105 protein-coding genes, 6 tRNA genes and 1 riboswitch (1 of these 112 running past the window's edge) are annotated in these 113,431 nt (G+C 61.8%); of the genes, 20 read left to right on the top strand and 91 right to left on the bottom strand.

Annotation, left to right across the window (positions count from 1 at the left end; translation table 11 throughout):
- Positions 1-1,505, bottom strand: partial view of an IMP dehydrogenase gene (locus MITSMUL_RS02675; RefSeq protein ID WP_040635346.1) — the 5' portion only. 1 nt of this gene lie to the left of the window's left edge; 1,505 of the gene's 1,506 nt are visible here — the first part of the coding sequence; its start codon is at positions 1,503-1,505; the stop codon is cut by the window's left edge — 2 of its three bases fall inside, at positions 1-2.
- Between the two features lie 220 nt (positions 1,506-1,725).
- Positions 1,726-3,243: a capsule assembly Wzi family protein gene (locus tag MITSMUL_RS02670; protein ID WP_211205207.1), complete on the bottom strand. Its 1,518-nt coding sequence runs from the start codon at positions 3,241-3,243 to the stop codon at positions 1,726-1,728.
- A gap of 695 nt (positions 3,244-3,938) precedes the next feature.
- Here MITSMUL_RS02670 and MITSMUL_RS12945 point away from each other — a divergent pair.
- Positions 3,939-4,760 (top strand): hypothetical protein, encoded by an 822-nt coding sequence (locus MITSMUL_RS12945; protein ID WP_211205206.1) that lies wholly within the window; start codon positions 3,939-3,941, stop codon positions 4,758-4,760.
- A 112-nt stretch (positions 4,761-4,872) separates the two neighbouring features.
- Here MITSMUL_RS12945 and MITSMUL_RS02660 read toward each other — a convergent pair whose 3' ends face one another.
- Together MITSMUL_RS02660 and MITSMUL_RS02655 are read right to left on the bottom strand one after the other, a co-directional pair.
- A complete protein-coding gene (locus tag MITSMUL_RS02660) occupies positions 4,873-5,382 on the bottom strand; it encodes a hypothetical protein (RefSeq protein WP_005839688.1) in 510 nt (169 codons plus the stop codon).
- A 96-nt stretch (positions 5,383-5,478) separates the two neighbouring features.
- A tRNA-Leu gene (locus MITSMUL_RS02655) sits at positions 5,479-5,565 on the bottom strand.
- Between the two features lie 198 nt (positions 5,566-5,763).
- On the opposite strand from MITSMUL_RS02655, the gene MITSMUL_RS02650 reads away from it, so the two are divergent.
- The 9 genes from MITSMUL_RS02650 to MITSMUL_RS02610 are packed head-to-tail and all read left to right on the top strand — an operon-like array spanning position 5,764 to position 16,735.
- Positions 5,764-6,525 carry a nucleotide-binding protein gene (locus tag MITSMUL_RS02650; RefSeq protein WP_040635345.1) on the top strand — a complete coding sequence of 254 codons (762 nt, stop codon included), beginning with the start codon at positions 5,764-5,766 and terminating at the stop codon, positions 6,523-6,525.
- Between the two features lie 4 nt (positions 6,526-6,529).
- Positions 6,530-9,100, top strand: a complete 2,571-nt coding sequence (locus MITSMUL_RS12285) for a nitrogenase component 1 (RefSeq protein ID WP_005839686.1) — start codon at positions 6,530-6,532, stop codon at positions 9,098-9,100.
- An 11-nt stretch (positions 9,101-9,111) separates the two neighbouring features.
- Positions 9,112-11,460, top strand: coding sequence for a carbamoyltransferase HypF (hypF, locus tag MITSMUL_RS02640; RefSeq protein WP_005839685.1), 2,349 nt, complete (start codon positions 9,112-9,114; stop codon positions 11,458-11,460).
- A gap of 33 nt (positions 11,461-11,493) precedes the next feature.
- Entirely contained in the window at positions 11,494-11,688 is a 195-nt protein-coding gene (locus tag MITSMUL_RS02635) for a HypC/HybG/HupF family hydrogenase formation chaperone (RefSeq protein ID WP_005839684.1), read from the top strand.
- A complete protein-coding gene (gene hypD, locus MITSMUL_RS02630; protein ID WP_005839683.1) occupies positions 11,685-12,731 on the top strand; it encodes a hydrogenase formation protein HypD in 1,047 nt (348 codons plus the stop codon). Before MITSMUL_RS02635 ends, hypD begins: the two co-directional genes overlap by 4 nt.
- Before the next feature lie 2 nt (positions 12,732-12,733).
- Entirely contained in the window at positions 12,734-13,774 is a 1,041-nt protein-coding gene (hypE, locus tag MITSMUL_RS02625; protein WP_040635344.1) for a hydrogenase expression/formation protein HypE, read from the top strand.
- A 52-nt stretch (positions 13,775-13,826) separates the two neighbouring features.
- A complete protein-coding gene (locus tag MITSMUL_RS02620; protein ID WP_244944616.1) occupies positions 13,827-15,182 on the top strand; it encodes a nitrogenase component 1 in 1,356 nt (451 codons plus the stop codon).
- Positions 15,179-16,402 (top strand): nitrogenase component 1, encoded by a 1,224-nt coding sequence (locus MITSMUL_RS02615; protein WP_005839680.1) that lies wholly within the window; start codon positions 15,179-15,181, stop codon positions 16,400-16,402. The genes MITSMUL_RS02620 and MITSMUL_RS02615 overlap by 4 nt, the downstream gene beginning before the upstream one ends.
- Positions 16,403-16,450: 48 nt before the next feature.
- A complete protein-coding gene (locus tag MITSMUL_RS02610; RefSeq protein ID WP_005839679.1) occupies positions 16,451-16,735 on the top strand; it encodes a hypothetical protein in 285 nt (94 codons plus the stop codon).
- Positions 16,736-16,808: 73 nt separating this feature from the next.
- Here MITSMUL_RS02610 and queA read toward each other — a convergent pair whose 3' ends face one another.
- From queA to MITSMUL_RS02420, 38 genes are all read right to left on the bottom strand, one after another.
- The gene (gene queA / locus MITSMUL_RS02605; RefSeq protein ID WP_005839677.1) at positions 16,809-17,915 is read right to left on the bottom strand and encodes a tRNA preQ1(34) S-adenosylmethionine ribosyltransferase-isomerase QueA; all 1,107 of its coding nucleotides are present in this window, start codon (positions 17,913-17,915) and stop codon (positions 16,809-16,811) included.
- A 30-nt stretch (positions 17,916-17,945) separates the two neighbouring features.
- The gene (locus MITSMUL_RS02600; RefSeq protein WP_005839676.1) at positions 17,946-19,145 is read right to left on the bottom strand and encodes a SpoIID/LytB domain-containing protein; all 1,200 of its coding nucleotides are present in this window, start codon (positions 19,143-19,145) and stop codon (positions 17,946-17,948) included.
- Between the two features lie 108 nt (positions 19,146-19,253).
- The gene (locus MITSMUL_RS02595; protein WP_040635342.1) at positions 19,254-19,886 is read right to left on the bottom strand and encodes an epoxyqueuosine reductase QueH; all 633 of its coding nucleotides are present in this window, start codon (positions 19,884-19,886) and stop codon (positions 19,254-19,256) included.
- 29 nt (positions 19,887-19,915) lie between these two features.
- Positions 19,916-20,893 (bottom strand): Holliday junction branch migration DNA helicase RuvB, encoded by a 978-nt coding sequence (ruvB, locus tag MITSMUL_RS02590; protein ID WP_040635780.1) that lies wholly within the window; start codon positions 20,891-20,893, stop codon positions 19,916-19,918.
- 59 nt (positions 20,894-20,952) lie between these two features.
- Entirely contained in the window at positions 20,953-21,552 is a 600-nt protein-coding gene (gene ruvA, locus MITSMUL_RS02585) for a Holliday junction branch migration protein RuvA (RefSeq protein ID WP_005839673.1), read from the bottom strand.
- Positions 21,549-22,043 carry a crossover junction endodeoxyribonuclease RuvC gene (gene ruvC, locus MITSMUL_RS02580; RefSeq protein WP_005839672.1) on the bottom strand — a complete coding sequence of 165 codons (495 nt, stop codon included), beginning with the start codon at positions 22,041-22,043 and terminating at the stop codon, positions 21,549-21,551. Before ruvC ends, ruvA begins: the two co-directional genes overlap by 4 nt.
- 126 nt (positions 22,044-22,169) lie before the next feature.
- Positions 22,170-22,904 (bottom strand): YebC/PmpR family DNA-binding transcriptional regulator, encoded by a 735-nt coding sequence (locus MITSMUL_RS02575; RefSeq protein ID WP_005839671.1) that lies wholly within the window; start codon positions 22,902-22,904, stop codon positions 22,170-22,172.
- 105 nt (positions 22,905-23,009) lie between these two features.
- A complete protein-coding gene (tyrS, locus tag MITSMUL_RS02570; RefSeq protein WP_005839670.1) occupies positions 23,010-24,218 on the bottom strand; it encodes a tyrosine--tRNA ligase in 1,209 nt (402 codons plus the stop codon).
- Positions 24,219-24,292: 74 nt separating this feature from the next.
- A complete protein-coding gene (locus MITSMUL_RS02565) occupies positions 24,293-26,428 on the bottom strand; it encodes a transglycosylase domain-containing protein (RefSeq protein ID WP_005839669.1) in 2,136 nt (711 codons plus the stop codon).
- Between the two features lie 81 nt (positions 26,429-26,509).
- Positions 26,510-28,894 (bottom strand): endonuclease MutS2, encoded by a 2,385-nt coding sequence (locus MITSMUL_RS02560; protein ID WP_005839668.1) that lies wholly within the window; start codon positions 28,892-28,894, stop codon positions 26,510-26,512.
- Positions 28,895-28,934: 40 nt separating this feature from the next.
- Positions 28,935-31,424 (bottom strand): U32 family peptidase, encoded by a 2,490-nt coding sequence (locus tag MITSMUL_RS02555; protein WP_040635341.1) that lies wholly within the window; start codon positions 31,422-31,424, stop codon positions 28,935-28,937.
- A gap of 85 nt (positions 31,425-31,509) precedes the next feature.
- Positions 31,510-32,151 (bottom strand): SMC-Scp complex subunit ScpB, encoded by a 642-nt coding sequence (gene scpB / locus MITSMUL_RS02550; RefSeq protein WP_005839666.1) that lies wholly within the window; start codon positions 32,149-32,151, stop codon positions 31,510-31,512.
- A complete protein-coding gene (locus MITSMUL_RS02545; RefSeq protein WP_005839665.1) occupies positions 32,148-32,879 on the bottom strand; it encodes a segregation and condensation protein A in 732 nt (243 codons plus the stop codon). Before MITSMUL_RS02545 ends, scpB begins: the two co-directional genes overlap by 4 nt.
- Positions 32,880-32,889: 10 nt before the next feature.
- Complete coding sequence (locus MITSMUL_RS02540; RefSeq protein WP_005839663.1) at positions 32,890-33,516, bottom strand: site-2 protease family protein; 627 nt, start codon at positions 33,514-33,516, stop codon at positions 32,890-32,892.
- A 33-nt stretch (positions 33,517-33,549) separates the two neighbouring features.
- Positions 33,550-34,101: an NUDIX domain-containing protein gene (locus tag MITSMUL_RS02535; protein WP_005839661.1), complete on the bottom strand. Its 552-nt coding sequence runs from the start codon at positions 34,099-34,101 to the stop codon at positions 33,550-33,552.
- An 85-nt stretch (positions 34,102-34,186) separates the two neighbouring features.
- Positions 34,187-35,905 (bottom strand): DNA repair protein RecN, encoded by a 1,719-nt coding sequence (recN, locus tag MITSMUL_RS02530; RefSeq protein WP_005839659.1) that lies wholly within the window; start codon positions 35,903-35,905, stop codon positions 34,187-34,189.
- 27 nt (positions 35,906-35,932) lie between these two features.
- On the bottom strand, positions 35,933-36,388 hold the full coding sequence (gene argR / locus MITSMUL_RS02525; RefSeq protein WP_005839657.1) for an arginine repressor: 456 nt from the start codon (positions 36,386-36,388) through the stop codon (positions 35,933-35,935).
- Between the two features lie 47 nt (positions 36,389-36,435).
- The gene (locus MITSMUL_RS02520) at positions 36,436-37,293 is read right to left on the bottom strand and encodes an NAD(+)/NADH kinase (protein ID WP_005839656.1); all 858 of its coding nucleotides are present in this window, start codon (positions 37,291-37,293) and stop codon (positions 36,436-36,438) included.
- A gap of 21 nt (positions 37,294-37,314) precedes the next feature.
- On the bottom strand, positions 37,315-38,121 hold the full coding sequence (locus MITSMUL_RS02515; protein ID WP_005839655.1) for a TlyA family RNA methyltransferase: 807 nt from the start codon (positions 38,119-38,121) through the stop codon (positions 37,315-37,317).
- Between the two features lie 44 nt (positions 38,122-38,165).
- The gene (gene dxs / locus MITSMUL_RS02510; RefSeq protein WP_005839653.1) at positions 38,166-40,055 is read right to left on the bottom strand and encodes a 1-deoxy-D-xylulose-5-phosphate synthase; all 1,890 of its coding nucleotides are present in this window, start codon (positions 40,053-40,055) and stop codon (positions 38,166-38,168) included.
- A gap of 24 nt (positions 40,056-40,079) precedes the next feature.
- Complete coding sequence (locus tag MITSMUL_RS02505) at positions 40,080-40,958, bottom strand: polyprenyl synthetase family protein (RefSeq protein ID WP_187115574.1); 879 nt, start codon at positions 40,956-40,958, stop codon at positions 40,080-40,082.
- Between the two features lie 14 nt (positions 40,959-40,972).
- The gene (gene xseB / locus MITSMUL_RS02500) at positions 40,973-41,215 is read right to left on the bottom strand and encodes an exodeoxyribonuclease VII small subunit (protein ID WP_005839649.1); all 243 of its coding nucleotides are present in this window, start codon (positions 41,213-41,215) and stop codon (positions 40,973-40,975) included.
- A gap of 58 nt (positions 41,216-41,273) precedes the next feature.
- Positions 41,274-42,482, bottom strand: coding sequence for an exodeoxyribonuclease VII large subunit (gene xseA, locus MITSMUL_RS02495; protein ID WP_005839646.1), 1,209 nt, complete (start codon positions 42,480-42,482; stop codon positions 41,274-41,276).
- 83 nt (positions 42,483-42,565) lie between these two features.
- Entirely contained in the window at positions 42,566-42,997 is a 432-nt protein-coding gene (nusB, locus tag MITSMUL_RS02490) for a transcription antitermination factor NusB (protein ID WP_005839645.1), read from the bottom strand.
- Between the two features lie 52 nt (positions 42,998-43,049).
- Positions 43,050-43,304, bottom strand: a complete 255-nt coding sequence (locus MITSMUL_RS02485) for a DUF2273 domain-containing protein (RefSeq protein WP_005839643.1) — start codon at positions 43,302-43,304, stop codon at positions 43,050-43,052.
- A gap of 19 nt (positions 43,305-43,323) precedes the next feature.
- Complete coding sequence (gene amaP / locus MITSMUL_RS02480) at positions 43,324-43,899, bottom strand: alkaline shock response membrane anchor protein AmaP (RefSeq protein WP_005839641.1); 576 nt, start codon at positions 43,897-43,899, stop codon at positions 43,324-43,326.
- A gap of 20 nt (positions 43,900-43,919) precedes the next feature.
- Positions 43,920-44,321 carry an Asp23/Gls24 family envelope stress response protein gene (locus MITSMUL_RS02475; RefSeq protein WP_040635338.1) on the bottom strand — a complete coding sequence of 134 codons (402 nt, stop codon included), beginning with the start codon at positions 44,319-44,321 and terminating at the stop codon, positions 43,920-43,922.
- Between the two features lie 220 nt (positions 44,322-44,541).
- Entirely contained in the window at positions 44,542-45,099 is a 558-nt protein-coding gene (gene efp, locus MITSMUL_RS02470) for an elongation factor P (RefSeq protein ID WP_005839637.1), read from the bottom strand.
- Between the two features lie 112 nt (positions 45,100-45,211).
- On the bottom strand, positions 45,212-46,285 hold the full coding sequence (locus MITSMUL_RS02465) for a M24 family metallopeptidase (protein WP_040635337.1): 1,074 nt from the start codon (positions 46,283-46,285) through the stop codon (positions 45,212-45,214).
- A gap of 36 nt (positions 46,286-46,321) precedes the next feature.
- Positions 46,322-46,765 carry a type II 3-dehydroquinate dehydratase gene (gene aroQ, locus MITSMUL_RS02460; protein WP_005839634.1) on the bottom strand — a complete coding sequence of 148 codons (444 nt, stop codon included), beginning with the start codon at positions 46,763-46,765 and terminating at the stop codon, positions 46,322-46,324.
- Between the two features lie 121 nt (positions 46,766-46,886).
- A complete protein-coding gene (locus tag MITSMUL_RS02455) occupies positions 46,887-47,177 on the bottom strand; it encodes an acylphosphatase (RefSeq protein ID WP_005839632.1) in 291 nt (96 codons plus the stop codon).
- An 83-nt stretch (positions 47,178-47,260) separates the two neighbouring features.
- A complete protein-coding gene (locus tag MITSMUL_RS02450; protein ID WP_005839630.1) occupies positions 47,261-48,481 on the bottom strand; it encodes a peptidase U32 family protein in 1,221 nt (406 codons plus the stop codon).
- Between the two features lie 20 nt (positions 48,482-48,501).
- On the bottom strand, positions 48,502-49,140 hold the full coding sequence (locus tag MITSMUL_RS02445) for an O-methyltransferase (protein ID WP_005839629.1): 639 nt from the start codon (positions 49,138-49,140) through the stop codon (positions 48,502-48,504).
- Between the two features lie 29 nt (positions 49,141-49,169).
- Positions 49,170-50,699: an endolytic transglycosylase MltG gene (gene mltG, locus MITSMUL_RS12040; RefSeq protein ID WP_005839627.1), complete on the bottom strand. Its 1,530-nt coding sequence runs from the start codon at positions 50,697-50,699 to the stop codon at positions 49,170-49,172.
- A gap of 61 nt (positions 50,700-50,760) precedes the next feature.
- Positions 50,761-51,081: a DUF1292 domain-containing protein gene (locus MITSMUL_RS02435; RefSeq protein WP_005839625.1), complete on the bottom strand. Its 321-nt coding sequence runs from the start codon at positions 51,079-51,081 to the stop codon at positions 50,761-50,763.
- A gap of 84 nt (positions 51,082-51,165) precedes the next feature.
- Positions 51,166-51,582 carry a Holliday junction resolvase RuvX gene (gene ruvX, locus MITSMUL_RS02430; protein WP_005839623.1) on the bottom strand — a complete coding sequence of 139 codons (417 nt, stop codon included), beginning with the start codon at positions 51,580-51,582 and terminating at the stop codon, positions 51,166-51,168.
- Positions 51,579-51,839, bottom strand: a complete 261-nt coding sequence (locus MITSMUL_RS02425; RefSeq protein ID WP_005839621.1) for an IreB family regulatory phosphoprotein — start codon at positions 51,837-51,839, stop codon at positions 51,579-51,581. The genes ruvX and MITSMUL_RS02425 overlap by 4 nt, the downstream gene beginning before the upstream one ends.
- 186 nt (positions 51,840-52,025) lie before the next feature.
- Positions 52,026-52,280, bottom strand: a complete 255-nt coding sequence (locus MITSMUL_RS02420; RefSeq protein ID WP_005839619.1) for a TIGR03905 family TSCPD domain-containing protein — start codon at positions 52,278-52,280, stop codon at positions 52,026-52,028.
- Between the two features lie 154 nt (positions 52,281-52,434).
- On the opposite strand from MITSMUL_RS02420, the gene MITSMUL_RS02415 reads away from it, so the two are divergent.
- Positions 52,435-53,040 carry a zinc-ribbon domain-containing protein gene (locus tag MITSMUL_RS02415; RefSeq protein WP_005839617.1) on the top strand — a complete coding sequence of 202 codons (606 nt, stop codon included), beginning with the start codon at positions 52,435-52,437 and terminating at the stop codon, positions 53,038-53,040.
- 87 nt (positions 53,041-53,127) lie between these two features.
- Here MITSMUL_RS02415 and MITSMUL_RS02410 read toward each other — a convergent pair whose 3' ends face one another.
- Together MITSMUL_RS02410 and MITSMUL_RS02405 are read right to left on the bottom strand one after the other, a co-directional pair.
- Entirely contained in the window at positions 53,128-53,667 is a 540-nt protein-coding gene (locus tag MITSMUL_RS02410; protein WP_005839616.1) for a LeuD/DmdB family oxidoreductase small subunit, read from the bottom strand.
- Positions 53,664-54,935, bottom strand: coding sequence for a 3-isopropylmalate dehydratase large subunit (locus tag MITSMUL_RS02405; RefSeq protein ID WP_005839615.1), 1,272 nt, complete (start codon positions 54,933-54,935; stop codon positions 53,664-53,666). The genes MITSMUL_RS02410 and MITSMUL_RS02405 overlap by 4 nt, the downstream gene beginning before the upstream one ends.
- 137 nt (positions 54,936-55,072) lie before the next feature.
- On the opposite strand from MITSMUL_RS02405, the gene MITSMUL_RS02400 reads away from it, so the two are divergent.
- Positions 55,073-56,050: a LysR family transcriptional regulator gene (locus MITSMUL_RS02400; RefSeq protein WP_005839614.1), complete on the top strand. Its 978-nt coding sequence runs from the start codon at positions 55,073-55,075 to the stop codon at positions 56,048-56,050.
- Positions 56,051-56,124: 74 nt separating this feature from the next.
- Here the strand turns inward: MITSMUL_RS02400 and MITSMUL_RS02395 are convergent, their stop codons facing one another.
- The 5 genes from MITSMUL_RS02395 to thrC form a co-directional block, all read right to left on the bottom strand.
- Entirely contained in the window at positions 56,125-57,156 is a 1,032-nt protein-coding gene (locus tag MITSMUL_RS02395; protein WP_040635772.1) for an aspartate-semialdehyde dehydrogenase, read from the bottom strand.
- Positions 57,157-57,219: 63 nt separating this feature from the next.
- Positions 57,220-58,011, bottom strand: coding sequence for a 4-hydroxy-tetrahydrodipicolinate reductase (gene dapB / locus MITSMUL_RS02390; RefSeq protein WP_040635333.1), 792 nt, complete (start codon positions 58,009-58,011; stop codon positions 57,220-57,222).
- A 97-nt stretch (positions 58,012-58,108) separates the two neighbouring features.
- Positions 58,109-60,172 (bottom strand): ATP-dependent DNA helicase RecG, encoded by a 2,064-nt coding sequence (gene recG, locus MITSMUL_RS02385; protein ID WP_005839611.1) that lies wholly within the window; start codon positions 60,170-60,172, stop codon positions 58,109-58,111.
- A gap of 163 nt (positions 60,173-60,335) precedes the next feature.
- On the bottom strand, positions 60,336-61,985 hold the full coding sequence (gene pckA / locus MITSMUL_RS02380; RefSeq protein ID WP_040635332.1) for a phosphoenolpyruvate carboxykinase (ATP): 1,650 nt from the start codon (positions 61,983-61,985) through the stop codon (positions 60,336-60,338).
- Between the two features lie 284 nt (positions 61,986-62,269).
- Entirely contained in the window at positions 62,270-63,793 is a 1,524-nt protein-coding gene (gene thrC, locus MITSMUL_RS02375) for a threonine synthase (protein WP_005839608.1), read from the bottom strand.
- Positions 63,794-64,008: 215 nt separating this feature from the next.
- Between thrC and nadE the strand changes: the two genes are divergently transcribed.
- Positions 64,009-65,901, top strand: coding sequence for an NAD(+) synthase (nadE, locus tag MITSMUL_RS02370; RefSeq protein ID WP_040635330.1), 1,893 nt, complete (start codon positions 64,009-64,011; stop codon positions 65,899-65,901).
- A gap of 9 nt (positions 65,902-65,910) precedes the next feature.
- Here the strand turns inward: nadE and MITSMUL_RS02365 are convergent, their stop codons facing one another.
- The 30 genes from MITSMUL_RS02365 to acpS all read right to left on the bottom strand — a co-directional run bounded on the left by MITSMUL_RS02365 (position 65,911) and on the right by acpS (position 97,660).
- Positions 65,911-67,137, bottom strand: a complete 1,227-nt coding sequence (locus MITSMUL_RS02365; RefSeq protein WP_005839603.1) for a type II secretion system F family protein — start codon at positions 67,135-67,137, stop codon at positions 65,911-65,913.
- 21 nt (positions 67,138-67,158) lie between these two features.
- On the bottom strand, positions 67,159-68,208 hold the full coding sequence (locus MITSMUL_RS02360) for a type IV pilus twitching motility protein PilT (RefSeq protein WP_005839601.1): 1,050 nt from the start codon (positions 68,206-68,208) through the stop codon (positions 67,159-67,161).
- On the bottom strand, positions 68,201-69,460 hold the full coding sequence (locus MITSMUL_RS02355) for a GspE/PulE family protein (protein ID WP_005839599.1): 1,260 nt from the start codon (positions 69,458-69,460) through the stop codon (positions 68,201-68,203). Before MITSMUL_RS02355 ends, MITSMUL_RS02360 begins: the two co-directional genes overlap by 8 nt.
- A 202-nt stretch (positions 69,461-69,662) precedes the next feature.
- The gene (locus MITSMUL_RS02350; RefSeq protein WP_244944614.1) at positions 69,663-70,130 is read right to left on the bottom strand and encodes a pyridoxamine 5'-phosphate oxidase family protein; all 468 of its coding nucleotides are present in this window, start codon (positions 70,128-70,130) and stop codon (positions 69,663-69,665) included.
- Positions 70,131-70,334: 204 nt separating this feature from the next.
- Positions 70,335-70,979 carry a lytic transglycosylase domain-containing protein gene (locus MITSMUL_RS02345; protein ID WP_005839595.1) on the bottom strand — a complete coding sequence of 215 codons (645 nt, stop codon included), beginning with the start codon at positions 70,977-70,979 and terminating at the stop codon, positions 70,335-70,337.
- On the bottom strand, positions 70,976-71,611 hold the full coding sequence (gene coaE / locus MITSMUL_RS02340; protein ID WP_050751624.1) for a dephospho-CoA kinase: 636 nt from the start codon (positions 71,609-71,611) through the stop codon (positions 70,976-70,978). Before coaE ends, MITSMUL_RS02345 begins: the two co-directional genes overlap by 4 nt.
- Positions 71,612-71,765: 154 nt before the next feature.
- Positions 71,766-72,590 carry a bifunctional DNA-formamidopyrimidine glycosylase/DNA-(apurinic or apyrimidinic site) lyase gene (gene mutM / locus MITSMUL_RS02335; protein WP_005839592.1) on the bottom strand — a complete coding sequence of 275 codons (825 nt, stop codon included), beginning with the start codon at positions 72,588-72,590 and terminating at the stop codon, positions 71,766-71,768.
- A gap of 15 nt (positions 72,591-72,605) precedes the next feature.
- Positions 72,606-75,242, bottom strand: a complete 2,637-nt coding sequence (gene polA, locus MITSMUL_RS02330) for a DNA polymerase I (RefSeq protein ID WP_005839591.1) — start codon at positions 75,240-75,242, stop codon at positions 72,606-72,608.
- 80 nt (positions 75,243-75,322) lie between these two features.
- A complete protein-coding gene (locus MITSMUL_RS02325) occupies positions 75,323-76,561 on the bottom strand; it encodes a L,D-transpeptidase (protein ID WP_005839590.1) in 1,239 nt (412 codons plus the stop codon).
- 118 nt (positions 76,562-76,679) lie between these two features.
- The gene (hslO, locus tag MITSMUL_RS02320) at positions 76,680-77,579 is read right to left on the bottom strand and encodes an Hsp33 family molecular chaperone HslO (RefSeq protein ID WP_005839589.1); all 900 of its coding nucleotides are present in this window, start codon (positions 77,577-77,579) and stop codon (positions 76,680-76,682) included.
- Positions 77,580-77,618: 39 nt separating this feature from the next.
- Positions 77,619-78,176 (bottom strand): phosphodiesterase, encoded by a 558-nt coding sequence (yfcE, locus tag MITSMUL_RS02315; protein ID WP_005839588.1) that lies wholly within the window; start codon positions 78,174-78,176, stop codon positions 77,619-77,621.
- A 158-nt stretch (positions 78,177-78,334) separates the two neighbouring features.
- Positions 78,335-78,802: a 6,7-dimethyl-8-ribityllumazine synthase gene (gene ribH, locus MITSMUL_RS02310; protein ID WP_040635329.1), complete on the bottom strand. Its 468-nt coding sequence runs from the start codon at positions 78,800-78,802 to the stop codon at positions 78,335-78,337.
- 33 nt (positions 78,803-78,835) lie between these two features.
- Positions 78,836-80,047, bottom strand: coding sequence for a bifunctional 3,4-dihydroxy-2-butanone-4-phosphate synthase/GTP cyclohydrolase II (locus MITSMUL_RS02305; protein WP_005839584.1), 1,212 nt, complete (start codon positions 80,045-80,047; stop codon positions 78,836-78,838).
- A 78-nt stretch (positions 80,048-80,125) separates the two neighbouring features.
- On the bottom strand, positions 80,126-80,779 hold the full coding sequence (locus MITSMUL_RS02300) for a riboflavin synthase (RefSeq protein WP_005839583.1): 654 nt from the start codon (positions 80,777-80,779) through the stop codon (positions 80,126-80,128).
- A 21-nt stretch (positions 80,780-80,800) separates the two neighbouring features.
- A complete protein-coding gene (ribD, locus tag MITSMUL_RS02295; RefSeq protein ID WP_005839582.1) occupies positions 80,801-81,892 on the bottom strand; it encodes a bifunctional diaminohydroxyphosphoribosylaminopyrimidine deaminase/5-amino-6-(5-phosphoribosylamino)uracil reductase RibD in 1,092 nt (363 codons plus the stop codon).
- Positions 81,893-82,014: 122 nt separating this feature from the next.
- Positions 82,015-82,137, bottom strand: a riboswitch (FMN riboswitch).
- 122 nt (positions 82,138-82,259) lie between these two features.
- The gene (locus tag MITSMUL_RS12280) at positions 82,260-82,430 is read right to left on the bottom strand and encodes a FeoB-associated Cys-rich membrane protein (RefSeq protein WP_005839581.1); all 171 of its coding nucleotides are present in this window, start codon (positions 82,428-82,430) and stop codon (positions 82,260-82,262) included.
- A gap of 60 nt (positions 82,431-82,490) precedes the next feature.
- Positions 82,491-84,389 carry a ferrous iron transport protein B gene (gene feoB, locus MITSMUL_RS02290; protein ID WP_005839580.1) on the bottom strand — a complete coding sequence of 633 codons (1,899 nt, stop codon included), beginning with the start codon at positions 84,387-84,389 and terminating at the stop codon, positions 82,491-82,493.
- Positions 84,390-84,476: 87 nt separating this feature from the next.
- Positions 84,477-84,701 (bottom strand): FeoA family protein, encoded by a 225-nt coding sequence (locus MITSMUL_RS02285; protein WP_040635328.1) that lies wholly within the window; start codon positions 84,699-84,701, stop codon positions 84,477-84,479.
- 242 nt (positions 84,702-84,943) lie between these two features.
- Positions 84,944-85,735 (bottom strand): ABC transporter ATP-binding protein, encoded by a 792-nt coding sequence (locus MITSMUL_RS02280; protein WP_005839578.1) that lies wholly within the window; start codon positions 85,733-85,735, stop codon positions 84,944-84,946.
- Positions 85,732-86,721, bottom strand: a complete 990-nt coding sequence (locus MITSMUL_RS02275) for a FecCD family ABC transporter permease (RefSeq protein WP_005839577.1) — start codon at positions 86,719-86,721, stop codon at positions 85,732-85,734. Before MITSMUL_RS02275 ends, MITSMUL_RS02280 begins: the two co-directional genes overlap by 4 nt.
- Positions 86,718-87,668, bottom strand: coding sequence for an ABC transporter substrate-binding protein (locus tag MITSMUL_RS02270; protein ID WP_005839576.1), 951 nt, complete (start codon positions 87,666-87,668; stop codon positions 86,718-86,720). The genes MITSMUL_RS02275 and MITSMUL_RS02270 overlap by 4 nt, the downstream gene beginning before the upstream one ends.
- Positions 87,665-88,414: a precorrin-2 C(20)-methyltransferase gene (cobI, locus tag MITSMUL_RS02265; RefSeq protein WP_005839575.1), complete on the bottom strand. Its 750-nt coding sequence runs from the start codon at positions 88,412-88,414 to the stop codon at positions 87,665-87,667. Before cobI ends, MITSMUL_RS02270 begins: the two co-directional genes overlap by 4 nt.
- Before the next feature lie 208 nt (positions 88,415-88,622).
- Positions 88,623-89,405, bottom strand: a complete 783-nt coding sequence (locus MITSMUL_RS02260) for a sirohydrochlorin cobaltochelatase (RefSeq protein ID WP_005839574.1) — start codon at positions 89,403-89,405, stop codon at positions 88,623-88,625.
- Positions 89,405-90,754: a phosphoglucosamine mutase gene (gene glmM / locus MITSMUL_RS02255; RefSeq protein ID WP_005839573.1), complete on the bottom strand. Its 1,350-nt coding sequence runs from the start codon at positions 90,752-90,754 to the stop codon at positions 89,405-89,407. Before glmM ends, MITSMUL_RS02260 begins: the two co-directional genes overlap by 1 nt.
- A 41-nt stretch (positions 90,755-90,795) precedes the next feature.
- Positions 90,796-92,403, bottom strand: a complete 1,608-nt coding sequence (locus MITSMUL_RS02250) for an NAD(P)/FAD-dependent oxidoreductase (protein ID WP_005839571.1) — start codon at positions 92,401-92,403, stop codon at positions 90,796-90,798.
- 66 nt (positions 92,404-92,469) lie between these two features.
- Positions 92,470-93,429, bottom strand: a complete 960-nt coding sequence (locus MITSMUL_RS02245) for a CdaR family protein (protein WP_005839569.1) — start codon at positions 93,427-93,429, stop codon at positions 92,470-92,472.
- A complete protein-coding gene (gene cdaA, locus MITSMUL_RS02240) occupies positions 93,426-94,265 on the bottom strand; it encodes a diadenylate cyclase CdaA (RefSeq protein ID WP_005839568.1) in 840 nt (279 codons plus the stop codon). Before cdaA ends, MITSMUL_RS02245 begins: the two co-directional genes overlap by 4 nt.
- 270 nt (positions 94,266-94,535) lie before the next feature.
- Positions 94,536-95,666 (bottom strand): branched-chain amino acid aminotransferase, encoded by a 1,131-nt coding sequence (locus MITSMUL_RS02235; protein ID WP_005839565.1) that lies wholly within the window; start codon positions 95,664-95,666, stop codon positions 94,536-94,538.
- Positions 95,667-95,699: 33 nt separating this feature from the next.
- Positions 95,700-97,286: a bifunctional ADP-dependent NAD(P)H-hydrate dehydratase/NAD(P)H-hydrate epimerase gene (locus MITSMUL_RS02230; RefSeq protein WP_040635326.1), complete on the bottom strand. Its 1,587-nt coding sequence runs from the start codon at positions 97,284-97,286 to the stop codon at positions 95,700-95,702.
- A 2-nt stretch (positions 97,287-97,288) separates the two neighbouring features.
- Positions 97,289-97,660 (bottom strand): holo-ACP synthase, encoded by a 372-nt coding sequence (acpS, locus tag MITSMUL_RS02225; RefSeq protein WP_040635325.1) that lies wholly within the window; start codon positions 97,658-97,660, stop codon positions 97,289-97,291.
- 205 nt (positions 97,661-97,865) lie between these two features.
- On the opposite strand from acpS, the gene MITSMUL_RS02220 reads away from it, so the two are divergent.
- Positions 97,866-98,774 carry a LysR family transcriptional regulator gene (locus MITSMUL_RS02220; RefSeq protein WP_005839561.1) on the top strand — a complete coding sequence of 303 codons (909 nt, stop codon included), beginning with the start codon at positions 97,866-97,868 and terminating at the stop codon, positions 98,772-98,774.
- Positions 98,775-98,913: 139 nt separating this feature from the next.
- Here MITSMUL_RS02220 and MITSMUL_RS02215 read toward each other — a convergent pair whose 3' ends face one another.
- Both MITSMUL_RS02215 and MITSMUL_RS02210 read right to left on the bottom strand, forming a co-directional pair.
- A complete protein-coding gene (locus MITSMUL_RS02215) occupies positions 98,914-100,191 on the bottom strand; it encodes a nickel-dependent lactate racemase family protein (protein ID WP_005839560.1) in 1,278 nt (425 codons plus the stop codon).
- A gap of 89 nt (positions 100,192-100,280) precedes the next feature.
- Positions 100,281-101,624: an anaerobic C4-dicarboxylate transporter gene (locus MITSMUL_RS02210; RefSeq protein WP_040635324.1), complete on the bottom strand. Its 1,344-nt coding sequence runs from the start codon at positions 101,622-101,624 to the stop codon at positions 100,281-100,283.
- Between the two features lie 568 nt (positions 101,625-102,192).
- Here MITSMUL_RS02210 and MITSMUL_RS02205 point away from each other — a divergent pair.
- The 3 genes from MITSMUL_RS02205 to MITSMUL_RS13165 all read left to right on the top strand — a co-directional run bounded on the left by MITSMUL_RS02205 (position 102,193) and on the right by MITSMUL_RS13165 (position 104,259).
- Positions 102,193-103,425, top strand: a complete 1,233-nt coding sequence (locus MITSMUL_RS02205) for an LL-diaminopimelate aminotransferase (protein ID WP_005839557.1) — start codon at positions 102,193-102,195, stop codon at positions 103,423-103,425.
- A 130-nt stretch (positions 103,426-103,555) separates the two neighbouring features.
- Positions 103,556-103,951: a nucleotidyl transferase family protein gene (locus tag MITSMUL_RS12660; protein WP_005839555.1), complete on the top strand. Its 396-nt coding sequence runs from the start codon at positions 103,556-103,558 to the stop codon at positions 103,949-103,951.
- Positions 103,951-104,259, top strand: coding sequence for a nucleotidyl transferase family protein (locus MITSMUL_RS13165; RefSeq protein ID WP_005839553.1), 309 nt, complete (start codon positions 103,951-103,953; stop codon positions 104,257-104,259). Before MITSMUL_RS12660 ends, MITSMUL_RS13165 begins: the two co-directional genes overlap by 1 nt.
- Before the next feature lie 70 nt (positions 104,260-104,329).
- Here the strand turns inward: MITSMUL_RS13165 and ftsY are convergent, their stop codons facing one another.
- From ftsY to MITSMUL_RS02150, 10 genes are all read right to left on the bottom strand, one after another.
- Entirely contained in the window at positions 104,330-105,244 is a 915-nt protein-coding gene (gene ftsY, locus MITSMUL_RS02195) for a signal recognition particle-docking protein FtsY (protein WP_005839551.1), read from the bottom strand.
- 42 nt (positions 105,245-105,286) lie between these two features.
- Positions 105,287-108,880, bottom strand: coding sequence for a chromosome segregation protein SMC (gene smc, locus MITSMUL_RS02190; protein WP_005839550.1), 3,594 nt, complete (start codon positions 108,878-108,880; stop codon positions 105,287-105,289).
- 3 nt (positions 108,881-108,883) lie between these two features.
- A complete protein-coding gene (locus tag MITSMUL_RS02185) occupies positions 108,884-109,798 on the bottom strand; it encodes a LysR family transcriptional regulator (protein WP_005839549.1) in 915 nt (304 codons plus the stop codon).
- 44 nt (positions 109,799-109,842) lie between these two features.
- Complete coding sequence (locus tag MITSMUL_RS02180; RefSeq protein WP_005839548.1) at positions 109,843-110,760, bottom strand: hypothetical protein; 918 nt, start codon at positions 110,758-110,760, stop codon at positions 109,843-109,845.
- A gap of 89 nt (positions 110,761-110,849) precedes the next feature.
- Positions 110,850-110,923, bottom strand: a tRNA-Cys gene (locus tag MITSMUL_RS02175).
- 9 nt (positions 110,924-110,932) lie between these two features.
- Positions 110,933-111,007 (bottom strand) — tRNA-Gly (locus MITSMUL_RS02170).
- A 12-nt stretch (positions 111,008-111,019) separates the two neighbouring features.
- A tRNA-Cys gene (locus MITSMUL_RS02165) sits at positions 111,020-111,093 on the bottom strand.
- Between the two features lie 7 nt (positions 111,094-111,100).
- Positions 111,101-111,175 (bottom strand) — tRNA-Gly (locus tag MITSMUL_RS02160).
- Between the two features lie 5 nt (positions 111,176-111,180).
- Positions 111,181-111,257 (bottom strand) — tRNA-Asp (locus MITSMUL_RS02155).
- A 137-nt stretch (positions 111,258-111,394) separates the two neighbouring features.
- Complete coding sequence (locus tag MITSMUL_RS02150; RefSeq protein WP_005839547.1) at positions 111,395-111,775, bottom strand: ASCH domain-containing protein; 381 nt, start codon at positions 111,773-111,775, stop codon at positions 111,395-111,397.
- A 272-nt stretch (positions 111,776-112,047) separates the two neighbouring features.
- Here MITSMUL_RS02150 and MITSMUL_RS02145 point away from each other — a divergent pair, with 272 nt between their 5' ends.
- The 3 genes from MITSMUL_RS02145 to MITSMUL_RS02140 all read left to right on the top strand — a co-directional run.
- Entirely contained in the window at positions 112,048-112,770 is a 723-nt protein-coding gene (locus tag MITSMUL_RS02145) for an SIMPL domain-containing protein (protein ID WP_040635322.1), read from the top strand.
- Positions 112,771-112,849: 79 nt separating this feature from the next.
- Positions 112,850-112,990, top strand: a complete 141-nt coding sequence (locus tag MITSMUL_RS12650; protein WP_005839545.1) for a hypothetical protein — start codon at positions 112,850-112,852, stop codon at positions 112,988-112,990.
- A gap of 53 nt (positions 112,991-113,043) precedes the next feature.
- Positions 113,044-113,431: SIMPL domain-containing protein (locus MITSMUL_RS02140; protein ID WP_244944613.1), on the top strand; the 388-nt coding region annotated here is incomplete at its 3' end.

Raw genomic sequence — 113,431 nt, 5'->3', positions numbered from 1 at the left:
CAGTCGCGGCCAAACTTGTCCTTGAGGATGACATCGTGCGAGCCGCCCTCGACGATGCTCGTTGCCGAGACGAGCGTGATCTTAGCCTTCTCGCGCAGCTCCGGCAGCGTCAGTGCGCCGCAGTTGCACATCGTCGAACGGATCTTCGACAGCGTGATGTTGACGTTGTCCTTGAGCGGGCCAGCGTACGGGACGTACGAGTCGACACCTTCCTCGAAGGAGAGCTTGCGCGCGCCGCCGAGGTCGTAGCGCTGCCAGTTGCGGGCACGGTTGGAACCTTCGCCCCAGTACTCCTTGTAGTACGTGCCGTTGACCTTGACTTTGTCCGTCGGGCTCTCGTCGAAGCGCGAGAAGTAACGGCCGAGCATCAGGAAGTCAGCGCCCATCGCGAGGGCCAGCGTCATGTGGTAGTCGTGGACGATACCGCCATCGGAGCAGACCGGGATGTAGACGCCCGTCTCCTCATAGTAGCGGTCACGCTCGGCGCAGACATCGATAAGTGCCGTGGCCTGGCCGCGGCCGATGCCCTTCGTCTCGCGCGTGATGCAGATAGAGCCGCCGCCGATGCCGACCTTGATGAAGTCCGCACCTGCCTCAGCGAGGAAGCGGAAGCCTTCTGCATCGACGACATTGCCGGCGCCGACCTTGACGTCATTGCCGAAATGCTCGTGGATGTAGCGAAGCGTGATGCGCTGCCACTCGGAGAAGCCTTCCGAGGAGTCGATGCAGAGCACATCCGCACCAGCCTTCAGCAGGGCCGGTACGCGCTCTGCATAGTCGCGCGTGTTGATGCCGGCGCCGACGATGTAGCGCTTGTTCTCATCGATGAGCTCGAGCTCATGTTCTTTGTTGTCCGTGTAGTCCTTGCGGAAGACCATGTAGCGCAGGCGCTGGTTCTTGTCGACGAGCGGCAGCATGTTGAGCTTGTGCTCCCAGATCAGGTCGTTGGCCTTCGTCAGCGACGTCGTGTCAGCATCCGCATAGACGAGTTTCTCAAACGGCGTCATGAACGTCTCGGCCTTCGTGTCGAGGCTCATGCGCGAGATGCGGTAGTCACGGCTCGTCACGATGCCCAAGAGCTTGCCCGTCGGCGTGCCGTCTTTCGTGACAGCCATCGTCGAATGGCCCGTCTTCTGCAGGAGGTCGAGAATCTCGCCGAGCGTCGTCGTCGGCTTGATGTTGGAGTCACTGCTGACAAAACCGGATTTGTAGTTCTTGACGCGGGATACCATGGCAGCTTCTGCTTCAATGCTCTGCGAGCCGTAGATGAAGGAAACGCCACCCTCTTTTGCAAGTGCGATTGCCATCTTGTCATTCGAGACTGCCTGCATGATGGCAGACGTCATCGGGATGTTCATCGAGATCTTCGGTTCTTCACCCTTCTTGAACTTCACGAGCGGCGTCTTGAGAGATACATTATTCGGGATACATTTATCCGACGAATACCCTGGGACGAGAAGATACTCTCCAAACGTGTGTGATGGTTCCTTGAAATAGAATGCCAACGTAACCCCTTCTTTCTTGATACTATGAGACCTGCCTCAAATATATTGCTACCAGTCTACTATAAAGGATAACGGCTGTCAATCTCTTTTCCAGAACTCGGTTTACAATATTACAAGAGGCAGGTCATCATCTGCAAAAAATCTACGGTTTTATTATAGCACCGGCAGAGGCGTGGTGCAAAGGATTTCCTCTGCAATCCACCGCCATCCGCATCCGGTATCAGTACTGCCAGCGCGCCATAGCCGTCGCGAAGACATTCTTGTCCGTGCGGTCTGTGTAGTCCGCATTCTCGATCTTCGCAAGGCCGAGCGAGCCGTCGAGGAAGAAGTGGTCCTGCAGTTTGAGGCGTCCCGTCAATGCGGCTTCATAGACATTCGGGTGATTGCCGGTGCTGCGGTCCATCTGTGTGCGCATGAAGTACGCGCCGATCTGGTTCTCTCCCGGCAGGTAGTGGTTGACGCCGAGGTAGTACTTCTTGGCGTTGTTGCCCATCGAATCGCCGATGATGTCATCGCTGTACGTCCAACCATTCTGGTATTTCTGGTGCTTATACCAGAACGGGTTCGTCGAGGCGTATTCGAGCGTCATGTCCCAGGAACCGTCGCGCGTGAGCTGCGGCAGGTATGTACCGAAGCGGTAGCCACGCTCTGTCGGCTGCAGGCCGCCTGCATCCTCGCCGTAGACCTCGCCGTAGAACTGGACACCCGGCAGGCGCACGCGGAAGTCACCGCCCGCAATGTCGTTCCAGCGGTCCCCTTCCGCATCGGAATTGTGGCCCGTCACCCAGTGGCGCCAGTCTGACTTCGAGAGTGCGTTGCCATCGCCGCCGAGCATCGAAACGCGCATGAGGCCGAACGTGAAGGCATCCGACGGCGTGAAGTCGGCGCGCAGGCCCAAGAGACCCGCATGATCGTAATCCGTATGGCCCTTCGCCACGCGGTCCTCGCGGTCGCCTTCAAGCTGTGCATAGAAGACATGGTAATTCTGCTTGCCGAGGAAGCGGAAGAAGCCGCGCACCGGCATGTCGTCCTCGAGGTGGACCTGTGCCATCGTCATTGGCTTCATCGTGTTGTCGAGCACGAGCTTGCCCGTCTTGCCCTGGCCGTAGCTCAGTGCCTGACGGCCTGCGAGATACTCGACGATGCCCGTCTTCGTCTTGACGTAGCCCTCTTCAAGCTTGAGCTCTGCATCATCGTCGTCATTCCAGCTCAGGCGCGGCGTCAGCGAGATGGCCGTCTTATGGCCGATGTTGCCCGAGAACTCCGCCTTGGCGACGGCATTGAAGCCATCGGCGTAGTCATAGCCATTCGTGCCCTGGCCAAACGGCTGCCACTTTGCATTCGGCTGGAAATCCTTCTTGCTCTGCTTATAGGAAGACTGGTCGCTGTTGTAGCTCGCAAGCTGCAGGGAAGCCTGGCGCAGCGCGAGGTCATCCTGATCACTCCGACCCTTGAGCACCTCGATCTCAGAGGCAAAGGCCGTGCGCATCGAGGCGAGCTCGTCGGCAAGGTAAGCTGGCATCGGCTTATCCTTAGCGTTCTTCTCCGCCTGCAGCACCCACTTGGCCATCTGCATGCGGCTGTACGGGCGCGCGCCATCCGGCAGCGAATCGATGTAGCCCATGCCGCTGAGCTTGTCGACATAATCGTAGTAGACACTGCCGACCGGCACATCTGCCGTCACGGCCTCTGCTCCAGCCAGCCCCGGCACCATGACCGAAGCTGCCGCTGCCATCATTCCAGCAACCAACGTTTTCTTCATCATCATCTCTCCAAATCATTCCAACTCATCATAGTTTGCCATAAAATTATTGTAAAAATGGAAATACATGAGAATTCTATCATGAATCCATAGTCAAACGCAAGACTTCAGTCCATCTTGTTCCTGCGCCAGCTGCGGTAGCCGTAGACCGTCCCCGCCGCGATGAACACCACGGCCGCGAGCGCGAGAAGCTGTTCCCAAAGCATCGCCATCTCTCCCTTCTCTCGAAATCATTCTCTATTATACCATATCCCGCCCTCTCTGTACCAAAGTACGCTTTCTGGAAAAAATAACAAAATATGAAATTTTGTACGTCAGATTAGAAGGATTTCCCTGTTCAACAGCGAAAAGGGTAGGGTGGATAGTGGTGATAGACTATCCGATCCCTTTCGGGCAGTTGATATCCTTTCACTTCCTCAACTGCCCCAGCGGCTGACCCCCCCAATTGTCAGCCGCTTCTTTTTTTGCTTTTTGCACCATCTCCGCCGCTGCTGCCGGCTCGTCAAGCTCCTGGACTTTACGGATTACGACAGAAGTAGTATAATAAAGAAATATTAATAGTCCTAGTAATCGTATTCTATGCATAGGACCGCAAGAAATTACCGTGAGTATGTTGTTTATGTTGTTTGGAGGTCTTTCTATTGATGAGCAGTAGTCACAGTAGTCGCAAAGTGAGAACATTTTTTGCCGCCGCGCTCCTCGCGTGCGCAACAGCCAGTGCCGCAACGGTCTCGGCATCGCCGGTCGTCAAGCCAGCTGCCGTCACCACGCATGCTTCCGCACATGCTGCCACGCCAGTCTCGTATGAAGCAAAGTCCGCCGCGCTCAGCGATGTGCAGGGCATGACCAAGCATGAAGCTGCTGTGACAGCACCTTCGGCCATGCGCCGCCATCTACCGGCCGCCGCAGAATCGGGCTACGACACGAATGCAAGGACCGAGAACAAGATCTCGCCACTCTCACCTGTGACGCCGACTTCGCCCATCACCCCGTCGATTGACCTGCCCTCCATCATCCCGTCTCAGCCTGCACCGGGTGCCGGCCAGACGACCGACGCCTACGCCGTCCGCACGGATTTCGGCAAGAGTAACCTGCACAAGTGGAGCAGCGTCTACGGCATGGACACACCGTGGGATGAGAACGACGTAACCGATACGAAAAACTTCAAGAGCTCGACCATCGCCTTCCTCGACACGCTCAACACGCTCGCGCAGTCGGCCGGCGTCTCCTTCGTCCTCACGGGCGGCGCGGAGTACGGCTACCATGCCCATGGCACCTACTCGCACGAGAACGGCTACAAGGTCGACATCTCCGACTCCGGCGTCTACGCCGGCACGACGGCCTACCGCGTCCTCACCGAAGCCCTCGCCCCGTTCAAGCACCACCTCTCCCATGAGTGGAGCAACAACCACTACGACATCACGATCTACCCGGCCGATTACAAGGGTTCCTACTCCGGCGCCGACCACGACAACTCCGGCGACGACGAGTAAGACAGCAGACAATCTACCATACAACGCAACAACATAAAATCACGCTAAAAGGCCCGCATCCGAGCAGCTTCCCTGCCGGATGCGGGCCTTTTATTCGTTATTGGCTGCCATTTTATTCGTCGAACAAGCTCATCTCGTCGTGATCTTCCGCCTGCTGCTGCGCCGAGATGCCGCGCGCCGCCCGGTAGGCTTTTCTGAGCTTCTCCGTGAGCTGCGGCAGGCCGCGCAGCACTTCCTCTTCCGTGCGGAAGCAGTTGCCCGCCGCCGCATGCGCGTAGTCTGCGAACGTACCATGCCAGTTGCGCCCGTGCACCGCCTCGTCGTCTGCCATGTAATAGTAGTAATCTGGCTCCACCGGCACGAAGGGCTCCATGTGGATGCAGGCCGCCCCGCTCAGCAGGTCGCAAAGATGCTCCTTGTCCAGCACGGCTTCATCCTGCATCTCTGCCATCGTCATCTCCGGCGCATCCGCCGCCATCCGGACGGCATAGAGGCCGTCTTCCGAGAAGAAGAATCTCGTATCCGCGACCCCTTCAATGCTGAACGGTTCGCGCATGCCGATGTGCAGGAGTCCCGCGACCGCCTGCATGCAGCCATGCTGTCCCAAGTTCACATTATCCATACTATCTCTCCCTGTCATCTTCTCCGGCCCATCCGCGCCGGGCAGGATTGCATCAAAAAAGGCTCCGCAGAACCCCGCGAAGCCTCACATAGCAAGTGGTGCCGAAGACCGGACTTGAACCGGTACGTTGTTGCCAACGGCAGATTTTGAGTCTGCTGCGTCTGCCAATTCCGCCACTCCGGCAAATGACACAGATGCGTCATCAACATAAGATATTCTAGCAGAGAATCCGTATCTTGTCAATGCCTTGTCAAGACATGGATTCCAGGTCATGCATGTCATTCATGTCATTCAGGAAAGCTCTGGCGTAGCTGCCGGTCGATTTGAAAGAACGGTCCCGTGCCCTTATAATAGAGATAGTTGTTTATTAGGAGGGATATGATGCGGAAGATTGCAGTATACGGAAAGGGCGGCATCGGGAAGTCGACACTGACGAGCAATCTGGCGGCGGCACTGGCGGCTCTGGGGAAGAAGGTCATCCAGATTGGCTGTGACCCGAAGGCGGATTCGACGATCAACCTGCTCGGCGGCAAGCCGCTGCAGTCGGTCATGGGCTACATGCGGGAATTCGACGCGGAGCCCTCTTCGCTCGAGGAGATCTCGGCGCGCGGCTTCGGCGGCGTGCTCTGCATCGAGACGGGCGGCCCGACGCCGGGGCTCGGCTGCGCGGGGCGCGGCATCATCGCGACGTTCAACCTGCTCGAGGACCTCGAGCTCTTCGAGCGGGAGCAGCCGGACGTCGTGCTCTACGATGTGCTCGGCGATGTCGTCTGCGGCGGCTTTGCGGCGCCGATCCGCGAGGGCTATGCCGAGGACGTGCTGATCGTGACGTCGGGCGAGAAGATGGCGCTCTACGCGGCCAACAACATCGCGACGGCCGTCGAGAACTTCGCCGACCGCGGCTACGCGAAGGTCCGCGGCGTTCTCTTGAACCGCCGCAACGTGCCGCGCGAGGAGGAGAAAGTCCGCGCCTTCGCCGAAGCGCATCAGCTGCCCGTCCTCGCGGACATCCCGCGCAGCGACGCAATCAGCGAGGCTGAGGAGCGCGGCATGACGGTCGTCGAGGCGGCGCCTGAGGACCCTGTGAGCCAGGCGTTCTTCGCACTTGCGCGCGAAATCGTGCAGGAGAAGGCTGAGGGTTGACCAGATGATGCAACAGCAAGACAGTGCTTCAAGAGCTGCCTACTCGATCACCGTGCAGGAACTCGCCCGCCGCATCGAGGAAAATGGTGCCGGCGGCATCCCGCCTGAACTGCGCACGGACGCGCATCTCATCTGCAACACGCCGGCGGCCATCGACTTCAACTCGCCGGGCGCGCAGGGCTTCGGCGTCAAGCGTGCGGGGCTCAGCATCCCCGGCAGCATCATGCTGCTCGTCTCGCCCGGCTGCTGCGGCCGCAACACCGCGGCGCTCTCGGGCAGCGGCCACTATGGCGAGCGCTTCGCCTACCTCGCGCTCGATGAGGCGGGCATCGTCACGGGCAGCCATCTGCAGCGCATCCCCGAGGCCGTCTGCGCGTTCGTCGCCAGCCGCAGGGAGCGCCCCTCCGTCGTCATGGTCTGCCTGACGTGTGCCGACGCACTGCTCGGCACCGATATGGAGCGCGTCTGCCGCAAGGCCGAAGCGGCCGCAGGCGTCCCCGTGCGCCCCTGCTACATGTACGCGCTGACGCGCGAGAGCCAGCGCCCGCCGATGCAGGCCGTGCGCGAGACGATCTACGGTCTGCTGCAACCGCGCCAAAAGTGGGCCCGTCAGGCCAACCTGCTCGGCTTCTTCACGCCGGTCGCAAGAGACTCGGAGCTCTTCTCGCTGCTAGAGAAGGCAGGCATCCGCAGGGCCGCGGAGCTCGCGCGCTGCCAGACGTACGAGGAATTCGCATCGCTCGCGGCAGCCAACTTCAATCTCGTGCTCAGCGACGAGGCGATGGGCGCTGCCCTCGCGCTCGAGAAGCGGCTCGGCATCCCCGCCATCCGCCTGCGGCGGCTCTACGAGACAGCCAAGATCGCGAAGCAGTATCAGGCCCTCGCCCATATCCTCGGCAGCGCGCCGGAGTCCTTCGCCGCCGCCGAGGCACGCGAGCAGGCCGAACAGGCTGCTGACGCATTCTGCCAGCAGTACGGGCGCGAGACAGTGCTCGCCATCGGCAGCCGCCTCAACGCCAACCCCTTCGAGCTCGCTCTGGCCCTCGCCAAACGCGGCCTCGAAGTCCGCGAGATCTTCGCCGTGCCGTCAGCCGCCGATGCCTTCTACCTGCGCGAGCTCGCGAGGTGCTCCCCCGCTACGCGCATCTACTCGCTGCTCGAGCCGACCATGCTCTGCTATCGGGAGGACCGCGCCGTCACGCTCGCGCTCGGCGCCGACGCCTGCCTCTGCCATCCGCATGCCAAGCACGTGACGTGGAACGATGAGGAGCAGCCCTTCGGCTATCAGGCCGTCCGCGCCCTCTTCGAGCGCATGGCGGCGGCAATGCGCGACGATGATGACGATAATGATATAGATACAGCAGATAAAGAGGCAGCGGAGAGTTCGGATGAGCTGCCGGTCCGCGAGAGCTCCCACACCGTCTCCACGCTGCCGCGCCTCTCGCTCGCCCTGCCGCCGTTTGCCCCCGATACGGCCGGCGCGGCCGCCGTGCTCTACCCGCTCGGCGGCATGACGGTCATCGTCGATGCGGGCGGCTGCGCGGGCAACATCTGCGGCTTCGACGAGCCGCGCTGGCAGGAAGAGGCCGCGCCGTCCGCCGTATTCAGCGCAGGCCTGCGCGACATGGACGCCATCATGGGCCGCGACGCCAATCTCGTCGCAAAGATCCGCGAGGCAGCCGCCGAGCTCACCGTCTCCTTTGTCGGACTTGTCAGCACGCCGGTGCCCGCCATCATCGCCACCGACTTCCGCGCCCTCTGCCGCATGGTCGAGAAGGAGACATTCCTGCCGGCCATCGCCGTGCGCACGGACGGCACGCGGCTCTACGACAGAGGCGCAAGCGCCGCTTATGATGCGCTCGTGCAGAAGTTCGCGGCGCCCATCCCGCTCGCTGCACCGCGCACAGAGCTCGGCGTACTCGGCCTGACGCCGCTTGACTTCTCGAGAGCAGAGTCTGCATCTTTGCGCGCCCTGCTTGGCGGAGAAGAAGCAGACACGGCGGGCACCCCCGTCCGCTTCTTCGACCGGCTCGATGACTTCCGCGAGGCCGCGCGGCTCAAGGAGCTGCTCGTCGTCTCGCCAACGGGGCTCAAGGCCGCCCGCCGCCTGCAGCGCCAATGGAACATCCCCATCCGGACAGAACTGCCGCCCGCCTTTATCCACGAGGCGTTCTCCGCTGTACTGAGCCGTCTTGCGGCCCTGCTTCAGGACGGGCAGCCCAGGGAGGTGCTCATCGTGCACCAGCAGATCCTTGCCAACGGCCTGCGCCTTGCCATCTGCCAGCGCTTCCCCGCGCTGCCCGCGGCCGCTGTGGCGGTCGGCAGCTTCTTCGCGCTCGACCGGGCACTCCAGCGGAAAGGCGACCTGCACTTCCGCGGCGAGCAGGACTTCCACGCTTACCTGCAGGCACATCCCGATGCAATCGTCATCGGCGATGCTCTGCTCACGCGCGCCGTGCCGAAACCGTTTGGCGGCACCCTCCTTGACCTGCCGCACTTCGCGCTTTCCGGCCGCAAAGCACCCATGCACCCATCGAGAACACTTGAATACGCCAAGAATTCTATCAGCAACTGAGGATTGAGTCTATGAAACGTTTGAACATCAAGATCTACGGCATCGTGCAGGGTGTCGGCTTCCGCCCGTTCGTGAGCCGTCTTGCCGATGCCTGCCAGATACGCGGCACCGTCTGCAACAAGGGCCCCTATGTCGAAGTCTTTGCCGAGGGTAATGACGCAGCACTGCAGCAATTTGTCGAGGGCATCCCGAAGAAGGCCCCGGAGCGCGCGGCCATCCTCAAGGTCGACGTGCACGAGGTGACCGACGCCGCTCCGCCCTATGCGGATTTTGCCATCATCGAGAGCGCCAAGGAGCGCGGCGACATCTTCGTCTCGCCGGACATCGCGACCTGCGACAAGTGCCGCGCTGAGCTCTTCGACCCCAAAGACCGCCGCTACCTGCACCCCTTCATCAACTGCACGGCCTGCGGCCCGCGCCTGACCATCCTCGAGTCCATGCCGTACGACCGCGAGCGCACGAGCATGAAGGAGTTCCCGATGTGCGCGGCCTGCCACAAGGAGTACGTCTCGCCGGAGAGCCGCCGCTACGATGCGCAGCCCGTCTGCTGCAATGCTTGCGGGCCGCAGGTCTACCTGCTCGGCCACGAAGACGTCCGCGGCGCCGATGCCATCCGCGCCGTGCGCCGCGTCCTCGCATCAGGCGGCATCGCGGCCATCAAGGGCATCGGCGGCTTCCACCTCGCCTGCGACGCGACGGATGAAGCGGCCGTCCACCGCCTGCGCACACTCAAACACCGTCCGCAGAAGCCCTTTGCCGTCATGATGCGCGACGAAGAGACGGCCCGGCGCGCCTGCCACCTCGAGCCGGGCGAAGCCGAGATGATGACGGGCCACCAGAAGCCCATCCTGCTGCTGCGCCGCCGCGAGGACAGCCCGCTCGCGCCGAGCGTCGCGCCGGGCAACCCAAAGGTCGGCGTCATGCTGCCCTACGCGCCCGTGCAGATGCTGATCTTCGACTACCCCGAAGACCATGAGACGCCCGAAGTCCCCGCCATGCTCGTCATGACGAGCGGCAATCCCTCGGGCGCGCCGATCTGCCACAATGACGAGGAGGCCGAGGAGACACTTGCGCCTCTCTGCGACGTGATCCTCTCGCACGACCGCCGCATCCGCCTGCGCGCCGACGACTCCGTCATGGACTGGTTTGCGGGCAGGCCCTACATGGTGCGCCGCAGCCGCGGCTTCGCCCCGCTGCCCTTCATGCTCAGCGCCCCGCTCCAAGGGCAGGTGCTCGGCATCGGCGGCGAGCTCAAGAACACCTTCTGCCTCGCGAGCAGCCACCTCTTCTACCCGTCTCCGTACATCGGCGACATGAGCGACCTGCGCACCGTGCTCGCGCTCAAGGATTCCGTCCAGCTCATGGAATCCCTGCTCGAGAACCGCCCTGAGGCCATCGCCTGCGACCTGCACCCGCGCTACAACACTTCGGCCGTCGCCGAAGCGCTCGCCAAGGAAGCCGGCGTGCCGCTCTTCAAGGTCCAGCACCACTACGCGCACATCCTCTCCTGCATGGCCGAGAACGACCAGCAGGCGCCCGTCATCGGCGTCTCGTTCGACGGCACGGGCTACGGCACCGACAGCACGATCTGGGGCGGCGAGTTCCTGCTCGCCGACTACAAGGGCTTCCGGCGGCTCGGCTCCATCGAGCCCTTCTCGCAGGCCGGCGGCGACAAGTCCTCGCGCGAGGGCTGGCGCATCGCCGTCAGCCTGCTACGGGATACGCTTGTACGCACGATGGCAGGCCGCAGCGCAGCCGAAGTCGATGCCGTCTGGAAAGAACAGTGCCTCGCGCTCGGCCTCTGTGACGAAAAGGAATTCGCGGCGCAGTCCTTCATGCTGCGCCAGCACGTCAACTGCATCGAGTCGACGAGCGCCGGCCGCCTCTTCGACGGCGTCAGCGCCCTCCTGGGCCTGCGGCGCGAGTCCACCTTCGAGGGTGAGGCCTCGATGGCCCTGCAGTTTGCCGCCGAGAGTGCGGAAGGCACGGACGGTTCGCTCGACCTGCCGCTGCATGAGGCAGCAGACGGCCGCTTCCTGCTGCCGACGACGGCGCTCTTTGGCGCACTCTACGCGCGCCATCAGCAGGGCCGGGCGGCTGAAGAGCTCGCCTATCGCTTCCACCAGGCCCTCGCCGAGATGATCGTCGCAGGCTGCGAGCGCGCCCGCAGAGAGACGGGCCTCAGCACCGTCGCCCTCAGTGGCGGCGTCTTCCAGAACCTGCTGCTGACGCGCCTAGTGAAAGACAGTCTCGAGGCGGCGGGCTTCCAGCCCCTGCTGCACAGCCTGCTGCCGCCGAACGACGGCGGCATCTGCGTCGGGCAGGCCGCCTTTGCCATGTACGCCCTGCAGGAAAAATAGTCTTATTACGGAATCACGAAAGGAAGTCTTATCATGTGTGTCGGTTTACCCGCTAAAGTCGTGCGCATCCAGGATGGCATGGCGCTCGTCGACGCCTCCGGCGCCCGCCGCGAAGTCTCCGCCGAGCTGCTCTCCGACATCGACACTGGCGACTACGTCATGGTCCACGCCGGCGTGGCCATCGCAAAGATCACGGAAGACAACGAAGACGAGGAGGTACCGGAATGAACGCAGCTGCCGCAAGGGACCGCGCCATCATCACCGGCTATCGGGGCCCGAAGGTCCGCATCATGGAAGTCTGCGGCACCCACACGCACGAGATCTTTCGGCTCGGCATCCGCAGCCTGCTGCCCGAAGCGGTCGAGCTCATCTCGGGTCCCGGCTGCCCCGTCTGCGTGACGCCCGTCTCCTATATCGATGAGGCGCTCTACCTTGCCGAGAAGTGCCATGCCACCATCTGCACGTTCGGCGACCTCGTGCGCGTGCCGGGCACAGCGGGGACCTTAGCCGAGGCGCGCAGCCGCGGCGCCCGCGTCCAGGTCGTCTACACGCCGCTCGACGCCGTGACCTACGCCACCGAACATCCCGAAGAAGAGACCGTCTTCCTCTCCGTCGGCTTCGAGACGACGACGCCCACCGCCTGCCTCGCGCTCCGTCACGCCGAAGCGCAGCACACGGCGAACTTCTCCCTGCTGACGGCCAACAAGACGATGCCCGCCGCCTACACTGCGATGGCCAGCCACACGGACGCCTACCTCTACCCCGGCCACGTCTGCGCCATCACGGGGACAAGCCTGCCCGAATCGCTGACAAGAGAGGGCATCTCCGGCGTCGTCGCGGGCTTCACCGCTGGCGAGCTCCTGCGCGCGCTCGCCACCATCCTCGAGAAGGTGCAGGCGGATAGGCCCTTCTTCGCCAACTGCTATCCGCGCGTCGTGCGCCCCGAGGGCAATCCCGCCGCGCAGGCACTCGTCGCAGCGTATATGGAGCCCTGCGATGCTGAATGGCGCGGGCTCGGCGTGCTCAAGGAGAGCGGCCTGCAGCTGCGCGAAGCCTTTGCCGCACGCGACGCGCGGAAGCGCTTCGCCCTGCCCGCGATGACTGGCCGGGCCAACCCCGCCTGCCGCTGCGGCGCCATCCTGCAGGGCCTCGCAAGGCCTGTGGACTGCCCGCTCTACGGCAAAGCCTGCACGCCGGACCACCCCGTCGGCGCCTGCATGGTCTCGCGCGAGGGCGCCTGCTCGGCCTATTATCTCTATGGAGGGTTATGATCATGACTGCTGAATTCCCAGACGATGCCCGCGTCACATTGGCGCACGGCGCGGGCGGCCGCCAGACGGCCGCGCTCATCGCGCGCGTCTTTGCGCGCCACTTCCAGAACCCCGACTTCACCGCCGACGATGCAGCCATCCTGCCCGTCGGCAATTTCGCCACGGGCAGGACCGCCTTCACGACGGACGGCTTCATCGTCTCGCCCTGGCAGTTCCCAGGCGGCAACATCGGCAAGCTCAGCATCTGCGGCACGGTCAACGACCTCGCCTGCATGGGCGCCGTGCCGCGCTACCTCTCCTGCGCCTTCCAGATTGAGGAAGGATTCCCGCTACGGGACCTCGACGCCATCGCCGCCGCGATGGCAGAGACGGCTAAAGCTGCCGGCGTGCGCATCGTCGCGGGCGACACGAAAGTCGCCGGGCGCGGCCAGGTCGACGGCGTCTTCATCACGACGACGGGCCTTGGCGAGCTGCTGCCTGACGCTGAGCCCTCCGGCTCGCGCGCCGAAGCAGGCGACGCCATCATCGTTACGGGCGACGTCGGCCGCCACGGGGCCGCCATCCTCGTCGCGCGCCGCGACTTCGCCATCGACGCTGCCATCACGAGCGACTGCGCGCCGCTCGCCGCGACCGTCAGGGCCCTCTTCGCGGCCGTGCCCGACAAGTCCGCCATCCACACGATACGCGATGCCACGCGCGGCGGCGTCGGCACCGTGCTGCACGAGATTGCCGCCGAGAGCCACGTCGGCATCGAGCTCGATGCCCCCGCCATCCCCGTCGCACCGGAGGTCCGCGGCGTCTGCGGTCTCTTGGGACTCGAGCCGCTCTACCTCGCCTGCGAGGGGCGCCTCGTCCTCTTCGCGCCGCAGGCCATCGCGCCAAAGCTCGTCGAGACCCTGCGCGCGCTGCCCGACTCGCGGCAGGCGGCCATCATCGGCCATGTCACGCCAGACTTCTCGGGCCGCGTCGTCCTGCGCACGGAGATTGGCACGAAGACGCTGCTGCCCGAGCCGTCTGGCGAGCTGCTGCCGCGCATCTGCTGAGCCCATCCCCGCCAATGAATCCCTGCCACTGACCAATGATCAATGAACTGAGGTGAATCCCTTGCTCAAGCGAATCTCTCCTGCACCCGAAGCGGACGGCATACCGGCTTCGCCCATGCTGCACGCGCGCGAGGCCGCCTTCCCCGCGCCTTTTCCGCACGGGCTCGAGTACTCGCCGCCCTGCCGCGGCACCTGGAACATCGTCCACACGGGCATGCTCGTCCCCGAGTCCCACCAGATCTTCATCTGCGCTTCCGGCTGCCTGCGCGGCGTCGTGCTGACCGCCGCCGAGATGGGGCTCATGGGACGCTTTTCTTCCATTGAGCTCCGCGAAACCGACCTGACGGGCCGCGACAACGAGCGCCTGATCCTCGCGGGCGTCGCCGACATCCTCGCGCGCCTGCCCGAGCGGCCGCGCGCCGTGCTGCTCTTCCCCGCATGCGTCCACCACTTCCTCGGCTGCAACCTGCGCTACGTCTACCGCGAGCTCCGCGCGAAGTACCCGGACATCGACTTCGCCGAGTGCTTCATGGACCCGATCCGCCAGACGCGCCACCTGACGCCCGAAGAGCGCCTGCGCCGCGCCATCAGCCGACTGCTGCACGAGCGGCCCAAGAAGAAGCAGGCCGCCTTTTTCGGCAACAATCTAAAGACCGCCCCCGAGAGCGACGCCTGGCGGCTGCTCAAAGAGAGCGGCTGGCAGATCCGCGATATGGCCGGCTGCACGAGCTACGCCGAGTTCCAGGAGCTCGGCGCCTCCTCGCTCAACCTCTACACGAATCCCTTCAGCCTGCCCGCCGTGCGCGATCTCAAGGAGCGCCTGCAGCAGGATTATCTCTACCTGCCACAGGTCTGGTCGGGAGACGCTATCGAAGGACTGCTGCAGGAGCTCGCCTGCCGCATCGGCGCAGACGCGCCGGACTGCCGCGCCGCCCGCGAGCGGGCCGAGCAGGCACTTGCCAGCGCACGAAGCATCATCCAAGAAACGCCGATTGCCCTCGACCTGACCTTCACCTTCCGCCCCTTCTCGCTCGCGCGCCTGCTGCTCGCGCACGGCTTCCATGTCAAGGCGATCTACGCCGATGCGATAAGCGCAGAAGAAGAGGCAGATTTCCGCTGGCTGCAGGAGAACCATGGCGATACGGAGCTCTGGCCGACCAAGGCCCCTGCGCTGCGCCTTTTACCGCGCCCGTCCCATTCATCTGGTCCCCCCGTCCTCGCCCTCGGCCAGAAGGCGGCGTTTTTCCAGAACACGCCGTACTTCGTCAACATGGTGGAAGGCGGCGGCCGCTGGGGCTTCTCTGCCATCAAGGCGCTGGCCAGTGACATGGTGGCAGCCTACCGAGAGCCTAAGGACATCGAGTCAAACGTCCGGCGCAAGGGATTAGGAGGCCCATCACTGCTATGAAACAGACTGCCCGCATCCTCTCTACCTACTCAGCCGATACCTTCGGCGTCTGCTCTGCACTCTACGAGCTCGGCGGCATGGTCGTCATCCACGACCCCTCGGGCTGCAACTCGACATACACGACGCACGACGAGCCGCGCTGGTTCAAGGAGCCGAGCCAAATCTTCGTCTCCGCCCTGACCGAGCAGGACGCCATCCTCGGCAACGACGCCAAACTCATCGCAGATATCGAAGCAGCTGCCAAAGAGCTCCAGCCGCGCTTTATCTGCCTGATCCCCTCGCAGATCGCCCATATGATCGCCACCGACTGCCGCGCCATCTGCCGCATCCTCGAGAAGAAGACCGGCATCCCTGCCTTCACCCTGCCGACGAACAGCATGCACTACTACGAGCGCGGCATCTACTTCGCCTTGCAAAAGCTAGCCGACCTCGCCTGCCAGTCCCTGTCAGAGTCGGACGCCGCCCCAGCGCCAACAGCGCCCGACTGGCTCAGCGAGGAAAGTCTCGCCCGCTTCGTGCAGGCCAAGGCCCCTGCCCCGCTCTGCGTCAACGTGCTCGGCGCGACACCGCTCGACTTCGCCATGAACGGCAGCATCGGCTCCATCCGGCACTGGCTCGAGGCGCGCGGCTGCCGCGTCACGAGCTGCTGGGCCATGGATTCTGACCTCGATACCATCCTCGCCTCATACCGCGCCGACCTAGACCTCGTCGTGAGCTACGGCGGCCTCGGCGCCGCGCGCGTCCTGCGCGAGCACGCTGGCATCCCGTACCTTATCGGTCTCCCCTTCCCGCAGCTGCAGCCAATCGATACACCGAGCAATGCACCGAGCAATGCCCTTGCAGGCAGGCCGGCTTATATCATCGGGGAGACGGTCTTTGCTGAGTCGCTGGCCCGCGCCCTCGAGGCGGCGCTCGGTCTGCCCCGCTCGCCCATCACGGCCATCGTGCCGATGGAAACCGACAGCGAGCTCCTGCAGCCCGGCACGCTCTGCCTGACGGACGAATGCGAGCTGATTCCCCGCCTGCATGAGGCCGGCCTCATCATCGCAGACCCGCTCTACGAGCCCATCTGCCCACCTGCTGCCGCCTTCGTCCCGCTGCCGCACATCGCCTTCTCCGGCCGACTCTACGAGAAGGACATCCCCAATCTCATCGAAGCTGCCCCCTTCGCAGCTTTCGTGCAAAAAATCCTGCGCACACTCCAGCAGAATGATGTATAATAGTGCATATCGCAAGCGAAACTATTTCTCATTTGCAAAGGAGTCCCCATGTTATTGACCATTGCCCACACCTTCGCCTACGCGCTCATCCAGACGTTCGGCTTCTCGATCTTCACCCTCGCCCTGCAGCGTCTCGGCCGCCTCAAGCGCCTCTACCGCCTCAAGGCCTTCTTCTTCCTGCTGCTCATGAACGCCGCCGGCACGATGACCTACGGCGAATCCGCCTGGCAGCAGGTCACCACGCCCATGGCCGCCGCCCTGTTCCTCATCGGCATGGCCTTCTTCTTCGCCAGCCACCTCTACCTCGGCTGGAAGCGCCTGCAGCGGAAATAAGACAAATCAACATCATACAAAAAAGAGCCGCATGTTCCGATGACATGCGGCTCTTTCGCTATCATAAAGCAGATTATGCTTTTCCCTCAGCCTCGCGCTGGCGGTCGAGTTCCTCGAGCTCCTTGAGTTCTTCCGCGCGCTCCGCATCGGGCTGCTTGCGGCGAATGAACATGGCATCGCCAAACGAGAAAAAGCGGTACTTCATCTCGACGGCGGTCTTGTAGGCGTTCAGCACGAAGTTGCGGCCGGCGAAGGCGCTGATGAGCATGATCAGCGTGGACTTGGGCAGGTGGAAATTCGTGATGATGGCGTCGACAATCTTGAAGTCATAGCCCGGGTAGATGAAGATGCCCGTCCAGCCGCTCTTGCCGGCAATCTCGTTCTTGGCCGTGGCAGCGGACTCGAGCGTGCGGATGCTCGTCGTGCCGACGGCGATGACGCGGTGGCCGGCCTTCTTCGTATCCATGATGAGCTTCGCTGTCTCGTCGGGGATGCAGTAGTACTCCTTGTGCATCTCGTGCTCCTCGATGTTCTCGACATTGACCGGGCGGAACGTGCCGAGGCCGACGTGCAGCGTGACGAAGCCGAGGTTGACACCCATCTCGCGCAGCTCCTGCATCTGCTCCTTCGTGAAGTGCAGGCCGGCCGTCGGCGCGGCGGCCGAGCCCTCCTCGCGGTTATAGACCGTCTGGTAGCGCTCCTTGTCCTCGAGCTTCTCGTGGATGTACGGCGGCAGTGGCGTCTCGCCGAGGCGGTCGAGGATCTCCTCAAAGATGCCATCGTAGTGGAACTCGACGATGCGGCCGCCGAAGTCCGTGTGCTCGGTAACGGTACACGAGAGCTCATCGCCGAAGCGGATGACATTGCCCGGCTTCGCCTTCTTGCCCGGCTTGACGAGCGTCTCCCAATGGTTCGCGTCGAGGCGGCGCAAGAGGAAGACCTCGACCCTGCCGCCCGTCTGGTCGCGGTGGCCGATCAGGCGGGCCGGCATGACGCGCGTGTCGTTGAAGATCAGCGTGTCGCCCGGCTCGAGGAATTCCTTGAGGTCGTAGAAGTGGCGGTGCTCAATCTCCTTCGTCACCGGGTCGAGCACCATGAGGCGCGAGGCATTGCGCGGCTCAATCGGCACCTGGGCGATGCGCTCTTCTGGCAGATCGTAATCAAAATCGGATAATAACATAAAATAAAACCTCTCATCTATTTTCTATTTTCAGTACAGTTGCTGCAATGTAGTGCCGGTGTAATAGTGGTGCAGGATGTCTGCGTAGGACTTGCCCTTCGCGGCCATGCGCTCGGCTCCCCACTGCGAGATGCCGAGGCCGTGGCCGGAGCCATAGCCCGTGAAAGTGACCATGTCCTTGGCGAGCTTCGCATCAAAGAGCGTGCTCTTGAGGCCGAGCAGGCTGCGCCAGGTGGTGCCGCTCAAAGTCACCGTGCCCTTCGTGCCCTTCACCGTCATCGTCTTGACGCGGCCCGACGCCGTGCGATCCTTGGCAGAGCGGCCAATGGCGAGCGGCGAGAGCGCGATGGAGCGGATTTTGCCGATATCATGGCCCTTGGCCGCGAGCTTGCGCTCGAGGTCGGCCCTGCTGATCGTCTTTGTCCACGGCATCGTCTTTGCCGGCGTGTCCTTGGCAGCGCGCAGATATGGCACATGGCTGCCCCAGACATCCTCGCTGTTTTCCGTCATGCCGCCGCTGTCCGTGTGGAACAGCGCCTCGATTGGCTTGCCGCCGTACATCAGCACCTCGCCGCGCGTCGCCTTGATGGCGGCGTTCGAGGCAGACTTCTCGGCGGCAGTGCCGGTGTAGAGCTGGCAGTGCGTCGTCGTGCAGAGGTCGTAGCCCTCGCTGGCATGGCGGCCGCGGCTCGCGAGCGCAAAGCTGCGCGCCGCGACACTCTGCGCCTTGATGGCCTCCGCCGGCCAGTCGACCGGCATCTCCTCCGGCACAACACTCAATAGGTAATCGTCGACCGGCACGATGTTGACGGCGGTCAGTCCCCCGCCCTTGTGGCGCAGCTCGAGTGCACCGCGATAGCGGCGGCCGTCCAATGCGAGCTCCCCTGCCCCGCTCGGGCGGATGGTCAGGACCTCGCCGCGCAGCTTCTCGCGGCCGACGAGGAAGGCGCCCGCCTGCCAGCGGATGGCGGCGGCGTCATTAGCGGCCAGCGTGATCGTCTTCGATGACTCGGTCTGCGCGGTGGCCTTGCCTCCCGCCGGCGTGATGGTGACGCTCGCCCTGCCGCTCGCGAGGCCGACGCGCAGGTCGGGTGCCTGCTTGGCGGGCTGGGCCGCTGTTACAGATGCCTTGGCGGATTTGGCCGAGGCTGGCGCATGGCGCGCCATGGCCGGGGCCGTGGCTGACAGTACCAATGTGCCAACTAGCGCGGCTAACAAAAATCTTCGCATTCCGTACACTCCCCTTCACGATTGCAACGAGTTCCTGACGAGTCCATGAGCCCCTTCCGCCTCACAAGCTCGGCACCTTCCCCGTGCACGGGGAAGGCTTTTAGGCTTTTAGGAATTGGCAGCGGCGGCTTTTGCCTCGCGGGCCTCGCGCTCTAGGCGGGCGCGCTTCTTGGCTTTGTTCTCTTTCTTGCGCTGCTTGCGGATCTCGCGGGAGTAGCGCTCTTCTTCACTGAAGATGCAGCCGCAGTAGGGCTGGCGGTAGAGGTCAAGCTCGTGGCTGATGTCGATGCCCTCCTGCCAGCCGGGGCGGAAGTCTTCGTAGTGGAAGGCGACGCCGTACTGCTCGGCGAAATGCTCGGCCGTGCGGCGCATCAAATCGTGCTGCTGGTAGATGCTGTAAAAGAGCGTCGAGGTGAAGGCGTCGAAGCCGTGTTCGGCGGCAAAGCGCGCGGTCTCTTCGAGGCGCCAGGTGTAGCACATCTGGCAGCGGCCGTTCGGCAGGGCTTCGGCGGGCAGGGCCTTCTTGAGGAAGTCGCGCAGGCGGTAGTGTTCGTCGGCGTGGAATTCCATGCCGACTTTCTCGGAGAATTCCTTCGCGGTCTTTAGGCGCATGTCCCACTCTTTATAGGGATGGATGTTCGGGTTGAAGAAATAGCCGACGGGCTCGATGCCCTCTTCCCGCAGTTTCTTGACGGGATAGCAGGAGCACGGGCCGCAGCACATATGGAGTAACAGGCGCAAATGGCTCACCTCTCTTATGGATTGCTTGCTTATTTTTCGGGATACGGGATGCCGAGGTGGCGGTAGCCGGCCTCGGTGACGATACGGCCGCGCGGCGTGCGGTTGATGAAGCCGAGCTGGATGAGGTAGGGCTCGTAGACGTCCTCGATGGTGTCGCGCGCCTCGCTGATGGCGGCGGCGAGCGTGTCGAGCCCGACGGGGCCGCCCGCGAACTTCTCGATCATCGTGCGCAGCATGCGGCGGTCGGTGTGGTCGAGGCCGGCCTTGTCGACCTCGAGCATGCGCAGGGCCTTGTCGGCAATCTCGTTCGTGATGGTGCCGGAGCCCTCGATCTGGGCGACGTCGCGCACGCGCTTCAAGAGCCTGTTCGCGACGCGCGGGGTACCGCGGCTACGGCGCGCGATCTCGAGCGCGCCCTCGTCCTCGATGGCGATGTCGAGGATCTCGGCGGCGCGCTTGATGATGTGCACGAGCGCGTCGGGCGTGTAGTACTCGAGCCGCGAGATGACGCCGAAGCGGTCGCGCAAGGGGGCGGCGAGCGCGCCGGCCTTCGTCGTCGCGCCGATCAGCGTAAACGGCGCGATGTCGAGCCGGATGGAACGCGCGCTCGGTCCCTTGCCGATGATGATGTCGAGCGCGAAGTCCTCCATCGCAGAGTAGAGCACTTCTTCGACGCTGTGCGAGAGGCGGTGGATCTCGTCGATGAAGAGCACGTCGTGCTCCTGCAGGTTCGTCAGCAGAGCTGCGAGGTCGCCGCTCCGCTCGATGGCGGGGCCGGACGTCTGGCGGAAGTTGACGCCGAGCTCGTTGGCGATGATGCCGGCCAGCGTCGTCTTGCCGAGGCCCGGCGGGCCGTAGAGCAGCACGTGGTCGAGCGCCTCGCCGCGCGAGAGCGCCGCCTGGATGAAGATGGAGAGGTTCGCCTTGACCTTCTCCTGGCCGATGTATTCATTCAGCTTGCGCGGGCGCAGGCTGTACTGCCAGTCGTCGGCGCGCTGCTCGTCCATCGCGACGATGCGGTCCTCGTCGTAGGAATCGAATCCGTCCAATATGACACCTCCCTATCTTACATGTGACTGAGTGCTTTCAAGGATTCCTTGATAATGGCCTCGGTCGTCTTGTATTTGGCCGTCTTGCGGATGACGGGCGCAATCTCAGCTTGCGTGTAGCCGAGCGACTGCAGTGCGGCCATGGCCTCGGCGACGGCATCGTCGCCAACCTCTGCCTCGTTCTCGATGGTCAGGAGCTCCTCTTCCCCGCTATCTGCGAAGGCGACTTTATCCTTGAGCTCGAGGATCAGGCGCTCGGCCGACTTCTTGCCGATGCCCGGCAGCTTCGTCAGGACGCTCGCCTGCTTGTTCTGGATGGCGCGGCAGAGGCTCTCGACCGTGATGGCGGAGAGGATGCCGAGCGCGACTTTCGGGCCGATGCCCGAGACGCCGATAAGCTGCAGGAAGAGCTCGTACTCCTCCTCGGTGGCGAAGCCGTAGAGCACGATGGCGTCCTCGCGCACGCTCGTGTAGGTGAAGAGGCTCGCCTCTTCCTTGAGGCGCAGTTTCGCCCGCGTCGAGTTCGCGAGGAAGACGCGGTAGCCGACGCCGTGGACGTCGAGCAGGCAGTAGTCCGTGTAGAGCGCGATGACCCTGCCGTGCAGATAACCGATCATAGTTCGTTCCTCCAAGAGATGCTGTTGAGGCAATGCGTCGTGCAGATGGCGATGGCCAGGGCATCGGCCGTGTCGTCGGGCTTCGGCGGCTCGGGCAGATTGAGTATCTTCGTGACCATGTAGATGACCTGCTTCTTGTCGGCCTTGCCATAGCCCGTGACGTCCTGCTTGATCTGCATCGGCGTGCGCTCGACGAGCCTGAGGCCATTCTTGGCCGCCGTCAGGAGCACGATGCCGCGCGCCTGGCCGACGGGGATGGCCGTCGTGACGTTGCGGTTGAAGAAGAGCTTCTCGACGCCCATGACGTCGGGCTTGTACTTCTTGATCAGCGCATCGAGCTCGTCGTAGATCTTCATGAGGCGGTCCTCCATCTTCATCTTCGGCGAGGTGAAGATGGAGCCGTACGCGCGCGGGATCAGCCGGCTGCCGCGCGACTCGACGAAGCCGAAGCCGCAGATGGCTGTGCCCGGGTCAATTCCTAATGCTAACATATGTCTCCCTAAATACCTGATAGATATAACCAAAACAAGCCTCTACAGATCGAAACGTTCGGATCGTTCGAATGTAGAGGCTTGCCTCAAAAGCCTGCTTGCAGCATGGCGCGCCGAGGATGACGATTACTCTTCGTCGTCCGACTCATAGTTGCTGTAAACGTTCTGGACATCGTCGTTCTCTTCGAGTGCGTCGATGAGGTTCTGCATCTTCTCAGCATCCTTGCCGGCGAGGTGGACCGTCGTGTCCGGGACCATCGTGACCTCGGCCGAAGCCGTCTCGATGCCCTTCTCGCCCAGTGCCTTCTCGATATCGTCGAAGGCATCCGGCTCAGCCGTGATCTCGAAGACCTCGTCCTCTGCCTTCATGTCCTCGGCACCGGCGTCGAGCACGATCTCCATCAGCGCATCCTCGTCGTCGAACGTCTCTTTCTCGACGATGAAGACGGCCTTCTTCTTGAACATCCAGGCAACGCAGCCGTCCTGGCCGAGGTTGCCGCCGAACTTCGAGAAGAGGTGGCGCACATCAGCAGCCGTGCGGTTGCGGTTGTCCGTCAGGATGTCGAGCATGACGGCCGTGCCGCCCGGGCCGTAGCCCTCGTACATGAGCTCTTCGTACGTGCCGCTCTCCGAGTTGCCGAGGCCTTTCTCGATGGCACGCTTGATGTTGTCTTTCGGGATGTTGTTGGATTTCGCCTTCGAAAGAGCCAGCTTCAGGCGCATGTTGCCCGTCGGATCTGCGCCGCCCATGCGGACAGCGATCGTGATCTCACGGCCGATCTTCGTCGTGATCTTGCCGCGGATGGCATCGTTGGCACCTTTCTTGCGCTTGATATTGGCCCATTTAGAATGTCCTGACATAAAAGAACGCTCCTTCAATCTAGATTATTAACTTACTTATCTTATCATAAAACGCGCCATCCCACAACAGCATGGCGCGTTTTTCTCACTCGTAATGCTTCTTTCTTATTTGACGAGCTTGAAGTACTTCTTCTTGCCCTTCTTGACGATGGCCTCGCCGTCCGTGAAGTCGCTCGCCTGCAGGATGTAGTCGACGTCCGTGACCTTCGCGTCGTTCAGCGAGAGGCCGTTCTGCTGGATCAGGCGGCGGCCCTCGCTCTTGGAGGCGAAGACCTTGCCGGCCGTCAGCACGTCGAGGAGTTTCTTGCCCGTCTCAGCTGCGACGGTCGGCATGTCCTGCGTGCTGCCCGCGCCGCCAAAGAGTGCCTCGGCGGCCTTCTTGGCCTTGTTTGCCTCTTCCTCGCCGTGGACGATCTTCGTGACCTCGTAGGCGAGCACCGTCTTGGCCTCGTTGATGGCGGAGCCCTCGAGGCTGCTGAGGCGGTGTACCTCCTCCATCGGCAGGAACGTCAAGAGCGAGAGGCACTTCTCGACGTCGGCGTCGTCGACGTTGCGCCAATACTGGTAGAACTCGTACGGCGAGGTCTTCTCGGCGTCGAGCCAGAGCGCGCCGCCGGCCGTCTTGCCCATCTTCTTGCCGTCGCTCTTCGTCAGGAGCTTGTTCGTCAGGCCGTAGACCGCCACGTTGTTCTTGCGGCGGTTGAGCTCGACGCCGGCGATGATGTTCGACCACTGGTCGTCGCCGCCCATCTCGAGCTTGCAGCCGTAGCGGCGGTTGAGCTCGAGGAAGTCGTAGGCCTGCATGACCATGTAGTTGAACTCGAGGAAGGTCAGGCCCTTCTCCCAGCGCTGCTTGTAGCACTCGGCGGCGAGCATGCGGTTGACGGTGAAGCAGGCGCCGACGTCGCGCAGGAGGTCGATGTAGTTGAGCTTCCGAAGCCAGTCGCCGTTGTTGACCATGATGGCCTTGCCATCGGAGAAATCAATGAAGCGGGCGATCTGCTTCTTGAAGCACTCGCAGTTGTGCTCGATGTCCTCGTCTGTCAGCATCTTGCGCATGTCGGTGCGGCCCGTCGGGTCGCCGACCGTGCCCGTGCCGCCGCCGACGAGGCAGATGGGGCGATGGCCGGCGCGCTGCATGTGCGCCATCGCCATCAGGGCGATGAAGTGGCCGGCGTGGAGGCTGTCTGCCGTCGGGTCGAAGCCGATGTAGAAGGTCACGCGCTCCTTGTCGAAGAGCTCGCGCAGTTCCTTCTCGTTCGTGCACTGGGCGATGAAGCCTCTCTCTTTCAGGGTGTCAAATACATTTGCCACGAATCTCTCTCCTTATTTCCGTTATATCCGGTTTATCTCAGGCAGCGGCCAATGGCGCTGCTCTACTCTCGTTGTCAGTTGCGTCCTTTAGAGACGCTGCTGCCTGGTTCAGGCGCTGCACCACCGCCACCGCCGCCAGCCGATGCTGGTGCTGGTGCCGGGGCCTGGCCCTGCGGCGCTGCTGGCTGCTGGCCCGGCTGCTTCTTGCCATCGTCCTTGGCCTTCGTCTCGGTGGACTTCGTCTCTTTCTTGGCAGGCTCGGCGCTCTTCTTCGAGACGGCCGTGCTCTTGTCGTCCTCGAGCGAGCCGATGGAGTCGCCGCCAGACGACTCGGCGCCCTCGAAGTCCTTGGCTGGGATGCCCTTGAGGGCCTCGGTCATGAAGTTCTTCCAGATGGTGGCCGGCACGGTACCGCCGTAGATGCCGCCGAGCGAGGTGTTGTCGTCGTTGCCGATCCAGACGCTTGCGACGAGGTCCGGCGTGTAGCCGACGAACCACGCGTCGTGGTAGTCACTCGTCGTGCCCGTCTTGCCGGCTGCCGGACGGCCGATGTTGGCGCGGCGGCCTGTGCCGGCGCTAATGACGTCCTGCAGCATGCTCGTGAGCTCGGCTGCGCTCGACTCGCTGATGACGTTGTGCTGCTCGGGGTTCGCCTCATCGATGACCTTGCCGTTGCGGTCGAGGACTCTGACGATGACGACGGGGTCCACATGGACGCCCTTGTTGGCAAAGGTGCCGTAGGCGCTCGTGAGCTCCAAAGGCGTCACGCCCTTCGTCAGGCCGCCGAGGGCCGACGAGAGGTTGTTGTCGTTGTGCGGGCCGTCCTTGACGAGCGTCGTGATGCCCATCTCCTCGGCGTAGTAGAGCACCTTCTCGATGCCAATCTTCTGCGCGATCTTGACGGTCGGGACGTTCATCGAGTGCTGGGCGACCTGGCGCATCGTCACGGGACCGCTGAAGGTGTGCTCATCGTTCTGCGGCTCCCAGTCGCCGATCTTTATCGGGCTATCGTTGATGACAGTCGAGGGCGTGAACTTGTTCTCGAGTGCCGCCGCAAAGACGAACGGCTTGAATGCCGAACCCGGCTGGCGCTCGGCCATCGTCGCGCGGTTGAACTGGTCGGTGCCGCGGCCGCCGACCATCGCCTTGACGTAGCCCGTGTGCGGGTCGATGGCGACGAGCGAGCTCTGCGGCTGCATGACGCCGTTGGAATCCTTGCGGCCATTCGGCAGGCCCTTCATCGCCTTCTCGGCGGCGCGCTGCATGTCCATGTCGATGGTCGTGTAGACCTGCAGGCCGTCCTTGTACACGGCGTCCGCGCCGTACTTGTCGATGAGCTTCTGGGTGACGTAGTCGACGAAGTACGAGGCCTCGCCCTTGTCCTCCGACTTCGGGTCGGGCTTGACGAGGTCGAGCTTCTCATTCTTGGTCTTCTCGGCCGTGGCCGAGTCGAGGTAGCCGTACTTGACCATCTGGTCGAGCACGGTCGCCTTGCGCTCCTGCGCCGCCTGCAGGTTGTTGAGCGGCGAATAGTAATTCGGGCTCTTCGGGATGCCGGCGAGCATCGCGCACTCGTTGAGCGTGAGGTCCTCGACATCCTTGCCGAAGTACGTGCGCGCCGCGGCCTGCACGCCGTAGGCGCCCTGGCCGAAGTAGATCTGGTTGAGGTAGAGCTCTAAGATCTCAGACTTCGTGTACTGATGCTCGAGCCTCAGGGCCAGGAAGACTTCCTGGATCTTGCGCTTCAGCGTGCGGTCCTGCGTCAGGTAGGCGTTCTTAGCCAGCTGCTGCGTGATGGTCGAGCCGCCCTCTGAGACGGTGCGGCCGCGCAGGTTGGCCCAGATGGCGCGCGCGATGCCGCGCGGGTCCACGCCGATGTGGTCGTAGAAGCGGTTATCCTCGACGGCGACAAAGGCATCCTGCAGGTTCTTCGGGACCTGGTCGAGCTTGACGGGCATGCGGTTCTCCGCCGCGTGGATCGTCGCGATCTCGTTGCCGTTGCTGTCGTAGACGAGCGAGGATGCAGGCGGGCGGATATCGTCCGCGAGGTCCGACTTCGTATTCATGCTTGCGGTCAGGAAACCGCAGCCAATGCCGGTCAGCATGACCAGTAAGACAATCGCAATGCCGAGCAGGGTCTTATGCTTCGCAGCACTGCCCTTCTTCGGACTGCGTTGTTGTTGATGGCTTCGTTGAGAACGTTTTTCCATTTAGGCGCCTCCTTCAAACTATACGGCTCCTATTTTACCACACTTTCGCGGAAAAGCCTATGCCCGATGTCATTCCCATCATTATTTGAGCGTGACGACGGTCGCGCCCGTGCCGCCCTCGGTGATGTCGGCGAACTGGAAGCTCTCGACATTCCGGTGGCGCCTGAGGTACTCGTGGATGCCCTTGCGCAGGGCTCCCGTGCCCTTGCCGTGGATGATCAGGACCTGCGAGAGGCCGGCCATGACGGCGTCGTCGAGGAACTTGCCGACTACGACCTCTGCCTCGTCGACCATCATGCCGCGGATGTCGATCTCGCGGCCGATCGTCTGGGTCTTCTGCATGAAGGAATTGGACTGACGTCGGGAGGATGAGGCAGCGGGTACGCTCGCCCCCTTTGGCTCCTTCGGCGCATGGTCGAGGAAGCGGCAGGCCGACGCCTTGACCTTCGTGTGCAGCGAGCCGATCTGGACGGTCAGCTCCTTGCCCTGCACCTCGAGCACCGTGCCCTTCTGGTCGAGCTTCTTGACGTAGACGATATCGCCGGGCTTGATGCTCTTGAGGCTCACGGCCTTGCCGACGCCCTTCTGGGCCATGATGCCCGGGCGCGACTTCTCGAAGGCCTCGTTGAGCTTCGCGCGCGCGTCCTGGATGGCCTGCTGGCGGCGCTTGATGCCCTGGTCGTCGAACTGCTCCTTGAGCTCCTTGATGATGGCCTCGGACTCGCGGCGCGTACGGCGCACCATCGCCGCGCTCTGCTCGCGCGCCTTGCGGATGAGCTCGCCCTTCTTCTTGGAGAGCTCTTCCTTCGTGCGCGCGACCTTGGCCTCGAGCTCGGTGACGCGCTGCTGGCGCTCGAGGATGTCGGCATTGCGCTGCTCGTACATCATCTTCTCGTTCTCGAGCTCGTTGATGACGTGCTCGAACTGCGCGTGGTCGGCCTTGACGAGCTGCTGCGCCCTGAGAATCAAGGACTCTGAGAGGCCGAGCCGGCGGCTGATGGCAAAGGCGTTGCTCGCGCCCGGCATGCCGATGAGCAGCCGGTAGGTCGGCCGCAGCGTCTTGACGTCGAACTCGACGCAGGCGTTCTCGATGCCCTCGCGCGAGTAGGCGAATGTCTTGAGCTCGGAGTAATGCGTCGTCGCGATCGTCGTCACGCGCAGTTGCAGGAGCTTCTCGAGGATGGCCATGGCGAGCGCCGCGCCCTCCTCCGGGTCGGTGCCCGCGCCAAGCTCATCGAGGAGCACGAGGTCGTCCTCCTCGACTTCCTGCAAGATGCGCACGATGTGGGTCATGTGCGCGGAGAAAGTCGAGAGACTCTGCTCGATGCTCTGCTCGTCGCCGATGTCGGCGTAGATGTTCGGGTAGACGGCGATGACGGGGTCCGGCGCCGTCGGCAGGTAGCAGCCCGACTGCGCGAGCAAGACCATCGTGCCGAGCGTCTTCATGCTGACCGTCTTGCCGCCCGTGTTTGGGCCGGTAATCAGCAGCATGCGGTAGTCCTCGCCGATGCGGATGTCAATCGGCACGACCTTGTCCTTCGCGATGAAGGGATGGCGCGCCTGCTTGAGGTCCGTGCGGCCCTCGCGGCTCAGCTCGGGGCGGTTCGCCGCCATGTCCTTGGCGAGCTTTGCCTTGGCAAAGGCGAAGTCGATGGCGCCGAGGATGCGGCAGTTCTCCTGAAGGATGGCGCTCTGCTTGCTGATCTCGGCCGTGAGGTGGCGCAGGATGCGCTGGATCTCCTGCTGCTCGGCGAGCGTCAGCTGCTTGACATCGTTGTTGAGCTCGACGACGGCCATCGGCTCGATGAAGAGCGTCGCGCCCGTGGCCGACTGGTCGTGGACGATGCCCGGGAAGCGCGAGCGGTACTCCTGCTTGACCGGGATGACGTAGCGCTCGTCGCGGACCGTGACGATGGCATCCTGGAAGAACTTCTGGTACTCGGCATTGTGAAGGATGCTCGAGATGCGCTCCTTGATGTGCGCCTGGGCGGCGTGGAGTTCGCGGCGGATGCGCCGCAGCTCGACGCTCGCGTCCTCGCGCATGGCGCCGTGCTCGTCGACGGTGTTGTCGAGCAGGCGTTCGAGCTGGCCGAGGATCTCGATGCTGCGCGCCCACTCCTTGAGCGTCGGCACGTCTAGCTCGATGTCGCGGAAGAAGCGCTTGACGCTGCGCATGGCCGCGAGCGTGCTCATGGTGTTCATGATCTCGTCGAGGTCGAGCACGGCGCCCATCTTCGCCTTCTTGAGCAGCGGGCGGATGTCGAAGATGCCGCCGAACGGCGGCATGGCCGTCTCGAGGACGGTCACGGCCTCCGTCGTCTCGGCGAGCCACTCGGCGACTTCATCGAAGTCGCTGCTCGGCTCCAGCGTCTTCGCCTGCTCCTTGCCGATGCGCGAGCTGGCCCGGTCCGCAAGCATCTCGCGGATCCGGTCGTATTCCATGATCTTATAGGTTTCTTTTTCCATTATCTACCTCTATCTTAAAGGGTCTTGAAGACTTGAAGGATCAGAGCACGCCGCGGAAGTAGTGACCGCGCGTGATGTCCTTGCCCTCCTGTTCGTGGATCCAGGCGAGTTGGGCTTCTGCAGGCTCTGCGGGGAAAGACATGGCCTTCTTGTAGGCCTTGATGATTGCCGTAATCTCCTTCTCGCCCATGGCCTTGGCCTCGATCTGCAGGGTCGCGATGCCCGCGGGGCGGAACTTCATCGCATGCGGCAGCATCGAGAGGGTCTTGCTGTTGAGCACGTGCATGTGGCAGAACTGGTCCATCGCGAGCGGGAACAGTGCGTCCTTGCGGTCCTTGAGCGCGAAATGACCTCGTGTGCAGGGCTGGCTGCACGGGCCCTCGCCGCAGCCGCCTAAAAAGCTTCCGGTCACGCAGTACTCCGAGACCATGAGCTCGAGCCGGCCGTGCACGATGCACGCGAGCGGCAGGTCGGTCTCAGTCGCGAGCTTGCGGATCTCCTTGGCCGTGAGCTCTGGCGAGAGCGTCGCGCCCGCGACGCCGTAGTCCTTGAGGAAGGCGAGCGTCTGCTTGTTGAAGGAGATCAGCGAGTAGTCGGCGTGGATGGCGAAGTCCGTCAGGCGCCGCACGAGCGCGAGCGTGCCGATGTTGTGGACGTGGACGGCGTCGGGTGGGAAGGCGGCAAAGGCGGCGAGCAAGGTCTCGAGGTGCTTCTGCTGGCCGTCGTGCACGATGCGCGGCGTGTTGAAGTCGATGCGCGCACCGGCCTCCTTCGCCATCTGCCAGGCCTTCTCGTACTCCTCGGCTGTGATGACATGGTGGTCATACGAATCGCCGCCAAACAGGATGCCGTCGGCACCGGCCGCGAGCGCGGCCTTGACCTGCGCGAGCGTCGCGACGGCGACGAGAAAGGTCGCGTGCCTCGGCACTGGCCGCTCCTTGCTATCCTTGAACTGCGGCTCGGGGCGGTGCTCGCGCGTCTCGATCTCCGCAAGGCGCAACTCGTCGAGCGCTTCGACGGCCTTGCGGCGCGCCTCGTTGATCTCGCTCATCGGCACCATGACCTCGCCCTCGATATCACAGGAAAGCGACGTCATCTCGTAGACGCTGGTGCCGAGGCGGCTGACCTGCTTGCGGATCACATCTTCTGAGAGCGGCCGCTTGCGCGCGGGCTCGCCGATGAAGTCGGTCTGTCCTTCTGCCTTGTGGCCTTCGTTGTCAGCAATCGTCACGGTCAGCGGCTCGCCAATGGCGGCGTGGACGGCAATCGTTACGGGGATGCGGCGCACGGGCGCGCCAGACGCATACGTCTCCTTGGCGCGCTCCATCAGGCGCGCGTCGTAGACCTTGAAGACGCGGTCGTGGTCGCGCACGGCGGACGGTATGGCAAACGAGACAATGTCGCCGACCTCGCCCTCTGAGACCTCGCGGCCCTGCGCATTCTTCAAAGCATCGATCGTCGCCGTCACGCGGCCGCCGACCTTGACCCAGAAGTCGACCTGATCGCCGAGGCCGAGCCGGCCGCTGAGCTTGACGGTGACGACGCGCTCATCCCAGTCGTAAGCTGTGACGCGGCCGATGAGCAGGCCGCGGTTGTTCGGGCGGCGGTCGCTCATCATCGCCTTGCCGGGGCGGCCCTTGAGGTAAGCCACCGTGAAGTCGCGGTTGAAGATCTGCGCGAGGTCGTCGCGCTCTTCCTGCGTGACAGCGTAGCCCTTGCCCGCATAATGGGTGTCGATGGCCTCGCGGTAGGTGCGCACGACGGTCGCGACGTACTCGGGGCGCTTCATGCGGCCCTCGATCTTGAGCGACGAGACGCCCGCCTCGATGAGGTCGGGGATGACGTCGATCGTGCTGAGGTCGCGCGGCGAGAGCAGGTACGAGCCCGCCTTGTCGCCGAGCACGTCCTGCCCCTTCTCATCGACGAGCGTGTAGGGCAGGCGGCAGGGCTGCGCACAGCGGCCGCGGTTGCCGCTGCGGCCGCCGATCATGCTGCTCATCAGGCACTGGCCCGAGTAGCAGACGCAGAGCGCGCCGTGCATGAAGGTCTCGATCTCGATTGGCGAGTGGGCGCAGATGCTGCGGATCTCCTTCAGGGACATCTCGCGCGCGAGCACGGCGCGCGTGAAGCCGAGCTCGGCAAGGGCGCGCACGCCCTCGATGCTGCTGACGGACATCTGCGTGCTCGCGTGGAGCGGCAGGTCCGGCACCGTCTCGTGCGCGACTTTTGCCACGCCGAGGTCCTGCACGAGGATGGCGTCGGCGCCGGCCTCGTAGAGGAAGCGCAGGTAGTCTTTGAGGGGCTCGAGCTCCTCATCGGCCACGATCGTGTTGACTGTCACGTGGATGGCGACATTCCTGAGGTGCGCGAAGTGGATGGCCTCGCGCAGTTCCTCGCGGTCGAAGTTGTTGGCATAGGCGCGCGCGCCGAAGGCATTGCCCGCCAGATAGATTGCATTTGCACCGTTCTCCACCGCAGCGACAAGTGCCTCGCGGCTGCCGGCTGGTGCCAAGAGTTCAACCAATTTCATTTCCTCCAATATCTGAAAAAACAGCACGAGAACCCCCGTGCCGCTTTCATTCTTCTTACATTCTTGCTTCTTGCATGCTTGCCTGTCAGGGTTTTGCGGAATCCTCTGCGGGGCTGTCCTTCTCCGCTGCGGAGTCCACCTTGCCGCTTTGCCCGGCAGCCTCTGCCTCGAGCTCGAGGCGCACAGCGGGGTCTTCGGCGGGCAGCTGCGGCAGGTCGTCGAGCGAGTCGAGGCCGAAGCAGCGCAGGAAAGTCGCTGTCGTGCCGTAGAGGATGGGCCGCCCGATGACCTGCTTGCGGCCGAGCTCGCAGATGAGCCCGAGCTCTAGGAGCTTGGCGAGCGCACGCTCGACGCGCACGCCGCGCAGCTGCTCAATCTCGGGCTTCGTGATGGGCTGCTTGAACGCGATGATGGAGAGCGTCTCCATCGTCGGCGCCGAGAGGTGGCGGTCGGTGACCTGGCTCAGCCGCTCGACCGTCGCATATGCCTCGGGCCGCGTGACGAGCTGGTAGCCGCCCGCGACCTTCTGGACCGTCAGGCCGCTGCCCTCGGAGGTCAGCTTTGCCTGCAGGCTGCGCGCCAGTTCGACCACTTCCGACTCCTCGCAGTCCATGACGGCGGCGATGCCCGAGAGCGGCAGCGGATTGCCCGCGGCAAACAACACGGCCTCGAGCGTCGCCTCGCGGCTGAGTTCCCCCTGTCGACTGGATTCATTCTCTTTCATCATTTTTTCTCCCCCCGCCAGGCAATGGTGATCGTCCCGAAGAGATGTGCCTGCTCGACGCTGACGCTCTGCTGCTTGATAAGCTCAAGGAGCGCGAGGAACGTCACGACAAGCTCGTTGCGCGTGCCGCGCTCGAAGGCATCCTCAAAGCGCATGCGGCCGCCATGTGACTGGAGCGCCGCCTTGATCTCCTCCATCTTGTCCTCGATGTGGTAGGGCTCGGGCTGCACGATGGCGGCCGGGATCTCTGCCTCTTCCTTGATGCTCATGACCTCGCGGAAGGCCGTGATGAGCAGCGAGAGGTCGAGGCTCGCAGGCGGCAGATGATGCACGGGCAGGTCGAGCGGCGCACGGCCGACGAAGTGCTCCTGCAGGTCGGCCATCGAGCCGAGCACCTCGCTGACTTTCTTGAAGCGGCGGTACTCGAGCAGGCGCTCGACGAGTTCCTGACGCGGGTCCTCCTCTTCCTCGCTCTCCTCTGCCTTCTTCTTCGGCAGCATCATGCGCGACTTGATCTGCAGGAGCGTCGCGGCCATGACGAGGAAGGAACTCGTGACTTCCATGTCCATCTCGCGCATCGCCTCAAGGTAATCGAGGTACTGGCGCGTGAGCTCCGCGATCGGGATGTCGTAGATGTCGATCTTGTTCTTCTCGATCAGGTGCATCAGGAGCTCGAGCGGGCCGTTGAACGCCTCGAGATGGAAGGTATACTTCTTGTTTGTAACGTCCATGCTATCCCACTCAGAAGAACGGCATCAAGATGAGCACGAAGAGCTGCCAGATGAGGCGCTGCAGCGGGATGAAGATCATGCTGAGGACAGGCGTCATAATCAGCACGATGAGGATCAGGAAGCTGTAGCGCTCGAGCCGCGCGTAGGCGTAGGCCATCTTCGGCGGCAGGAGCTGCACGAGCACGTGCGAGCCGTCGAGCGGCGGCAGCGGGATCATGTTGAAGATCGCGAAGTTGATGTTGTAGATGATGATGAGCTGGAAGACCTGGTAGACGCCGACGCTCAGATGGCCCATCGTGCTCTTGATGACGAGCAGCGCAACGAGCGCGAGGAAGGCCGTCACGAGGTTGGCAAAAGGCCCTGCGAGCGAGACGAGGATGTCGTCGCGGCGCGGCTTCTTGAAGTTGCGCGGGTCGATGATGACGGGCTTGGCCCAGCCGAAGCGCACGAGGAACAGCATGATGAGGCCGATCGGGTCGATGTGCGCGGCCGGGTTCAGCGTCAGGCGCCCCATGAGGAGCGGCGTCCTGTCGCCCAGGGCAACGGCGACGCGCGCATGCGCGTACTCGTGGATGACCATCGCGATGATCAGGCCCGGGATGCCGGCGATGAGGTCGAGCAGGTTGAAATCAAACATATAGACTCCTTTGAATCTCCTTTACTTCTACGTTTACTTTGCGGCTTTCTGCTGCGCGGCGAGCATCAGGATGGAGATGACGGACTTCGCATCGACGATGCGGCCGTCCGTGGCCATGGCGACGGCTTCCTCGAGCGGCACCTTGACGACGTTGATGAACTCATCCTCATCCGTGTGCTGCTTGCCCGGCGTCAGGCCCTCGGCCGCGTAGAGGTGGATCTTCTCGTTCGAGAAGCCGACCGTCGTCGCGATCGTCGTGAGCTTCGTGATGTGCTCGGCCGTGTAGCCGGTCTCCTCCGAGAGCTCGCGCTCGGCGCAGACGAGCGGGTCCTCGTCCGGCGCATCGAGCTTGCCGGCCGGCACCTCAAGCGTCACCGCATCGATCGGATAGCGGTACTGGCGCACGAGGATGATGCGGCCATCCGGCAGCAGCGGGATGACGGACGAGGCGCCCGGATGCTTGATCCACTCGCGCGTCGCCTCTTTGCCGTTCGGCAGCTTGACCGTGTCGCGCTTGACGTGAAGCAGGACACCGTCGAAGATTGCCTCGCTGCTGATTTTCTTTTCGATCAGATCCTCATACATACCAAAAACCCCCTAGAAATCATATCTTGTTTACCAGTTTTACCATTCGCCCTATTCTATCACGTTGGGCGCACTTATGCCAGACTCAGGAGAGCACATCTCTCTTGAAGGCGTCTTTCTTCATCTTAGCATGCGAGACCATCTCGCGCGCGTTGTCGAGCGAGGCGGTCGTCATGTCGGCACCTGAGGCCATGCGCGCGATCTCGCTGATGCGCTCGCGCTCGGAGAGCGGGCGGATCTGCGTCGCCGTCGTGCCCTCGACCGTGCGCTTCGAGATGTAGAGATGGGCGTCGGCCATGCAGGCGATCTGCGGCAGATGCGTGATGCAGAGCACCTGCTTGTACTGCGCGACGAGCGCGATGCGCTCCGCGACCATCTGGGCCGTGCGGCCGCCGATGCCCGTGTCGATCTCGTCGAAGACCATGCTCGGCACGGACGAGTCACGCGATGAGGCGACCGTCTTGATGGCGAGCGCGATGCGCGAGAGCTCGCCGCCCGAGGCGACCTTCTGCAGGGGCTTCTCCGCCTCGCCCGGGTTGGCCGAGAAGAACATCGCGACATCGTCGCGGCCGTTCGCGCCGTAGTCCTCAGCCTGCTCGACGCGGATATGGAATCGCGCCTTCGGCATGCCGAGCGCAAAGAGCTGCTCCTCGATGGCGGCGGAGAGGTCTTTGGCCGCTGCCGTGCGCAGGCGCGTGAGCTCTGCGGCCTTCTGCCTGAGCTTCTCCTCGAGCGCGGCGATTTCCTTCTCGAGCGCGGCGATGTCCTCGTCGTAGTTCTCGATCTCTGTGAGCTCCTGTTCAACCTTTGCCTGATGCGCGAGCACGTCCTCGAGGGTCGCGCCGTACTTCTTGCAGAGGCGGTAGATGACATCCATGCGGCTCTGGAGCTGATTGAGGCGCTCGGGGCTGAACTCGACGCTCTCGCCGTAGTCGCGCAGCTCGTACGAGGCCTCCTGCAGGGAAATGTAGGCCTCCTCGACCATCTTCTGGGCATTCGCGAGCGCATCGTCGAAGCGGCCGATCTCCTCGAGGTCCTTCTTGACCTGCGAGAGCGCGGGCAGGACGCCGAGGCCGTTGCCGCCGCCCCCTTCTAGGAGCTGATACGACTCCTCGACGGAGCCGACGATTTTCTCGGCGTGCGAGAGCTTGCGGATGTCGGCTTCGAGCTGCTCGTCCTCGCCGGGCTTTAAGTTGGCTTCGGAGATCTCCTTGTCCTGCCAGTGCAGCATGTCGAGGCGCTGCGCGTACTCGCGCGAGGCCTGCTGCTTCTCGGCATAGGCCTTCTTCTTCTCGCGCCACTCGCGGTAGACGCACTCGTAGGCGGCCAATGCCTCGGAGAGGTCAGGGTCGTAGCCGTCGAGCAGGTGGAACTGATTCTCCTCTTTCAGGAGGGCGAGGTTCTCATTCTGCCCGTGGATGTCGACGAGGTAGGCGCCGATCTGGCGCAGGACGGCCAGCGTGACATGGCAGCCGTTGACGAGCGCCGTGCTGCGGCCCGCCCGCGTGAGCTGCCGCGTGATGATGAGCTCTTTGTCCGCGTCGTCGATGGCCTGCTGCGTCAGGAGCTCATGCAGGCCGAGCGATTCGTCCTCGAGCGAGAATACCGCCTCAACGCGCAGCCAGTCGCAGCCCGAGCGCACCATGTCGGCCGACATGCGCGCGCCGAGCACGGCGCCGAGCGAATCGATGAGGATCGACTTGCCCGCGCCGGTCTCACCGGTCAGGATATTGAGGCCCGGCTCGAACTCCACCTGCACATGCTCGAGCAATGCGAAGTTCCAGACCGTCAGTGATTTCAACATGGATGTTTTTTCCTCCTATGGCCCCGCTCAGTCCTGCAGCATATCGAGGATGCGCTTGCGGACGACGGGGGCCGTTTCCTTTGGCTTGATGACGACGAGGATGCTGTCGTCGCCGGCGACCGTGCCGATGATCTCCGGCCACTTGCAGTAGTCGAGTGCGGCGGCCACGGTGTTGGCGCCGCCCGGCAGGGTCTTGACCACGAGGATGTTCTCACTGTAGTCGCAGTCGATGATCGTGTCATTGAAGATGCGCCGCATGCGCTCTTTGGTGAACGCGTAGTTCTCCTGCGCCGGCAGGGCATAGCGATAACGGCCGTCGCCCGTCGGCACCTTGATGAGCATGAGCTCCTTGATATCGCGCGAGACGGTCGCCTGTGTGACGGCAATGCGCCGCTTGCGCAGCTGCGCCGCGAGCTCATCCTGTGTCTCGATGATCTCGTGGCGGATGATCTCGCGTATCAGCTCTAGTCGTCTTTCTTTCATCAATATACCTGCCTTCCTTCTATGATTGATTTATCGCACCTGCTGCCTTACTGTTCACCGCCCTGGCGCCAGAGCTTCGTGCGCAGGATCTGGTAGTAGTCCTTGTCCTCGAACTTGATGATCTCCGCCTGCGCCTCGGACTTCTTGACGATGACCTCGTCGCCGGGCAGCAGCCGGTAGCAGACCTGCCCGTCGAACGTGATGATGGTGTCCTGCGGGATGGAGGCAATCGCGACGTGCACGGTGTCGTCCTCCTGGATGATCAGTGGCCGGATGTTGAACGTATGGGCGCAGATCGGCGTGACAATGAGCGCGCGGACGTTCGGGTTCACGATTGGGCCGCCGGCCGACAGCGAGTAGGCCGTCGAGCCCGTCGGCGACGAGATGATGATGCCGTCGGCCTTGCAGTCGAGCAGGTGGCTCTCGTTGATCGTCAGCCCGAGGTGCAGCATGCGCGCGACACCGCCCTTGACGACGATGTCGTTGATCGCATGGCCGAGGAAGCGCTCTTTGCCCCCCGAGCGGACGGAGCCCGCCAAGAGCAGGCGATGCTCGATGTGGAAGTCACCGTCTAAGAGCTTCTGCAGCTTCGTCTCGAGCTCGTGCAGCTCGATGTCGGCCATGAAGCCGAGTGTGCCGATGTTGACGCCGCAGACGGGCACGGCATGGTGGCTGTAGCGGCGGCAGACGCCGAGGAGCGTGCCGTCGCCGCCGATGCTCAGTGCGATGTCTGTGGGCACGTTCTCGATATCCGTGACACCGTAACCCGCATGCTGGAAGAAGCGCGCCTCCTCCACCGGCATGATGACACGCACATCCTTGTCCGCATAGAACGAGAGGATGCGCTGCAGGACGGCCGGCGCCTCCGGCTTATTCGTATTCGGGAAAACCGCTATCGTTAACATAGAGCGCCTCCTTCCCAGGAATCAGTGATCGAGGTCCGCATGGGCATCCGCGACGACCTGCTGCAGCCGCTCTTCCGTCACGGTGTCCTCGCCCTCGGCGCGCGAGAGGTAGATGAGGTACTCGATGTTGCCCTCGGGACCCTTGACGGGCGAATACGTCAATGCGAGCGGGCAGAAGCCGAGGCTGCGCGCAAAATCCGTGACCGTGCGGATGACCTCCGCGTGGACGGCCGGGTCGCGCACGACGCCCTTCTTGCCGACCTTCTCGCGGCCTGCCTCGAACTGCGGCTTGATGAGCGCGACGACTTCGCCTGTCTCTTTGAGCAGCGAGTAGGCAACCGGCAGGACCTTTGTCAGCGAGATGAAGGCCACATCGATTGAGGCGAAGTCCAAGGGCTCACCGATCATCTCCGGCGTGACCGTGCGGATGTTCGTGCGCTCCATGTTGATGACGCGCTCGTCCGTGCGCAGCTTCCAGGCCAGCTGGCCGTAGCCGACATCGATGGCGAAGACCTTCTTCGCGCCGTTCTGCAGCATGCAGTCGGTGAAGCCGCCCGTCGAGGCGCCGATATCGGCCGCGACCTTGTCCTGCAGGCGCACGCCGAATTCTTTCATCGCCTTCTCGAGCTTGAGGCCGCCGCGGCTCACATAGGGGATGTCATGCCCGAGCAGCCGTATCTCTGCCTCAGGTTTCACCGTCGTGCCAGCCTTGTCGATCTTCTGCCCGTCGACGAGAACCTCGCCCGCCATGATCATGCGCTTCGCGCGCTCACGACTGCCGGCCAGTCCCCGCTCGACGAGCAGGATGTCCAAACGTTCTTTTGCCATTGTCTACCCTTCTGTCTATCTACTGTCTCTCTTACTATCTCAATTCATGCCTCTGGGGCCAGATGGCTCAGCCGCTCGCGCACGCACTCGGCCATCTGCTCGGGCTGCAGGCCGCAGAGCGACAAAAGCTCCTTACGCGTGCCCTGCTCGATGAAGCGGTCGGGGATGCCGAAGCGCACGAGGGGCACCTGCTGGCCGCTATCCGCGAGGTACTCGGCCACGGCCGAGCCGAAGCCGCCTGCGAGCACATTCTCCTCCGCCGTGATGATGAGTTTCTTCGTCTTGGCCATCGCATCGATGAGCGCTGTATCGAGCGGCTTGATAAAGCGCATGTTGACGACGGTCGACTCGATGCCCTCCTCGGCGAGGATGGCGGCAGCCTCTTTCACCTGTTCGACCATCGTGCCGACAGCGAGGAAGGCGATGCTGCCGCCCTCCTGCAAGACCTCAGCCTTGCCGACGGACAGCTTTTCAAACGAGTCCGTGAGCTCTACGCCGAGGCCGGCACCGCGCGGATAGCGCACGGCGGCTGGCCCCGGTATCGCGATGGCTGTCGCGAGCATATGGCGGAGCTCCTCCTCGTCCTTTGGCGCCATGACGCACATGTTCGGCATCTGACGCAGGTACGAGAGGTCGAAGACGCCGTGATGCGTCGGGCCGTCCTCGCCGACGAGGCCGGCGCGGTCGAGGCAGAGCGTCACGGGCAGATTCTGCAGGCAGACGTCGTGGATGAGTTGGTCGTAGGCGCGCTGCGCGAACGTCGAGTAGAGCGCGATGACGGGATGCATGCCGCCGGCGGCCATGCCGGCCGCGAGCGTCATCGCGTGCTCCTCGGCGATGCCGACGTCGAAGAAGCGCTTCGGATAGGCCTTGCCGAAGGCCTTGAGCCCCGTGCCCGACGGCATGGCCGCCGTGATGGCGAGGATGTCGGGCCGGTCCTTCGCGAGCTCGATGAGCGCCTGACTGAAGACGGAGGTGTAGGACGGCGCACAGCCCGCTTTCTTCGCGGACTTGCCCGTACTTGGGTCAAAGCAGCCGACGCCGTGGAACTTCTCCGGCGCCTGCTCGGCCGGCTGGTAGCCCTTGCCCTTGACCGTATGGATGTGGATCAGGACGGGCCCCTCCATCTCCTTGGCGCTCTTGAATACTTCCTCCATCAGCGCGATGTTGTGGCCGTCGAGCGGGCCGATGTAGTGGAAGCCCATCTCCTCGAAGAGGCTGCCCGGCACGAGGACGGAGCGCACGCCGTCCTTGAGGTGGCTCGCCGTCTTGTAGACCTTGTCGCCGATGTGCGGGATGCTCATGAGCAGGCTGCCCATGTCGCGCTTGGCGCGCGCGTACTGCGGCGCGATGCGGATGCGCGAGAGGTACTCGCTCATGGCGCCGACATTGGCGTCTATAGACATCTCGTTGTCGTTGAGGATGACGATGAGCTTCGTGCCGAGGTCGCCGGCGTTATTGAGCGCCTCGAACGACTCGCCGCCCGTCAGCGCACCGTCGCCGATGACGGCGATGACCTGGTTCTTCTCCCCCTTGGCATCGCGCGCGAGCGCCATGCCGAGCGCCGCCGAGATGGACGTGCTCGCATGGCCGACGCCGAAGGCATCGTAGGCCGACTCAAAGCGGTTGGGGAAGCCGGTGATGCCGCCCTTCTTGCGCAGCGTCGAGAACGCATCCCTGCGTCCCGTGAGGATCTTATGGCTGTAGGCCTGATGGCCGACGTCCCAGACGAGCTTGTCTGCGGGAAAGTCAAAGACGCTGTAGAGCGCGAGCGTCAGCTCGACCGTGCCGAGGTTCGGCGCGAGGTGCCCGCCGTTCTGCGAGACCGTATCGATGATGAAATGGCGCAGCTCCGATGCCAGCTGCTCGAGCTCGCGGACCGTGAGCTTCTTGACGTCCTCCGGGTTCTCTATGCGATTGAGCAATGGATACATGGAAACACTTCCCATCAATGCAATTTAATTCTTTCGTTCGAGCATATAGCGGACGAGCTGGCGCAGGAAGTCAGCCTCAGGTCCGAAACCATCAAGTGCCGCGACAGCAGCGTCCACCGTCTCCTTGGCGAGGCGCTGGGCCTCCTCAAGCGAAGTCAGCGTCACGTACGTCGACTTCTCGTTGCGCAGGTCGCTGCCGACCGGCTTGCCGATGAGCGCCTCGTCGCCCGTCACGTCAAGGATGTCGTCCGTGATCTGGAAAGCGAGGCCGAAGCCCTCGGCATAGGCAGTCAGGGCCGCGAGCTGCTTTTCGCTCGCGCCCGCGAGGATGGCGCCGCTGCGCAGGGCCGCGCGGAAGAGTGCCCCCGTCTTGCCCATGTGCATCTTGCGAAGCTGCTCCATCGAGATGCGGTGGCCCTCCGACTCGAGGTCGATGGCCTGGCCGCCGACCATGCCGTTCATGCCAGCCGCCGTGCTGATCTCCTGCACGGTGCGCAAGAGCGTCGCGGGGTCCGTGTGCTGCTGGCGCCCGATGACCTCGAAGGCCAGCGTCAAGAGAGCGTCGCCGGCGAGCACGGCCATGCCGTCACCAAAGACCTTGTGGTTCGTCAGCTTGCCGCGGCGGTAGTCGTCGTTGTCCATCGCGGGCAGGTCGTCGTGGATCAGGGAATACGTGTGGATCATCTCGAGCGCGCAGGCCGTCGTCAGGTAGTCCGTGCCCTTCGCGCCGACGGCATCCGCGGCCGCCATCAGGAGGATCGGGCGCAGGCGCTTGCCGCCCGCCATGAGGCTGTAGCGCATCGACTCCGCGAGGCGCGCATCAAGAGGCGGCTCTTTCTCCAGTTCCTTGACGAGCTGCTTCTCGACCAGCTGCTGACGCTCTTTCCAAATTTCCTTCAACATAGTGTTCAATCCCCTCATCCCTCAATATCCAACTTGCTCTCCTCGACTTTTCCTGTCGCTTCCTCTTCTTTGACGAGCAGGTCCATTGTCTGCTCGGCGCGCTCGAGGGCGCTCATGCAGTTCTTGGCGAGGCCGACGCCCTCCGAGTAATGGCTCATGAGGTCCTTGAGCGTCAGGTCGCCGCCCTCCATCTCCTTGACGATGCCCTCGAGCTTTTCCAGAGATTCTTCAAATGAGAGCTCTTTCTTTCTTGGCATGCGTAACATCCTTTCTATCTCTATCGTCTCGATCGTCTGGATCGCTTTATCGCTATGGTCATGCTCTGCCCTCTGTGCCAGCGGCTGATTCGACGCGGGCCGCGAGGCGGCCGTCCTTCAGGGTGATGGTCAGCCGGTCGCCCGGCCTTGCATCGCGGACGCTCGTGACGGCGCTACCCGCCTTCTCGACGATGCCGTAGCCCTGGCGCAGGATGTGCACGGGGTTCAGGTAGTCGAGCTGCTGCAGCGCGATCTCGAGCGCGTGGCGCTTCTCCTTCATTTGGCTCTTCATCAGCGCGTCGAGACGCGCCGTGGCGTGGTCGAGCCGCTGCGTGCGGCTCGCGAGCAGGAGCTGCGGCTTCTGCAGGGCCGCGCTGCGGCGGCAGGCATCGAGGCGCAGCCGCTTCTCCTGCAGCTGGCGCTTTCCCTGCTGCGCGAGGCGCGCCATGAGGCTCTCCGTGTAGCGCAAGAGCTCCGCGCGGTCCGGCACGGCGAGCTCCGCCGCCTGCGACGGCGTCGCGGCGCGCTGGTCGCTCGCAAAGTCGGCGAGCGTGAAGTCCGTCTCGTGGCCGACGGCCGAGATGACGGGAATCTTCGAGGCGTAGATGGCCCGCACGACGGGCTCCTCGTTGAACGCCCAGAGGTCCTCCATCGAGCCGCCGCCGCGGCCGACGATCAGCACGTCGACGGGGTACTTCTCATTGAAAAAGGCGATGGCCGCCGCAATCTGCGCGGCCGCCTCCTCGCCCTGCACGAGCACCGGCTTCAGCACGAGCTGCACCGAAGGCCAGCGGCGCTTCGAGACGTGATAGATGTCCCTTAGCACAGCGCCCGAGATTGAGGTGACGATGCCGATGCGCTTTGGGAAGCGCGGCAGCGGCTTCTTGTGCGCGGCGTCGAAGAGGCCTTCGGCCGCAAGCCTCGCTTTGAGCTGCTCGAAGGCCAGCGCGAGGTCGCCCGCGCCCTCCGGCATCATGCGGTCGGCGTAGAGCTGGTAGACGCCGTCGCGCTCGTAGACCGAGATGTTGCCGCTGACGACGACCTGCATGCCGTTCTCCGGCCGGAAGCGCAGGCCCTGCGCGCGGCTACGGAACATCACGCACTTGATGCACGAATTGGCATCCTTGAGCGTGAAGTAGCAGTGGCCCGAGGCGTAGCAGCGGAAATTCGACAGCTCCCCGCGGACCTGGATGCAGCCGAGCACGGGCTCGCGCTGGAACATCCGCTTGATAAAATTCGTGACTTCACTGACGCTGTGGATCTCCACGGCAGCACTCCTCCTCCATCTTGCTTTTTCAGATTCCCGTATGACAAGAAAGAGCCAGACAAAAGTCTGGCCCCCTTCTTATGTCACTGCGCGCTTTTCATGATGGCGCCGAGAATCCCGTTCACATAGCGGCTGGAGTCATCCGTACCATACTTCTTTGCCAGTTCTACCGCCTCGTTGATGGCGATGTTCGGTGTGAGCTTCTCCTCGGCAAAGCACATCTCGTACGTCGCCATGCGCGTGAGGTTGCGGTCGACGGCCGCCATGCGCTCCACCTTCCACTCGCGCGAGTTCGCCGCGATCTGTGCATCGATTGCCTCGAGGTTCGCGCGCGTGCCGTGCACGAGCTGCGCCACGAACGCGCGGTCATGCGCGCTCATCGCCTCGGCCTCGCCGAGCGCCGTATCGATGGCGAGCGTCTCCTGCATCTCTTCCTGATCGGCCGACTCTGCCGGATTCAGGTCTAACTGGAAGAGCGCCTGCAGCGCGACTTCCCTTGCTTGTCTACGACTCATTCTAATCTTCCTTAATCCCTTAATCCTATCTTATCTTATCCACCGCGGGCTCTCAGCGCAGCCGGTTGATGCGGTCGAGGAACTCGTCGGCAATCCTGCCGAAGAAGTCCGGCTCGCGGTCGGCTTTCCTGCCGATGTAGAGGCCGGCTCCACCGCAGAGCACGATGAAGGCCGTGCGCCAGAAGCCGATCAGCAGGATCATGATGGCCAGGGTGATGCCGGCCAAGAGGCCGAGGCACTGCCCGCGGTCCTCCTGCCAGTGCGCCGCCAGCCATCCCCGCAGCGCTTCCTTGAATTCTTCTTTCATCTTTCCACCGCCTCACGCCTCAGACGACACGGCGCTTGCCCTCAGGCAGCGCATCGGTGATGCCCGTGATGTGCGATTCGACTGCGACACCTTCAAGGCCCATGGTCTCCTGGAGCTGCGCGCGGATGGCCGCGGCGGCAGCCTCGGTGAGCGGGCCGACCGGCGTATGTCTGCCGACCGTCAGGTCGAGCACGAGGCGCAGCGTCTCCGGCGCTTTGCTCGTGGCGCGGACGCGCTGAACGCGCACCTTCGCCATGCGGACACCGCGCATGCCTATGAGCGTCTGCTCCGCCATCGCGCGGATGGCAGGCAGCGCGACGCGGACGCCGCCCTGATCATTCTGCAGCAGGATGAAGTCGCCGGTCTCGCGCGTGCGCTCCGCACGGCCTCGCAGCAAGACGCCGAGCAGGTGGAGTGCGAGCACGAGAACGACGATTGCGATAACAATCGTCTCACGGCGGGACAGGATGTAATGGAGTTCATTGAGCCAGACCGGCTCTGGCACGGCCCCCATGCAGAGCAAGAGCATGAGCACGGCGAGCACGGCCAGCCCGATCATCAAGACAAACAGCAAAAAACGGTTGATAATCCCCATAATATCCGCCTCGCTCCAGGTCAGCGCACGCGTACCTCATCCTGCTTCGTCGTCTCCTCGGGGAAGCCGACGCCCTGTACATGGACGTTGACCTCAACGACCGAGAGGCCCGTCATCGTCTCGATGGCCTGCTTGACATTCTCCTGCACCGCGAGAGCGATGTCCGGGATGCGCACGCCGTACTTGACGATGATGAAGAGGTCGACAGCGGCTTCCTTCTCGCCGACTTCGACCTTGACGCCCTTGGCGAAGTTCTTGCGGCCGAGCATCTCTGCGATGCCGCCCGCGATGCCGCCGCTCATGCCGGCGATGCCGTCGACTTCCGTCGCGGCCAGGCCTGCGATGATGCTAACGACCTCATCCGCGATGCGGATGGCGCCGAGACTCGAATCCTTCTTGACGATTTCTTTTTCGTTTGCCATGATAAAGGCCCCCTTGCCTGATTTAGAGTGTATCAGTTGCGACTCAACAGATGCATGCACGGCAGGCGCATAATGCGCTCCTGTCATGCATATTTATACTGTATTATTCGCTGGCTCAAACGCTTTTTCCTGCCCAAACAAAAAAATAAAATGAAAGAAATGCAGCTGTCACACCAGTTGCATGAGATGCCTGACGTGACAGCTGCTCAAAAAAAGCAAATTATGCGCGCTCGATGTAGTTGCCCGTACGCGTATCGATGCGGAGCGTATCGCCTTCGTTGACGAAGAGCGGCACGCGGACTTCGTAGCCCGTCTCGACCTTGGCAATCTTCGTAGCGCCCGTCGCCGTGTTGCCCTTGACGCTCGGCTCGCACTCGACGACCTTGAGGTTGACGGAGTTCGGCAGCTGGATGCCGATGATGCGGCCCTTGAACGTCTGCAGCGAGACTTCCATGTTCTCCATGAGGTAGTTCAGCGCATCGCCGAGCTGCTCCTTGTTGAGCTCCGTCTGCTCGTACGTCTCCGTGTCCATGAACGTGTACATGCCATCGGCCTCGTAGAGGTACTGCATGTTGCGCGTCTCGAGGTGAGCTGCCGGCATCTTTTCATTCGGATTGAAGGTACGCTCTACCACTGCACCCGTCTCAACATTCTTGATCTTCGTGCGAACGAACGCAGCGCCCTTGCCCGGCTTTACATGCTGGAAATCAACGATCTGCCAGACACCGCCATCAATTTCAATCGTCAAGCCCGTGCGGAAATCAGTACTATTAATCATTCACTTACGCCCTCCAAAAATTCCATAATTTCATAGTCGAATTCAAGATACAAAACGTATCATAACATTCTTTATTATAATCAACTTGCGGTCCATCGTCAAGCACTGCGGCTCAGCGGATCTCGAGGAGAGCCTTCGAGGACTTCGTCAGGCGCTCGCTGCCCGTCTCGGTGACGAGCACGGTGTCCTCGATGCGCAGGCCGCCCCAGCCCGGCAGGTAGACGCCCGGCTCGTCGGTAATGAGCATGCCCGGCATGAGATGCTCGCAGGTGCTCGACGGCGAGAGCCGCGGCTCCTCGTGGATCTCGAGGCCGAGGCTGTGGCCGAGACCGTGGCCGAAGTACTGCGCGAGGTCATACTTCTTGAGGAATTCGCGCGAAGCGGCGTCGATCTCTTTGCCCGACTTGCCCGGTGCGATGGCCGCGAGCACCATCTCCTGCGTGCCGAGCACGGCCTCGTAGACCTCGCGCTGGCGCGCCGTCGCCTCGCCGACGCAGACCGTGCGCGTGATATCGGAGCAGTAGCCCTCGAACTTCGCGCCGTAGTCCATCGTCACGAAGTCGCCTGCTTCGATGATCTTCTCCGTCGCCGTGCCGTGCGGCATGCTGCCGCGCAGGCCCGAGGCGACGATCGTGTCGAAGGACGGCTTCTCCGAGCCGGCCTCGCGCATGACCTGCTCGAGGCGCGCGGCGACCTCGATCTCCGTGCGGCCCGGGCGGATGAAGTGCACGATGTCCTCAAAGGCCTTGTCGGCAATGGCGCAGGCGCGGCGGATATAGCCGATCTCCTCTTCATCCTTGACCTGGCGCAGGGCGTCGAGGTCGAGGGCTGTCGAGAAGTCGACGCCCGTCAGCCAGCCCTTGAGCGCCGCGTAGTCCGCATAAACGATTGCACGGCCCTCGAAGCCGACATGCTGGCAGCCGAGCTTCAAGAGGAGCTCCGCCGTCTTCTTCAAGAGGCCATGGCGATGCTCGACGACGGTGAAAAGCGGCGCCTGCTTCTCGGCCTGCTCTGTGTAGCGGTTATCCGTGACGAGCAGCGCCTCGTCCTTCGTGATGACGAGCGTCGTGTCGTCGCCGCGGAAGCCGCTGAAGTAATGAAGGTTCACGTATTTGGTCACGACGACTGCGTCGAGCCCCTTCTGCTGCAGAAGAGCGCGCAGTGCGGTCAAACGGTTGGTATTCAAAGGATCATCCCCCTATGGAATCTATGGAATATACGCTCACTCCGCCCGGTTGAGCTTGTAGATGATGGCCTCGAGCGCGGCGAGGTAGCTCTCGACGCCGAGGCCGCAGATCTGGCCCATCGCCACCGGCGCGAGCACCGACGTGTGGCGGAACTCCTCGCGCTGGTGGATGTTCGAGAGGTGCACCTCGATGACCGGCACATCGATCGCCGCGATGGCATCGCGGATGGCGATGCTGTAATGCGTGAAGGCCGCCGCATTGAAGATGATGAAGTCGAACTTGTGGTTGGCCTGCTGGATGGCGTCGACGAGGTCGCCCTCGTGGTTCGACTGGTAGAACGCCGTCTCGATGCCCGCCTCAGCGGCGCGCGCGGCAATCATCGTGTTGATGTCGTCGAGCGTCGTGTAGCCGTAGATCTCCGGCTCGCGCGTGCCGAGCAGATTGAGGTTCGGCCCATGCAGTACAAGGATACGTGGCATAAAAATCCCTCCATTTAAAACATATTTCTATAAAAAAATAAAGCGGGTCAAAAGACGGCTGCGCCGACTTTTCCCGCCTCAAATCCTGCCAAGCGGCCCTCTACGCGGGCCATGCAGCTGCTCAGTAACGGACGACAAAGCGCGTCTCATCGGACACGGCCTCGATCGGCTCGAACTTCAGCTCTTTGACCTTGATGAAGTAGTTGCCCTCGCGGATCAGCACCGAGAGCTTGTCGACCTTTGCAGGGTCGCCCTGGATCTCCATCTCGACGCTGCCGTCCTCCATGTTACGGATCCATCCCGTCAGGCCGAGCTCTGAGGCGTGCTGCTGCACGAACATGCGGAAGCCGACGCCCTGGACGCGGCCAGTGGCTCTGCCAAAGTAACGAACGATTCCTGTGGATTCTGCCATAGAAAGCCCTTCTTTCCTCTGCCCTGCGCGCGGCTCTGCTGCTCTATGCTGCTATACCATGTATTACGGCATCACGGCCTGCCTCAGATATCGCGGCGCAGGATCGTATACGGTTCAACCGGCTTGTCCATGCGGATCTTGATGATCTGCTGGGCATGAGGTGCAACCTCGATGGGATTGCCCTCTTCGTCAAGCATATCAGAAAGTTTCTGACGATACAAGGGGGCATTTGGCTGAAATACTTCAATTTCTTGACCGAGTTTCATGTTATTGCGCTGCTCGACCGTGGCGTATTGCGTATCCGGGTCGTACGAGCGCACGAGTCCGATGAACTCCGACGTCTGCTGATACGACGAGGTGCCGTAGAGCTGGTCGTCGGCGTCGGGCTGGTGGTAGTAGAAGCCCGTCGTGTACGGGCGGTGCGAGACCTTCTCGAGCTCGTCGAGCCACGGTTGCTCAATCTGGAAGTGCTCGGGGTCCTCGAAATAGGCGTCGATGGCGAGGCGGTAGGCACGGGTGACGCTCGCCACATAGTGGACGCTCTTCATGCGGCCCTCGATCTTGAGGCTCTCGACGCCGCTCTCGATGACGTCCGCAATGTGCGGCAAGAGGCACATATCCTTCGAGTTCATGATGTAGGTGCCGCGCTCGTCCTCCTCGATTGGGAAGTACTTGCCCGGCCGCGTCTCCTCGACGAGCGCGTACTTCCAGCGGCACGACTGCGCACAGCTGCCGCGGTTGGAGTCGCGTCCCGTGAAGTAGTTCGAGAGCAGGCAGCGGCCCGAGTACGAGATGCACATCGCGCCGTGCACGAACATCTCGAGGTCGGCCTGCGTCTTCGCGCGGATCTCGCGGACTTCCTTCAGGGACATCTCGCGCGCGAGCACGACGCGCTTCGCGCCGAGCTTCTGCCAGGCATTGACCGTCGCCCAGTTCGTGTTGTTCGCCTGCGTACTGATATGGAGCTCCATCTCCGGGATGATCTCCTTCGCCATCATAAAGACGCCGAGGTCGGCGACGAGCAGTGCGTCGACGCCGATCTCCTGCAGGTAGCGCAGGTAGTCCGGCAGGCCCGCGAGATCGCTGTTGTGCGGGAAGATGTTGACCGTCACATAGACCTTCTTGTGGAGTGCATGGGCGAATTCGACCGCCTCGCGCAGTTCCTCCTTGGTGAAATTGCCGCCGAGCGCGCGCAGCCCGTAGAGCTTGCCGCCGAGGTAAACGGCATCGGCGCCGTAGAGCAGCGCCATCTTCATCTTCTCGAGCGTCCCGGCCGGGGCCAGGAGTTCCGGTTTCTTCAACATGTATCTCCTCCGATTCTCATTTATCTTTCGTCTTCCGGGTGCGCGGCATGGCGGCGCGAGACGGCCAGCCCGTCGCCGCGCGCAAAGATCTCCGTCTTGTAGCCCGCTGCATGGCTCGTGAGCTCGATGTACTGACGCAGCCGCTTGACGATTGTGCGGTAGCGGCGCGGCGCCTTCTCTGTGCCCATGACGTAGCCGCGGAACAGGACGTTGTCGGCCACGATCGTCGCATCCTCCGTCAGCAAGGGCTGTACTTTCTCGAAATAGTCGACGTACTGTCCTTTGGCCGCATCGATGAAGACGAAGTCATACTTGCCCGCTAGCTCCGTCAGGAGCTCGCCCGCATCGCCCTGCAGGAGTTCGATGCGGTCCGCGTAGGGCGAGCGCGCGATGAACGAACGCGCGAGCGCGGCGCGCTCCTCCGAGAGCTCGAGCGTCGTGACGCGCGCGTCCTCGGCCCCATTGGCGGCGAGCAACAGGGCCGAGTAGCCGATGGCCGTGCCGATCTCGAGCACGCGGTGCGGCCGCAGCTCGCGGATGACCGAGAGGAAGACCTTGCGGCCGTTCTCGGTGATGATCGGGACATGGTGCTCGGCCGCATACGCTTCCATCTCCCGCAGCAGTGCTGCAAATTCACTTGTATCGCTTGTATCTGTCATATGTACCTGCCTTGTTCACGCGCCGCGCCTCAACGGACCTGCTCGACGATGGCGAGGTGCTCGTCATACGTCTGCGAGTAATGGTTGTGGCCCTGGCGGTCGGCGACGAAGTAGAGGTAGTCGGTGTTCGCCGGATTCAGCACCGCGAGGATGGACTTCATGCCCGGGCTCGCAATCGGTCCGGGCGGCAGGCCCTCGTGCTGGTAGGTGTTGTAGGGCGAGTCGATCTTCGTGTCCTCGATCGAGACGTCCTCCTTCGGGCCGGCCATGAGGTACTGCAGCGTCGTGTCCGACTGCAGCGGCATGCCCATCTGCAGGCGCTTGAAGAAGACCTGCGCGATGATTGGGCGGTCCTCATCGTAGCGCGCCTCCTTCTCGACGAGCGAGGCCAGCGTGATGAGGTCGTGGATGGAGAGGCCCTTTGCCGCGGCCTGCTGGCGCAGCGCCGGCGTCAGGCGCGTGTCGAAGTCCTCCGCCATCATCTTCATGATGCCTTCGGCGGAAACATCGCTGTGGATCACGTACGTGTCGGGGAAGAGATAGCCCTCCGCCGCATAGCGCACATTCGGACGCTTCTTCATGTAGTCATATGGCGCGAAGTCCTTCGCCTCGGCGAGAAACTCCTGCTCGTCGACGAGGCCCTCGTCAGCGAGGCGCTTCGCGATTTCCTTGATGCCGAAGCCCTCCGGTATCGTGAACTTGACGACCGTCGTGTCGCCCGCGACGAGCTTGTCAAGCACGGCCTGCTCATCCATGTGCGGCGTGAACGCGTACGTGCCCGTCTTGAACTTGCTCGCATCGCCCTGCAACTTCATGAGCCACCAGAAGCGCAGGCGGCTGTCGATGACGCCGAGCTGCATCAGGCGGTCCGAGATCTCCGACGCCGTCGTGCCCGGCTTGACGACCATGTAGATGTTCTCCCCGGCATCGCGGTCCGACCGCTCGATGGTATGTGAGGTGCCAAAGGCGAGGAAAAGACCGGCGCCGAGCAGGACGGCTGCGACGACCGCAATGGCCGTCCACTTCTTCCAACCGAGATTGAGCACCGCCGCGCGGAGCTTCTCGAATCGCGCGGGCTCCGCCAGCACCTTGCCCTTATCTCCCTTATCTTCTTTTTCCCCCTGAGCGGGCTTCTTTGCCTTGTCCTCCGGCTTTGCCTTGTCTGCCGTCTCTGTCTCGGCAGACTTGACAGGCTGCTTCGATGAGGACTGCTTTGGCTCCTTCTCCGAGTCCGCCTCTTTCGCCGGTTCAGTCGATTCAGTCGATTCAGCTGCTTTCGCCGCCGGTTTGGCGTCGGAGGCTCCGTCCGACACAGTCCTGTCCGACGTTTCTTGAGCCGACGCCTCTTTCACCGTCTTGTCCGACGGCTGCGCATCCGACTTGGCGGACTCTGCCGACTGCTTGCCAGCCTCTTGAGCCTCCGAGTTCTTCGGCTCTTTCGGTCCTTTTGCACCTTCTGCACCTTCGGATGCTTCCGGCCGCTCTGTGCTCTTTGCCGGCTGCTCGCCGGCCGACTGCTCGTTCAGCGACTCCGGCGCGTTCTTCTTTCCATCCTGCATAAAAATTCTCCGTACATGAAAAAGCCGCCATCCAGATGGATAGCAGCAATCATTTCGTCATTCAGTCCTTTTCGGCTTCATCAACCAGCGCGTTGTACGCCTGTTGGACGGCCTCGAACTCCTCGTCCGTCGGCTCGACGTACTCATCCTCACCGTCGTCGTTCGTGACGATCTTCGCGATGATGACGTCTTCATCGTCGTCTTCGCAGCCGCAGCCACATGTATGCGTGTGCTCCTCATCCTCATCGTGGATGCCGACGAGCAGTGCGTATTTCTCTTCCTCCACCGGGATGATCATCTCTTCGCGGTAGTAGTATTCATTGCCGTCCTCGTCCGTCATGACGACGACGATGTCGTCTTCATTCATCATATCATCTGCCATAGGTCTCGCCCTTCTTTCTGATTCCTATCCATATAAACGACTGTAGATAACTGCCTTCATTTTAACGTATCGCGGGAAGGCTTGTCAACGCTTGCTGTCCAAAAAGCCCTGCAGGATGAAGACTGCCGCCATCTTGTCGATGACCTTCTTGCGCTTGCGGCGCGAGACATCTGCCTCTATGAGCGAGCGCGTGGCCGCGACCGTCGAGAGGCGCTCGTCCCAGAAGAAGACCTCCACGTCGGGATACGCCTTCTTGACCTCCGCCATGAACTCCTTGACGATGGCGCAGCGGTCGCCCTCCGTGCCGTCCATGTTCTTCGGGAGCCCCGAGACGAGCGACTTCGTCTCATACGCCTGCATGAGCTCGCCGAGCCGCTTGAGGTCGTCCGCGAGCGACTTGCGCCGGATTGTCTCGACGCCCTGCGCCGTCAGCCCTAAGAGATCGCTGACCGCGATGCCGATCGTGCGGTCGCCGATATCGAGTGACATATATCGCTTCATTTCTTGTTTCCCTTTTCCAGATACGAGCGCACGAGCTCCTCTAAGAGCTCATCACGCTCGAGCGTACGGATCTTGCTGCGCGCATCGTTATGGCTCGTCACATACGCCGGATCGCCCGAGAGCAGATAGCCGACGAGCTGATTGATCGGGTTGTACCCCTTCTCCTCCATCGCCGCGCAGACCGAGCGGATGATCTTCTCCGCCTTATTCTCATCGTTCCCAAAACGGAACATCATGGTCTCTTCATTGTTTGCCATAGTTCATTCCTCCAAAAGCACTCGTGCGGGCTCGCCCGCTCTGTTGCTTCTATCTTACCACATCTTGGCTTTGAGGACCATCATACGCCCCAAACCTATAATTTCTCTGAAAATCCCTTTCTCCAAGAAGTCTCACGAAAAAAGCACAGACGGCCCGTCAAGTGTCATCTGTGCCTTTTAGATTCACTATTCGTTCAGGGCATCGTTCAGCGCAATGGCGAGCTGGTCGGCGCATGAGGTGCCGCGGCCGCCGCAGTCGTTGCCCTTGAGCAGGACCGCTACGTTCTTGGGGTCAGCACCTTCGAGGAGCTTGCTGATGGCACTGAGATTGCCCGGACAACCGCCGATGAAGCGCACATCGTGGAGCTTGCCCTGCTCGTCAATGGCAAACGTGATCTGCTTGGCACAGACACCCTGCGGGGTAAAGGAATACGTCTTCATGATTTCACTTTCTTTCTCAGATATTCTCCTCCATTATACGCCATCCACATGCCATCCGCCAAGTAGTGGACGATTCGTCACGATACTCAGCAGGATTTCATGGTGCTGCATCGAAATCTAAAAATAAGAAAACCTACTAAGGAGATGCCTAATCATGTACAAGCCGCTGACCGTCACTGCGATCTACCCGTTCGACAAGAATCCCACGCGCGCGGAGTGGGATGACTATGACTACATGATGCAGCGGGCGGGCACTTCCAACAAGTATGTGCTCGTGCAGGAAGGGCCGTACGACTACTACATCTACTTTGCCGAGGACGATCCGCGGTTCCCGGACTACCTGATTGGCAAGCTCGACGCAGAGTCGGTGCAGAAGCTGTTGCGCAAATGCCCGGCCAACCGCTACAAGGTGAGCTGGCGCCAGAACTACTACGGAGATTTCATCTTCCGGGATGGCAGCCGGAAGCTCAACGTGCGGGCCGGCGGCATCTTCACGCTGGAAGTCAGCCACTGGGTCTGCCCGCATTGCGGCCAGATGCTGCTCGACAAGGATACGACCTGCAAGTACTGCGGCAAGCCGCGGCCCGGTGAGACGATTCCCACGGAGCAGCACGGCAAGGGCCCGGTTGACTCATTCGTAGTCCCCTCGTACGATGAATGGGTCTGCCAGGTCTGCGGCACGCGAAACACGACGCACAACTACTGCGGTGAATGCGGTGCCCGCAAAGGAACGAACCGCCTCGTCGTGCCATCGCGCTGATTCCGCTGTTATCCAACCGCATAATCGCAGAAACGCAGAAAGCACAAACGACCTTTATGGATCGTTTGTGCTTTTTGTCGCGCCGCCTCAGAGCGCTCCCTTGTCCAGGCGAGCCCGGATCAAGGGCTTGATGCCGCCGTGCTGCAGGATATCCATGATGTAGTCGCTCAGCGGCTCTGCCTGCACGGAGGTGCCGGCGGTCTCATTGGTGATCGTACCGGTGATCAGGTCGACGTCTGCGGTATCGCCATTTTGGAAGAACGTGCCGATGCCCTTGCAGGTAATGACCGGCAGGCCGAGGTTGATGGCGTTGCGGAAGAAGATGCGGCCGAATGATTCCGCGAGGATTGCGCCGACGCCGATGCCCTTGAGGGTCATGACGGCATGTTCGCGCGAGGAGCCGCAGCCGAAATTGCGGCCCGCGACGATAATATCGCCGGGATGGAATCTCTTGACGAGGTCCGGCATCGCGCTGCCGCTCATCGCGTACTTGCGGATGTCTTCGATTTCCGTGTACTCCACGTATTTGCTCGGATAGATCTGATCCGTGTCCACATTGTCGCCGAACACAAAGGCCTTCCCATGGACCATCTGCGTCATTGCTTTCTTTTCTTCTGCGTTCATCATGCCTGCTCCCCTTTCTCATCCAGATACTGGCGCGGGTCTGTCACCACGCCGTTCCTGGCCGCTGCGGCAACGGAGGCCGGCGAGCCAAGATAGATACGCCCCTTGACGCTGCCCATGCGGCCGGGGAAGTTGCGGTTCGTCGACGACAGGCAGACCTCGTCAGCGGCCAGCAGGCCCTGATGGATGCCGAGGCAGGCGGCGCAGCCCGATGCCGTCAGCGTCGCACCGGCGGCCAGCAGTGTCTGGATGTAGCCCTTCGCCAGGCACTCCGCAAGCACAGCCTTTGAAGCCGGCACCATCACCATGCGCGTCCCCGCGGGGATGTGCTGGCCAGCGAGGATCTTCGCCGCCACCGCGAAGTCTTCGGTGCGCCCGCCCGTGCAGGAACCTAAGTAGGCCTGGTCGACATGCATGCCAGCATAAGCCGACAATGCCTGCACATTGTCCACGCTGAACGGGGCGGCCAGTTGCGGCTCGACCTCGCTCACATCGAAGGTGAGGTCCGCCGCGTAGACGTAATCCGCATCGGTCTCGTAGACCGTGAAATCCTGACGGCCGCGCTCCTTCAGGAACTGCAGGGTAATTGCATCCGGCTGGATGTAGCTCGTCTTGGCGCCCATCTCCGTCGTCATGTTGCAGAGCGCCATGCGCTCCGAGATGCTCAGCTGCTGCAGAGCGGGGCCAGCAAATTCCACGGCCTTGTAGACCGCGTAGTCGGCCTTGAGCTTCCCGATGATGGACAGGACGATGTCCTTGGCGTACACGCCGGCGGGGATCTTTCCCGTCAGGTTGATGCGGATGACCTCCGGCACCTTGAACCAAAGCCGGCCCGTCGCGAGGATCACGGCAAGGTCCGTCGCGCCGACGCCCGTGCCGAAGGCGCCAAAGGCGCCGTGCGTCGTCGTATGCGAGTCCGTGATGACGATGACCTCGCCCGGCGCCGAGAAGCCGTGGTCCGCCATGACCTGATGGCAGACACCCTCATTGATATCCATCAGGTGACGGATGCCCTGCTCGCGTGCAAAGGCGCGGAAGCGCTTGTGGTTGTCCGCCTGCTTCTCGGTCGCGCACGGCGCGTAGTGGTCGAAGAACAGGACGACGTGCTCCGGGTCGACGACGCGCTCGCCGCCCATCTCGTAGAACGACTTGACCGTCTGGTAGTAGAGATCGTTGATGCCCGCCCAATCCACGCGGCAGTTGACGATCTCACCCGCATGGACGGAGGATTTGCCGGCCTTTGCCGCCAGTATCTTTTCAATGGCATGCATGATGTTCAGCCCTCTTTCTCGCTTATGGTGTATCTTCTATCTGCTGTCTGACTTGATTTTAGCGCACGAACCATATAAAATCAATTTAGAAGATAATATATGCCCATAAAGAAGATTAATATGGAGATGAATAGCAGATGCAGGCAGAACTGAATTACATTTATGAAATATACCGCACAGGCAGTTTCTCGCAGGCAGCCCGGAATCTCTACCTGACGCAGCCGACCCTGAGCATCGCCATCAAGAAGGTCGAGCAGGCCATCGGCATGCCCCTATTTGACCGGAGCCAGCAGCCGCTGACGCTCACCGAGGCGGGGCGCATCTACATCGCCCGCATCGCAGAGATCCGCCAGATCGAGGAGAACACTGCCCGCGAGCTCGACGACCTGCGCCAGATGGATGCCGGCGAGCTGCGCATAGGCGGCACGCAGTACTTCAATTCCTACGTGTTGCCGGACGTCCTGCAGGATTATCAGGCCCAGTATCCGGCCGTGCATCTGACGCTTCGGGAAGACAATGCCAACCGCATCGACCAGTGGCTGCTGGACGGAGAGACCGACATCAATTTCCGCAGCGCGCCGGTCGAGGAAGAGCGGTTCACGAGTCAGGCCGTATGTGCCGACCATCTGCTTCTGGCCGTCCCGCGCGCCCATGTGCCAGAGGATGCCATCGCGCAGGGGCTCAGCTGGCAGGAAGTCGCCGCGCACCGCTTCCTCCAGGATGACTGCTCCGTGCAGGCCCTCTCGGACTTCCACGAGACCCCCTTCCTGTTGCTGACGGAGAGCAATCAGCTGCGCACGCGCGCGCTGGCCATCTGCGCGGAAAATGGCTTTTCGCCACAAGTCCGCTTCTGCGTCGAGCAGCTGGAAACGGCCTGGCACATGGCGCGCCATGGACTCGGCGCGACCTTCGTGACGGAGTTCATGATCGCAGAGGGACAGGATGACCGGCTGCTCTACTACAAGGTGCCCTCCCCTCATGCCGTCCGCCATTTCCACGCCATCCTGCGGAAGAACAGCTACGTCTCGCATAAGATGAAGTGCTTCATCGCGCTCGTGCAGAAGCGCTCACCTGTCGCAGGGGCCCCGTCCACCGATGCAGAGCAGCACGGATGATTCTGTCATGCAAAAAAAGACTGCCTCAGATGAGGCAGTCTTTTTCTTTATGCAAATGATTTGCGTTCGGGTATTCAGATCATGTCGTGCTCGATCATGTACTCGGCAATCTGCAGGGCGTTGAGAGCAGCGCCTTTGCGAATCTGGTCGCCGCAGACCCAGAAGTTCAGGCCGTGCTCGATGGACTCGTCCTTGCGGATGCGGCCGACTTCGACGTCGTTCTTGCCGGACGTGAAGAGCGGCATCGGGTAGATCTGCTCGGCCGGGTTGTCGCGGACGATGGCGCCCGGGAAGGCATCAATGGCCTTGCGGGCCGCCTCGACGCTGACCTCGTCCTCGAACTCGACGTTGACGGACTCGGCATGGCTGCGGTAGACCGGCACGCGGACCGTCGTCGCCGTGATGCGCAGGCTGTCATCCTCGAGAATCTTCTTCGTCTCGTTGACCATCTTCATCTCCTCTTTCGTGTAGAGGTTGTCGTAGAAGACGTCGATCTGCGGGATGAGGTTGAAGGCGATCTGGTAATGCTTCGGGAACTTCGCGCCCGGCAGGATGTTCGCCTGCGGCTCGCGGCCGGCGACGATGTCATCGACCTGCTGCTCGAGCTCGGCCATGGCTTCCTTGCCGCCGCCCGAGACGGCCTGATACGTCGAGACGACGATGCGCTTGATCTTCGAGAGATCGTAGAGCGGCTTGAGCGCCATCATCATGATGATCGTCGAGCAGTTCGGATTGGCGATGATGCCCTTATGGCGCGCGATGGCCTGCGGGTTGACTTCCGGAACGACGAGCGGGACCTCAGGGTCCATGCGGAAGGCACTCGAGTTGTCGATGACGACAGCACCGGCCTTGACCGCAGCCGGAGCGAACTGCTTGCTCGCAGCGCCGCCGGCGAACAGCGCGATCTCGACGTCCTTGAAGGAGTCATCCGTCGTCTCCTCGACCGTGTACTCTTTGCCCATGAACTGGATCTTCTTGCCAGCGCTGCGCTTCGAGGCGAGCATCTTGAGGTTGGCAAACGGGAAATTGCGCTCCTCGATGAGGTTGAGGAATTCCTGGCCGACAGCGCCCGTCGCGCCAAGGATTGCTACATTGTACTTCTTCATGTCCATCGTTCCTTTCTGGTTCCTGCGATGCAGTCATTTATGATATGGATAAGGAAAGCAAAATCAGTCGAGCAGCTTGTCGAGTCCGACCGTCAGGCCCTTGAGGCTGCGGACTTTCTTCGCGGCGAGCACGACGCCCGGCATGAACGACTCGCGGTTCATCGAGTCGTGGCGGATCGTCAGCGTCTGGCCGAGGCCGCCGAAGATGACTTCCTGATGAGCGACGTAGCCCGGCAGGCGCACGCTGTGGATGTGCATGCCCTCATAGTCGGCGCCGCGCGCTCCCTCGAGCTTCTCGAACTCGTCCGGATTGCCCTGCTTGTGGGCCTTGCGGACCTCGGCGATCATGGCCGCCGTCTGGATGGCCGTGCCAGATGGTGCGTCGAGCTTCTTGTCGTGGTGCAGCTCGATGATCTCGACATCCGGCATGTACTTGGCTGCCTGACGCGACATGACCATCAAGAGCACAGCGCCGATGGCGAAGTTCGGTGCGATGAAAGCCGGCGTGTTGTTCTCTTCCGAAGCCTTGGCAATCTCGGCCTTCTGCTCGTCCGAGAGGCCTGTCGTGCCGACGACCGGCGACGTGCCGTGCTTCAGAGCCGTCATGACATTGCCGAAGACGACGTCCGGGCGCGTGAAGTCGACCATGACCTCCGGCTTCTTGCGCGTGAGCAGCGCCTCGAGGTCCGTCTCGACGAGGATGCCGTTTGCCGGCAGTCCGACGAGTGCGCCCGTATCCGCACCGCCCTTGATATCCACTGCGCCGACGAGCTCGAGCCCGTCCGCTTCCTGTACCGCTTTCAAGACTGCCTGGCCCATGCGGCCGCAGGCACCATTTACGATTACCGTAGTCAAAAGTATGCGCCTCCTGTTAGCGTCAAAAGATATTGCTATTGTATAGCATGTCCGCCATTCGTGTCAAGACGTCCCGTTGAAAAAGACGATTTTCGATTCAATTTTCCATGATATGCTGGAATCTCTCCTTATATTGCAGCGCGAGGATGGGCCGGATGAAGTCGAGGTCGCCCTGGCTCGTGAGCGTCGCCTCGGCGGCCCTGTGGGCCTCCAAGAGGATGGCGATGTCCTCCGGCACGCGCGCGATCTTGAGGTCGGGCAGGCCGTGCTGCATCGAGCCGAAGAACTGGCCCGGGCCGCGCAGCCGCAAGTCCTCCTCCGCGAGCTTGAAGCCATCGGAGACCGTGGCCATGATCCTCAGGCGCTCGCGCGCATTCTCGGTCTTTCCCTCAGAGACGAGGATGCAGTACGAGGCGTAGGAGCCGCGCCCGATACGGCCGCGCAGCTGGTGGAGCTGGGCGAGGCCGAAGCGCTCGGCGTGCTCGATGACCATGATGCTGGCATTCGGCACGTTGACGCCGACCTCGATGACGGTCGTCGAGACGAGCAGCTTGATCTTGTCTGCGTAGAAGTCCTGCATGACGCGCTCCTTCTCGGCAGGCGCGAGCTTGCCGTGCACGAGGCCGCACGGGATGCCGCGGAAGATGCCGAAGCGCAGCTCGTCGTAGACCTCCTCGGCCGACGGCAGGTCGCTCTCCTCGTTCATCTCGATGAGCGGGCAGACGACGTAGGCCTGGCGCCCCGCCTCGATCTGGCTGCGCACGTACTGGTAAATCAGCGGCCGGCGGTCGGGTCGGCGCACGAACGTGCGGATGGGCTGGCGCCCCGGCGGCAGCTCGCGGATCAGCGAGACGTCGAGGTCGCCGTAGACCGTCAGGGTCATCGTGCGCGGGATTGGCGTCGCCGTCATGACGAGCACGTCCGGCACATGCGCGCCCTTCTTCTCGAGCGCTGCGCGCTGCGCGATGCCGAAGCGGTGCTGCTCGTCGGTGATGACGAGGCCGAGCCGCGCGAAGTGAACGTCATCCTGGATCAGCGCGTGCGTGCCGATGACGATGTCGACCTCGTGGCACGCGATGGCCTCGTGCATCTCGCGCCGCTCTCTTGGCGTCAGGTGGCCCGAGAGGTAGCCGACGCGGATGCCGAGTGGCGCGAGCTTCGCCGAGAGATTCTCATAGTGCTGAGCGGCGAGGATCTCAGTCGGCGCCATCATCGCGCCCTGCCAGCCGGTCTCGACCGTCTTGACGAGAGCGAGCATGGCGATGACCGTCTTGCCGGAGCCAACGTCACCCTGCACGAGCCGCCGCATCGGCACGGTCCGCTCCATGTCGCGGCAGATCTCCTGCCACGCCTGCTGCTGGTCGTGCGTCAGCGTGAAGGGCAGGCCAGAGAGGACGGCCGCCACGAGCTTGCCATTGGGCTGGTGGCGGATGCCGAGCCGCGTCTGCTGCGACTGCTTCTTGATGAGCAGCAGGCCGCACTGGATGAGGTAGAGCTCCGAGAACGCCAACCGGTAGCGTGCCCGCTTGAGCTCCTCCCCGTCCTTCGGGAAGTGCACGGCGCGCAGGGCCTCGCGTCGGCCCATGAGCTTGCGCTCGGCGAGGATGCGCGCGGGGATGAGCTCAGGCAGCTCGTCAGCGGCCTCCAGCGCCTCCTCGACGAGCGTGCGGAAGAACTTCTGGTTCAGGCGCTCCGTCGCCGCATAGACGGGCAGAATGCCGCAGAGACCGGCTGCCTGCTCCCCCTCATCGAGGATCTGGAAGTAACGCAGCTGGCTCATCGCGAACTGGCCGTGGCCGCCGTAGGCGTAGGCGGGCTTGCCGCTAACGAAGACGCGCCGACCGACCTTGAGCTTGTTCTTGAGGTACTTCTGGTTGAACCAGGTGACCTGCAGGAGGCCAGAGCCGTCATTGAGGTAGGCCGTCAGGATCGTCAGGCCGCGCCGCCCCGTCTGCTCCTGCAGGTTGACGATGGTGCCCGCGACTGTCGCGACCGTGCCCGGCCGCAGGTCAGCGATGCGCGTCAGCGCGCTCTGGTCCTCATACGTGCGTGGAAAGTACGTCAGGACGTCGTAGACCCGCGCGATGCCGAGCCGCGCGAGCTCCGCCTTCTTCTTCGGCCCGACGCCCTTGAGGTACTGGACCGAATCCGTGATCTTCATGGAGAGAATCGAATCCTTTCTTATTTTTATTAGACTTACTTGACGAATGGTCTTGCCCTTATTCTACCACGTTTGCCAGATGAGCACCACACGCGCACAGGCACAAAAAAAGAGTCTCACGAGGAGACTCTTTTTTACCGTATTGGCAATGCGTTCAGTGAAATCAGAGCTGCGGGCCAGCTGCAACGAGGCCTTTGCCGATTTCCGTGTTCGCATACTTCTTGGCGAAGTTGTCGATGAACATCTGAGCGAGTTTCTTAGCTCTCGTATCCCACTCGGACTCATCTTTGTAATCCCACTTCGACTTGGACGGATCCTTGTAGGTATCCTTCGGGTCGAGGACTTCCGTAGCAACGCCTTCGAGCTTCGTCGGGATCTCGAGACCGAAGTACGGGATCTTCTTCGTCGGAGCTTCGTTGATGGCACCGCTGTGGATAGCGTCGATGATGCCGCGCGTATCCTTGATGGAGATGCGCTTGCCATAGCCGTTCCAGCCCGTGTTGACGAGGTATGCTTTCGTGCCGTTTGCCTTTACGCGCTTAACGAGCTCATGCGCATATTTCGTCGGCGGCAGCTCGAGGAATGCCTGGCCGAAGCAAGCGGAGAACGTCGGAGTCGGCTCCGTGATGCCGCGCTCCGTGCCAGCCAGCTTGGACGTGAAGCCGGAGAGGAAGTAGTACTGCATCTGTTCCGGCGTCAGGATGGAGACCGGCGGCAGTACGCCGAATGCATCAGCTGCGAGGAAGATGACGCTCTTAGCAGCCGGAGCAGCGCTGCGGTCGTTGACAAAGCCCTTGACCGTGCTCTTAATGTGGTCAATCGGATAGGATACACGCGTATTCTCCGTGATGCTCTTGTCGGCGAAGTCAATCTTGCCGTTCTCGTCGAGGACAACGTTCTCCAAGAGAGCATTGCGCTTGATGGCACCGAAGATATCCGGCTCGGATTCCTGATCGAGGTTGATGACCTTTGCATAGCAGCCACCCTCGAAGTTGAAGATACCATCGTCATCCCAGCCGTGCTCATCATCGCCGATCAGCAGGCGTTTCGGATCCGTCGACAGCGTCGTCTTGCCCGTGCCGGAGAGGCCGAAGAAGATAGCCGTGTTCTTGCCCTGCTTATCCGTGTTAGCGGAGCAGTGCATCGCAGCGATGCCCTTGAGCGGCAGGAAGTAGTTCATCATGGAGAACATGCCCTTCTTCATCTCGCCGCCGTACCAGGTGTTGATGATGACCTGCTGGCGCTCCGTGAGGTTGAAGACGACAGCCGTGTCGGAATGCAGGCCGAGCTCTTTGTAGTTCTCGACTTTTGCCTTCGAAGCGTTGAAGACGACGAAGTCCGGCTTGAAGTTTGCTTCCTCTTCCGGGGTCGGTTTGATGAACATGTTGCGGACGAAATGTGCCTGCCATGCGACTTCAACGATGAAGCGGACAGCCATGCGCGTATTCGTGTTTGCACCGCAGAAACCATCGACGACGAACAGGCGCTTGTTGGACAGCTCTTTCTTGGCGATATCCTTTACAGCAGCCCAAGCTTCCTTGGTTGCTCTGTGGTTATCGTTGTGATATTCCTCAGAATCCCACCAAACCGTGTCGTGCGACGTCTCGTCATCGACGATGAATTTATCTTTAGGCGAACGGCCCGTGAAAATGCCCGTCTTGACATCAACAGCGCCGAGCTCGGAAACCTGGCCCTTCTCATAGCCCGTCAGGCCTTCCTTCGTCTCTTCCTCGAACAGGGTCTTGTAGGAAGGATTGTAGATGATTTCCGTCGTACCCGTGATACCATACTGACTAAGATCGATGTTTGCCATTTGCATTCAACCTCTTTCATTAATATTGGTCCTGGTAAACCTCTGAGGCATCTCACATAACGCAGCCTTACAGTCGGGATGAAAACCGTTCATCATCCGCAATCTGCTGTTCACTTCATGTGAACTCCTCATCACAGCTATTATATTAACTTATTCATTCATAAATGTCAAATATTTATTTGCACTTTTTTTAACGTTTTATTTATTCCTCTTATTCACATTCACTTCCATAAAAATAAGAGGAATAACGCAGAAATTCTGCATCATTCCTCTTATCAATTCACTTATTTTTGAACGGAATCTGCCGACGCGAAGAGCATGACGGCCTTCTCCATCGTCGCCGGCGCGCAGACGCCGTCGTGGCGCACGGCTTTCTTGCGCAGCGAGGCGAGGCCTTCAGGGATTGGGTCTTCATTGCGCTGCTGCAGCTCGTCGAGCAGGGTGAACTCGTCGACGCCCTGCGTCTTGACGCCGAGCGCGTCGAGCACGCTGCCGTTGAACTTGTAAGGGCTCGCCGTCGAGACGACGACCATGTGATGCGCATCGCCCGTCGCCTGCTGGTACTTCTCGGCGACGCTCCAGGCGACGGCCGTGTGCGGGTCCGCGACGTAGTGATGCTTGCGGTAGACCTCTGCGATGCACGCTTCCGTATCCTCGTCCGAAGTCCAGTCCGCCCAGAAAGTCTCCTGGATCTTCGCGAGCAGCTCACTGCCGACATCGTAGCGACCCTGCTGCTGCAGCTGCTGCATCCAAGAGGCGACCTTTTCCTTGTCCTCTGTCATATGGTAGAGCAGGCGCTCGAGGTTGCTCGAGATCAGGATGTCCATCGACGGCGAGATCGTCTTGAAGAAGTCGCGCTGGCGGTCGTAGACGCCCGTGCGCAGGAAATCGGTCAGGACGTTGTTGGCGTTCGAGGCGCAGATGAGCTTGTGCACCGGCAGGCCCATGCACTTCGCGTAGAAGCCCGCGAGGATGTCGCCGAAGTTGCCCGTCGGCACCGTGAAGTCGATGGCCTCGCCCGGCTCGATCGTGCCGGCGGAAAGGAGGTCTGCATAGGCGCTGAAGTAGTAGACGATCTGCGGCACGAGGCGGCCCCAGTTGATGGAGTTGGCCGACGAGAGGCGGATACCCTTCGCGGCGAGCGCCTCATTGAAGTCCTTGTCGCCGAAGATGCGCTTGACGCCGCTCTGGGCGTCGTCGAAATTGCCCGTGACGGCCGTGACGTTGACGTTGCTGCCCTCCTGCGTGAGCATCTGCAGCTGCTGGATGCGGCTGACACCGCCCTGCGGGTAGAAGACCATGATGCGGATCTGCGGCACATCGCGGAAGCCCTCGAGCGCCGCCTTACCCGTGTCACCAGAGGTCGCGACGAGAATCAGCACCTCGTCCTTCTCGCCCGTCTTCTTGAGCGCCGTGCTCATGAGCTGCGGCAGGAGCTGCAGCGCCATGTCCTTGAAGGCACTCGTCGGACCATGCCAGAGCTCGAGGACGCTCTTCTCGCCGACGGCCTTGACAGGCGCGCGCTTCTCCGTGTCGAAGCGGCCATTTGCGTAGGCGCGCGTAACGCAGCCTGCGAGCTCCTCGGCCGTGTAATCCGTCAGGAAGAGCCCGAGGACTTTCTCGGCACGCTCCTCATACGACAGGGCCTTGAGCCCTTCAATGAACGCCATGTCGACCTGCGGCATCGCATCGGGCACGAAGAGACCGCCGTCTGCTGCCAGGCCGCGGATGATGGCCTTGGCGGAATCAAGCTGTTCGGCATTTCCTCTGGTGCTGCTGTATTTCAAAACAATCGCCTCTTTCTTCATTTATAAATAGTCGGAACTATGATAGAATGATAGCGGGCCGCGCGGGCAAAGGGCCTGCGCAACCGGACAACTGTCATTATACCATAGAATCCCGGCGAATCCTATAGAAATCTGCAAATTGTCAGCTCCCGGGATACGGCTCGGACATTGTCGTTACATTATAATGGATAACATTGGTTTTTCTTTCTCTTTTTGTAACAGAAAGGATGTTGAAGTTGTTGAAAATTGCCATGGCTCAGATGGAGGTCGTCCCCGGCCATCCAGATGTGAACACCGCCACGATCCTGCGCTTCATTGAAGAGGCGCGCGCTAAGGGCGCCGACGTCGTCATCTTCCCGGAGATGGCGGTGCCTGGATACTTCCTCGGCGACACGTGGGAGCAGAGCGCCTTCCTGCGCGACTGCGAGAGCTATGGCCGCGACATCATCGCGGCCTCGAAGGACATCACCGTCATGTTCGGCAACGTCGCCATCGACTGGCAGAAGAAGAACAACGACGGCCGCGTGCGCAAGTACAACGCCTTCTTCATCGCGCGCGACGGCGAGCTCATCCAGCCGGACAACATGCCCTACCCCTACACCATCAAGACGCTCATGCCGAACTACCGCGAGTTCGACGACACGCGCCACTTCTTCAGCCTGCAGAAGCTCGCGCGCGAGCTCGGCACGACGCCGTCGAAACTGCTCTCCCCTGTCACGCTCAAGATCCGCGACGACTACTACCGCGTGGGCTGCCTGCTCTGCGAGGACGGCTGGAGCGACGACTACGAATTCGCGCCGTTCGAGCTGCTCGAGGAGAAGGAACAGCTCGACTTCTACGTCAACATCTCCGCCTCGCCGTACACGCTCGGCAAGAACGACAAGCGCAACCGCGTCTTCGGCCGCCAGGCGCGCGAGGCCGGCGTGCCGCTCTTCTATGTCAACTGCATCGGCCTGCAGAACAACGGCAAGACCGTCTACACCTTCGACGGCTCGAGCACGGCTTACAACGAGTCGGGCCATGTCGTGCGCACGCTGCCGGAGTACGAAGAGGTGCTGACCATCCTGCCGCTCGCCGGGATGAAGGATATGCCGGCCGAGAAAGAGGCGGATGAGCCGGACATCGCCCACATCTACCGCGCGCTCCACTACGGCATCGGCCACTTCCTCGCGAACATCCACATGAAGAAGATCGTCATCGGCATCTCGGGCGGCATCGACTCGGCCGTGGCCGCCGCGCTCTACGCGAAGGTCGTCGGCCCGGAGAACCTGCTGCTCGTCAACATGCCGAGCGTCTTCAACTCCGCGACGACGAAGGGACTCTCGCAAGAGCTCGCCAACAACCTCGGCTGCCAGTACATGATCATCCCGATCCAGGAGTCGGTCGACCACACGATCAAGCAGCTCGAGGAAACGCCGATGGTCCACCTCGGCACGGGCAGCGAGTCGCATCTTCGCGTCTCCTCCTTCGTCGCCGAGAACATCCAGGCGCGCGACCGCAGCGCCCGCGTGCTCGCCGGCGCCGCAGCGGCGTTTGGCGGCGGCTTCACCTGCAACGCCAACAAGGCCGAGACGACGGTCGGCTACTCGACGCTCTACGGCGACCAGTCTGGCTTCCTCGCCGCGCTCGCCGACCTCTGGAAGTACCAGGTCTACGCGCTCGCCCACTACATGAACACGACGGTCTACGGCCGAGAGGTCGTGCCGCAGGGCATCATCGACATCGTGCCGTCGGCCGAGCTCTCCTCCGCCCAGAACGTCGACGAGGGCAAGGGCGACCCGATCAAGTACCCATACCACGACTTCCTCTTCCGTTCCTTCGTCGAGCGCTGGCAGAAGGCGACGCCGGAGGACCTGCTCGAATGGTATAAGGCCGGCACGGTCGAAGCGAACCTCGGCTGCGAAGCGGGGCTCGTCGCGAAATACTTCCCGACGGCAGCCGACTTCATCCAAGACCTCGAGCGCTGGTGGAACCTCTTCACGGGCATGGCGATTGCCAAGCGCATCCAGGCTCCGCCAATCCTCGCCGTCAGCCGCCGCGCCTACGGCTTCGACCACCGCGAAGCCCAGAACGGTGCTTACTACACGCGCCGCTACCGTGAGCTCAAGGCAGAACTGCTCGCGAAATAAGTAAGCGGGCTACATCAGGGCATCCATCGTCGTCAGGAGTGGCAGGACGATGGAGAGCACGAAGAAGAAAATCAGGCCACCGACAAAGAAAATCATGATTGGCTCGGCGAGGGCTTCGACCCTTGCCGAGCGGTGACGGACATCAGCCGCGGCAAACGCCGCGGCTTTTCCCATCATGGCGTCGAGCGTGCCAGTCGTCTCGCCGGCCATCAGGAGCTCGACGAGCAGGCCAGGGCAGGACGTCCGCTGGCGCAGGCTCACGGCAAAGGGCTGCCCCGCCTCGACCTGTTGCTGGAGCGCCCGCATCTCGAGCCGGACCTGCAGGTTTGCGGGCACATCTCGCGCCATCTCGAGCGCCGTCGTCAGCGGGATGCCGTTTGCCAGCATGACCGAGAGCAGCTCCAAGAGGATGCGCCAGGCCGCATAACACTGCAGTGGGCCCAAGATTGGCAGCTTCAGCAAGATGCCGTCGATGACGGTCCGACTTTTCTCGTGCCGCAGCAAGGCAAACAGGGCGGCCGCGGCAAGGACAATCCCCGCCACGAGCAGGGCGAGATGGCTTTCTACGAACGCCATAAGGGTGAGCAACAGCTTCGTCGTCCACGGCAGCTCCGCCCGCAGGTCCTGCAGCATGGCCGCAAAGGCCGGCAGCACAAAGACCGTCATGAGCACGAGCGAGACGACGGCGACGACGAGCAGGATGACGGGATAGAGAAGCGCCGACTTCAGCGCCTCGCGCGCCTCGTAGCGGTGCTCCTCGAAGTCCGCGAGCTGCGCGAAGATCTGCGTCAGCGAGCCGCTCGCTTCGCCCGCCCGCACGAGCCCACAGAGCGAAGCCGAGAAGAGCTGCGGGTGCTGCGCGAGCATCTCGTGGAGCGGATGGCCCGCCATGATGCCCTTGAGGAGGTCCTGCAGAAACGACTGGTACGGCGGATTGCCGTCCGACCGCGAGAGGATCTCCAGCGCCTGATGGACGGGCATGCCCGCCTGCATCATCGCAGCCATCTGCCGCAGGAACAGCACGCGCAGTTTAGCCGCCGACATCGCATTGAGCTTGGTAAACTGCATCCGCCATGCAGGGCCGCCCGCTTTCTTCTCCTCCTGCGGACTCAGCGAAGCGATCCAGAGCCCGCGCCGCCGGATGATCCCCGCCGCCTCGCGCTTGTCTTTCGCCTCGATCGTGCCCGCGAAGAGCTCGCCCGCGCGGTTCCTCGCTTCGTATAAGAAAACGCCCATAAAGCCTCCTTTCTCCAAACATCAGACCATGCGCCGCTCCGCCCGCTCATAGACCTCGCGCGCGATCAAGCCCTGCTGCAGGAGTTTCTGCAGCGCCTGTGCGCGCGTCTGCATGCCCTGTGCCTGATGCGTCATCATCGCCATCTCAATCTGGCTGTACTTGCCCTGACGGATCAGGCTAGCGACAGACGGCTCGCGCAACAGCACCTCCACGAGCGGCACGCGGCCTTCCTTGCGCGCGGGCAGGAGCTCCTGCGCAAAGATTGCACAGAAGACATCGGCGACCTGCGCGCGCACGATGCTCTGCTGCTCCTGCAGATAGAAGCCCTCGATGCGCCGCACCGCCTCGGCCGCACCGCGCGTGTGCAGCGTGCCGAGCACGAGCATGCCCGTCTCCGCTGCCGCGAGCGCCGTCGTCATCGTCTCGCAGTCGCGTATCTCTCCGACGAGCAGGATGTCCGGCATCTCACGCAGAGCACTCCTCAGGGCCTCGGGGAACGAGCGGAAGTCGCGGCCGAGCTCGCGCTGGCTGATAAAGCACCGGGATGGCGTGAAAACATACTCGATGGGGTCCTCGAGCGTCAGGATGTGCGCGGCGCGGCTCTCGTTGACCGCCTGCAGGAACGAGGCCATCGTCGTCGTCTTGCCCGAGCCCGTGCGCCCCGTCACGAGCACGAGCCCCTGCCTCGCCTCTAGCAGCCCCTGCAGTGCCTGCGGCGCATGGATGGCCGCTAGCGTCGGGATGCTGCTTGGCAGCAGGCGCAGGACCATTGCCAGATGCGCCTGCTGCCGGTAGAGATTGCCACGCAGCCGCCGCCCCGCATGCGCCAGCGAGAAGTCGATGGCATGGCCCTCACGCAGCGACTCCCGTTGTGCAGGCGACAGCAGGACCTCCGCCATTGACTCCATAAATGCATCATCCGGCTGCCATTCCGCGCGCGACAGCCTGCAAAGACTGCCGTCGACGCGCAGCCAGACCGCTTGCCCCACCGTCAGATAGATGTCATTGGCACATGCCTCGATGGCCTCCATCAAGATGGCATCCCAGATTACCTGCCTCGATTCAGCCATAGAGCACCCTCCTGACCTCCTGCCACGAGGTGATGCCCGCCTTTGCCTTCTCCCTGCCGTCTTCGAGCAACGAGCGCATGCCGCAGGCCTTCGCCCGCTCCACCATCTCACGCCGCGGAATCTTCTGCAGGATGCCCTCGCGCACCGCTTCATGCGGCACGAGGAGTTCCGCGAGGACCGTGCGCCCACGATAGCCCGTGCCGTGGCATGCAGCGCAGCCGCGGCTCTGGTAGAGCTGTGTGCCCTCTGCGCACGCAAAGAACGCCGCCTCATCAGAGCCCTCTGCGACGCGGTACGCTTCGCGGCAATCCGGGCAGAGCCTGCGCACGAGCCGCTGCGAGACGATGCCCGAGAGCGTCGCCGCTAAGAGATACGGCGCGATGCCCATCTCGAGCATGCGGTAGAGCGCCGAGACGGCATCCTCCGTGTGGATCGTCGTCATCAGGAGATGACCTGTCAGCGCGATGCGCACGGCCATGGCCGCCGTCTCCTCGTCGCGTATCTCGCCGAGCAGGATGCCCGTGACATCCTGACGCAGCACCGCGCGCAGGCCCGCGACGAACGTCATGCCCGCCTTCGGATGGATCTGCACCTGATTGACGCCCGGCAGGATGCGCTCTATCGGGTCCTCGAGCGTCACGAGGTTGCGCGACTCCGTGTTGAGCTCCGTCAGTGCGGCGTAGAGCGAGGACGTCTTGCCCGAGTTCATCGGGCCGCAGAGCACGATCATGCCGGCGGGCCGGTGGATGAGCTCGCGCAAGAGCGCCGTGTCCTCCTTTGAAAAGCCGAGCTCATCGAGCGAGAAGAGCTGCGCCGAGACATCCATCAGGCGCATGACGATGACTTCGCCCGATGAGGCGGGCAGCGAGGACACGCGGATGTCGATGCGCCTGCCCTTTGGCTGGAACAAGATGTGGCCGTCCTGCGGCTGCTGGTGCACGGCGATGTCCATGCCCGCCATGACTTTGATGCGCGACGTCACCGCCGGGCCGAGATTCGCAGGCATCGTCATAGTCTCGCGTAGGATACCGTCAATGCGAAAGCGCAGCCGGACCCGCATCTCCTGCGGCTCCAGATGGATGTCGCTCGCATGCAGGGCCACCGCCCGCTCAAGCAAATGGTCGACGAGCCGGATGATGCCCGGCACCTCCGACCGCATGCCATAGCGCACCTCCCGCACCGACTCCCGCACGAGATTCTGCCAAAGCAATTCTGGCGTCTCCAACACAATCCCCCCTGTTCTACGCTTCATTCTCAACTGTATTCTCAATTACTATTTCTACAAGATATGAGAAAATCCTTTATATTCTGAACAAGAAGTCAGCAGAGCACACGACCACAGCAAAAAGCGGCCCACCACCTTGTGGCAGACCGCCTTGCAGCCATTCTCCTTTGCAGCGCATCGCTCATATCACGGCATGGCACAGCTATGTCATCCCCGTGCAGCTCGCGCTTCACGACTCATTGACGCGTTTGCCCGTGATGTGCTCCGGCGTCAGCTCGAGCATCAGCATGCGCGGGCCGGCGTGCTCGATCTCGTTGTCGAGGTACGCCTTGTCCTGCGTGAACTTCTCGCCGAGCAGCCGCGCAAAGCGCAGTGCCATCTCCTTATCCTCGAGCACGCGCATGCGGCCAAAGACGATGACACTGCGGAACGTCAGCGACCATTCGACGCCATCCTCATGATGCCCATCACCCACGATGCAGTACGAGACCTTGTCGCACGCGCGAATCGCATCGAGCTTGTGGCCCGCCAACGCACAGTGGAAATAGAGCTTGCCGCTCTCCTCATCGTAGTAATGATCGAGCGGTACGCCATAAGGATACCCATCATCCCCAAGCACCGAAAGCACCCCGCGCTTCTCCCGCTTCATGATCGCCACGCACTCCTCCGCCGGCAGCTGCTGCTTAAACCGTCTCATCTTGCGAAACATCATATCACACATCTCCAATCATCTCATTGTGCAGATCAATAATTGTTGAAATCTTAATTTTTTCCTTTGTTCCTTTGATAAATTTCTTTATCAAAAATAGAAATCCTGCTTTTTATGAGTAGATTAACATTCCTGCATGCAAAAACGCCTCCGAGAAGCATTGCTGCTCTCGAAGGCGTTTGTTTACTGAGTTCAGTCTTTCATGCCGCTGCCTATCCCGTCTGCCTCGGGGTAGAGGCTGCGGTATTTGTGTTCGGTCAGCAGGACTTTGCGGACGTATTCGCGGGTTTCCTTGTAGGGGATTGCGTCGATGTCGTGGAAGTCGGCGGGCCAGCCGTATTCGCGGATCCAGGACTGGACGTTGCCTCGGCCGGCGTTGTAGGCGGCGAGGGCGAGGACGTCGTTGCCGTCGAATTCGTGCTGCAGGGTGCTCAGGTACCAGATGCCGTAGCGGATATTGCGCTCGGGCTCGTGGATGGCCTCGATGGAATACGAGGGGTCTTCGAGCTGGCCGGCAATCCACTCGGCGGTGTCGGGCATGAGCTGCATGAGGCCGATGGCGCCGCGGTGCGAGTGCACGCCGTCCTGGAACTTGCTCTCGGTCTTGATGACGGCGATGGCCAAGTACGGGTCGACGCGGTAGCGGTCAGAGTAGGTCTCGACGGTGTCACGATATGGGAAGGGATAGAGGTAGTGGCGCTGGAAGGCCTCGGACGCGAAGGTCAGGTAGATGGCAAACGCGAGGAAGATGACGGCACTCGCGATGGCGTAGAGGTACTTGCGGTGTGCCGTCCTGCGCGCCTGTGCGACGCGCTCCAGAAAATCAGGTCGTTTCAAATGTGGGTCTCTTCCTTCCTGCTGTTTGATCCTGCCGCTTGATGCGGCTGCTTCTGCCAGAGGACGTGCAGCCTCTCCATGAGCTCCTGCTCCGTGCCGCTGTTGTCGATGATGACGTCGGCGAGCCGGCGCTTCTCTGATAGCGGCATCTGCGCGGCGATGCGGCGCGTCGCCTCCTCGCGGCTGTAGCCATTGCGGCTCTGCAGGCGCGCGAGCTGCAGGGGCTCTGGCACGTCGATCAGCCATGATTCGTCGACATGCGCCTGCCAGCCCGTCTCGAAGAGCAGGGGGATGTCGAGGATGACAGCGGGCTCCCCTGCCGCCTCAGCGCGCTCGAGCTCCTGCTCTATGGCCCTGCGGATCACGGGATGCGCCGTCTCATCGAGCCAGCGCTTCTCGGCGGGGTCGGCAAAGGCAATCTGACCGATGCGGCGCCGATTGAGCTGCCCGTCCGGCAGGATGACGCCCTCGCCGAAATGCGCACGGTAGGCTTCGTAGAGCGGTGCCTGCGGCTCCATAAGCCCATGCGCGATGGCGTCGGCATCAATGATGCAGGCCCCCCAGCCGCGCAGGATGGCCGAGGCCGTGCTCTTGCCGCTCGCGATGCCACCCGTCAGGCCGATGCGCTTCATGGTTCCATCCCCTTCTCTAAAAATCAATGCATACTTCAAGATGATAGTACCAATCAACTCTAAAAAACGCATGAAAGTAACGCCCGCAAAATCAGAAGCCCCTGATGAAGATGCCACTCAGACAGATACTCCCCTTACGGGGAGGAACTATCTTTCAGTGCTGACAATACGGACAGAAATGCGTGCCGCGGCCGCCGACGGTAATCTTCTCGATGGGTCGGCCGCAAGTGGGGCACGGCTTGCCTGCGCGGTGGTAGACGCAGAGGTGCTCCTGATGGCGGCCGTAGCCGCCCTCGCCGTTGCGGTAGTTGCGGAAGGTCGTGCCACCGTCGGCAAGGCCGTCGCGAAGGACGTGCTGGATGGCCGCTGCGAGCTTCTTGCACTCTGCCTGGGTCAGGCTGCCGGCCTCGCGGCGCGGATGGATCCCTGCGAGGAACAGGGACTCATCGGCGTAGATATTGCCGAGCCCTGCGATGCGGCGCTGGTCGAGCAGGAACGACTTGATGGGCTGCTTCCTGCCGCGGATGGCCTGCGCGAGATACGCCGGCGTGAAGGCCTCTGACAAGGGCTCCGGCCCGAGCGACTGGAGGCCCGACACGGCAATCTCCTCGCCTGCGGCAAAGCCGTAGACGCAGCCGAAGGTGCGCACGTCGGCGAAGACGAGCGCACCGCCGCCCGCGAGGTGGAAGACCATGCGCGCGTAGGCGTCGCGCTGGTTGCCGGACGGGTCGTAGACGAGGCTGCCCGTCATGCGCAGGTGGAAGACGATGGTGCTGCCGTCCTGCAAGTCGAGCAGCAGGTACTTGCCGCGGCGCCGCATGCCCTTCATGCGCTTGCCTGCGACGAGCGACTGGAATGCCTCGGGCTCCGGGTACTTTAGCTGGCGCGTCAGCAGGATGTCGGCACAGGCGATCGTGCGGCCCGGCAGCTGCTCATCGAGGTACTGGCGGATGATTTCTACCTCAGGAAGTTCTGGCATCGCGCGTCCCTCCTCTCACTTTGCTTCGGCCCAATTGCGGCCCCAGTGGATGTCGATGATGAGCGGCACGGAGAGCGCCACGACGTGCTCCATCGACTCGCGCAGGATGGCCTGCACCACATCGAGCTCGCTCTCGACGACTTCGAGCACGAGCTCATCGTGGACCTGCAGCAGGATGCGGCTCTTGACGCCCGCCTCCTTGAGCCTATGATAGGCGGCGATCATCGCGAGCTTGATGACATCGGCGGCCGTGCCCTGTATCGGCGTGTTCATGGCCATGCGCTCGGCGAGCATGCGCTGGTTGAAATTGCGGCTCTTGATGGCGGGCAGCTCGCGGCGGCGGCCGAACATCGTCGTGACGTAGCCCGTCTCATGTGCTTCGGCGACGACCTTGTCCATGAAGGCGCGCACGCCGGGGTAGCGCTCGAAATAGCGGCTGATGTAGTCGCCGGCTTCCTTGCGCGAGATGTGCAGGTTGCGCGCGAGGCCGAAGTCGCTGATGCCGTAGACGATGCCGAAGTTGACGGCCTTCGCATGGCGGCGCAGCTCCGGCGTGACTTCTTCCAAGGGGATGCCGAAGACCTCAGCGGCTGTGCGCGCGTGGATGTCTTGGCCGCGCTTGAACACATCGATGAAGTTCTCGTCGCCCGACATGTGTGCGAGCAGGCGCAGCTCGATCTGCGAATAGTCGGCCGACAGGAGGTAGTCATACCCCTCGCCCGGCTCAAACAGCGCGCGGATCATGCGCCCTTCTTCCGTGCGCACGGGGATGTTCTGGAGGTTGGGGTCAGAGCTCGAGAGGCGGCCCGTCGCCGTGACCGTCTGGTTGAAGCTCGTGTGGACACGGCCCGTGTCCGTGCGGATGAGCCCCGTGATGCCGTCGAGGTAGGTCGACTTGAGCTTGCTCCAGAGGCGGTAGGCGAGGATCTGCTCGACGATCGGGTGCTCGAGGCGCAGGCTCTCGAGCACCTCGGCATTCGTCGAGTAGCCCGTCTTTGTCTTCTTGCGCACGGGCAGGTCGAGCTCTTCAAACAGCACGGTGCCGAGCTGCTTGGGCGAATTGAGGTTGAATGTATGGCCCGCCATCTCGTAGATGGACTGCTCGATCGTCTGCAGGCGGTCAGCGACCTCCTCCGTCTTCTCGGCGAGGTGCGCGCGGTTGACGTAGACGCCGTTCTGCTCCATCGCGGCGAGGACTTCGACGAGCGGCAGCTCGACCGTTTTCATGAGGTGCGTGAGCTCTTCTTCCTCGAGTTTCGCACCGAGCAGCGGATAGAGGCGGCTGATGGTCTTGGCCTCCCAGACGGCCCTGCTCCGCTCGTCGGCAAACGATTCGGGTGCCATCTCCTGCAGGTACTTCTGCGAGAGCTCTGGCAGGGCGTATTTCGAGCGCTCCGGCTCCAGGAGATATGCTGCGAGCTCGATATCGAAGAAGTCGTTCTGCCCCCTGACACCTGCCTGGTCGTAGCGCTTAAGGCCAAAGACGGCCACTTGTTTCTCCGATTCAAGCAGGCTCAGCAGCGCGGGGAAGGCCGCGCTGTCCTTCGGCACGAAGCCGGCCTTCTCTGCATCCGGTCTCGCCACGACGGCCAAGCCCTCAATCGAGACAAACGGCGCGAGGCCCTCGAAGATACCGGAGACGGCCAGATACGGCGCCTCGGCCGCGGCCCTGACGGCCGTCTCATCCCAGAGATCATAGGAGAGGTCCTCTGCGGCCGCATCTCCTGTATCGCCGAGGTCGAGCGCCAGCTCAGCTGGTCCGTAAAGGCGCTCGAAATTGCGCCAGACGGCGCGCAACTCGTGCGCGTCACAGAACGCCTGCATCTTCTCCATGTCCGGCTGGATGCGGTAGTCCGCCTCGACAAACTCGAACTCCGGCACATGGAGCTCGATCGTCGCGAGCTCCTTCGAGAGGCGTGCCTGGTCGGCGTATTCCATCAGGCGCTCCTTGAGCTTCTTGCCGGAGACATCCTCCACATGTGCGAGCACGTTCTCGACGGAACCGTAGGCCAGCAGCAGCTTCGAAGCTGTCTTCGGGCCGACACCCGGGATGCCCGGGATGTTATCGGACGTATCGCCCATGAGTCCCTTGAGATCGATGAGCTTGAGCGGCTCAAAGCCATACTCCTCCTCAAAGGCAGCCGTGTCATAGTCCTTGAGCTCCGAGATGCCCTTCTTGGTCAAGAGCACGCGCAGGTTTGGCCGCACGAGCTGCAGGGCGTCGCGGTCGCCCGTGACGACGCGCACATCATAGCCCTCAGCCGCGGCCTGCGTCGCGAGCGTGCCGATGATGTCGTCGGCCTCGTAGTTGTCCTTCTCGAGGAACGGGATGCCCATGTTCGCGGCGAACTCGCGCAGGAGTGGGAACTGCGAGAGGAGTTCCTCCGGCGTCTTGTCGCGCGTGCCCTTGTAGTCGGCATAGCGCTCCGTGCGGAAGGTATGGCGGCTCTTGTCAAAGGCCAGCGCCATGAGGTCGGGCTGCTGCTCGGCAATGAGCTTCGTCAGCATGTTTGAGAAGCCGAAGATGGCCCCCGTCGGCTGACCATGCGAATCGCTGAGATCTGGTGGCAGTGCGTAAAAGGCGCGGAAGATCAGACTGCTGCCGTCGAGAACGAGGAAGCGCTTCTGCTCGCTGCTGTGTTCCTGCTTCACGTAGGTTCCCCCTTTTCTTCTAGAAAGCGAAAGGGACCAGCGCTTGCCGGTCCCGGATAAAATCTGATGCGGATAACCGCTTATTTTGCTTTTGCTTCGGCCTTGACATCCTTGGCTGCTGCTTTTGCATCCGTCACGGCTGCCTTAGCGTTCTTGGCAGTTTCTTTCGTAGCCTCGGCATAGACTTCAGCCTCGGTCTTGGCCGTGCCATTCTCGACAGCCTTGCCGTTCTCGACGACCGGTACGGTCTCCTGCTTCTTGGTCTGCGTCTTCAGCTCGAACTTGCCAGCATTGAGGCCGCCGTCGAGGTGATAGAGCGTGGCGACGTCGTCGGCATTGCAATAGAGCGTGTCCTTCTTCTTGTAGCCGACAGCCTGGCCATAGGAGCTCACGAGCACCTTCTCCTCCGGCTTCCAGCCGAGGGATACCTTAGCGGCCTCGGCGAGGTCGACAGCCGGCAGGTACGTAATGTCATCCTGTACGACGGCCTTGCCCTTGAGCTTCTGGCCGTTGACGTAGAGCGGATAGACCTTTGCGACATACGTCGGGTTGCCGTCCGATGCCTGGATCTTCTGCTCGACATCGGCATCCGTGACGAAATCAGACACGCCGTAGCCAGCGAGCCACTTGTTGACGTCAGCCGTCGTGACATTCTGCCAGCCGTAGCCGTCCGGATAGATGTAATAGGCAATCTGGTCGTCCGGCGTCTTCTCGACGACGATGCGGTTGTAGGTGATCTCAACCGGCGTGCCGACCTCTACCATGTCGTAGATCTTCTCGACGTCTTCCTCATGCATGCGGATGCAGCCGTTGGAGACGTAATGACCGATCGACTCCGGACGGTTCGTGCCGTGGATGCCGTAGTTGCCGCCGATGCCGATCCAGCGATAGCCGAGCGGGTTCGACGGGCCGGACGGGATGGATGCGGAGGCATCGCCCGGGTCCGTCCAGGTCGGGTTGACTTCCTTGTCGATGACCTTATAGTAACCCGTCGGCGTCGGCGTCGAGACCTTGCCCGGGCCGACCGGATAGAGGGCGACCTTCTGGTTGTCGCGGATGGCGGCAATCGAGCGGGCAGCGAGGTTGATGACGAGTTTATCTGCAAGTTCTACCTTGGCCGGTGCTTCAGCCTTGGCAGCCGTCTCCTTTGCAGGAGCAGCGGCCGTCGTCGTGGCCGTCGTCGTGACGAGCGGCTGGCCCGGCTGCGTGACGAGCGAGACGACTTCGTCACTTGACTCAGCAGCGAAGACCGTTCCGGCTGCACTCGTCACGAGCGCAGCGCTGAGCATACCAGCGCAAACTTTTTTCCACATAGTCATAGTCAAAATCTCTTTTCTTTGGATATTATGCCGATTTCCCCGGCACACCACTACATACTACCATGTTCGCAGATGTTTTGCAACGAGCGCCCTGCAAAATCTTGCAGGATGGTTAAAATCAGCTCTCCTGCTGACGGTGCGCCATGGCCTTGTCGTAGATGGCCTGCAGCTCTTCTTTGCTGAACTGGTAGCGCTCGTTGCAGAAGTGGCAGCAGACTTCGGCATGGCCGTCCTCAATGAGGGACTCGAGGTCGGACTGGCCGAGGCTCAGCAGGACCTCGCTGATGCGCTCCTTCGAGCACGGGCAGCGGAAGGCAAGCTCGGTCGTCGTCAGGTAGTCGACGGCAAAGCCCTGCAAGAGCTCGGCGATGATGCCCTTGGCGTCGAGGCCGTGCTCGACCATATGCGAGACGGAGTTGACCTTCTTGAGGTTGGCCTCGAGCTTGTCGATGGTCTCATCCGTCGCGTCGGGCATGGGCTGGATGATGAAGCCGCCCGCGCCGATGCAGGCCATCTCCTCGCCCGCATGGCCAATGAGGACGCCGAGGCCGACGCTCGACGGCGTCTGCTCCGAGACGTAGAGGTACTTCGTCAGGTCGTCGGCGATCTCGCCGTCCGTCAGCGGCGCGCTGCCCGTGACAGGGTTGCGCAGGCCCGTGAAGCGTGTGACGGTGACCGTGCCGTCCGTGCCGACACCGCCGCCGACATCGATCTTGCCTTTGGCGTTCTGCGGCAGGTCGACGTACGGGTTGGTGACGTAGCCGCGCACGAAGCCCTCCGGCGTCGCGTCAGCCGTGACTTTGCCGAGCGGCCCATGGCCATCGAATGTGACCGTAAGTGCCTCGCGGTTCTTGAGGTTGGCCGCGAGCAGCAGTGCGCCCGTCATCGTGCGGCCGAGCGCAGCGGCGGCGACGGGGTGGCAGCCATGGCGGCGGATGGCCTCATTGACGAGGTCCGTGGTGACTGCGGCGTAGACGCGCACGCCGTCTGCCACCGCTTTGACGAGATGATCCTTCATAGTATCGTTTTTTCCTTTCTCAACGTATCTGATTCTATCTCAGAGGGCGAGCTCGTGGAGCACGTCGCCCGTATCGATGTCGAAGATGCGGATGGTGCCATTCTCGAGCACGGCGACCGTGTTGCGGCCGTCGGCGCGCTTGGAGAGTGCAGCCGAGCCCGGGTTGAGGAACACGGTCGCGCCGCGCTTCTCGAGGACGGTCTGGTGGATGTGGCCGCTGATGAAGAGGTCGGCCTTGAGATGCTTCGCCATCGCATCCTTCTCGGCATCGCTCATGACGGCGTCGCCGTGCGTGACGATGATGCGCAGGCCCTCCCAGACGACGTAGGCGTACGGCGCCTCGATCGGCAGGTCGAGGCAGCTCGCGTCGACGGAGGAGTCGCAGTTGCCCTTGGCGATGACGACGGGGATGTCGCAGCTGTTGATGCGCGCGACGAGCCCGGCCGGATTGTAGTCGGCCTTCATCGGATTGCGCGGGCCGTGGTAGAGCACGTCACCTGCATGCAGGATGAGGTCGGCGCCCTTGAAGAAGCGCTCGCAGGCATTGGCCCAGGCCATCTCATGGCCGTGTGTATCGCTGATGATCCCGATTTTCATGAGGATTCCCCTTTCTTATCTATATCGCAATCGTATCGGTTGTCTTCAGTTATCTATGATTATCTATGGGTACAGCAAGACCGCTGGCCGTTGCCCTCTGGCAGCGGTCAACGGTCTCTTGTATCTCATTTACTTCCAATTTGCTGGCGTTCTGGCACTCAGCCGAGCTTCTTCAGGAGGTTGGCCATCTCCATGGCGGACATAGCACCGTCGGCGCCCTTGTTGCCCGCCTTCGTGCCGGCGCGCTCGATGGCCTGCTCGATGTTCTCCGTCGTCACGACCGAAAAGATTGTCGGCACGCCCGTCTGCATGCCGACCTGCGCGATGCCCTTCGAGGCCTCGTTGCAGACGTAGTCGTAATGCGTCGTCGAGCCGCGGATGACAGCGCCGAGGCAGATGACGGCGTCGTACTTGCCCGATTCCGCCATCTTCTTGGCGACGATCGGCAGCTCAAACGCGCCCGGCACCCAGGCAACGTCGATGTCATCGTCGTTCGTCTCGTGGCGGTGCAGCGTGTCGAGTGCGCCGCCCAAGAGCTTGCTCGTGATGAATTCATTGAAGCGGGCGACGACGATGCCGAACTTCAGCCCCTTGCCGGATACAAAACCTTCATATACATTTGCCATGTGTGTTTCCTCCCTTGCTCTCATAGCCTTCTCTTACTTCAGCGTGTCGTCGCTGAAGAGATGGCCCATCTTGACTTTCTTGACCGTCAGGTAGCGCTTGTCGAACTTATTGGCGTGGACCTGCAGCGGCACGCGGCCCGTGATCTCGAGGCCGTAGCCCTCGAGGCCGGCGCGCTTGGCCGGGTTGTTGGTCATCAGGCGGATGCTCGTGAGGCCGAGGTCCGCAAGGATCTGAGCGCCGATGCCGTAGTCGCGCAGGTCGGGCGCGAAGCCGAGCTCGACGTTGGCCTCGACCGTGTCGCGCCCCTTGTCCTGCAGCGCATAGGCGCGCATCTTGTTGGCGAGGCCGATGCCGCGGCCTTCCTGGCGCATGTAGAGCACGACGCCCTCGCCCTCTGCCTCGATTTTCTTGAGTGCGAGCGCGAGCTGGTCGCCGCAGTCGCAGCGCATGGAGCCGAGCGCATCGCCCGTGAGGCACTCCGAGTGGACGCGCACGAGCACGTCCTTCTTGCCGCGCACATCGCCCTTGACGATGGCAATGTCGCACTTGTTGTTGAGCTCGTTCTCGTAGGCGTGGATGCGGAAGTGGCCGTACTTGCTCGGGAAGTCGACGTCGGCGACCTCGTGTACGAAGTTCTCCGTGCGCTTGCGGTACTCGATGAGCGACTGGACCGTGATGATGTGGAGGCCGTGCTTCTTGGCGAACTCCTTGAGGCGTGGCGTGCGCATCATATGGCCGTCATCGTCCATGATCTCGCAGCAGAGGCCTGCCGGGTAGAAGCCTGCGAGGCGCGCGAGGTCCGTCGTCGTCTCCGTGTGGCCGGCGCGGCGCAGCACGCCGCCCTCGACGGAGCGCAGCGGGAAGACGTGGCCCGGACGGCGGAAGGACGCCGGCTTCGCCTTCGGGTCGAGCAGCTTCTTGATCGTGTGGCAGCGCTCGAAGGCCGAGATGCCCGTCTCCGTGTCGTAGGCATCGATCGAGACGGTGAAGGCCGTCTCGTGGTTGTCCGTGTTGTTGACGACCATCTGGCCGATGTTGAGCTCGTCGAGGCGCTTGCCGTCAATCGGCGTGCAGATGAGCCCCTTGGCGTACGTCGCCATGAAGTTGATGTCCTCCGGCGTGACCGTCGCAGCGGCGACAATCAGGTCGCCCTCGTTCTCGCGGTCCTCATCGTCGACGACGACGACCATCTTGCCGTTCTTGATATCCTCGATGGCCTGTTCCACCGTTGCAAAATCTGACATGTGTTTCACTCCAATTCTTTATCGTATCTCGTTATTGTAAATCAATTATAATCAATTATCATAAAGGGTTCAAAGGGCTCAGAAGCCGTTCTCGAGCAGGAACGCGCGCGTGAGAGCACTCTTCTCCGGCACAGCCTTGCTGCCCTCCTGTGTATAGACCCTCTGCATCATCTTCTCGACGTACTTGCCGATGACATCCGTCTCAATGTTGAGGATGCTGCCGGCCTTCTTTTCGCGGAGGTTCGTGACCTCGCGCGTGTGCGGGATCAGCGAGACCGTGAAGTCTTCTTCCGTGACGGCGGCGACCGTCAGGCTGATGCCGTCGAGGGCGACGGAGCCCTTCTCGACGATGCCGCGCAGGATGGCGGGCTCGACTGCTACCTTGAGCAGCAGCGCATTGCCCTCCCTCTCGAGCGAGCGGATGCTGCCCGTGCCGTCGATATGGCCGCTGACGATATGGCCGCCGAGCCGCGAGGAAAGCGAGAGCGCCCGCTCGAGATTGACGGGACTGCCCTTCTTGAGCTCCGCGAGCGACGTGCGCCGCACCGTCTCCGGCATGACGTCCGCCGTGAAGTGATGGCGGTCAAACGAGGTGACCGTCAGGCAGATGCCGTTGACGGCGATGCTGTCGCCTAGATGCACATCCGTGAGGACCGTCTCGGCCGCGATGGCAAGCGAGCCGCCGCCGATGCGCTGCACCGTGCCGACTTCTTCTATGATACCAGTAAACATGACCTCTCCTCCCTGCCGCAATCAGTGCCGCGTGTAGGCGGTCAGCAGGATGTCGCCCGCCATCTCCTCGACCTGGATGCCTGAAAGCTCGACACAGTCCTTGAGCGCGGCAAAGCCCTCGCCCTCGACCGGCGTCAGCGCCTCGCTGCCGCCGATGAGCTTCGGCGCGATGAAGGCGTAGACCTTGTCGACAAGCCCTGCCCGCAAGAGCGAGAAGTTGACTCTGCCGCCGCCCTCGACAAAGACGGAGCAGATCTCGCGCTGGCCGAGCATCTGCATGAGGGCCCTGAGGTCGACATGCGCGCCCTTGCCCGCGCGCACGACCTCGACGCCTGCCGCCTCGAGCGCCTCACAGCGCTCTGCTGGTGCCTGCTCCGTCACGGCCACGATGGTCTTGGCCTGACCGTCGCAGACGACCTTCGCCGTCAGCGGCGTGCGCGCCTGGCTGTCGACGATGATGCGGACGGGGTTCTTGCCCGTGCCGTCCGGCAGCCGCGTCGTCAGGCTCGGGTCGTCGTGGAGTACCGTGCCAATGCCGACGAAGATGCCGTCGTAGCGGTCGCGGTATTCGTGGACGCGGCGGCGCGAGGTCTCATTCGTGATCCACTGCGACTCGCCCGTCCGCGTCGCGATCTTGCCGTCGAGCGTCATCGCCGTCTTGAGCGCGACGAACGGGATCTTCTCGGGCACCCACTTGAGGAATACCTCGTTGAGCCGTCTCGCCTCCTCCTCGAGGACGCCGCAGACCGTTTCGACGCCAGCGTCTTCGAGTATCTTGATGCCGCGGCCCGCGACGAGCGGATTCGGGTCCTTCATCGCGATGACGCAGCGCTTGATGCCTGCCTCCACCACAGCCTTGGCGCACGGGCCCGTGCGCCCGTAATGCGAGCACGGCTCGAGCGTCACGTAGAGCGTCGCGCCCTTCGCGAGCTCGCCTGCCATGCGCAGCGCGTGGATCTCCGCATGCGGCGTGCCGGCCTTGCGGTGCCAACCCGCGGCGACGATGCGGCCGCCCTGCACGATGACGGCGCCGACCATCGGGTTCGGCGAGGTCCGCCCCTCGGCATTGCGCGCGAGCTCCAGCGCCTCCCGCATGAACTCTTCATCCTGCATTTTCCATCACCTCAAACTATCAAACTCTGTTTTCTTTGATGGACCTGCTCATGAGACACGAGAAAACAAAAAGCCGCCGGAAGATCTTCTTCCGACGGCTCTCTTACATGCAAATCACACGTACATGCCTTTTCTCATCCCGACTATACGGTCGGCTCCGGAATCTCACCGGATCATGCCCCGGAAATCCAGGGCTCGCGGGCTCTACCGCCGGTGGGGAAATGCTCCCCGCCTCAAAGACAAATCTCTATGACCTATGATAGCACAGTTCCGCGCTCCTGTCTACTCATCTGCGCAATCGCTCAGATGAAAGAAGGAGCGCGGAACTGTCTCAAAACTGTATCAAAGGCATATCAGCGCGGACGCATCATGCGCCCTTCTTCGGCAGGGCGGCGTGGCCACCCATGCAGTGGCCGCTGCATGCCGAGCAGTTGCCGCCGCAGCAGTCCTCCCGCCCCATGCGGAAATTCCGGTAGACATGGCGCAGCGCGTAGTAGAGACCCACTGCGACGATTGCGCCGGTGATAAAGGTTGCCATTTCAATCCCTCCATTCAGATACAATTGATTATACACGCATGTACCGCTGTGGTACAGGGCTTATTCAAAGCCGAGCAGGCGGCCGATCTGGTAGACCAACAGCGAAACGAACCAGGCAATCGCGAACATGTAGAGCGCGGAGAACGCGACCCATTTCCAGCCGCCCGCTTCCTTCTTGATCGTGCCGAGCGCCGTCACGCAAGGCGTGTAGAGCTGCGAGAAGACCATGAAGGCAAAAGCCGAGAGGCTCGTGAAGGCCGTGGCCATGCCCGTCTGCATCATCGTGGTTGCCGTATCGGCGGCATCCTCTGCCTCCGTCGAGACATCGCCGGCACCGTAGAGAATACCGATCGTCGCGACGACCGTCTCCTTCGCCATGATGCCCGAGAGGACAGCTGCGCCAGCCTCCCAGGTGTCGAAGCCCTGGAAGACGAAGAGATGCGACATCCAGCTGCCGACCGTCGCGAGGATGGAGTCCTCGATCTCAGCCGGGCCGCTGAAGTTGTAGTTCGACATGACCCAGAGCAGGACGGATGCGGCAAAGATGATGGTACCGGCTTTGATGAGGTAACCCTTGCCCTTGTCCCAGGTCTCGAGGAGGACCGTCTTCATATCCGGTACGCGGTACGGCGGCAGCTCGAGAAGGAAGGTCGAGCCCTTGTCCTTGAAGATGGTCGAGCCGAGGCCTTTGGCGACGACGATGGCCATGACCATGCCGATGATGTACATCGCGAAGACGACGTTGGCGGCGTTATCCGGGAAGAACATCGCGGCGAAGAGTGCCATGATCGGCAGCTTTGCACCGCAGGTGAGGAACGGCGTGACGAGGATGGAGACCATGCGGTCCTTCTCCGAGTCGAGTGCGCGCGCGCCCATGATGGCCGGCACGCCGCAGCCAAAGCCCATCATCAGCGGCATGACGCCTTTGCCCGTCAGGCCGCAGCGGCGCATGATCGGGTCCATGATGAAGGCGATGCGGGCCATGTAGCCCGTGCCGTCGAGGAAGGACAGGCAAAAGAACAGGACGAAGATCAGCGGCACGAACGTCAGCACCGCGCCGACGCCCGAGATGATGCCGTCACAGACGAGCGAGACCATCCAGTCCGCTACGCCGGCATCCGTCAGGAAGTCCGTCATGAAGTCGACGAAGTCCGTGTTAATGGCATCGTCGAGAAAATCCGCAATCGGCTGGCCAATCCAGGTGAACGTGATCTGGAAGACCGCGTAGAGGATCAAGAGGAAAATCGGCAGGGCCAGGAAGCCGTTCGCGAGGAAGTGGTCGATCTTCTCGGACTTCGACTGACCGACATTGCCCATGTCGACGGCCTGCGCCATAATCTTGTCGATGAGCGCGTAGCGGGCCTCGATGATGGCCTCTTCCTTATCGCTCTCCGACTGGCTGCCCGCCTTGATGGCCTGTACTTTGTCGATGTGCTCCTGCACCTGCGGGCTCACATGATACTGCGACATGACCGTGCTCGTGAAGACATCGAGCAGCTTCTTCGTGCTCTTGCTGCTGCGGCCGACGGTCTCGACGACCGGCATGCCGATGGCCTCTTCGAGCTTCTTCACGTCGATCTTGATGCCGCGGCGCGCCGCATCGTCCTGCATGTTGAGGTCGATGAGCAAAGGGATGCCCTGCTCGAGGAGCTGGACCGTCAAAAAGAGGTTGCGCTCGATGTTCGAGCTGTCGACGACGTCCATGACGAGGTCGAGCTTGTTGTTCATGAGGTAGTCGATGACGATCTTCTCCTCCGGGCTGCGCGCGTTGACGCTGTACGTGCCCGGCAGGTCGACGATCGAGATGGCGCGGTCCTTGTAGCGCGTGTAACCGACTTTCTTGTCGACCGTGACGCCCGGCCAGTTGCCGATCTTCTGGCGCGCGCCGGTGAGTTCGTTGAAGATAGTGGATTTACCGGTATTCGGATTGCCGGTCAATGCTACTGCTAATGTTGACATAGATGAAAATACGTCTCCTTTCGCTGCTTGCCCCAGGGCGATTGCCCCAGAGGTCTGCCTTGCTGCTTTGTACCGTTTATCCAGGGGTCAGCCGACCTGCTGAACTTCGATGTTCTCGGCATCTGCCTTGCGCAGAGCGAGGTTGTACGAGCGCACGCCGATGGCGATTGGGTCACCGAGCGGTGCGGAGCGAAGGACTTTGACCTTCGTTCCCGGGATCAGCCCCATCGTCATCATGCGCTGCTTCAGGTCCGATTCGTGGATCTTGACGATCTTCAGCGTCATGCCGGTCTTGCCGTCTTTAAGTGTCAAATCAAACGCCTCCTAAATGCATCTCAATGCATTATGATAATGAGATTATTTCTTATACGATTATGATAGCCCATCTCATTATCAACTGTCAAGGCGAAACGCGGGCTTTTTGAAAAATATTTTCAGTAGCAATGGCAAATATGAAAAAATCACTCCGACCAGCGCAAACGCGCATAGTCGGAGTGATACAACAGGCAGTCAGGCAGTCGGACTTCTGGCGGTCTCAGTCCGACGATCAGCATTCAGTGTCGGACTAACGCCACGGGCGAGAGCACACGCCTGCCCGCCCGGTCGGTGAATGAGTCGGCCTCGACGCCGAAGACGTCGGCCAGCAGCTCTGCCGAGATGACGTCCTGGGGACTTCCCTGCCGCACGATGCAATGCTCGTGCAGCACGGCGACGGCATCGGCGTACTGCAGGGCGTGGTTGATGTCGTGCAGGACCATGACGACGGTCATGCCGTACTGCCGGTTGACCGCGGCGATAATCTGCATGACTTCGAGCTGATGGGCCATGTCGAGGTACGTCGTCGGCTCGTCGAGCAGCAAGACTTTGGGCTGCTGCGCGAGCACCATAGCAAGGAAGGCGCGCTGGCGCTCGCCGCCCGAGAGCGACTGCACCTCGCGCCCCTGTAGATTTGCGACATGCGTGACCTCCATGGCCCAGTCGACGGCCTCGCGGTCTTTTTGGGGATCCTCCGCGCGGAAGTACGAGCGGTAGGGAAAGCGGCCGCAGTCGACGAGGCGCCGCACCGTCATGTCCGCCGGCGCCTCGACGCCCTGCGGCAGCACGGCGAGCCTGCGCGCGAGTGCCTGCCGCTTGAACTCGTGGATGTCGCGCCCCGCCAGCAGGACTCTGCCCGAGGTGGGCCGCGCAAGGCCTGCGAGCAGGCGCAGCAGCGTCGACTTGCCCGCGCCGTTCGGCCCGATGATGGCCGTGCGGCGGCCCGCTTCGATGGCGAGCGAAAGGTCCGCGAGAATCGTCGCATGGCCCACGCGGTACGAGAGATGGTCTGCCGAGAGTATCGTCGTCATAATTGCCTCCTGAGCAGGAACAAGAAGAACGGCGCGCCGAGCGCGGCCATGATGATGCCCACGGGCAGCTCCACCGGCGCGAAGGCCACGCGCGCGAACGTGTCGCTATAGAGCAGCGTTGCCGCGCCGAGGAGCGCGGCGGCCGGCAGCAGCGCGCGGTGGTCGGAGCCGACGAGCAGCCGAGCCACGTGCGGCACGATGAGGCCGACGAAGCCGAGCAGGCCGACGACAGCGACGGCGCTCGCCGCGAGGATGGCCGCGACGGCCGTCAGCGCGAGGCGCGTGAGCTCGACGCGCATGCCGAGGCTGCGCGCCATCGCATCGCCGAGCTGCAGGATGTTGAGGTGGCGTGCGGCGATGACGGCGAGCACGAAGCCCACGAGCGTGTAGGGCCAGAGCATCGCCACGTGCGGCCAGCTGCGCGCCGAGAGGCCGCCGACCATCCACATGAGCGCATTGTGCACGCGGTCGCTGTAGAGGATCATCAGGGCCGAGATGCCGGCGCCGAGAAAGGCGGAGACGGCCACGCCCGCAAGGATGATGCGGATGGGCTGGATGCCGTTCTTCCAGGCGAGCAGGTAGATGAGCACCGCCGCACCCATCGCACCGACGAAGGCCGCCGGCGTGACGAGATTGCTGTGCTCGGGGAAGAGCAGCAGCACGAGGATGCCCATGAGCCCCGCGCCCGACGAGATGCCGATGATGTGCGGATCCGCCAGCGGATTCTTCATGATGGCCTGCAGGATGGTGCCCGCGAGCGCGAGGTCGATGCCGACGAGCGCCGCAACGAGCGTGCGCGGCAGCCGGATGTTCCAGAGGATCTGCGCGTGCGTGCCGCCCGTCCCCGCGAGGGCGCCGAGAATCTCCTGCAACGGGATCTCAACCGCCCCCATCATCATGCTGACGATGCCGCCCACGAGTGCCAGCATGAGGAAGAACAGCAGCACGAGGGCGATGCGCCCGCGTCCCGGATTGGCGCCCATCATTTCGCGAACGCCTCCGGGTAGAGGCACTTCGCCATCGTCTCCACTGCTTCAGGATAGTGGAGACCCGGGCTCAGCAGGAAGAGGTCCTGCGGCAGGTAGTAGACACGGCCCTCTTTGACGGCCGCGATGGTCTGCCAGGCCGGATTCTCCTGCATGAGGCGGTCCATGCCGGCCTTCGCCTCCGCCATGTCCCCCATGCTCGTGATGAAGATGGCCTCAGGATTTTGCTCGACAAGTGTCTCGAGGCTGTAGGGCGCAGCATCAGGGTTCTTCTCGAGCGGTGCCGTGCCCGAAGCGACGTTCTGCCAGCCGAGAAGGTTTGCCGTGCAGCCCGCGATGCTGCCGTCGAGCTGCACCGTCAGCCCCTGATTCGTGCTGTGGATGATGGAGACGCGGCGCGGCTCCGCAGGGATCTTCGCGCGGACGTCCGCGATTTTCTCGTCCATCGAGGCAATCAAGACCTCGCCCTTCTCGCGCTCGCCCGTGACCTCGGCGAGTGCGCGGACCTCTGCCTTGACGTCGTCGTAGCTCTTCATGTCGAGCACGAGCGTCTTGATGCCATTCTGCTCCAAGGTGCCGACGAGCTTCTCGTTCATGCCCTTGTTGAGGATGACGAGGTCCGGCTCACAGGCGAGGACCTTCTCGACGTCGATCTGGTAGACCTTGCCGACACTCGCCTTGTCCTTCGCGTAGTCGGGCATCTTCGTCTTCGAGTCGGGTCGGCCGACGACATCGCCGCCGACTTCATGCAGCGGCTCGAGGAAGGACGCCGACGTCACGACAATGCGCTCCGGCTTCTTCGCGAGCTCGACATCGCGGCCCATGGCATCGTGGATCACGGCAAACGGCGCTGCACTAGAAGAAGGCGCTGCCTGCTGCGGCCCGCCGCAGCCCGCGAGCACGGTGAGCGCCAAAAGGCTTACGAGTGCGCATAAAATCCGTTTCATCGCTTGTCGCACTCCTTCCGCTCCTCTGCGCCATCTTGATTCGCAGTCTCCCTGCGCGTCAAGATGGTGGATAAATAGTTGAGCTTCCTGCCCTTCTGCGCCTCAAGGTCCTCGATGACGCACTCGCCGTCGAGGCCTGCGCGGCTCACGAGCACGGCACGTCGCAGCATATCGTTCTCCTTGAGCTGCCCTACGATGGCAGGGAAGTTCTTGTAGACTTTCATCAGGACGACATTGTCGGAGGCCTGCATGGCCTGCTGGATTTTTTCTGGTCGGGCAGTCGCCGGGATGATCGTGAGGATGTCATCGCCCTCGACAATCGGGTGCCCACTCGCGCTCGCGATCGCGGCAAACGCCGGCACGCCGGGGATGGTCTCGATCGTGACATCCTCGTGCTGGAGCAATCGGTAGACGTAGATGTAGGTGCTGAAGAACATCGGATCGCCGAGCGTCAGGAAGGCGACGTTCTTGCCCGCTCGCAAGAGGGCGAGAATCTCCTCCTTGTTCTCCTGCCAGGCCGACGGGTCCTCCGCGAAATCGCGGACCATCGGGAAGACCTGATAGACGATCTCCACATCCGGCTTGAGGTACGGCCTTGCAATCGACAGGGCGACGCTGCCGTCCTTCTTCTCGGTCTTCGGCGCAATCAGCACATCCGCCCGCTGTATGGCGTGGATGGCCTTGACGGTCAGGAGCTCTGGATCACCAGGCCCGACGCCAATACCAAAAAAAATCCCGTTCTTCATCGCAAATATCCTCCTAACATGGTAACCAATCCTTTCTGAAAGAAAATCGATACATTACCCGCACCTTGCGGGCTCTCCTTCATGGTAGCTTCTCCTCTCCCCACTGTCAACCAGCGAAAAAAGCTCTCATCCAGATAAAGCCGCGGGGCAGCTGCTATGGATGAGAGCTTTTTATCATTCTATGAGGATAAGCGGGCGGCAGGGCGCATCAGGATTCGCCCAATGCCCTGCGCGCCTTTTCGATGTAGATCTGGCGGAAGATCGGCGACTCGCCGAGTCCCTCGAGAATCGGCGTGACCGAGAGGCCCGCCTGCTCGAGGCGCGTCTTCCAGGAGCCGTCGCCATCGCCTGCGAGGTCGCGCGCCACATGCATGCCGCTCGTCAACAGAAGCGGTGCGAGCAAGACCGCGCGCACGTGCTTCTGCTGCAGGCGCGCGAGCACCATCGAAAAGTCCGGCGTATCCGTCGACTCGAGCACGCCGACGTGGATGGGCAGCTGCTGGGCGTCGATCTCGGCCTGCAACTGCTCGTAGACGGGGTTGTGGCGGTGCGGCGAGCCGTGGCCGAGCAACACGAGCTCGGCGTCGCGCGGCACGAAGATGCTGCGGCAGAGCGCGATGAGGTTCTGCGTGTAGTCGGACGCCTCAGCAAAGGCCGGCTCGCCGACGAGGAGCTTCTCGTAGCGCGAGGCATACTTCGGCACGGTTTCGAGCACTTTCTTCTCGAATTCCTCGCCCGGCGTCATGTAGGTCGGCTGCACGAGAACGTGCGTGACATCCTCTTCGGCGAGACGCAGCAGGGCGTCCTCGAGCGAGTCCACATGGATGCCGCGCTTCTCGAGGGCATTTCGGATGAAGACCGAGGTGAAGGCCTGCACGATGACGGCTTCGGGGAATTCCGCGCGGAAGTCCTCCGCGAGTGCGTCGAGGCAGCGCTCGCGCGAGCCGTCATCGAGCGCGCCGAAGCTCGTGAGCACGATTGCCTGTTTCATCAGCCCTGTTCCTTCTTGACGACGTCGGCGATGGCGTGGCAGATGCGGTCGAGCTGTGCCTGGTCAGGGCCTTCTGCCATGACGCGGATCAGCGGCTCCGTGCCGGACGGGCGCACGAGGATGCGGCCGTTCTCGCCGAGCTCCTTGTCGCCTTCGGCGATGGCCTTCTTGATGGCCTCGTTCGTCTCCCAACCCTCTTTCGTCGCGACCTTGACGTTGACGAGCAGCTGCGGGTACGTCGTCATCAGCGCCGTGAGGTCAGACGCCTTGCGGCCGCTGCGCTTGAGCGAGGAGAGCACCTGCAGGGCCGTGATGAGGCCGTCGCCCGTCGTGCTGTAGTCGGTGAAGATGATGTGGCCGGACTGCTCACCGCCGATCTTATAGCCGTTCTTGAGCATGTTCTCGAGGACGTAGCGGTCGCCGACCTTCGTGATCTCAGCACGGCCGCCGGCCTTCTTGATGGCCTGGTGGAAGCCGATGTTGGCCATGACCGTCGTGACGACCGTGTTGTAGGGCAGCTTGCCCTCCTTCATCATGTCCATTGCGCACATGACGAGGATGTGGTCGCCGTCGATGACCTGGCCCTTCTCGTCGACGCAGAGGCAGCGGTCGGCGTCGCCGTCATGCGCGATACCGAAGTCCGCGCCGTTCTCGAGGACGGCCTTCTGCAGGGACTCGAGATGCGTCGAGCCGCAGCCGTCGTTGATGTTCGTGCCGTTCGGCAGCGCGTGGATAACCTTGACATTGGCACCGAGGCGGCGCAGGATCTTCGGCATTGCCTCGTAGGCCGCACCGTTGGCGCAGTCGAGCACAACCTTGACGCCGTCAAAGCGCTCCTTGCATGTCGAGAGCACGAATTCCATGTACTGGTTGAGAAGGTCCGTGCGGTACTCGATGTGGCCGATGTGCTCTGCCGTCGGGCGCGGGTAGTTGTCGTCCGTCTCGAGCTGGTGCACGATGGCCTCGAGCTCATCCTCGACGGCATCCGGCAGCTTGTAGCCGTCGCCGCCGAAGAACTTGATGCCGTTGTCGTGGAACGGATTGTGCGAAGCCGAGATGACGATGCCCGCCTTGGCCTTGTGCTTGCGCGCGAGGTAGGCGATGGCCGGCGTCGGGATGATGCCCGCGAGCATGGCGCGGCCACCTGCCGAGCAGATGCCGGCCGTCAGCGCCGACTCGAACATCTCGCCCGAGATGCGCGTGTCGCGTCCGATGATGATGAGCGGCTGCTCCTCCGACTCCTTGCCGAAGTAGATCGTCGCTGCGCGGCCGAGACGGTAAGCCATCTCCGGCAGCAGCGTCACGTTTGCCTCTCCGCGGACACCGTCCGTACCGAATAATCTTGCCATATTTCTTTCCCCCTGATATCTCAGTTACTTTTTACTTCTTATTAGTATTGCACATTTTGGTGCAGGCATGCAAGTGCGGCTTTCATGCCGTCGACGGCGGCGCTCATGATGCCGCCCGCGTAGCCCGCGCCCTCGCCCATCGGATAGAGCCCCGGTGTCGCCTCGGCGACGAAGGTCGCGCGGTCGCGGCGGATGCGGCACGGCGCCGACGAGCGCGTCTCCACGCCCGTCATGACAGCGCCCGCGTCGGCAAAGCCCGGTATCTTGCGGTCAAAGTACGGCAAGGCACCCGCGAGCGTCTTCGTGATGAAGTCCGGCAGGCAGCGGTGCAGGTCGACTGCGCGGACGCCGGGCGCATACGTCGGCTTTGTCAGGAAGTCCGTCGAGCCGCTCGTTCCCTTGAGGAAGTCGCCGACCGTCTGCACGGGCGCAAAGTAATTGCGGCCGCCTAGCGCAAAGGCCAGCCCTTCGAGCTCCTGCTGCAGGGCCATGCCCGAGAGGACCTCCTGCCCGAAGTCGGCGGGCGCGACCTGCACGAGAAGCGCGCTGTTGGCGATGCCCGAATCGCGGCGGTAGTTGCTCATGCCGTTCGTGACGACGCGCTCCTTCTCCGAGGCGGCCGCGACGACGAAGCCGCCCGGGCACATGCAGAAGGAGTAGGCGCCGCGCCCCGTCGCGGGGTCCTTGTAGGTCAGGGCGTAGTCGGCGACTGGAAGCAACGGGTGGCCCGCGTCCTCGCCGTACTGCGCGCGGTCGATGAACTCCTGCGGGTGCTCGATGCGCACGCCCATCGCGAAGGGCTTCGCCTCCATTGCGACGCCGCGCTCGAGAAGCATGCGGTAGGTGTCACGCGCCGAATGGCCGATGCCGAAGAAGACGACATCCGTCTCGATGCGCTCCTCGTCGTTGACGATGACGGCCTCGACGCCCTCCTCGCCGAGCTCGAGGTCCGTGACCTGCGCGCCGAAGCGGACCGTGCCGCCGAGGCGGATGATTTCCTTGCGGATGTTGCGCACGACGTCGCGCAAGATGTCCGTGCCGATGTGCGGCTTGTGCAGGTAGCGGATCTCCTCGGGCGCCCCCGCCGCGACGAACGCCTCGATGACGTCCTTCATGTGCGGGTCGTTGATGCGCGTCGTGAGCTTGCCATCGGAGAACGTCCCCGCGCCGCCCTCGCCGAACTGCACGTTCGACTGCGGGTCGAGCGCGCCGCCGCGCCAGAAGCGCTGGATGTCCTCGTGGCGCGTGTCGACATCGTGGCCGCGCTCGAGCACGAGCGGCTCGCAGCCCTGGCGCGCGAGCGTCAAGGCGGCGAACATGCCCGCCGGGCCGAAGCCGACGACGACGGGCCGCCTCTCGAGATGGAGCTTGGGAAGCGGCGCTGCGGCCTCTGGCTCTGGCGCCGCCTCGACATTGCGGTCGCGGCGCAGCTTCTGCAGCACCTTCTTCTCGAGCTTCGGCTCGAGCCGGACGTCGAGGATGTAGACGAATTGGATGGGCGCACCGTGATAGCGGCGCGCGTCGACAGCCTTACGCACAATTACCACCCCCGCAATCTGCTGAGGTGGTAACATGAGGCGCTTGGCTGCAAGATCTTCGAGGCTGGCCGTCTCCGTGAACGGCACAGCCAGATTGCGGATGCGGATCATTGCAGACCTCCTATTATCTTGTTTTATCTTGTTAGCTTGGACATGTATGCATCGTAATGGGGCCCGTCAGGGGCTGGCCGTGCCAGACGCCGTCTTCTTCTTGGCCTTGATCTCGATGTGGACCGTCACGCTGCTGTTCGTCACCGTGACGCCGTCGGGCGGCGCAAGCTGAGCATTCAGGTCCGTCGTCTTCGTCAGGCCGTCGAGCGAGATCTTCTGCGTCTCGATGCTCGAGAGCTTTGAGAGGATGTCCTCCGGGCCGGCGACCTCGATCTTCACGGGGTCACTCTTGACCGTGCCGACTTCATAGCCGGACGCGAGGTCATCGCCGAGGATCGGCTTGACCGTGACGACCTTCTTCATGAGGCCGCGCGCGAGCTGCACGCTGACCTCAGCCGAGGCAGGCTTGACCGTGACGCCGGCAACCTCGCGGCCATCGGCGTTGATGGCCGTCAGTGGCACCTTAAGCTTGAAGTCATCGCTGTTGCCCGCGAGGCCGACATAGCCGATGACGCGCGTGACTTCCTTGATGTCCGACTCCGCGCCCTCAATCGTGACCGTCTCCACAGACGGCTCGACGTGCGCGACCGTCGTGCCCGGCGCCGTCGAGCCCGTCACGATGAACTCCGCCTTGATCTTCTTCTGCACGATGCGGTCGAGCGTGAAGGTCACGGTGTCCGGCTTGGCCTCGACGAGCTCGAAGCCCTGCGGCAGGACGGTCTGCACCTTGACGGCGTGCTTGCCCTCCTCCACCTTCGAGAGATCGACGTACGCCTTGAAGTCGCTCTCGCTCGCCGAGACGAAGAGCGAGCGCGGGCCGCGCACGCGGAGCTTGACATTCGATGCATCCTTCGTGATCTTATAGCCTTCTGGCGCGTTGACGACATCGAGCTGCACCGTATAGGTGTTCTCGATAGAAGGATTCTGGTCGTTCATGACGTAGCCCCAGAGGATGACCGCGATGACGAGCGCCAGGATCTTGGCCGGCAGGTTGTGCTGCACGATATTGCGCATTCTTGAAATCATTTCTTCTTCCTCCAGTTCCTGATGAGGTCCTTGAGACCTTTCTGCGGGGAAGTGAATGCCGGCCGCAGGATGTTCTTGAGCTTCTCCGTGTCGAGATGGCGTACCATGCGCCCGTTCTCCGCCACCGATATCGTGCCAGTCTCCTCACTGACGACGACGACGAGCGCATCGCACTGCTCCGAGAGACCGATGGCCGCGCGGTGGCGCGTGCCGAGCTCCGTCGAGAGCGAGCGGTTCTCCGTCAGCGGCAGCAGGCAGCCGGCCGCGATCAGGCGCTTGCCGCGCACGATGGCCGCGCCGTCGTGCAGCGGCGTGTTCGGGATGAAGACGTTCAAGAGAAAGTCCGCCGTGATGAGGCCGTCGATCTGGATGCCCGTCGCGCTGATGTCGTTGAGGCCCATGTTGCGCTCGATGACAATGAGCGCGCCCGTCTTATTGGCGGACATGACCTTGACCGCCTTGGCGAGCTCGCGCACGACAGACTGCGCCTCCTCGTCGTCTAAGAGCACCGACGGCCCGAGGAACTTACCCTGGCCGAGATGCTCGAGCGCGCGCCGCAGCTCCGGCTGGAAGACGATCGGCAGCGCGACGAAGAGCAGCGTCACAGCCTTCTGCAGGAGCCAGGAGATGACGTGCAGCTCCAGCCAGCTACAGACCATCGTCACGCCTAAGAGCACGAGGATGCCCTTGACGAGCGTGATCGCGCGCGTGTCCTGCAGCATGACGTAGACCTTATAGAGGATGACGGCCACGATGAAGATATCGAGGATGTCCATCGGGCCGATTGTCGAGATGATACCGTGGAATTGTAGTGGATATGGCAGCTCAAATGGCATAAGCAAAACTCCTAAAGATATATGAGATAGGAATGAATCAAGATAAATCCAATTTATTTCATGAATGCATGACATCGATAGATGTCACACTGGGTATATTAAAGCTATTCTCGCCATGGTACAAGAATTCCTTGTGACTGTCAAAAAATTTTACTCCTAAGTCATGAAGGCTTCCTGAAGCCAAAAAACGGCGAGCAGGCGCTGCCAGAAGAAAGCAAAAGGCCCGGCTGCCAAAGGGCAGCCGAGCCGGAACAGGTATTCCTGTTTTGCTTACTTGATCTCGCGGATCCATCCCTCTTCCGGTGCTTCGACCGTGCCGAGCTGGATGCCACGCAGCGTGTTGTAGAGTTTCGTGAGGACAGGGCCCATTTCCTTCATGCCGCTCGGGAACTCGATCGTCTCGCCGTTGCCGACAACCTTGCCGACCGGGCAGATGACGGCAGCCGTGCCGCAGAGGCCAGCCTCGGCGAAGTCCTTGAGCTCCGTGAATTTGACCGGGCGATGCTCGACCGTGTAGCCGAGATGCTCCGCGATCGTGACGAGCGAACGGCGCGTGATCGACGGCAGGATGCTGTCGGATTTCGGCGTGACGAGCTTGCCGTCCTTCGTGACGAACAGGAAGTTGGCGCCGCCCGTCTCCTCAACGTACGTGCGCGTAGCAGCATCGAGGTACATGTTCTCGTCGAAGCCCTTCTGGTGTGCGAGGATGTACGGATAGAGGCTCATCGCGTAGTTCAGGCCGGCCTTGATGTTGCCCGTGCCGTGCGGTGCAGCGCGGTCGTAGTCGCTGACGCAGATCGTGATCGGCTTGACGCCGTTCTTGAAGTAAGAGCCGACCGGCGTGCCGAACAGGCGGAACTGGTACTCATCCGACGGCTTGACACCGATGACCGGGCCCGTAGCGAAGAGGTACGGACGCAGGTAGAGGGCACCGCCCGACTCGAAAGGAGGAATCCAATCCTTGTTGGCTGCAACGACCTGATCGACAGCCTCGAGGAACATCTCCTCGGAGACCGGCGGCATCTCGAGGCGCTTTGCCGAGTCGATCATGCGCTTTGCATTCATGTCCGGACGGAACGTGACGACACGGCCATCCTTCGTCTTATAGGCCTTGAGGCCCTCGAAGACTTCCTGGCAGTACTGCAGGATGCCGGCGCACTCATTGATCGTGACGTTGGCGTCATCCGTCAGATGACCCTCGCCCCATTTGCCATCCTTGAAGTTTGCGACGTAACGCTGGGAGATTGGCTGGTAAGCGAAGCCCAGGTTATTCCAATCCACATTTACTTTTGCCATTGAAAACTCCTCTTTTCTTTCCGTTAAAGTAACTCTATCATAGCCCCGACTGTACAGTTTGTCAATAGTCCATTCCAGAAAATGATGGGATTTTACACAGAACATGTATCTTTGTCTTGCGTAAGGCTACATGTACTTTTATTCGTTTTCATCGTGCTTCTTATTATAAGGAAGAGAATGCGCCTGCAGGCGACGGCGCGCCTCGGGCAGCTTGGCGAGGATGTCCCCCGCGAGGAGCCCCTCGGCCTTCTCCTGATAGGCAAGGTCGCCCGCGAGGCCGTGCAGGTAGACGCCGAGCACGGGGGCCATGCCCTCTGCCGCCTGCTTCATGAGGCCCGCTATCGTGCCGGCGAGGACATCGCCTGCGCCGGCCGTCGCCATGCCGGCATTGCCCTTCGTCGTGAAGTAGACGCGGCCGTCTGGGAAGGCCACGAGCGTGCACTCGCTCTTGAGCACGAAGACGGCATGGTACTCGGCGGCAACGTCGCGCGCGATGCCTGCAAGGTCCTCGCGCAGGTCTGCGACCGAGAGCCCGAGGAGCCCCGCCATCTCGCCGAGGTGCGGCGTGAGGATTGGCACATGCTTCGCCTCACGCAGGATCTCGGGCGCGCCGCGCAGGGCGTAGATGGCATCGGCATCAAGGATCAATGGCTTGTCTGCCTCGCGCACGAGCGCCTTGACGAGCTCGCCCGTCACCTGTGCGCGGCCGAGCCCCGGCCCAACGAGGACGGCATCGTACCCCTCAACGAGAGGCATGAGCACCTTGAGCGCTTCGCTGCCGCCGAGGACGCCCGGCTCCTGCTCGGGCACCGGCACCGTCATCGCCTCCGTGAGCTTGACGGCCAGGATGGGCTGCTGGCTCTCGGGCACGGCGAGCGTCGCGATGCCGCAGCCCGCACGCAGGCTGGCCTCCGTGCAAAGTGCCGCCGCGCCCGTCATGCCATGCGAGCCCGCGACGATGAGGATGCGGCCGCAGGTCCCCTTGTGGGCTGTCCGCGGGCGCACGGGCAGCAGGGAGGCCGCAAGTCCATCGTCGATGCACGCCTGCAAGATGGCCTCATCTTCTAATAGTTGGCGCGGGATGCCGATGGAGTCGACGGTGAGCGCGCCTGTGTACACCGCCCCCTGGCCGAGCAGATGGCCGGGCTTCGGCAGGCCGAGCGCGATGGTCTTCGCGGCGTGCACCGCCACATCGCTAACCGCCCCCGTATCGGCCTCCACCCCGCTCGGGATGTCGATGGCGAGCACGGGCTTTCCCGCCGCATTGACGAGTTCCACCGCCTGCCGCACGACGGGGCGCAGCGTGCCGCGGAAGCCCGTGCCGAGGATGCCATCAAGCACGCCGTCGGCAAAGCGCAGCGCGAGGCGCAGCCGGTCCATGTCGCGGTCGCCTGCGAGGCCGTGGACGGCGATGCCCATCGCCGTCAGCGCCTGCTTCATGATGGAGGGCGAGGCCTTGATGTGGTCCGGATTGCCCGTCAGGAAGACCTTGAGGACGGCGCCCTCATTGTAGAGGTAGCGCGCCGCCGCAAAGGCGTCGCCGCCATTGTTGCCGCTGCCGGCTAGGACACAGATGGTCTTGCCGCGCACGGAGCCGAGCAGTGAGACCATGGCCGCCGCCGTCTGCCGGCCGGCATTCTCCATCAGCACGACTTCCGGCAGGCCGTACTCCTCTCCGGCGCGCCGGTCGACGGCGCGCATCTCCTTGACCAAAGATACCTTCATCGTCATCCCTCCAATACACACTGCGCCGTCGCATAGTCGCGCGAATGACTCAGCGAGATCCAGACGCGCAGGACGCCGCGGCGGCGGGCTAGCTGCGCAAAGTAGCCGCTGAGGTGCACCTGCGGCGCCCCGAGCTCATCCAGCAAGATCTCGACGTCGTGCAGCGTGCCACCGCGCAGCCCCGTGCCGAGCGCCTTCAAGACGGCCTCCTTGCCCGCGAAACGCGCCGCATAGCTCGCCATCTGCTGCACGCCGCGGCTCTCACAGTAAGCGCGCTCCGCCTGCGTGTAGACGCGCCGACAGAACGCCTCGCTGTCCGCCGCACGCTTGACGCGCGCAATCTCCACAATGTCCGTTCCGATTCCTCGAATCAAGACATCCACCTCCTAATGCATCATATGTCCTTATTTAAGTTCCCCACAACGGCTTTATTTTCCTGCTTTTACCAAAATCAAGCCGTTTTATGGAACTGTTTCCACTATATTTTTAATAATTTTTGGTTATACTATCATATATGCATCAAAAGTATGGTATAATGGCATTAAATAAAGCGAATTTATAAAGAAAGAAGCGATTTGAATGGAACTCAGACAACTCGAATATTTCCAGATGGCCAGCCGTCTGCGGAATATCACCCGCGCTGCGGAACGCCTGCGTGTTTCCCAACCAAATATCACGGTCGCCATCAAGAAGCTCGAGGCCGAGCTCGGCATCCAGCTCTTCGACCGCAGCCAGAAACAGCTCGCGCTAACGCCAGAAGGTGCTGTCTTCCTCAACCGGGTCGAGCTCGCCCTGCGCAACATCCAGGATGCGGTACTGGAGGTCAATGACTACAAGCAACTCCAGAAAGGCACCATCAAGATTGGCGTGCCGCCGATGATGGGCGCCTACCTCTTCCCGCGCATCTTCTCGAGCTTCCAACGCCGCTACTCGCATCTCGACATCTTCATGCACGAGGAAGCCTCGATGTCGATCCGCGAACAGCTCGAGCACGATGAGCTCGACTTCGGCATCATCATCCTCTCCGGCGCCTCGAACCGCCTGCAGCTCTTGCCCATGTCCAAGAACCAGATCGTCTGCTGCGTGCCGGCGAGCAGCCCGCTCGCCAAGAAGAAGGCCATCTCGATGAACGATGTGGCCGACACAAAGATCGTCATGCTCAAGGAGGGCTCCTTCCTGCGCCAGACCATCCTCGGCCGCATGAAGGACGAGGGCATCACGCCGAACATCGTGCTCGAATCCAACCAGATTAACACCTTGAAGGGTCTCGTCGCCAACGGCGTCGGCATCACCTTCCGCCTCGACATGGTCGCCGACGAGATGCCGGGCCTCAAGACCCTGCCGCTCGCCGACCCCATCTTCGTCGACGTCGGCCTCGCCTGGAAGAAAGATCGCTACATTTCCAAGGCCGCGCAGTCCTTCATCGACTTCTGCAAGGACCTGCTCAAGAAGAATACGTCATTCGATGATACTACCGATGCCAAATAAGCCAATAAAAACGAATAGAACCGATTTTTAACCACGAAAGCCTGTATGGGTTCAACATGTAAGATGTCGAACCCATACAGGCTTTTTTTCGCATGCTCTTACGCTTTATGCCTTGTCAGCATATATTTGTCTCGGCATTTCATTCGGGACGATAAAGTGGCACCGTCAGGCTCCCCGTCGGCATGAGGATGTAATGCACATCATCGCCAACATACTGTTTCGCCAATTCCAAGGCCTCTTCTACCGTGTCAACAGCACCATCAAACAGCATGTCCTTAGCCAGCTGTCGGTCGAGCCCCGTGACCAAGATGAAATGGGCTTTCTTCGTCAGGCGCGTAATGGCGTAGGCCTTATTCGCACCAATCAGGAAGCGGTCACGCAGCTTGGCCTCAATCGCATCAGCCGTCTTCAACGTGCGGCAGGTTTCCTCCAGCACCTTGCTGCCACTGCCTTCCTCACAATCGGCCAGCAGGATGACCACACCACCCTGCTTCGTCGCCAGCACCGCATTATCCATCGTCTTCTGCATCTGGTAGACATTGATATCCTTTGGATAGCCGCCGCAGCTGGCAATCGTGATGTCTGCTTGAGCAGGAATCTTGACACCGTAAACCTCATCTACGAATTTGCAGGCTTCATGATGCGCTTCGATATAGTCTCCCGCAAACATCTTCAGGAAGCGATGTTCGGCATCCAAGATCGCGTTGAACAGAATGACACTGCGTCCTTTAGCCCAGAGTGCCACGCCTTCCATCTGATCCTCATAGACAGGGTTGCCCGTCGTGCGACCGAGGCCAGCATTTGGGTCCATCATGAAGCTATGGTTGTGACGCACGGTTTCCATGGCTGCGCACCCCGGCAGCACAGCCTTACGGCCTCCGCCGTAGCCGCTGAAATAATGATGCACGATTGTGCCGGTCAAAATCACGTGATCACTATGGCAGATGTGCTTATTGATCAGGACAGGCGTGAAGCGACTCGTCGTGCCGAAATACTCAAAGTCACTGGGCACATTGCAGTCACTGTTATACATCCGCAGACGGCTAGCTACTTCTTTGCCGACCCCTTCTGCCATTTCTTCCTGCGTCATCAGGCGATGCGTCCCGAGCGAGAAAACGATCTGCATGTTCTCATCCGGGACCCCGAGCCGATTCATCTCATTGACCAAGACCGGCATGAAGTCAAAGCTGTTGGCCACACGCGTCGGGTCATTGCAGATAAAGGTCACGGTATCCCCCGGCTTGATGATCTCATTGATTGGCTTCTGTCCAATCGGATGGTAAACCGCATCGAGCACGGCCTGCTTGATGTCCGTCAAAGGCTTGACCGCCGGCATATCGACTTCCTTGATGACCTTGCTCTCATCGAGGGAAAAGCTCTTCGTGCCACGACCATAATGAAAAGTATACTGTTTCATCCAGATTCCTCCTATAAAAAAGGGAGACACTCTGTCAGTGTCTCCCTTATCATGCGGTTAAACTACACGCTCTATCGATCAATGATCCATCAATAGAGAATGTGAGCAATGACATAACCGACACAGCAGCCCGTGAAGACACCGAGAAGACCCGGAATCATGAAGCTGTGGTTCAGGACATATTTACCGATATGCGTCGTGCCAGAACGGTCAAAGTTGATGCAGGCGAGGTCCGAAGGATACGTCGGCAGGAAGAAGTAACCGTAGCAAGCAGAGATGAAGGACAGGATGACAATCGGGTCAACACCGATGGTCAGAGCCAGCGGAACGATGATCGAAACGGCAGCTGCCTGCGAGTTAACGAGTTTCGACGTGAGGAACATAGCCAGTGCATACGTCCAAGGATATGCCTGAACGAGACCGCCGATGATTGCCTTGAGGTCTGCCATGTGGTTGGAGAAGCAGGTATCTGCCATCCAAGCAACACCATAGACGCAGACGACTGCGCCGAGGCCAGCGTGGAAGACCTGGCTCTTGCCAACATCCTTTGCATTGACCTTGCAGAAAATCAGGATAGCCGCTGCGATGACGAGCATGATCATCTGGATGACCGTCGTCATGGAGATTGCCTTCATCGTGCCCTTTGCATCCGGGAAGGACGGCAGAATCTGCGGGAAGTTACCGAGCACGGCAATGATGATGATGCCGAGGAAGAAGATGTACATAGCACGATAGAACGAGCTCGGCAGTTCCTTATCCTGCAGCGATTCCGTCTGATTACCGTATACATCCTGGTAATGAGCCGGATCTTTGATGTACGCCTGGAAAATCGGATCTTCTTCCAGATCCTTGCCGCGACGATAGCTCCAAATTGCTGCAACCATGACGCCGCAGAACGTAGCCGGGATGGAGACAGCCAGCAGATTGATGACCGTGAACGGCAGGCCTGCTGCACTGATGAAACCAGCCATGCTGACCAGCGCGACCGATACCGGCGATGCCGAAATACCCATCTGCGAAGCGACAGAAGCAACAGCCATCGGGCGCTCAGGACGGATATTCTCGTGGATTGCGACATCATAGATGATTGGGAACATCGTGTAAACGACATGGCCCGTGCCGCAGAGGATCGTCAGCAGCCAAGTCGTGAGCGGAGCGTAAATCGTGACGCGCTTCGGGTTACTGCGCAGGAATTTCTCTGCGTACTTCAGCATGACCGTGAGGCCGCCAGACGTCTGCAGATAGCCCGCGCAGGTGACGACTGCGATAATCGTGAGCATGACGGCGATTGGTGGCGTGCCCGGCTTGTATCCAAGCACAAAGACATAAATGATGAGGCCGATGCCGCTGATGACCGGAAGGCCAAGGCTGCCATAACGTACGCCGACGATCAGGCACGCAAGCAGGATAAAGATACCAAGTAGTAAGCTCAAGGTAGAACTCCCCTTCCTAAAAAACATATACTTGCCTTCGTGAAATGAATCTCTCTACGTTCCTATTGAATCCCCCCTTGACAAGCAAATCTGTTTCCCTATGGAACAATTTAAACCAAGAGATTATTTCCGCTTGTTATTAGGTTTTCGCCATCCATCGTTCAAATCCTGCCACCTGTAAAAAAAATCATACGAAAAATGTATCGAGATGATTGCTTTTTGATATGGATAGGAACCGGCAAATGGCTCAGGACGTCTTTTGAAACATTTCACCTAAACACATTGTTTATTATACAATATACCATAATCATAAGTAAATACTATTTATCATAAAATATTTTAATGATAATCATCGATTATTCTTGTCTAAATACTATTAATCATTTTTATTGTTATGTATTGAATGCATAATTTAATTGCAGTACATGAATACATCGTAAAATACACACAGAATAAATTTGCGTTTTTCGGATTTCACGCTGGAAAATACGTGCCATATGCATAATGTTGTGGTATAATATGCTAAAAAGTTATATTGATAACAATTCTATGAGGAGGATTTCATTCTATGGCTACCATTAATGATAACTATCTGAAGCTGCCCGGCAGCTATCTCTTCGCCGAAATCGCCCGCCGCGTCGCCGCCTACAAGGAAGCGAACCCGGATGCCGACATCATCCGTCTCGGCATCGGCGATGTCACGCAGCCGCTGCCGCAGGTCTGCATCGAGGCCATGCACAAGGCCGTCGACGATCAGGCCAAGGCTGAGACGTTCCACGGCTACGGCCCGGAGCAGGGCTACTCCTTCCTGACGGAAGCCATCATCAAGCACAACTACACGGACCGCGGCATCGAGATCGCGCCGGATGAGATTTTCGTCAGCGACGGCTCGAAGAGCGACTGCGGCAACATCCAGGAGATCTTCGGCACGGCCAACAAGGTCGCCATCACGGACCCTGTTTACCCGGTCTACCTCGACACGAACGTCATGGCCGGCCGCACAGGCACGCTGCAGGACGACGGCCACTTCGAAGGCGTCGTCTATCTGCCCTGCACGGCGGAGAACAACTTCGCACCGGACCTGCCGAAGGAAAAGGTCGACATGATCTACCTCTGCTGCCCGAACAACCCGACGGGCACGACACTCTCGCGCGAGGAACTGACGAAGTGGGTCAACTACGCCAAGGAAAATGAGTCGGTCATCCTCTTCGACGCCGCTTATGCCGCCTACATCACGGAAGACGATGTGCCGCGCTCCATCTATGAGATCCCGGGTGCCAAGGACGTTGCCATCGAGTTCCGCTCCTTCTCCAAGACCGCGGGCTTCACGGGCACGCGCTGCGGCTACACGATTATCCCGAAGACGGTCAAGGGCCGCGCTGCGGACGGCTCCCTCGTGCCGTTCAACAAGCTCTGGAACCGCCGTCATACGACGAAGTTCAACGGCACGGCCTACATCGTGCAGCGCGGCGCTGCGGCCATCTACACGGAAGAGGGCCAGAAGCAGGTCAAAGAACTCGTCTCCTACTACATGGAGAACGCCCGCATCATCCGCGAGGGCCTCAAGGCTGCCGGCCTCCAGGCTTTTGGCGGCGTCAACGCTCCATACATCTGGCTCAAGACGCCGAACAATATGAGCTCGTGGGACTTCTTCGACAAGCTGCTGCATGAAGTCAACATCGTCGGCACGCCGGGCGCAGGCTTCGGCCCGTGCGGCGAGGGCTACTTCCGCCTCACGTCGTTCGGCAGCCGCGAGAACACGAAGCGCGCCGTCGCACGCTTTGCCAAGCTCAAGTTCTGATACGCAAACTTGCCATAAAAAAAGCCTCTGCAATCGATGGATTGCAGAGGCTTTTCTATTGCGATCGTGTTCAGCGGGATAGCACCGCCACCGCGGCGAGGGGCTCTTAAACCGCGTCATCAGCCACCTGATGGAGAAGGAACTCGAGCGCGGCAACCTCGACCTCTTCCTCTACACGAAAGTCGCCTCCGCGCGCTTCTTCCACGACCTCGGCTTCTACGAGATCGCGCGTGCCCGACCGCCTCGTCTTTATGGAGAATCAGCCGACGGGTTCCGTCATTGCCTCAGCCGCTTCGAGAGGGAGACACAGGCATTCCTCGCAGAGCGCGGCATCGCCGGCTTCGGCAACGTCGTCCTGCACGCGAGCGGCCCGTACATCATCAGCAACGCGACCTTCCCGAGCTACTTCCTGCCGGACGACGACACCGCGAGTGTCGGTCACGCCGAGCTCGACCTCACGCTGTTCGCCAAGATCGCGGCGGCGAAGAGCCCTTCAGCCAGGTCACGGGCCTCTACAACAAGGTGATGCGCGAAAAGCTGCCGGAGCTCGGCGTCGAGTGCCGCGTCATCCCGCGCCTCGCCATCGCGGGCCGCGCCGTCAGCGCCTCCGACGTCCGCCAGTGCGTCAAGGACGGCGACTGGCAGCACCTGCAGGAGCTCGTGCCCAAGGCGACGTACGACTGGCTCCGAAGCGATGCCGCCGCGCCGCTGCCTGCTTTGCGGCGAGCAGGCGCAGGTCTGCTCGCGCAGTCGCCGCCATTCCGTCGAGGATTTGACGAAGCGCATCAGCAAGATGCTTTCAGCATACCTACACCACTGACACCACTGAATTGAAAAAGACGAGGTCACATGTATCCTCTCACATGTGACCTCGTCTTTTACTTTTATGATATTCCGATTACCGTCATTCGCCAAAGAGCGCCTTGGCAAAGTCCTCGGCGTTGAAGGGGCGCAGGTCCTCGACACCCTCGCCGACGCCAATCCACTTGACCGGCATGGAGAGCTGGCTCTTGATGCCAATGACGACGCCGCCCTTGGCCGTGCCGTCGAGCTTTGTCAGGACAACACCCGTAATCGGTGCGGCCTTGGTGAAGAGCTCGGCCTGGCTGATGGCGTTCTGCCCCGTCGTCGCGTCGAGCACGAGCAGCGTCTCGTGCGGCGCGCCCGGGATCTCACGGCCGATGACGCGGTTGATCTTCTCGAGCTCCTGCATAAGGTTGGACTTCGTCTGCAGGCGGCCCGCCGTGTCGATGATCAGCATGTCGACCTTGCGCGCGACGGCTGCCTTGACGGCGTCGAAGGCAACGGCCGCCGGGTCGGAACCCTCCTCGTGCTTGATGACGGGCACGCCCGTGCGCTGGCCCCAGACCTCGAGCTGGTCGATGGCCGCCGCGCGGAAGGTATCGGCCGCGGCGAGCAGGACCGACTTGCCCTGCCCCTTGTAGTAGGCGGCGAGCTTGCCGATTGTCGTCGTCTTGCCCGCGCCATTGACGCCGATGACGAGCAAGACCGTCGGCCCCTGCTCAGCGATGCGCGTCGTGTCCTCGCCCGCCGTCAGGATCTCGACAATCTGCTTCTGCAGGAACGGCTTGAGGTTCTCCGGCGTGTTGATTTCCTTTTTCTTGATGCCCTTGCGCACAGCCGTCATGAGCTTGTCCGTCGTCTGGACACCGACGTCCGCCATGATGAGCGTCTCCTCGAGCTCATCGAGCAGGTCATCGTCGATGTCGGCATAGCCGATGATGATCTTCTCGATCTTGTTCGTCAGGTTTTCGCGGGTCTTATTGAGGCCCTTCTTGAGCCGGTCAAAAAATCCCATGATGATTCCTCCCTATCTAAAAATGCTAAAAACGCATTCCTCTTACTTCTCACTTCTCTCACTTTTCTCGATGCCAGCTGCATCGTCGTCGAGCTCGTCAAGCCGCACGGACAGCAGGCGCGAGACGCCCGACTCTTCGACCGTCACGCCGTACATCGTGTCGGCCACCTCCATCGTTCCCTTGCGGTGCGTGACGACGATGAACTGCGTCTGCTCCGCGAACTCCTGCAGGAAGCGGCCAAAGCGCATGACATTCGCCTCGTCGAGCGGTGCATCGATCTCATCGAGCACCGAGAAAGGCGACGGGCGGTAGCGCAGGAAGGCGAAGAGCAGTGCGATGACCGTCAGGGCGCGCTCGCCGCCCGAGAGTGCGGCGAGGCTCTGGCGCTTCTTCTGCGGCAGGGTCACAAGGATGTCGATGCCCGTGTGGAGCACATCGCTCTCGTCGAGCATCTTGAGCTCGGCCTTGCCGCCGCCGAAGAGGCGCACGAAAATCTCGCCGAAGTAGCGCTGGATGTCCGCAAAGGCGGACTGGAACTGCTTCGTCATGGCCTCGTCCATCTCCGCGAGGATGCGGCCGAGGTTCTCCTTGGCCTCGATGAGGTCGGTCGACTGCTTCTTCATGAAGGCGTGGCGCTTCTGCAGGTTCTCGTACTCCTCGACGGCGTTGGGGTTGACCGGCCCGATGGCATCCATCTGACGTTTGAGGGACTGCATGCGGCTGCGCAGTTCCTGCGGCTCGAGGTCTAATGCTTCTTCAAGCGCGCGCTCCGGCGTCAGGCCGAACTCGTGCAGGATGGACTGCTGGCTGTCCTGCAGGGTCATCTGGATCTTAGCGGCGAGGATCTCGAGCTGGTGTGCCTCCTCCTGCTTGCGGCTGAGTTTGCGCGAGAGCTCGCGGCCCTTCGCCTCGAGCTCCTGGCCGGCGGCCATCTTCTCCATGCGCAGGCCGTAGAGGTCGCGCTGCTTCTTCTGCGCGGCATCAAAGGAATCCTGCCACCCCTGCGAGCTGCGCTCGAGTTCCTGCAGGCGCGCTGCGCTCTCTGCCGTGCGCGTTGCGAGCTGCTTTTCCTCCTGCTCGAGCTCCGCGAGCGACTGCTCGCCGCGCTGCTTCTCCTGGCGGTAGAGCGCCATCTGCTCGGCGCTGCGCTTCCATTCCTGTTCGAGCACCGTGCGCTGCAGGGCTTCTTCCTGCATGCACTTGCCGAGCGCCGCCGCGTCCTGCTCGACATCCTCGAGGTCTAAGAGGCTCTCCTCCGCCTGCTTCTTAGCCGCTTCGACGGCCTCCGCAAGCAGCTTGACGGAGCGCGCCTGCAGGACGCGCTTGTTCTGGTTCTCGGCAAACGTCGCCTGGCGCTTGGCATCGGCTGCGAAGAGTTCCTGCACGGTCTGTACCTGCGCCGCGAGGCTCTCCTTCAGGCGCTCGAGGCTCACGCGCGCTTCGGCGCGCGCGACGCTCTGCTGCTGCACGAGCGCGAGCGCCTCCGACTGGCGGCGCTCCGCCTCGGCTGCTGCCTCCGCTGCCTGCTGTACCTCTGCCTGCTTTTCCTTGAGCTTCTCGCGAGCGTCTGCCTGCTTCTCGTGCAGGGACTCGATCTCGCCGCTGCGGTTGAGGAAGCTCGCCTCGCGACGTGCACGGCCGCCGCCTGAGAGCGAGCCGCCCGGCGCGAGGAATTCGCCCGAGAGCGTCACGATGCGCAGGCGGTAATCCTGCTTCTTGGCGAGGGCGAGCGCATGGTCGAGCGTGTCGACGACGAGGATGCGCGCGAGCAGGAAGTCGGCCGCCTTGCGGTACTTTTCCTCGACCTCCACGAGCTCGTTGGCCCAGCCAATCGCGCCCTCGCCGCGCTCCGCCTCCTTCTCCCGGTCCTTCGGGTACTGCACAGAGAGCGTCGAGAGCGGCAGGAAGGTCACGCGGCCGAGGTGCTTGCGCTTGAGGTAGGCGATGGCCTCCTTGGCCGTCTCCGTGTCCTCCGTCACGATGTTCTGCTGGTTGCCGCCGAGAGCAATCTCGATGGCCGTCATGTAAGCTGCTGGGATTGTCAGGAGCTCCGCGATGGCGCCGGCGACGCCATCATGCCATGGCTCTTTGCTCTGCAGCACAGCCTTCGGCGCCTTGCCGAAGCCCTCGTACTCCTCCTGCATGTGCTGCAGGAAGTCAATCTTCTCCTGCAGGCCGGCCGCGCGCTGCGCGAGTTTCTCCTGCTGCTCGCGCAGCGCCGCTTTTTCCTGCTGGGCACTCTGCTGGGCATGGCGCGCCTGCTGCTGGGCCTTGACGGCCTGCTGGAGTGCCACCTCTTTCTCGGCAAGCGAGGCGGTCAGTTCCTGTTGCTGCTTTTCAAGTGACGACTGCTTGGCCTTTGCCGCCGCGATGGCAGCCTGGCGCTCCGCGCGTCCCTCGCTGCCCGCCTCGATGTCGCGGTCGAGGACGGCGAGCGCCTGCTTGGCCGCTGCGAGCTCTTCCTGTTTTGTCTCGCGCTGCTTGCCGAGCGTTTCCGCCGCCTTCTTGCGCTCCGCCACGATGGCGGCAATTTTTGCGGCGCGCTCCTGCTGGCCCTCGGCATGCGCATCGGCTTCGGTGAGCTTCCGCTTCTTCTCCGCGGCCTCTCCCGAGAGCCTGCCGATCTCGCGGACCGACTGCACGAGCGCTTCCTGCAGCTCGGCGCGCCGCGCCTCGATGCGCACCTTTTCCGCACCGCTCTGCCCCTGGCGCTCCTCGAGCGCCGCGATCTCGCGGTTGGCCGCCTCGAGTTTCTGGCGCAAGGACTCATTGGCCTCGGCGCCCGTCTTCATGCACTGCTCAAGCTCGAGAATCTCCTTCTGCATCGCCTCGCGCTCCGCTGCGGCCCGCCCCACGGCCGTCTCGAAGCCGAGCGACTCGTCGCGGACCTTCTGGAGCTTCTCCTCATTGGCCGCCTTGCGGTCCGCCTCGCGGCGGGCACTGCGCGCGAACTTCGTCAGCTTGCACTTCTGGTACTCCTCATGCAATGCATTGTACTGGCGCGTCTTCTCCGCATGGCGCGCGAGCGGCTCGAGCTGCGTCTCGATCTCCTGCATGATGTCCTGCACGCGCAGCAGGTTGGCCTCTGTGTCCGTGAGCTTCTTCACCGTCTCGCGCTTGCGATCGCGAAACTTCGTGATGCCCGCCGTCTCCTCGAAGAAGGCGCGGCGGTCCTCCGGACGGCTGTTGAGGATGTCCTCCATGCGGTTCTGGCCGATGATGCTCATGCCGTCGTGGCCGATGCCCGTGTCGGCAAAGAGCTGGTAGATATCCTTGAGGCGGCAGCGGGAGCGGTTGATGAAGTACTCGCTCTCCCCGCTGCGGTAGAGCCGGCGCGTCACCGCCACCTCGCGGAAGTCCACGGGCAGCGTGCCGTCGTTGTCGAAGATCAGGGAGACCTCCGCGATGTTCAGCGGCCGCCGCTGCGCCGACCCCGCAAAGATAATGTCCTCCGAGCGCGTGCCGCGCAGGTTGCGGATGTTCTGCTCGCCGAGCACCCAGCGCACAGCATCCGTGATATTGCTCTTGCCACTGCCGTTCGGGCCGACAATCGCCGTGATGCCGTGGTCGAATTCAATGGTAATCTTGTCGGCAAAGGACTTGAATCCATATGCCTCAAGGCGTTTTAACTGCAATCGTCACACCTGCCCGTCTGCGGCCGGAGCCTGGAACTTGCCCGCCGCTACATACTGCTTCATGAATGTCAGGAAATCCCGGTCGAGTGGAGAAAATACCTTGTGCGCACTCCAGTAGAGCGCCGTGCGCGACATGAGGCGCGGCGCGAGCGGCCGCCTGACAAAGGACTTCTCCTCCCGGAGCACGAAGTCCGGCAGGATGGAGATGCCCGTGCCGTTGGCTACAAGCTGCTTGATTGTCTTGAGCTGCGACGTCGTCAACATGACGTCCGGGGTGAAGCCCGCCTCGATGCAGCGCGCGAAGATGGCCCGGTACTGATACGTGCGCGGCTGCTGCAGGATGAAGCGCTCGCGCCTGAGGCTCTCAAAGGCGACCTCTTTCTTCACTGAGAGCGGATGGCCTTCTGGCAGGCAGAGGCTCATCGCATCGTGCATGATGACGAACTCATGCGGGAAGGTCGTCTCCGGGCTGCCGAAGATCACACCGAAGTCGAGGTCACCAATCTCGACGCGCTCACGCACCTCGTCCGAGTCGCCGAACTCCTGCACATCAAGAAGCGTCGTCGGGAACTTCTCGCGGAACTCCTTGAAGAACGTCGGGAAGAGATAAGCCTCGAACATCGGCGGCACGCCAAAGTGGATCGTGCCGGCACTGCCGACGCAGAAGCGCATCATATCCTGCTTGGCGAGCTCCGCATCCTGCATGATGCGCCGCGCATGGATCAGGAAGGCGCGGCCCGCCTCCGTCAAGGTGACATGCTTCTGGCTCCGGTCGATCAGCGTGAGACCGAGCTCCGCCTCAAGCGCCTTGATGGCCTTCGTGACCGACGGCTGCGAGACGTGCAGGACTTTCGCCGTGCGCGTGAAGTTCTCCAGCTCACTGATCGTGCAAAAATATTCTAATTGACGAAATTCCATCGTATCTCCCCCATCTGTGCAGGCGGCCACTCATATCGTCTTTCTCATGCCTGCGCGACCAGCTCCTGCAGGCGCTGGTTCACGAGGTCGATCCACTCGCCGTGGAAGCCGACTTCCATCAGGAGTTCCTCGAGCGATTCGATGCGCGGCTGCTCGAGGAACATCTGCACGCGGCTCTTCTCGATGCTGCGGTAGATGTAGTAGTCTTCCGGGATCACGCCCGGCTTCGGGAAGATGACCGTGTACTCGTGGTACATCTTGTCGTTCATCGACTCGTAGACGCCCGTCGAGCGCGCGGCATACGCCTGCCATGTGTCGGGCAGGGACTCGAGCAATTTGCCGATCTCTTCCTTGATGGCAGCGACTTTCTCCGTATAGGCCGCAAGAACAGCTTCTTCTTCAGCCGTATCCTGCAGCATGACGGAACAGATGAGGTCGCGGACGGCATTGAAGTCGCCGAGGCCGTACTGCAGGAACGCATCAGCGCTCTCGATGCCCGCGAGCCACTTCTTGAGCGCGCCCTCCATCACAGCGCGCGCCTTCGCGACGACGAGCTCATCCTCGCCGTGAAGCTGCAGTGCGAGGTTGCAGACGCGCTGGCCGGCCGCTTTGTCCTGCAGGATGTCTTTTGCTGCGCAGTCGCGGCAGTAGCCGATGGCCTCATTCGTGAACGGCTGTCCCCCGTCAATCTCCTCCTGCGTCGGGAAGCGCTTGCCGAGCTTCTCGTAGATGGCCTGCTGCTCACGGAGCTTGCCCTTTGAGAAATACGTCAACGGGCGCTCCTGATAGACGACATGCGTCACCTTGCCGCAGCCCGCGCAGTGGTACTCCTTGTCCACAAGCTTGACAGCGATGTCGCGCTCCGGCCGCGGCTTGAAGAACTCATAGGGCACAGTCTCCACGAAGGAATAATTGAAGATATTCAGCAGATTGTCCGTGATGCGGGACGGTTCATTGGCCATGAGTCGACACTCCTATCCTGATTTACCTATAACATATCTTAAACAAAATAAAAAGCCCGGAAGGAAACCTTCCAGGCTGCATTTCATCTTGGAGGCGACACCCAGAATCGAACTGGGGATAAAGGTTTTGCAGACCTCGGCCTTACCACTTGGCTATGTCGCCAAAATAAAATGGAGCGGAAAACGAGGCTCGAACTCGCGACCCCCACCTTGGCAAGGTGGTGCTCTACCACTGAGCTATTTCCGCATGATATGAAATTGGAGGCGACACCCAGAATCGAACTGGGGATAAAGGTTTTGCAGACCTCGGCCTTACCACTTGGCTATGTCGCCGATAAAATGGAGCGGAAAACGAGGCTCGAACTCGCGACCCCCACCTTGGCAAGGTGGTGCTCTACCACTGAGCTATTTCCGCATGAATGGCGACCCGAATGGGACTTGAACCCATGACCTCCGCCGTGACAGGGCGGCATTCTAACCAACTAAACTACCGGGCCGTTCTTCTTTTGTGCCGCTGTGTTTCAGCGACATGTATTATTATACGGACGATGCGGCATCTTGTCAACACCTTTTCGCCATCTTTTTCAAAAAAAGCCCGAGCGGAGGAAAATCCCCCGCCCAGACCGCTTTTCCATCACTCCGCCGAGTCGTCCTTCTCGTCGTTGAGGTCATTGTGGACCTCACTGAAATAGATGACCGTCACCGTATCCTCCATGAGGATGCGGCGCTTGTAGATGCGCTCGAAGTCGGCGATGAGCTCCTCGCGCGAATTGATCTCGGGGTTCTGGTGGCCGAGGTCGGCGCTCGTCAGCGTGCCCATCGTCTTGACGCGGACCTTGTCGAGGTAAGCCGTGTAGATGCGATGCTTCGGCTCGCCCTTCTTGCCCGAGGTGATCCAGACGATCGAGCCCTCCGGATAGAGCTTGCTGACATCGCCGAGGCGCACGGTGCAGTTCTTCGTGCGCTCCATGATCATCTTCTTGTGCTTGGCTGCCTGGAAATTCAACGCCATCATGATAAAGCATCTCCTATCTGAATCTCTCATTCCAAATACATTATATACATTATACACATCACATGCATCGATGCGCTCATGCTCATGTGCTTACGTTTTGCTTCTATAATTCTCCCCCATACTGCCAGAATCCTGCTATCCTGCGCGAAAATCCAGAAAAAATTCCTCACCGGACTGTACGCAATTCATGGACATCCTGCGAATTTTCATGCGCCATAGCCGAAAGTATGTTAGAATAAAGCCATCTGTACCAAATGATTGGAGGTTTTACCATGACAAAGACAAGACACATCCTCGCGCTCATCTGCGCCCTGCTCATGCTGAGCTGCAGCGCAGCGTTTGCCGCACCGCAGCAGCAGGAAGCGCCGCGCCCGACGCTCTCCGTCGACGGCCAGGGCACGGGCACGGCGACGCCGGACATGGCGACCGTCACGATTGGCGTGACGACGCAGGGCGAGGATGCGGCCAAGGCGCAGAACGATAACGCCTGGGTCTCGAACCAGATCCAGAGCGCCGTCCGGAGTCTCGGCATCGAGGACAAGGACATCCAGACGCGCAACTACTCCTTCTATCCGAACTACAGCACGGAAAAAGACCATCGCAATGAGGTCACGGGCTACACGGTCAACAACTCCGTCATCGTCGTCGTGCGCGACATCAAGCTGACGGGCAAGGTCATCGACGCCGCACTCAATAATGGTGCTAACGAGATCAACTCGCTCGACTTCTCGGCAAGCGACACGAAGGCCGTCCGCAAGGTCGCCCTCCTGAACGCCGTCCAGGACGCCCGCGACAAGGCTGACATCATCGCCAAAGGCCTCGGCAAGCGCATCGTCGGCATCCAGAGCGTCAGCGAGAGCACGGGCTACATCGAGACGCGCCGCTTCGGAGGCAACATGCTCATGGCCGCTGCGAAGGACGCCGCCACGCCGATTGCCCCGGGCAGCCTTTCCCTGACCGCCAACGTCCACGTCGACTTTATCCTCAGCGACTGAAGCAGCTGACAGGAGCCAGCAACACAAGAAGTAAGGAGTTTTTCTTTTGACTGAGCAAGAATCCCCGGCAGCAGCTCCCGTGAAAAAGCGGAAGCCCCGCCTGCCTGCCATCGAATACATCCGCGGCATCGCGATGATGGGCGTCATCGCCATCCACGTCGGTTCGCAGTACCTCATGTCCGCAATTCATGGACATCCTGCGAATTTTCATGCGCCATAGCCGAAAGTATGTTAGAATAAAGCCATCTGTACCAAATGATTGGAGGTTTTACCATGACAAAGACAAGACACATCCTCGCGCTCATCTGCGCCCTGCTCATGCTGAGCTGCAGCGCAGCGTTTGCCGCACCGCAGCAGCAGGAAGCGCCGCGCCCGACGCTCTCCGTCGACGGCCAGGGCACGGGCACGGCGACGCCGGACATGGCGACCGTCACAATCGGCGTGACGACGCAGGGCGAGGATGCGGCCAAGGCGCAGAACGATAACGCCTGGGTCTCGAACCAGATCCAGAGCGCCGTCCGGAGTCTCGGCATCGAGGACAAGGACATCCAGACGCGCAACTACTCCTTCTATCCGAACTACAGCACGGAAAAAGACCATCGCAATGAGGTCACGGGCTACACGGTCAACAACTCCGTCATCGTCGTCGTGCGCGACAGTT

It is taken from the genome of Mitsuokella multacida DSM 20544 (genome assembly GCF_000155955.1).
Lineage (GTDB): Bacteria > Bacillota > Negativicutes > Selenomonadales > Selenomonadaceae > Mitsuokella > Mitsuokella multacida.
Note: the sequence above shows the minus strand (reverse complement) of the source record. Positions and strands in the feature narration are given on the sequence as shown.

What these genes read in the sequence shown, in the direction of transcription:
- MITSMUL_RS02670 (WP_211205207.1), bottom strand. Translation starts at nt 3,243, where the DNA reads ATGATGGCAGCGGCAGCTTCGGTCATGGTGCCGGGGCTGGCTGGAGCA.
- MITSMUL_RS02660 (WP_005839688.1), bottom strand. Translation starts at nt 5,382, where the DNA reads ATGGATAATGTGAACTTGGGACAGCATGGCTGCATGCAGGCGGTCGCG.
- MITSMUL_RS02650 (WP_040635345.1), top strand. Translation starts at nt 5,764, where the DNA reads ATGCGGAAGATTGCAGTATACGGAAAGGGCGGCATCGGGAAGTCGACA.
- MITSMUL_RS12285 (WP_005839686.1), top strand. Translation starts at nt 6,530, where the DNA reads ATGATGCAACAGCAAGACAGTGCTTCAAGAGCTGCCTACTCGATCACC.
- hypF (WP_005839685.1), top strand. Translation starts at nt 9,112, where the DNA reads ATGAAACGTTTGAACATCAAGATCTACGGCATCGTGCAGGGTGTCGGC.
- MITSMUL_RS02635 (WP_005839684.1), top strand. Translation starts at nt 11,494, where the DNA reads ATGTGTGTCGGTTTACCCGCTAAAGTCGTGCGCATCCAGGATGGCATG.
- hypD (WP_005839683.1), top strand. Translation starts at nt 11,685, where the DNA reads ATGAACGCAGCTGCCGCAAGGGACCGCGCCATCATCACCGGCTATCGG.
- hypE (WP_040635344.1), top strand. Translation starts at nt 12,734, where the DNA reads ATGACTGCTGAATTCCCAGACGATGCCCGCGTCACATTGGCGCACGGC.
- MITSMUL_RS02615 (WP_005839680.1), top strand. Translation starts at nt 15,179, where the DNA reads ATGAAACAGACTGCCCGCATCCTCTCTACCTACTCAGCCGATACCTTC.
- MITSMUL_RS02610 (WP_005839679.1), top strand. Translation starts at nt 16,451, where the DNA reads ATGTTATTGACCATTGCCCACACCTTCGCCTACGCGCTCATCCAGACG.
- queA (WP_005839677.1), bottom strand. Translation starts at nt 17,915, where the DNA reads ATGTTATTATCCGATTTTGATTACGATCTGCCAGAAGAGCGCATCGCC.
- MITSMUL_RS02600 (WP_005839676.1), bottom strand. Translation starts at nt 19,145, where the DNA reads ATGCGAAGATTTTTGTTAGCCGCGCTAGTTGGCACATTGGTACTGTCA.
- ruvB (WP_040635780.1), bottom strand. Translation starts at nt 20,893, where the DNA reads ATGGACGAGCAGCGCGCCGACGACTGGCAGTACAGCCTGCGCCCGCGC.
- ruvA (WP_005839673.1), bottom strand. Translation starts at nt 21,552, where the DNA reads ATGATCGGTTATCTGCACGGCAGGGTCATCGCGCTCTACACGGACTAC.
- ruvC (WP_005839672.1), bottom strand. Translation starts at nt 22,043, where the DNA reads ATGTTAGCATTAGGAATTGACCCGGGCACAGCCATCTGCGGCTTCGGC.
- MITSMUL_RS02575 (WP_005839671.1), bottom strand. Translation starts at nt 22,904, where the DNA reads ATGTCAGGACATTCTAAATGGGCCAATATCAAGCGCAAGAAAGGTGCC.
- MITSMUL_RS02565 (WP_005839669.1), bottom strand. Translation starts at nt 26,428, where the DNA reads ATGGAAAAACGTTCTCAACGAAGCCATCAACAACAACGCAGTCCGAAG.
- MITSMUL_RS02560 (WP_005839668.1), bottom strand. Translation starts at nt 28,894, where the DNA reads ATGGAAAAAGAAACCTATAAGATCATGGAATACGACCGGATCCGCGAG.
- MITSMUL_RS02555 (WP_040635341.1), bottom strand. Translation starts at nt 31,424, where the DNA reads ATGAAATTGGTTGAACTCTTGGCACCAGCCGGCAGCCGCGAGGCACTT.
- scpB (WP_005839666.1), bottom strand. Translation starts at nt 32,151, where the DNA reads ATGATGAAAGAGAATGAATCCAGTCGACAGGGGGAACTCAGCCGCGAG.
- MITSMUL_RS02545 (WP_005839665.1), bottom strand. Translation starts at nt 32,879, where the DNA reads ATGGACGTTACAAACAAGAAGTATACCTTCCATCTCGAGGCGTTCAAC.
- MITSMUL_RS02540 (WP_005839663.1), bottom strand. Translation starts at nt 33,516, where the DNA reads ATGTTTGATTTCAACCTGCTCGACCTCATCGCCGGCATCCCGGGCCTG.
- MITSMUL_RS02535 (WP_005839661.1), bottom strand. Translation starts at nt 34,101, where the DNA reads ATGTATGAGGATCTGATCGAAAAGAAAATCAGCAGCGAGGCAATCTTC.
- recN (WP_005839659.1), bottom strand. Translation starts at nt 35,905, where the DNA reads ATGTTGAAATCACTGACGGTCTGGAACTTCGCATTGCTCGAGCATGTG.
- argR (WP_005839657.1), bottom strand. Translation starts at nt 36,388, where the DNA reads ATGAAAGAAAGACGACTAGAGCTGATACGCGAGATCATCCGCCACGAG.
- MITSMUL_RS02520 (WP_005839656.1), bottom strand. Translation starts at nt 37,293, where the DNA reads ATGTTAACGATAGCGGTTTTCCCGAATACGAATAAGCCGGAGGCGCCG.
- MITSMUL_RS02515 (WP_005839655.1), bottom strand. Translation starts at nt 38,121, where the DNA reads ATGGCAAAAGAACGTTTGGACATCCTGCTCGTCGAGCGGGGACTGGCC.
- dxs (WP_005839653.1), bottom strand. Translation starts at nt 40,055, where the DNA reads ATGTATCCATTGCTCAATCGCATAGAGAACCCGGAGGACGTCAAGAAG.
- MITSMUL_RS02505 (WP_187115574.1), bottom strand. Translation starts at nt 40,958, where the DNA reads ATGTTGAAGGAAATTTGGAAAGAGCGTCAGCAGCTGGTCGAGAAGCAG.
- xseB (WP_005839649.1), bottom strand. Translation starts at nt 41,215, where the DNA reads ATGCCAAGAAAGAAAGAGCTCTCATTTGAAGAATCTCTGGAAAAGCTC.
- nusB (WP_005839645.1), bottom strand. Translation starts at nt 42,997, where the DNA reads ATGAGTCGTAGACAAGCAAGGGAAGTCGCGCTGCAGGCGCTCTTCCAG.
- MITSMUL_RS02485 (WP_005839643.1), bottom strand. Translation starts at nt 43,304, where the DNA reads ATGAAAGAAGAATTCAAGGAAGCGCTGCGGGGATGGCTGGCGGCGCAC.
- amaP (WP_005839641.1), bottom strand. Translation starts at nt 43,899, where the DNA reads ATGGGGATTATCAACCGTTTTTTGCTGTTTGTCTTGATGATCGGGCTG.
- MITSMUL_RS02475 (WP_040635338.1), bottom strand. Translation starts at nt 44,321, where the DNA reads ATGGCAAACGAAAAAGAAATCGTCAAGAAGGATTCGAGTCTCGGCGCC.
- efp (WP_005839637.1), bottom strand. Translation starts at nt 45,099, where the DNA reads ATGATTAATAGTACTGATTTCCGCACGGGCTTGACGATTGAAATTGAT.
- aroQ (WP_005839634.1), bottom strand. Translation starts at nt 46,765, where the DNA reads ATGCCACGTATCCTTGTACTGCATGGGCCGAACCTCAATCTGCTCGGC.
- MITSMUL_RS02455 (WP_005839632.1), bottom strand. Translation starts at nt 47,177, where the DNA reads ATGGCAGAATCCACAGGAATCGTTCGTTACTTTGGCAGAGCCACTGGC.
- MITSMUL_RS02450 (WP_005839630.1), bottom strand. Translation starts at nt 48,481, where the DNA reads ATGTTGAAGAAACCGGAACTCCTGGCCCCGGCCGGGACGCTCGAGAAG.
- MITSMUL_RS02445 (WP_005839629.1), bottom strand. Translation starts at nt 49,140, where the DNA reads ATGACAGATACAAGCGATACAAGTGAATTTGCAGCACTGCTGCGGGAG.
- mltG (WP_005839627.1), bottom strand. Translation starts at nt 50,699, where the DNA reads ATGCAGGATGGAAAGAAGAACGCGCCGGAGTCGCTGAACGAGCAGTCG.
- MITSMUL_RS02435 (WP_005839625.1), bottom strand. Translation starts at nt 51,081, where the DNA reads ATGGCAGATGATATGATGAATGAAGACGACATCGTCGTCGTCATGACG.
- ruvX (WP_005839623.1), bottom strand. Translation starts at nt 51,582, where the DNA reads ATGAAGCGATATATGTCACTCGATATCGGCGACCGCACGATCGGCATC.
- MITSMUL_RS02425 (WP_005839621.1), bottom strand. Translation starts at nt 51,839, where the DNA reads ATGGCAAACAATGAAGAGACCATGATGTTCCGTTTTGGGAACGATGAG.
- MITSMUL_RS02420 (WP_005839619.1), bottom strand. Translation starts at nt 52,280, where the DNA reads ATGAAGACGTATTCCTTTACCCCGCAGGGTGTCTGTGCCAAGCAGATC.
- MITSMUL_RS02415 (WP_005839617.1), top strand. Translation starts at nt 52,435, where the DNA reads ATGTACAAGCCGCTGACCGTCACTGCGATCTACCCGTTCGACAAGAAT.
- MITSMUL_RS02410 (WP_005839616.1), bottom strand. Translation starts at nt 53,667, where the DNA reads ATGATGAACGCAGAAGAAAAGAAAGCAATGACGCAGATGGTCCATGGG.
- MITSMUL_RS02405 (WP_005839615.1), bottom strand. Translation starts at nt 54,935, where the DNA reads ATGCATGCCATTGAAAAGATACTGGCGGCAAAGGCCGGCAAATCCTCC.
- MITSMUL_RS02400 (WP_005839614.1), top strand. Translation starts at nt 55,073, where the DNA reads ATGCAGGCAGAACTGAATTACATTTATGAAATATACCGCACAGGCAGT.
- MITSMUL_RS02395 (WP_040635772.1), bottom strand. Translation starts at nt 57,156, where the DNA reads ATGAAGAAGTACAATGTAGCAATCCTTGGCGCGACGGGCGCTGTCGGC.
- recG (WP_005839611.1), bottom strand. Translation starts at nt 60,172, where the DNA reads ATGAAGATCACGGATTCGGTCCAGTACCTCAAGGGCGTCGGGCCGAAG.
- pckA (WP_040635332.1), bottom strand. Translation starts at nt 61,985, where the DNA reads ATGGCAAACATCGATCTTAGTCAGTATGGTATCACGGGTACGACGGAA.
- thrC (WP_005839608.1), bottom strand. Translation starts at nt 63,793, where the DNA reads ATGAAGAAAGAGGCGATTGTTTTGAAATACAGCAGCACCAGAGGAAAT.
- MITSMUL_RS02365 (WP_005839603.1), bottom strand. Translation starts at nt 67,137, where the DNA reads ATGGGCGTTTTCTTATACGAAGCGAGGAACCGCGCGGGCGAGCTCTTC.
- MITSMUL_RS02360 (WP_005839601.1), bottom strand. Translation starts at nt 68,208, where the DNA reads ATGGCTGAATCGAGGCAGGTAATCTGGGATGCCATCTTGATGGAGGCC.
- MITSMUL_RS02355 (WP_005839599.1), bottom strand. Translation starts at nt 69,460, where the DNA reads ATGAAGCGTAGAACAGGGGGGATTGTGTTGGAGACGCCAGAATTGCTT.
- MITSMUL_RS02350 (WP_244944614.1), bottom strand. Translation starts at nt 70,130, where the DNA reads ATGAGACGGTTTAAGCAGCAGCTGCCGGCGGAGGAGTGCGTGGCGATC.
- coaE (WP_050751624.1), bottom strand. Translation starts at nt 71,611, where the DNA reads ATGAAGCGCATCGGCCTGACGGGTGGCATCGCGAGCGGCAAGAGCACG.
- mutM (WP_005839592.1), bottom strand. Translation starts at nt 72,590, where the DNA reads ATGCCAGAACTTCCTGAGGTAGAAATCATCCGCCAGTACCTCGATGAG.
- MITSMUL_RS02325 (WP_005839590.1), bottom strand. Translation starts at nt 76,561, where the DNA reads ATGACTATGTGGAAAAAAGTTTGCGCTGGTATGCTCAGCGCTGCGCTC.
- hslO (WP_005839589.1), bottom strand. Translation starts at nt 77,579, where the DNA reads ATGAAGGATCATCTCGTCAAAGCGGTGGCAGACGGCGTGCGCGTCTAC.
- yfcE (WP_005839588.1), bottom strand. Translation starts at nt 78,176, where the DNA reads ATGAAAATCGGGATCATCAGCGATACACACGGCCATGAGATGGCCTGG.
- ribH (WP_040635329.1), bottom strand. Translation starts at nt 78,802, where the DNA reads ATGGCAAATGTATATGAAGGTTTTGTATCCGGCAAGGGGCTGAAGTTC.
- MITSMUL_RS02305 (WP_005839584.1), bottom strand. Translation starts at nt 80,047, where the DNA reads ATGTCAGATTTTGCAACGGTGGAACAGGCCATCGAGGATATCAAGAAC.
- MITSMUL_RS02300 (WP_005839583.1), bottom strand. Translation starts at nt 80,779, where the DNA reads ATGTTTACTGGTATCATAGAAGAAGTCGGCACGGTGCAGCGCATCGGC.
- ribD (WP_005839582.1), bottom strand. Translation starts at nt 81,892, where the DNA reads ATGCAGGATGAAGAGTTCATGCGGGAGGCGCTGGAGCTCGCGCGCAAT.
- MITSMUL_RS12280 (WP_005839581.1), bottom strand. Translation starts at nt 82,430, where the DNA reads ATGGCAACCTTTATCACCGGCGCAATCGTCGCAGTGGGTCTCTACTAC.
- feoB (WP_005839580.1), bottom strand. Translation starts at nt 84,389, where the DNA reads ATGTCAACATTAGCAGTAGCATTGACCGGCAATCCGAATACCGGTAAA.
- MITSMUL_RS02280 (WP_005839578.1), bottom strand. Translation starts at nt 85,735, where the DNA reads ATGACGACGATACTCTCGGCAGACCATCTCTCGTACCGCGTGGGCCAT.
- MITSMUL_RS02275 (WP_005839577.1), bottom strand. Translation starts at nt 86,721, where the DNA reads ATGATGGGCGCCAATCCGGGACGCGGGCGCATCGCCCTCGTGCTGCTG.
- MITSMUL_RS02270 (WP_005839576.1), bottom strand. Translation starts at nt 87,668, where the DNA reads ATGAAACGGATTTTATGCGCACTCGTAAGCCTTTTGGCGCTCACCGTG.
- cobI (WP_005839575.1), bottom strand. Translation starts at nt 88,414, where the DNA reads ATGAAGAACGGGATTTTTTTTGGTATTGGCGTCGGGCCTGGTGATCCA.
- MITSMUL_RS02260 (WP_005839574.1), bottom strand. Translation starts at nt 89,405, where the DNA reads ATGAAACAGGCAATCGTGCTCACGAGCTTCGGCGCGCTCGATGACGGC.
- glmM (WP_005839573.1), bottom strand. Translation starts at nt 90,754, where the DNA reads ATGGCAAGATTATTCGGTACGGACGGTGTCCGCGGAGAGGCAAACGTG.
- MITSMUL_RS02250 (WP_005839571.1), bottom strand. Translation starts at nt 92,403, where the DNA reads ATGATCCGCATCCGCAATCTGGCTGTGCCGTTCACGGAGACGGCCAGC.
- MITSMUL_RS02245 (WP_005839569.1), bottom strand. Translation starts at nt 93,429, where the DNA reads ATGATTTCAAGAATGCGCAATATCGTGCAGCACAACCTGCCGGCCAAG.
- cdaA (WP_005839568.1), bottom strand. Translation starts at nt 94,265, where the DNA reads ATGCCATTTGAGCTGCCATATCCACTACAATTCCACGGTATCATCTCG.
- MITSMUL_RS02235 (WP_005839565.1), bottom strand. Translation starts at nt 95,666, where the DNA reads ATGTTCTGTGTAAAATCCCATCATTTTCTGGAATGGACTATTGACAAA.
- MITSMUL_RS02230 (WP_040635326.1), bottom strand. Translation starts at nt 97,286, where the DNA reads ATGAAGGTATCTTTGGTCAAGGAGATGCGCGCCGTCGACCGGCGCGCC.
- MITSMUL_RS02220 (WP_005839561.1), top strand. Translation starts at nt 97,866, where the DNA reads ATGGAACTCAGACAACTCGAATATTTCCAGATGGCCAGCCGTCTGCGG.
- MITSMUL_RS02215 (WP_005839560.1), bottom strand. Translation starts at nt 100,191, where the DNA reads ATGAAACAGTATACTTTTCATTATGGTCGTGGCACGAAGAGCTTTTCC.
- MITSMUL_RS02205 (WP_005839557.1), top strand. Translation starts at nt 102,193, where the DNA reads ATGGCTACCATTAATGATAACTATCTGAAGCTGCCCGGCAGCTATCTC.
- MITSMUL_RS12660 (WP_005839555.1), top strand. Translation starts at nt 103,556, where the DNA reads ATGGAGAAGGAACTCGAGCGCGGCAACCTCGACCTCTTCCTCTACACG.
- MITSMUL_RS13165 (WP_005839553.1), top strand. Translation starts at nt 103,951, where the DNA reads ATGCGCGAAAAGCTGCCGGAGCTCGGCGTCGAGTGCCGCGTCATCCCG.
- ftsY (WP_005839551.1), bottom strand. Translation starts at nt 105,244, where the DNA reads ATGGGATTTTTTGACCGGCTCAAGAAGGGCCTCAATAAGACCCGCGAA.
- MITSMUL_RS02185 (WP_005839549.1), bottom strand. Translation starts at nt 109,798, where the DNA reads ATGGAATTTCGTCAATTAGAATATTTTTGCACGATCAGTGAGCTGGAG.
- MITSMUL_RS02180 (WP_005839548.1), bottom strand. Translation starts at nt 110,760, where the DNA reads ATGGCCAATGAACCGTCCCGCATCACGGACAATCTGCTGAATATCTTC.
- MITSMUL_RS02150 (WP_005839547.1), bottom strand. Translation starts at nt 111,775, where the DNA reads ATGATGGCGTTGAATTTCCAGGCAGCCAAGCACAAGAAGATGATCATG.
- MITSMUL_RS02145 (WP_040635322.1), top strand. Translation starts at nt 112,048, where the DNA reads ATGACAAAGACAAGACACATCCTCGCGCTCATCTGCGCCCTGCTCATG.